The following is a 113,182-nucleotide window of genomic DNA, read 5'->3' as shown; positions in this document are numbered from 1 at the left end:
GTCGGCGAACCGCGCAGTCTGCGTGACACCGTCGATGTCCGTCTCGGAGTCGCCATCCCGGATGGTCAGGGTGCGGCCGCCGGGACGGTGGCGTGCCTCGAGCACGGTCACCTGGTAGCCGGCCTTCTGGAGCTCGTACGCCGAGGCCAGGCCTGCGGGGCCGGCTCCCACGATGACGACCTTCTTGGCGGAACGACCCGTCAGGTTGAAGTCGCTTCCCCGGGGTCCGACCCACGACTCCGCCCTCGGCTGGGCGGCCGCGGTTGGCGCCATCCCTATGGCACCCATCGTCGCGAACATGACGCCGGCACTGGAACCCACGCCGACTGCCTGAAGGAAGCTGCGGCGAGAGACGCCCGAGGTGTCCTCTTGTGTGCGCACGTTGTACTACCTCTCGTGAGGGGACGGCCTGATCGGCGACGGCCCCCGAGAAGCCCCCGTCAGCGCCGTGCGTCACGCTAGGTGCGCTGCGTCTCCTGGATGGTTCGTAGGTGTTTCCTTTCAGTTGCTTGAGGTAACAAGTAGGTTTCGCCGGGTTCCTCACGAGGCTCCGCACTCCTCGGGAGCGCGTGGAAAGTCACCGAGCCCCGAATTCTGTTCGACCTTCGTTATTCACCACCGCGAAACGACCCCTGGGTACGTTCCACGCCGTCCGGTCCCCACCGGATCGACTCCCCGACGCCACCATGCGTCGCCTGTACCGGAGGATTCCCATGAAGAACCGCGCGAAGATCATCGCCGCCGTCGTCGTGACCGCAGCCGTCGCCGTCCCCAGCACCGCCTTCGCCAAGGAGAGGCTCTTCGAACCCGCGCCGCAGGAGTCCGTCTCGTTCGTCACCGGGGACACCCCCTCCATCGCGAACGGCGTGGCCATCGGCAAGGACGTCGCCTGGTACAAGTCCTCGGGTCTCGGTCCGGCTGCATTGAACAAGACCCCCGGCGCATCCGCCGAGGCGCGCTACATCCCGACCGACGTCTTCCCGGACGCCCTGCTGCCAGCGGGTGTGACGATCACCGAGGCGCAGGGCATCAACGCCCTCATGCGCATCGGCGAGAACCTCGAGAAGGCGGGCCTGTCCTTCAACGACGTCATCTCCATGCGGGTCTTCCTGCAGAACCCTGAGGGCCAGGCCAAGATGGACTTCGACGGCTGGAACCGCGCATACCGCCAGTTCTTCGCCAACACCAATCTGGCAACGGGCGAGACGCTCGACGTCCAGCTCGGCTCCACGACCACCAAGCCGATGGTCGTCAACGAGGCACGCCCCTCTCGCTTCGCCCTGGAGATCGAGAACCTGCCGGTCAACGGCTGGCTCGTCGAGGTCGAGGTCGACGCCGTCTACCCCACGGCGGACCACCGGCGATCCAACTGATGCTGGAGCTCCCTGACACGGGCTCCCCACCGGAGGTTCTCTCAAGGTCAACGGCCCTCGACGTCACCAGCGTCCTGTAGGCGAGCACGACGGAACCCCCGCCCAGGGATCGGGCGGGGGTTCCGTCGGGTGCTCAGCTGAAGAGGTACTTCCCGCAGTGCGGCCACTGGCCGGCACCGGAGCGGTTGTAGAGCATCTTGGCGCGCGCCGTCTGCTCCTCGGCCGAGGCGGCCGAGGGGAGCCCGGCGCCACCGACGGCCTGCCAGGTGGCCACCGAGAACTGGTAGAGCCCGTGGTACTTGCCCGTCGAGGAGACGGCCGTCGGGTTGCCACCGGACTCACAACGCGCCAGAGCGGCCCAGTTGAGCGAGTCGGCGCTGCCACCGGCGGTGACCGGGCTGCCGGTCGACGAGCCTGTCGACGAGCCTGCAGCGGGAGCAGGGGCCTTCTTCACGACAGGCGGGCGGGTCTTGGTGCCCACGCTCAGCACCTCGTCGACCGGGGCCTGGGTGACGGTGTCGGAGACGGTGACGCGGGCGGACTCGACGCCGTCGACCGTGGTGACACGCTCGACGAGCGTGCGGACGCCGGGGACCCCGGCGGTCAGCGTGCTCTTCTGGTCCTTGTAGCGGGTCGCGTCCTCCTGCGTGCTGGACGCGAAACCGACTTCGTGCGTGGACGTGACGTCCTGCACGACGACGCGGTTGACGATCACCTGGACGCGACCGGCGTCGTTCTGGACAACGGAGACGCGGTCGAGCGCGTTGAGCGTGACGCCGAGCTCGCCGAGGACCTGCGCGACGCTCGCGTCGGCATCGGTGACGACGAGCGTGGTGCCGTCCACGACGACGTCGGCCGGGCCGCGCAGCGTGAGGTCCAGCGCGAGCTCGGGCCGGCCGCCCGCCGCGGACCGGGAGGCGACGAGCGAGACGGCCTGGCCGCGCGCGGCCAGCGTGTCGAGCGCCTCGTCGGCGGACAGGGCGGTGGTCCAGACGGACGTCTCCTGGCCGTCGACACTGACCGAGACCTGGTGCGCGTGGCGGACGACGATCTCGCTGCCTTCACGCAGCGAGCCGGTCAGGCTCACGACGTCGCGCTCGCCGACGACGACGCCCTGGTCCTCGAGGAAGCCCTCGACCGACCCGGCGAACGTGCTCAGCTCCGCGACCTCGCCGTTGACGTCGAGCGTGACCGTCTTCTGCGCGTGCGCGAACGCCGCCGACCCGCCCACGAGGACGAGCGCCACGGTGGCGGCGGTGATGGGCAGGATGCGCGCCCGACCGGACCGGTGGTCCGTCGCGGGCTCGTCCGGGGCGGACGGGGCGCTGGGTCGGGGGGACCGTCGCGCGGACAGACCAGGGATCAGGGTCGAGAACTGCACGGGGCTCCAGCCGTCGAGGTGCCCGGGCACGGGGTGCGGAGCGCGCCGCTTGCGCGGCACCCGGCGGTGGACCTCTGGTTCGAGGCTCTGCGGACACCCGGAGGGGTGTCTCCCGTCGGTCCCGGATCCCCGATCCGGCCGTCACGGCGGTCCGCGTGGAGCGGGCGCCGAACCCAGCGGAACGTCCGCCGGCACAGGTGGGCCGATGTCCAGATCGCGGGGCGGGCTCGACCGTAACCGAATCGTGATCGTGTTGCCAAGCGCGCCTACCGTCAGATTCGGTACCGATGTGCCCCATTTACGCCGCGGATCACGCGTTCTCCCACGTCAGGCCACGTGAGCGGAGTCACAGGCGAAAAGGGGTGAATCAGTACCAGCCCTTGGCCTGGCTGGACGCGTACGCACCGCACGGGTCGCCGTAGCGACCGCCGATGTAGTTCAGGCCCCACGTGATCTGCGTGGCCGGGTTGGTCCGCCAGTCGGCGGCGACCGTCCCCATCTTGCTGCCCGGGAGAGCCTGCGGGATGCCGTAGGCGCCCGAGGACCTGTTCTCGGCGTTCACCCGCCAGCCGCTCTCCTTGTTCCACAGCGCCAGCAGGCACGCGAACTGGTCGTCACCCCACCCGCGCGCCGCCGCCATCTCCTTGCCGAGCGCCTGGGCGGTGCCCGGCTCGACCGCGACGACGGACGGGTTCGGCAGCTCGGCCGTGCCGACCTTGGTGACCTGCGTGACCGGAGCGACGGTGACGACCGACGCGATCGGGGTGCGGCCGACGACCACGCCGCCCACCACCTGGAGCTCGTACGTGGTGGTGCGGACGCCGGCCTTGCCCTTGGTGGCGACGACGGTGTTGCCCTTGACCATCCCGGGGTCCTCGACCTCGGTGGACTCGAACGGCACCGCCTCGGTCACCGTCTCACCCGCGGTGCCGGCCCGGGTCACCATGACCACGAGCCCGTCGACGGCGGTGGAGTCGAGCGGCACCGAGACCTGGTCGCCCTCCTCGAGGACGAGCCCGACGTCCCGCAGCCCGTCGCGCACCGTCGCGGCGCTGCTCAGCCCGTCGATGACCTGGCCGTCGACCACCAGGTGGATCGTCTTGAGCGTCGAGACGCGGAGCGTGTCCCGGCCGAGGGCGGCGGACCGGGAGGCCGACAGGCGCACCTCGTCGTCGCGCAGCCCGAGACCGTCGACGGCCTCGCCGACCGTCAGAGCCGTCGTCCACACCGAACGCTCGGAGCCGTCCACCTCGACCGACAGCTCACGACCGTGCCGCACGACGATCTGACCGGACCGCGCGATCGGCTGGTCCAGCGCGGGGGCGACCAGGTCGCGCTCCCCGACGGCGATGTCCGCGCTCGCGAGCATGTCCTCGACGGTGCGACCGAACGCCTCGACCTCGACCGACGTCCCGTCGACGTCGACGGTCACCGTCTTGTGCAGGACCGCGAACGCGCTCGTCGCCGCGGCCACGACCGCCAGCACGGCTGCCTGGGCCACCACCCGCACGGCTCGTCGACCACGGAAGGGGCGACTGCGCGTCGCACGATCCTGGTCCGGCCTCACGCGGTGGGTCCTCTCGGAGGGGCTCACAAAGATGCGCCCGTCCTGGACGCAGGTCCGACCGTAACCGATCCGTGACCGACGCGGTAACCCGAGGCCCGCCCCGCGGGACCGACATCACCCGGCCGTCCCCGGCAGAGCGGGGCATATCCGTCACCAGGTCCCGTAGACCGCCTCGGACGTGGCCGCGAGCGCCGCGCAGACGTCCGCCAGCGGGCGGCCCGTGACCTCGGCGACCGTGCGGACCGTCCCGGGCAGCAGGTAAGGGGCGTTGGGACGGCCGCGGAACGGGTGCACGGTGAGGTACGGCGCGTCCGTCTCGACGAGCAGGAGGCTGGGCGGGACCTCACGCAGCGCGTCCCGCAGGGCGTCGTTCGCGCCGAACGAGACCGGGCCCGCGAACGACAGGAACCACCCGTGGGACACCGCGAGCCGTGCCAGGGCGGCGTCGCCGGAGAAGCAGTGGAAGACCGTGCGGTCCGGCGCGCCGTCGGCGAGCAGGACCTCGACCACCTCGTCGTGCGCGTCGCGGTCGTGGATCTGCAGCGCGAGGCCCAGCTCCTTGGCGAGCGCGATGTGCGTGCGGAACGCCTCGCGCTGGACCGAGCGACCGCGTGGTCCGGCACGGAAGTGGTCGAGGCCGGTCTCTCCGATGGCGCGGATGCGGGGGTTGGCGCGGGCGGTCCGGGCGACCAGGTCGATCGCGTCCGCCAGCGACGTCTCGTGCGGCGGCTCGGGGTCGAGGCCGTCCGGGGCGGACTCGACGATCCCCGCGTGGCGGACCGCCTCGTTCGGGTGGATGGCGATCGCGCCGAGCAGCCGGGAGTCGGAGCGGACCACCTCGTCGGTCCAGCCGATCGCCTCGTGGTCGCACCCGACCTGGACCATCCGCGTCACGCCGACGGACGCCGCGCGGTCCAGGTGCGCGGCGAGGTCGGACGCCGCACCGTCGGCGCTCCAGCCGTCGGCCCGCCACGTCACCACCGTGTCCAGGTGCGTGTGGTTGTCGACGACCGCGACGGGCAGAGGGTCCGGCGACGCGGGCCAGCCGGACTCCCTCTTCCGGGCCATCACGCCTGGCGCAGCCGCTCGAGCTCCTCCTCGACGATCGAGTCGTCGAGCTTGGTGAACACCGGCACCGGCTTGGCCACCGGGGTGCCCGGCACGACCGGCTCGGACCGCCACGGCGCGACCGTCCGGCCGAGCTCGTAGTCGCCGGTGATCACCGGGTAGTGGCGCGAGTCGTCGTCGAGGTCCGTGACCTCGTCGATGCGCGGCAGCGGCGAGATCGTGCCCGTGCGGCCGAACGTCTCGTGCACCTGCTGCGCCGAGTGCGGCAGGAAGGGGGCCAGCAGCACGTTGGCGTCGGCGACCGCCTGCGCGGCCGTGTGCAGCACCGTGCCCAGCCGGTCCCGGTCCCCCGTCAGCTTCCACGGCTCGGTCTCCGAGATGTACCGGTTGGCCTCCTGGACCACGCGCATCGCCTCGCTGACCGCGGCCCGGTTGCGGTGCCCCTCGAGCAGCTCGCCGACCTTGCCGAAGCCCGCCGACGTCGTCGCGAGCAGCCCCTGGTCCACCGGCTGGAGCGCGCCCGGCGTCGGGATCTCGCCGAAGTTCTTGTGGATCATGCTCGCTGTCCGGTTGACCAGGTTGCCCCAGCCCGCCACGAGCTCGGAGTTGGTGCGCGTCTTGAAGTCCGCCCACGTGAAGTCGGAGTCCTGGTTCTCCGGCCCGGCGACCGACAGGAAGTAGCGCAGCGCGTCCGGCTGGTAGCGGGACAGCACGTCGCGCACGTAGATGACGACCCCACGCGACGAGCTGAACTGCTTGCCCTCCATCGTGAGGAACTCGCTGGAGACCACCTCGGTGGGCAGGTTCAGCGTGCCGTACTGCCCCGGCGAGCCGCCCTTCGTCCCGCGACCGTCGTAGGCCAGCAGCTCGGCCGGCCAGATCTGCGAGTGGAACGTGATGTTGTCCTTGCCCATGAAGTAGTAGCTCAGGGCCTCAGGGTCGTTCCAGAACGGGCGCCACGCGTCCGGGTCGCCCTTGCGGCGCGCCCACTCGATCGACGCCGACAGGTACCCGATGACCGCGTCGAACCACACGTACAGGCGCTTGTTCGGGTTGTCCTCCCAGCCGGCCAGCGGGACCGGGATGCCCCAGTCGATGTCCCGCGACATGGCGCGCGGGCGCAGGTCGTCGATGAGGTTGAGGGAGAAGTTCAGGACGTTCGGACGCCAGTCGCTCCGGGTCTTCAGCCACGCCTCGAGCGCGCTCGCGAACGCCGGCAGGTCCAGGAAGAAGTGGTTCGACTCGACGAACTTCGGCGTCTCGCCGTTGATCCGGCTGCGCGGGTTGATCAGGTCGATGGCGTCCAGCTGGTTGCCGCAGTTGTCGCACTGGTCGCCGCGCGCGCCGTCGTACCCGCAGATCGGGCAGGTGCCCTCTACGTAGCGGTCCGGCAGGGTGCGGCCCGTGCTCGGCGAGATGGCCCCCATGGTCGACTGCTCGATCATGTAGCCGTTCTTGTGCACCGTGCGGAACATCTCCTGCACCACCGCGTAGTGGTTGCGCGTGGTGGTCCGCGTGAACAGGTCGTAGGACAGACCGAGGTTGGTGAGGTCCTCGACGATCACACGGTTGTACCGGTCCGCCAGCTCCTGCGGACCCACGCCCTCCTGCTCGGCGAGCACGAGGATGGGCGTCCCGTGCTCGTCGGTGCCCGAGACCATGAGCACCTCGTTGCCCGCCATCCGCATGTAGCGGCTGAAGATGTCCGACGGGACACCGAAGCCGGCGACGTGACCGATGTGGCGGGGGCCGTTCGCGTAGGGCCACGCGACGGCCGAGAGGATGCGAGACATGCGCCCGATCCTAGGTGAGCGGTCGCGGCCCCTCAGTCGACGACCACCCGCAGGATGCGGTCGTCGCCGTCGCGCACGTCGCCGCGGCCGTCCGTGTTCCCCGTGACCACCCAGAGCGACCCGTCGGGTGCCGGCTCGACCGCGCGCAGCCGCCCGCGCTCGCCCGCCAGCAGTGCCTGCGGCGTACCGACGCCGTCCTCGGTCAGCGGCACCCGCCAGAGCCGTTCGCCGCGCAGCCCGGCCAGGTAGACCGCCTCGTCGGTGACGGCCAGGCCGCTCGGCGACGCGTCGCTGGTCGCCCAGACGGCCAGCGGCTCGACGAACTCCTCGCCCATGCCTTCGACCTGCGGCCACCCGTAGTTGCCGCCCGGCTCGATCAGGTTGAGCTCGTCCCAGGTGTTCTGCCCGAACTCCGAGGCGAACATGCGGCCGTCCGGCGCCCACCCGAGCCCCTGCACGTTGCGGTGCCCCAGGCTCCATACCGGCGATCCCTCGTCCGGGTTGCCCGGGGCGGGGTCGCCGTCGGCCGTGATACGCAGGATCTTGCCGTTGAGGCTGTCGGGGTCCTGCGCCGACGGGGGGTTGCCCGCGTCGCCGGTGGTGACGTAGAGGAAGTCGTCGGGACCGACGGCGAGCCGGCCGCCGTCGTGGTTCCCGGCCTTCGCGACGCCGGTGAGGATCGGCCGCAGCCCGCCCAGGACCGACCCGTCGAGGGTGCCGCGCAGAACCCGGTTGTCATCAGCCGCCGTCGCGTACAGCGCCAGGTCGACCGCGGTCCCCGTCGATCCGAGCACGGCCACCCCCAGCAGCCCGCCCTCACCGCCGGGCACGACGAGGTCCGCGAGGTCGTCGGCACCCGGACCCGTCACGTCCGTCGCCGCACCGTCGGGTCCGACGAGCACCAGCCCCGCCTCGTCCCGCAGCGTGACGACGGCCTGCCCGTCGGGCAGGAACGCGAGCCCCCACGGGACGTCGAGGTCGCCGAGGACGTCGTCGACCTCGGTCACCTCCACCGTCGCCGGAGCAGGTTCGGGCTCGGGGGTCGGTCCCGGTGTCGTCGAGGTCGCCCGAGCCGTCGGGGCCGCCGTGCTGTCTGCCGGGCTGCAGCCCGCGAGCGCCACGAGTGCGACGACGAGGCCGAACCAGGTCATCGGTCGCGCAGCCATGCTCCAGCCGATCACGAGCCCCCGGGCCCCGCACTCCGGGACCACCCTGACCGGCGCGCCCACGCGCCTCGGGGACCACCCGGAACCGTCCCGGATCTTCCCCTGGGACCCCGGTCGCATGCCTGTGCGCGGGCCTAGCGTCGCCCTCGTGAGCGCCGTCGACGCCGCCCGCACGCAGTTCGCTCTGCTGGCGGGCTTCCACTTCCTGTTCGTCCTCGTGACCCTGGGCCTGGGACCCGTGGTCGCGATCTTCCAGACCCGGTGGGCCCTCACCCGGCGCGAGGTGCACGAGCGTGCGACCCGGTTCTGGGGCCAGCTGTACCTGGTGAACTACGCCCTCGGCATCGTGGCGGGGATCCTGCTGGAGCTCCAGTTCGGTCTGCACTTCCCCGGGCTGCTCGACGTGGCCGGCGAGGTGTTCGGCGCCCCGCTGGCCGTCGAGACGATGGTGGCGTTCTTCCTCGAGTCGACGCTGCTGGGGCTGTGGGTGTTCGGCTGGCACCAGCTGAACCGGTGGGTGCACACGCTGGTGTTCTGGCTCGTCGTGATCACCGGGTACGCCTCGGCGTTCGCGGTGATGGTGGCCAACGGGTTCCTGCGCCACCCGGTCGGCTACGAGATGGTCGACGGCGTCGCGCACATCACCGACGCCGCCACGCTCGTGCTCAACCCCGCGGCCGTCCTGTCGCTCGGGCACGTCGTCGGGGCGTGCCTGCTGGCAGGGGCGTTCGTCGTCGTCGGCGTCAGCGCGTGGCACCTGCGCCGGGAGACGGGGTTCGACGAGCTGTTCCAGCGCTCCCTGCGCACCGGCGTCGCGCTGGGAGCGGTCGGTGCGCTGCTGGCCGTCGGGTTCGGGTTCTCGCAGTTCTCGTACGTCACCCAGGGAGCCGAGTCGGGGCAGTCCCCGGTGGTCGGCGTCGCGCTCGGGTTCATGATCCTGGGTGGCTTCGCGCTGTTCCTCGGGGCGTTCCCGATGCTGGCGCTCACGGTCAGCGGCGCCCTGTTCCGGCTGCCGTTCCGACGCGCTCTCTACGGCTTCCTCACCGCGGTGGTCCCCGTGCCGTTCGTCCTCGCGATCTTCGGCTGGCTGACCCGCGAGATCGGTCGCCAACCGTGGGTCGTCGTCGGCCTGCTGCGGACCTCCGACGCGACCTCCGCGCACAGCGCCACGACGGTGCTGATCTCGCTCGCGGTGCTCGTCGGGCTCATCGCCACCCTGGCCGTCATCGACTGGGTCCTGCTCGCCCGCCTCGCCCGCCTCGGACCGGGGTCGCCGACGCTCGGCGCTCCCCCGTGGCACGCCCGCGAGGCCGACGAGCCCCTGACCTTCGCGGAGGTGTCCCGATGATCTGGACCGTGCTGCTGGTCGGCTCCCTCGCGGGCTGGGCCGTGCTCGACGGGATGAACCAGGGCCTCGGCGCCACGCTCCGCCAGGTCGGTCGGACCCCCGGCGAGCGCCGGACCGTGCTCACCGCCCTCGGCCCGTTCCTGCTGGCCGGCGAGGTCTGGCTCGTCGCCGGGGCCGGTGTCCTGCTCGCCGGCTTCCCCGAGCTGGAGAAGGACCTCTGGTACGTCGCGTATCCGCTGGTCATCACGCTGCTGGTCACGTGGGTGCTCCGCGATGCCGGGGTGTGGCTGCGCAGCCGCCGGCCCGGAGTCGCCTGGCGGAACGGGTGGGAACGCGTGATCGTCGCCGCGTCGGTCGGCCTGCCGTTGTCGGCGGGCGGCCTGCTCGGGGCGGCCCTGGTCTGGCTCCCGCCGCAGCCGTCGCTCACGGCGCGCGTCGTGGTCCCCGTGCTCACCGCCCTGTCGGCCGTCGCTGTCACGCGCGTGCTCGGCACGACCTTCGTCGCCGTCCGGACCTCGGCCGTCCTGCGCGAACGCGCCCTCCGACTGGCCGGGCGCGCGCTGCCCTGGTCCGCGGGCCTGCTCGCGGCGTCCGCGGTCGCATACGTCGTCCTCGTCCCCGCCGACGGGCCGCTGACCGCCGTTCTCCCGCCGCTCGTCGTGCTGGCCGGCTCCGGGTCCGCGCTCGTGGCGCGGCCCGCGCTCGCGGACTGTCGGCTGCACCGGGCGCTCGGCGCGGTGGTCGTCGGCGGCGTGCTGCCGGTCGTCGCCGCCGCCATCGCCCTCGCTCCGGCCGCCTCTCCGGCGCCCACCCTCGAGCTCGTGCTGCTCGCCTGCGTCCCCGTCCTGCTCGCCGCCCAGGCGTGGGTCTGGTGGACGTTCCGGCACCCGGTCAGCTCGCGCGACGCGGTCTTCTACTGACCGTCGGTCCTTCAGGGTGAGCAAGCCATGAGTGAGGCGACCCGTCGTCCGACGCGGCACTCAAGGCTTGGTCAGCGGGGTTTGGCTGCCAGGGCCGCCGCGTACAGGTCGCGCTTCGGGACGCCTGCCGCGGCCGCCACCTCGGCGACCGCGTCCTTCAGGCGGTCGCCGGTGTCCGTGCGGGACAGCACCTCGGCGACCAGCTCCGCGGTCGACAGCTCCACCGCCTTCACCGCCCCGCCGACCACCACGACGATCTCCCCCCGCACCTGGTCGGCGGACGCCCAGGTGACCAGGTCCGCCAGCGGTCCGCGGACGACCTCCTCGTACGTCTTGGTCAGCTCGCGGCAGACGGCGGCGGGCCGGTCCTCGCCGAACGCGACGGCCATCGCCGCCAGAGTGACGTCCAGCCGGTGCGGCGCCTCGAAGAACACCATCGTGCGGCGCTCGTCGGCGAGCAGCTCGAACGCCCGGGCGCGCTCGCCGGGCTTGCGCGGCGGGAAGCCCTCGAAGCAGAACCGGTCGGTGGGCAGGCCGGACAGCGCCAGAGCGGTCAGCACGGCGCTCGGTCCCGGCGCCGCGGTCACCGGCAGCCCGGCGGCGACGGCGGCACCCACGACGCGGAACCCGGGGTCGGACACGGCGGGCATCCCGGCGTCCGTCACGACGACGACCGTGCCCCCACCTGCGACGACGGCGAGCACCTCCGCCGAGCGTTCGACCTCGTTGTGCTCGTGGAAGCTGAGCACCCGACCACCGATCTCGACGCCGAGGCGGCCCGCGAGCGCCCGCAGCCGACGGGTGTCCTCCGCCGCGACGACGTCCGCCTCCGCGAGCAGCCGACGCAGGTGGGCCGAGGCGTCCTCGGTGTTGCCGATCGGTGTGGCGGCCAGCACGAGACGGCCAGGAGTCTGCTCAGCGGGGCTCACAGGGGTCACGCACGTCAGCCTGCCACCTCCCGGACGCCCCTCCCGCAGCACAGGCCTCGCCCCTACGATGACCGCGTGCCGCCCACCGGAGACGACGACGCCTCGATCCTGACCGAACGTCAGGACGGTCCCGCCCGCTCCCCGGAACCCGGCGACGACGCGACCGCGGCGGAGCCGACGACGACCGGCACCCCCGGCACGACGAGCGCGACGAACGCGGTCGACGGGACCGACGCGATCCCCGCCCGCGGCACCGTGCTCGTCCTCGACGACGAGCCGCGCGAGCTCGAAGGCCCCCAGGAGTCCACCCGAGGCAGGCTGCTGCGACGGCTGCTCGGCGACGACACCCTCCGGCTCGACGCCACACCGCGCGACCGGCTCACGGGCTGGCTGTGGCCGCTCGCCGTCACCCTGCTGGCCGCGGTGCTGCGGTTCTGGGAGCTGGGCCGCCCGCACAAGCTGGTGTTCGACGAGACGTACTACGTCAAGGACGCGTACTCGCTGCTGGTCAACGGCTTCGAGGCGACGTGGGGGGACGACCCGAACCCGGCGTTCGAGGCCGGCGACGCCAGTGGGCTGGGCACGACCGGCTCGTACGTGGTGCACCCGCAGGTGGGCAAGTGGCTGATCGCCCTGGGGATCCACTTCGGCGGTGGCGTGGGCAGCTCGGCCGCGTGGCGGGCTGCTGCGGCTGTCTGCGGGGTCCTGGCGGTGCTGATGATCGCCCGCATCGGCCGGCGGCTGTTCGCGTCCACGGCGCTGGGCACCCTGGCGGGCCTGCTGTTCGCGATCGACGGCGAGGCGATCGTCATGTCGCGGATCAGCCTGCTGGACCCGTTCCTCATGTTCTTCGTCCTCGCCGCGTTCGGCGCCCTCCTGCTGGACCGCGACCAGGCCAGACGACGGCTGGCGGAGCGGACCGCGCAACGCCTCGACGCAGGAGAGGACCTTCGCGACGGGCCACGCCTGGGCGTCCGCTGGTGGCGGCTCGCGGCTGCCGTGCTGCTGGGTCTGGCCCTGGGCACCAAGTGGTCCGCCATGTACTTCCTCGCAGTGTTCGGGCTGCTCACCGTGGCGTGGGACCTGACCGCCCGCCGGAGCATCGGGGTGCGGCACTGGTGGCGTGCGGGGATCCTCAAGGACGGGGTCGTCGCGGGGATCTCGATGGTCGGCATCGCGCTGCTCGTCTACGTCGGCTCGTGGTGGTCCTGGTTCACGCACCGGGAGGCCTACGGGCGCCTCTGGGCGGAGCAGAACCCGGACCAGGGTGTCCAGTGGCTGCCCCCGGCGCTGCGCTCGTTCTGGAAGTACCACCAGGACATGTGGGGATTCCACAACGGCCTGGAGACGCCGCACTCGTACTCCGCCCACCCGCTCGGCTGGATCGTGCAGTGGCGGCCGACGTCGTTCTTCTACCCGACCGAGGTGTCCGGCCTGACCGGCCAGGCGGCCCAGGACGCGTGCGGCGCGGGCAGCTGCTCGCAGGCCATCGTGGCGCTCGGCAACCCCGTCCTGTGGTGGTGCGCGGCGGCGGCCATCCTCGTCGCGGTCGTCTGGCTGTTCCGGTACCGGGACTGGCGTGCGGGCGCCGTGCTGGCCGGCATCGTCGCCGGCTGGTTGCCGTGGTTCGCCTACGAGCACCGCACGATCTTCACGTTCTACTCGATCGTGTTCGCCCCCTGGCTGGTGCTCACGCTGGTGTACGTGATCGGCCTGGTGGTCGGACCGAAGGACCTGGACGCGCGCGAGCGACGCTGGGCGATCGTCGGCTGCGGTGTGCTCGTCGCCCTGATCGCGGGCGTGAGTGCGTTCTTCTACCCGCTCTGGTCCGCGTGGATCGTGCCGTACGAATTCTGGCACGCGCACATGTGGCTGCAGACCTGGGTATGACGGGTAGGACGGCTCTGCGGGTTCAGCGCGTCCACTCGACCTGCGGGCTCGCGTACCAGGACAGCCCGAGGCGGTCCCAGAACTGTGCCTGCCGGCCGACCCGGGCGCGGAAGTCGTCCCAGTCGCGCCGCTCGGGCGCGGACCAGGCGACCTCGGCGATGGCGGCCAGCCGCGGCAGCAGCATCTGCGTGAGTGCCGGCAGGTCGCGCAGCGTCTCGGTCCAGACGGCCGCCTCGACGCCGATCACGGACTCCGCCGGGACGCCCTCGACGAGGGTCGACGGCTCCCAGTCGTAGGCGTCGCGCAGCTCGATGTGACCGGCCCACTCGAGGCCGAGCTCCGTCTTGGCGTCGTATTTCATGTCGAGGTACGCCTTCGACCCCGGAGACATGAGCAGCAGCGCACCGGCCTGCGCCGCGGCGACGAACGGCGCGGGGTCCACCCGGGTGTCCCAGTACTGCACCACGGTGCCGGGCTCCAGCGGCGTGTGGGCGATCTCCTGCCAGCCGACCACCTTCTTGCCGGCCGCGCGGACCGCGGCGGACGCGGCGGCGACCAGCGTGGCGTACTCGTCGGCCTCCATCGTCAGCACCTCGTCGCCACCGATGTGCACGTACTCGCCGGGGGTCATCGCGGCGACGTCGGCGAACACGTCCGTGAGGAACGCGCCCGTCGCGGGCAGGTCCGCGTGCAGCCGGCTGAAACCGACCTCGATCCCGGTGTACGCGTCGGTCGGCTCGCCGGTCAGGTTCAGCTCCCCGTACGCGTGCGTCGCGGCGTTGACGTGACCGGGGACGTCGACCTCCGGGACGACGCGCACGCCGCGCACCGCCGCGTACGCGATGAGGTCCGCGTAGTCCTCGGCCGTGTAGAAACCGCCGGGGTCCCCGTCGACGGACGTGCTGCTGGACAGGCGGGTCAGCAGCGGTCGCGACCGCACGTGCAGCCGCCAGCCCTGGTCGTCGGTCAGGTGCAGGTGCAGCACGTTGAGCTTGTAGTGCGCCATGAGGCCGATGACGACCTTGAGGTCGCGCACGGGCACGAAGTGCCGAGCGACGTCGACGGACAGCCCTCGCCATGCGTAGCGAGGCGCGTCCTCGATGCGCACGGCTGGCACCCGCAGGACCCCGCCGGGCGCGGCCACGATCAGCTGGCGCAAGGTCACGATCGCCCGCACGAGCCCGGCAGGCGTGCGCGCCTCGAGGTCGATGCGGCCGTCGCGGGCGGTCAGGCGGTAGGCCTCGTCGCCGAGCGGCAGCGACTCGACGAGCCGGAGCCGCACGATGCCGCTCGCGCTGCTCGGGCTGTTCTCGGCGTAGCGCACCTCGACGGCCCGGCCGCCGACCCGCCCGAGCAGGTCGGCTGCGAGCACCGCGATGCCGATCAGGTCCGGCCTGCTGTCGACCACGACGGTCGTCGCCTCGGTCAGCACGAACGGCGCGTCGACGGTCGGCTCGAGGTGGGCTGGCTGCGGGATGACGGCGATGGCATCGGCCACGGTGGTGTCCTCGGGGGGAGAGGGTCGAATCGTTCCGGGCAGACGCTACTCGACCTGGGCCGCGAGTCGTCTCGCGATGACCGCGCACGTCGCCAGCTGCAGCTGGTGGAAGACGATCACCGGCAGCGCCACGCTCGCGGCGAGCGCCGGCGCGAACAGGACGGCCGCCATCGGCAGGCCCGTCGCCAGGCTCTTCTTCGATCCGCACATCAGGAGCGCGACACGGTCGTCCCGCGCCAGCCCGAGCCGGCGGCCGCCGTTCCAGGTGAGCACGAGCATCGTCGCCAGCATCGCCGCGCACACGACGACGAGGACCACGAGGGCGACCCACGTGACGTGCGACCACGCGCCCGACACCGTCGCCTGGCTCACCGAGGTGTAGGCCACGAGCACGATCGCGCCCCGGTCGGTCACCCGCGTGAGGTGCGGACGGGCCCGCAGCCAGGGGCCCGTCCAGCGCTGCGCCAGCTGCCCCGCAGCGAACGGCAGGAGCAGCTGGAGCACGATCCCCGCCAGGTTCCCGCCGGCCTGCCCCGACGTGCGGACCATCAGCACACCGACGAGCAGCGGCGTCAGCACGATGCCGACGACGTTGGAGATCGTGGCGCCCGTGATCGCTCCGGCGACGTTGCCCCTCGCGATCGAGGTGAACACGACCGACGCCTGCACGGTCGACGGCAGCAGCGACAGGTAGAGCAACCCCGTCTTGAGCTCGGGCGAGACGACGGCGTCGGGCAGCAGCTGGACCAGCAGACCGAGCACCGGGAACGCGACGTAGGTCGCCGCGAGCATCGACCCCTGCAGCCGCCAGCCACGCAGTCCCGCCCACACCTCTCCCGTGGCCATGCGCGCGCCGTACAGGAAGAAGAGGAGCACGATCGCGGCCGTGCGGGCCACGTCGAGGACGTCGGCGACCACCCCGCGCGCCGGCAGCAGGAGCCCCAGCAGGAGCGCCGACAGGATCATCACGACGAGCGGGTCGACCCAGCTCAGGGCCCGCGCCCAGAGGCTCCGCCCGGCATCGTCGGCGGGCACAACTGAGGGCACGGCGACATTCTGTCACCGCGCTCAGCGCGCGCATCCGACGGATCCCCCCTAGATTCACGGGTCGTACTCGATCGAACCCCTCGAAGTCAAGGAGTTCCACACATGACACCCGAAGGCATCATCTCCGCCATCATCATCGGCGCCGTGATCGGCATCCTCGGCCGTCTGCTCGTGCGCGGTCGTCAGCGCATCTCCTTGCTCCTGACCATCGTGATCGGCATCGTCGCGGCCCTCGTCGGCACGTACCTGGCCAGCCTCGTGGGCGTCCAGAACACCGCGGGCGTCGACTGGATCGAGCTCCTGTTCCAGATCGTGCTCGCCGCCGTCGGCGTGGCAGCCGTCTCGGGCAGCCGCGGCCGTCGCCGCAGCATCCTCTGAGCCCCACCCCGCGCAGCACGGCGAAGGCGGCTCCCCGGACAGGGGGCCGCCTTCGACGTGCATGGGTTGACATATAGGTAACCAATCGGTTACCAAAGAGGGGTGGACCCGTTCCCCGCGCTCGCCGATCCGGTGCGACGCGAGCTCCTACGCATGCTCGCGCGACGCGCTGCCCGCGTGGTCGACCTCGCTGCCATGCACCCGATCAGCCGCCCTGCCGTCAGCAAGCACCTGCGCGTGCTCGTCGACGCCGGCCTGGTCAGCGCCGATACGCACGGGCGGGAACGTCACTACGCGCTGGTGCCCGGCGGGCTCGACCCGGTCCGGGATCTGATCGACGAGCTGAGCCTGCGACCCCGGTTCGACGCGTCGGCGCTCGACGGCCTCGACCTCGAGGTCCGCCGTACCGTCCGGGACCACCGAGAAGCCGCGCCGTCCGACCCCGAGGAGGAGACAGCATGACCCCGAACGCCACCGGCCGCCGCGAGACCCGCGACGGCCACGACAGCGTCGTGATCGACCGCACGTTCCGAGCCCCGATCGAGTCCGTGTGGGCGGCTGTCACCGAGTCCGACCGGCTCGGCCGCTGGGTCGGCACCTGGACCGGCAACCCGACGACGGGATCCGTCCTGTTCCGCATGAACGCCGAGGGCGACGACGTCAAGCCCGAGACCGTCACGATCCACGACTGCGACCCGCCCCGCCGTCTCTCGCTCACCTCGCAGGTGGCCGGCGAGCAGAACGTCTTCCACTTCCTCCTCGAGCTGAGCGAGGTCGCCGGCACCACGACGCTCACGTTCAGCCAGTCCGTGCCGGACGCGGACATGGCAACAGGCGTCGGCCCAGGCTGGGAGTACTACCTGGACCGCCTCGTGGCCGCGGAGACCGGCGCCGATGTCGCGGGAGTCGACTTCGACGACTACTACCCGGGGCAGTCGGAGTACTACCGGGCGCTGTTCGCCTGAGCGGTCCGACGGGAGGTCGACCGTCGGGGTCCGTCGTTCTCACCGGGCTGCTCGGCCGAGGGGCGGCGTCGCGGTGATGACGAGGCAGGAGCCGTCCGTCCGCACTCCCCCGACCAGTCCCGCGCTGTCGAGAGACCGCAGGACGCGCTTCGCGACCGCGTCTGTGCGGCGAGCGTCCGGCAGGTCGTAGACCAGGCAGAGTCGTCCGGCCGGCCCGAGCAGATGACGGAGCACCGCTGCCTCGGGAGAGGCGAGGACCGTCCAGAAGACGTTGACGTTGATGGCGAAGACCTTGTCGAAACGCGCGGGACCGGGCAGACGCGCAGCGACGTCGAGCAGTTCGGAGCCGACCACCTCCAGCCGGCCCTCCTCGACGAAGCGGGCATTGCGCCGCAGCGTCTGGCGCACGGCCGTGGCGGAACGGTCGACGGCGACGTAGTGGATCCCCGGGTGCGTGGTCAGCAGGTGCTCCGCAGCCGCGCCTGTTCCGCAGCCGACCTCGATCACCCGGTCGGTGGGGTCGAGGTCGAGGTGCCGCGCCAGGGCGGCCACCCGCTCCGGCACGGCCCCGCTGCGGGTGGGGGCGGTCGCACGCGAGGTCACGGCGTCGCTCCTCACGGCTGGGGCTCGGACAGGGTGGGCGACGAGGTCGTCGACGTGTGGTGGGCCGCGACGACCCACCCTCGGGACGACCGCACGACGACGTCGGTCGCGTACCCGGACAGCTGGAACGGCACCCCTGCATGCATGCCGCGCTCGTCCCACCGGTAGCAGCACAGCGTCACCTGCCCACCGTCCCCGAGGGCGCGTTCCTCCATGTCCCGAAGGTCCCACCGGTCCACCGACCCGTCGAGCAGAAACTCCTGGGCCTGCCTGAGCGCGGCGTGGCGACCGGAGGTCCGCGCCCCCGCCCCGACGGAGAGGTGCTCCTCGTCGAGGACCTCGGACAGGGTGGCCAGGTCCGCGTCGGCGAGAGCCTGCCACCATGCCCGGACGGCGTCCTGCGGTGATCCGGTCAGTCGTCCCACGACGCCGCCTGACGACTGCTCGTGAGCGGTCGGACGCGGTCCACCCACCGTGCCAGCAGGCCACGCAGCGTGGCGCCACGGCGCGGACTGTTGCCGAGCTTCGCTGCTCTGCGAGCAGCCCGTCGTCGGTCCGCGGCGGCGAAGCTGTCCCGGAGGACTTCGAGGCGCACCTCCTGGATGGCTCGCATGAGCTCGGGCGTGATGTGCGACATGGCGATCTCCTGTCGGTCTCGTCTCGGACGGTCCTCCCAGCGTCGGGACGACGGCCTCGCCGTGGACAGGCCGGAAAGGCGGACCCGCCCCGTCCATCGGTCGGTTGACACGACGTCGTCCGCCTGGGTCTGCCGATGCGCGTCGGCCGGCCCGACCGTGGAGTCATGACAGCGATAGAGGTGCACGGGCTGCACAAGAACTACGGGCCACAGCAGGTGGTGGCCGGGATCGACCTGACGGTCGCCGAGGGCGAGGTCTTCGCCCTCCTCGGCCCCAACGGTGCGGGGAAGACCACCACCATCGAGATCCTCGAGGGACACCGCCGACGAGACGGCGGCACGGTGCGGGTGCTGGGCAGCGACCCGGAACGGGCCGACCGGCGGTGGCGCGCGCGGGTGGGGATCGTGCTGCAAGAGGTCGGCGACGCCGGCGACCTGACCGTCCGGGAGGTCGTGCGGCACTTCGCCCGCTTCTACCCCGACCCGGCGGACACCGACGAGCTGATCGAGCTCTGCGGTCTGACCGCGCAGCGGCACGCACGCGTGGCCACGCTGTCCGGGGGGCAGCGGCGGCGGTTGGACGTCGCCCTCGGCCTGGTCGGCAACCCGGAGCTGCTGTTCCTCGACGAGCCGACCACGGGGTTCGACCCCGAGGCGCGACGGCAGTTCTGGGGGGTCGTCCGCAACCTCGCCGCGCGCGGCCTGACTGTCGTCCTGACCACCCACTACCTGCAGGAGGCCGAGGCGCTGGCAGACCGGCTCGCGGTCCTCGTCGCAGGTCGCGTCGTCGCCGAGGGCACTGTCGACACCCTCGGAGGCCGGGACCGCGACCTCGCTGTGCTGACGTGGCGCGACGCCACCGGGGACCACCGTGTGCGCACGCCGGACCCGAGCCGGGAGCTGCGTGCGTTGGCCGGGACCCAGGTCACCGACCTGCGGGTGAGCCGCCCCAGCCTCGAAGACGTCTACCTCGACCTGATCGGAGCCGGATCATGACCACGACGACACAGCTCCCGCAGCGACTCCCCGGACACCTCGCCATGGGCCGCGCCCGCGGGCAGGTGGAGATCCTGCAGTTCTTCCGGCAGCGGGACGCCGTGATCTTCACGTTCGCCTTCCCGGCCTTCCTCCTGGGCATGCTCGGGATGATCTTCACCGAGCCGCACCCGGGCACCCCGGTCAGCCTCCGGGTGGTGCTCGCCGCGAGCATCGTCGCCTACGGCATCGTCTCGACCGCCTTCATGAGCACGGGCATCGGCGTCGCGGTCGACCGGGACAACGGGACGACCAGGCGGCTGCGCGGCACGCCGGCGACGGCCACCTCCTACCTGCTGGGCAAGCTCATCCTCGTGGCGACGATCACCCTGGGCGAGGTGGCCCTGCTCCTGACGGTGGCGGTGGTCGCACTCGACCTCGACCTGCCGACGGACCCCGCCCGCTGGTGGACCTTCGCCTGGCTGCTGGTGCTGTCGATGACCAGCTGCACGCTGCTCGGCATCGGCTTCAGCGCGCTCGCGCGCTCGGCGCGCAGCGCGACCGCGGTGATGAACGTCCCCGCGGTCGCCCTGGGCTTCGTCTCCGGCATCTTCGTGCACATCCTCGCGCTGCCGGACGCGATGGTGACGGCCGCGTCCTTCTTCCCGCTGCGATGGATGGGTCAGGGCTTCCGGGCGGTGTTCCTCCCTGACACGATGGCGGAGTTCGAGACGGCGGGGTCGTGGGAGCTCGGACGCATCGCTCTCATCCTCGGAGCCTGGACCGTGATGGGGCTGGTCCTATGCCTGGCAACCTTCCGTTGGGCCGAGCGCCGCTCGGCCTGAGCGGCGTCGGTCGCCCCGACGTCCTGCGCGACGCCCGGCGGGACTGGTTCTGGCTCTGGGACGTCTACTACGTCGTGGTCTGCGCGGGCGTCGGCGTCATGGTGGTCACCGCAGCGCACGGGCCGGCCGACGCGAGCCTCGCCGCCGGGTGCGCCCTCGCCCTGCTCACCTGGTACGCGCTGGTCGGGCGCCCGGCCGTCCTGGCGGGCGACCAGGGCTCGCGTGGCGTGGTGTTCGTGACCGGCCTGGTCCTGGTCCTGAGCCTGGCCGTCTGGGCGGTGCCGATGAGCGCCTACCTGCTCTTCGCGGCCTGTCCGATGGCGTTCATGGCACTCCCCCTGGGCTGGGCGGTGCTCTCCGCGGTGGTCCTCAACACCGTTCCCCTGGCAGTCATACCGCTGCACCAGGAAGGCGCGCCGCGTGCCTCCTTCTCCACCGCCGCGCTGGCGCTCGCCTTCACGGTGCTCGCGGGCATCTACCTCGACCGGACCATCAGGACCAACCATGAGAGGGCCCGGCTCATCGCGGAGCTGCAGGAACGCCGCCAGGAGGTGGAGCGCCTCTCCCGTGACGCCGGCGCTGCGGCCGAGCGGGCTCGTCTCGCCGGGGAGATCCACGACACGCTGGCCCAGGGCTTCGCCTCCGTGGTCACGCTCACCCAGGCAGCGCTCGGGGCGCTGCACCGGGAGCCTGCGCGAGCGGAGGAGCACCTCGACCTCGTGCTCCGCACCGCGCGCGAGAACCTCACGGAAGCGCGGGCGCTCGTCACGGGGATGTCGCCCGCCGCGCTCGAGGACGGCACGCTCACCGAGGCCATCGCCCGCCTGACCCACACCCTGAGCTCCGCCACCGGCAGCACCGTCGTGTGGGAGACGAGCGGCACCGCGCGCCCTCTCCCGCTGCCGGTCGAGGTCCTGCTGCTGCGCACCGCCCAGGAGGCGCTGACCAACGTCCGTCGTCACGCCGACGCCCACCACGTCCAGGTCCGGCTCCGGTACGACCCGTCCACCGTCACCCTCACGGTGACCGACGACGGCCGCGGCTTCGACGGAGCCGCCGTCGCCGCCGAGGGCTACGGGCTCAACGGCATGACCGTCCGTGCGACGCACCTGGGCGCCGACCTCGCCATCCGCTCGAGGCCGGGGCGTGGCACCACCATCACCCTGGAGGTACCGACGTGATCACCGTCATGCTGGTGGACGACCACCCCGTCGTCCGTGCCGGGCTGCGCGGGATGCTCGAGGTCGAGCCGGACATCGTCGTGGTGGCCGAGGCGGGATCCGGTGCCGAAGCCCTCGCGCTGGCCGCGGTCCACCACCCCGAGCTGGTTCTCATGGACCTGCGCATGCCAGGCGGGGACGGCGTGGAGACCACCCGCGCGCTCCGGGCGGTGCTGCCCGACACCACGGTGGTGATGCTCACGACGTACGACGGCGACGCGGACATCCTGCGGGCGGTCGCCGCGGGCGCAGCGGGCTACCTCCTGAAGGACGCCACCAGCGCCGAGCTCTCCGACGCGGTGCGCGCCGCGAGCCGCGGTGAGACCGTGCTCGCCCGTGCGGTCGCCGGCCGACTCGTCCGACAGGTGCGCGAACCGCACCCCACCACCTCCCTGTCGGCGCGAGAGCTCGAGGTGCTGCAGCACGTCGCGGCCGGTGCCACCAACGCCGAGGTCGGGCGCGCGCTGTTCATCAGCGAGGCCACCGTCAAGACCCATCTCGTCCGCATCTTCACCAAACTGGAGGTCACCGACCGGACCGCCGCCGTGACCACCGCCATGGCTCGAGGCCTGCTCGCACCCACCGCCGGCTGAGAGGGACGGTCCTCACGCCTGCCTCCCCGCAGGAGAGGCGGGGAGGTCCATGGCCGCCAGCCGGTCCGGGTCGGTCGTCGACAGGATCCCGACGATCCGGCCGTCCACCACGGTGCAGCCCATCACGCCCAGCGGCTCGCCGTCGACGCTGTAGGCGACGATGCCCGGGTCCCCGTTGACCAGCACGGGGCGTGCGGTCGCCTTGGCACGTGCCGCGCGCTGCATCCTCGTGGCCACCTCGGTCGGCCCGTGCCTCACGATCACGCCGCGAGCGGTGACGGTGCGCCAGGTCACTGCCGGGTCGAGCAGCTGCACCAACCCCTCGAAGTCACCCAGCCGCGCCGCCGTGAGGAACGCGTCGACCACCGCGCGCTCCCGGCGGCGTTCGTCGGGCGGACGTTGCGTGTCCTGCACCTCGCGTCGGGCCCGGCTCGCCAACATGTTGGTCGCGTCCGGGGACCGGCCGATGATCTCGCCGATGTCGTCGAACGGCACCGCGAACATGTCGTGCAGCACGAACGCCAGCCGCTCGGCCGGACGCAGGCTGTCGAGCACCACCAGCAGCGCAAGCCCGACCGACTCGGCCAGCAGCGCTTCCTCCTCGGGGGAGGCACCGTCGGCCTCGGTCACCACCAGGTGCGGCAGCTGGTCGTCGTACGACGCCTCGGAGCGGGTCGCGCGCGAGCGGAGCACATCGATGCACACCCGGCCCACCACGGTGGTCAGCCACCCGGCGAGGTTGTCGATCGACGTCGCGTCCTGGCGCGCGAGACGCAGCCACGCCTCCTGCACGGCGTCCTCGGCGTCCACCCGCGATCCGAGCATCCGGTAGGCGACGGCGACGAGGCGCGGACGTTGCTCTTCGAAGGCGCCGGCCACCGCGTCCTGCGCAGGGGATCCGCTCATCGTGTGACCTCCCGCCGGCGAGTTCCGTCGTCAGAGATGACGGGCCCGGCAGGGCCGAGGTAACCGAGGAGGAGATCGTCATGAACACCGCCCTGTGGATCGTTGCCGGAGTCATGGCGGCGCTCTTCGCGTTCGCCGGCGCCAACAAGCTGTTCATCCCCTACGACAAGCTGGCCAAGGCTCCGGGCGCGGCCTGGGTCAGCCTGTTCAGCCCCGGCTTCGTGAAGGCCCTCGGCGCCATCGAGATCGTGGGCGCCGTGGGCCTGGTCCTACCCGCAGTTCTCGACATCGCGCCGGTCCTGGTGCCGCTGGCCGCGATCGGCCTGGCGCTGATCTTGGTCGGCGCCGCGACGGTGACCTTCCGTCTCCACGAGTACCTCCACGTGCTGCTGAACCTCGTGTACCTCAGCCTGCTCGTCTTCGTGGCGTGGGGACGCCTCGTCGCCGAGCCCTTCACAGGATCCCGCCGGCCGGTGGTTTCCGGCGCTCCATGTCACAGATGCCCGCCGCGTCTCGTCTCAGGGGTGGAGACCACCTCGGGCCTGAGGAAAGGTGAGGATCATGCGAGTGTTCGTGGCAAGCAGGATGGGGACGGGAGCGATCGACGACCAGGTCGACCTGGTGCGCGAGCGCCAGTCCCCTCTCGTCGGGGACAGCAGTGGGTGCAGCTCCTGGGTGAACCTCGACGGCGCGGCAGAGCTCGCGTGAGCGAGCCGGAGGAGTTCGAGCACCTGCGTCCACTCCTGTTCTCGATCTCCTACCGGATCCTCGGCAGTGTGGCCGAGGCGGAGGACGCGGTGCAGGAGACCTGGCTGCGCTACCAGTCCACGCCGACGCGACCCACCTCCACCAAGGCGTTCCTGTGCGCCGTGGTGACGCGGATCTCGATCGACGTGCTGCGCTCTGCCCGGGTCCGGCGAGAGGAGTACGTCGGCACCTGGCTGCCGGAACCCCTGCTCGAGGATCCGTACGAGGATCCGGCGCGGTCCGCGGAGCTGGCCGACTCGGTGTCGACGGCGGCCCTGCTCCTGCTGGAGAGGCTCACCCCGTTGGAGCGCGCGGTCTTCGTGCTGCGCGAGGTCTTCGGGTTCGGCTTCGCGGACGTCGCGACGGCCGTCGGCCGGTCCGAGGCCGCGTGCCGTCAGCTCGCGGCCCGCGCTCGTCGCCACATGGAAGCCGGCCGGACGCGGTTCATGGCTGACCGGCGCGACGGCGAGCAGCTGGCGGAGCGCTTCCTCGACGCCTTCCGTGACGGAGACGTCGAACAGCTCCAGAGCTACCTGGCGGCGGACGTCCAGATGGTGGGGGACGGTGGCGGAAAGGCTCCGCAGTGGGCCAGGAGCATCTTCGGGGCCGACAACGTGGCGCGCCTGCTCGCCGCGATCGCGCCGCCGTTCATGAGCATCGGCGGCACCGTCGAGCAGCACCAGGTGAACGGCCAGCCGGGTGCGATCTTCCGCGATCGAGACGGCAACGTCATCAACACCTGGACCCTGGACGTTCTCGAGGGCAGGATCCAGGCGATCCGGTCGGTGATCAACCCCGACAAGCTCCGCCACGTGGGTCCGGTCGCGGATGCCTGGGCGGTCGTCCGCGAGGCCAATGCAGCACGGCGATCGCCGGACGGTGCGGCGCCGGCAGCGTCGGCCGAGGCGCAGTAGAACGGCCACTCTCCGGCAGGATGTCGACGAGCCGCTCGCCCACGGAGGACGCGTGCAACCGCAACGCCGCTCGCACATCGTCGTGGCCGGGGTGCTGACCCGCCCCGGCGCGGTACTGATGGTGCACCGCCGACCCGACCGCGAGTGGTACCCCGACGTGTGGGACTTTCCGGGCGGTCACCTGGAGGACGGAGAGACCGCCGACGAGTGCCTGGTCCGGGAGCTCGAGGAAGAGCTCGGCATCCGGGCCCGCCACCCCCTCCCGACGATCGAGCACTGGGTCCTCGACGAGGAGCTGGAGGACATCCGCTTCCTGCACGTCACGAGCTGGACGGGCGAGCCGAGGAATCTCGCCCTCGACGAGCACGACGACCTGCGATGGTTCTCGCTCGAGGAGGCCCTGGCGCTCGATCTCGCCGACGCGGCGTACCCGGACCTCCTGAGGTCACTCGGGCACTGGTCCTGACGGCCTCTCAGCGGAAACGACAGAACCCCGCCCGACTGTCGGCGGTGCCGATGGTCGGACGGGGTTCCCGTCGGGTGGAGCTGAGGGGATTCGAACCCCTGACCTTCTCATTGCGAACGAGACGCGCTACCAACTGCGCCACAGCCCCGCGAGCGGCCTAAAGACTAACACCAGGCCCCGGTGGATCGCGAAATCCGACGGGTCACTCCCCGGCGACGCGACGCTTCGCCAGGACCGCGTTCAGGTCGATGCTGCCGGTGGTCTCCAGCGGCGCCTCGAGCGGTGCGCGCTCGGCGTCGGTGGGAGCGTCGACCGCAGGCGTGCGGGCGGCCGTCGACCCCTCGAGGTTCTCCAGCGGGGCGGGCTCCCGGCGCGGCGCCGGGGCCTTCATCGTGTAGGTCGGACGCGGGACGGGGACGGGCGACCACGCCTCGTCCTCCTCGCTCGCCGCCTCCGTGGTGCGCTCGCTGGCGGGACGACGGACCACCGGCACCTGCCCGGTCGAGGCGTGCCGGGCGGGGCCGTCGGACTCGCCCTTGTCCGCGACGATGCGCTCGAACACCTCGGTGCTGGCGTCGGACGGGTGCACGGCGCGGCCCGTCACGAAGGCCGTCGGCGCCTCGCGGGGAGCCTCGGCGGGAGCGGCTGCCGGGGCGGGCTCGGCGGCTACGGCCGGCTTGGCGGCGGGGGCGGGCTTGGCGGCGGGTGCGTCGGCCTTCGTGGCCGTCGCCACGGCACGCATCGCGCCCGTGCGCGGCCCGGATGCCACGCGGCGCTCGTCGGCGATCTTCTGCTCCCAGGCCTCGTCGGCCTCCCGACCTGCGAGGACGGCGCGCCGGCCGAGCACGAGGACCGAGCCGAGCAGGACGGTCGGGACGACGCCGGCGACCCAGGTGACCAGGGGGCTCAGACCGACGGCGGCCCAGCCGACGACGGTCGCGACGACGAGGAACCCGGCCAGGAGGGCACGGCGGCGCGCGGCAGCACCTCGGCGGGCGACGGAGGCCGCCCGGGCTGCACGCGCCTGCGCGGCGCGGCGGGCCGCGTCGGCGGTGATCCGGTCCTGTGTGCCGTGCGGTCGGTCCACGGTGGTGCCTCCTGTCGCGCTCCCGGTGGCCACCGGGAGCCCCTTGCCCGGGGCCAGCAGCCCCGCGGTACTGCTCGCTGTCGGCCCGCACTCCGCGGAGGCGGCCTCCTGGCGGATGCGCCGGTCGCTCACTGCGACCACACGCAGCGCCTCGGAGAACCTGTCGTCCGCCCGGGACTCCAGCAGCTGCTGCCGGTGTCGCAGCTTGTGCGGCACCAGGTACGCCACCCACAGGCCGACCAGCGCGAGCGCGACCGGTCCTGCGAGATCGTTCACGTCACGACGTTAGGCGCCGAGGCCGCACCGGCCGGGGACCACCGCGGCGTGTCGGCCTGTGCGTCACCCGACAGAGCGCGACCGCCAGCGGGACAGGAGCCCGTCGGGGACGTCCTCGACGGTCAGGGCGAACGTGCGGTGGTCGCACCAGCGGTCCTGGATGTGCAGGTACTTCTCCCGCACCCCCTCGTCGCGGAACCCGAGCTTCTCGACGACGCGCAGCGACGGACCGTTCTCGGGGCGGATGTTGATCTCGACGCGGTGCAGCCCGAGCGCCCCGAAGCAGTGGTCCGTGGCCAGCGCCACGGCGGTCGGGGTGATGCCCAGACCGGCGACGTGCTCGGAGACCCAGTAGCCGATGGCCGCGGACCGCAGGGAGCCGTAGATGATCGAGGAGACGGTCAGCTGCCCCACGAGGCGGTCGGCGTGGTCGATCGCGAACGGCAAAGTGACCCCGGCCCGGGCCTGCGCGGACAGGGTCCGCACGAAGGTGCCGAACGACGGCCGCGGGCCCGAGACCGGGACGGGGCTCGTGGCGTCCCACGGCTCCAGCCAGGCGGCGTTCCGCGCGCGCAGCGCCATCCACGTGTCCTGGTCGCGCCGCCGCAGCGGACGCAGGCGCACGTCGCCCTCGACGAGCACGGCGGGCCATCCGGAAGCCATCAGCCCTCCAGGACCAGGCAGTGGATCACCTGTCCGGGATGCACCGTCAGGTCCTGCTCGCCGACCACGGCGAGCGCGTTGGCGTGCGCGAGCGCGCTGACCGTCGGCGCCGACGGGTCACCGATCGGGGTCACGCGGTACCCCTCGTCGGGGGACCCGAGCACCGTCGCGGGCACGAACTGCCGCAGCCCAGGTGGGGAGACCCAGCCCTCGACGGCCTCCGCCGCGACCGACGGTCGGAACACCTCGGCGTGCCCGGCCATCGCCCGCAGCGCCGGCCGGACGAACACCTCGAACGAGACCTGCGCGGCGACCGGGTGCCCCTGCAGGGCGAAGATCGGGACGGACTTGTCGCTGGCCAGGTCGTCGGCCACGGTGCCGAACCCGTGCCGGTGCCCGGGCGTCATCGCGACCTGGTCCAGCCGCACGCTGCCCATCGTCGCCAGCACGTCCTTGACCGTGTCATGGGTCAGCTCGGACAGCCCGCCGGTGATGACGAGCAGGTCGGCGCGGACCAGCTGGTCCTCGATGGCTTCCCGCAGGATCGCGCGGTCGTCGCCGAGGATGCCGACCCGGACCGACGCGGCGCCGGCGTCCCGGACCGCGGCCTCGAGCGCGTGCCCATCGGTCTCGAACACCCCATGACCGGACCGGTCGGCGTGCGTCCCGGGCTCGACCAGCTCGTCACCGACCGAGATCAGGACCACGCGCGGCGTCGGGTGGACGTGCAGCCGCCCCCGGCCCAGCGCGGCGGCCAGGGCGAGCTGCCGGGCGCCCAGGCGGGTCCCCGCCCCGAGCACCACGTCGCCCGCCCGGACGTCGGACGCCACCGCCCGCACGTGCTGGCCGGGCACCGCAGGGCGCTGCATGGCGACCCGTGCGGTCCCCCGGTCGGTCTCCTCCAGCGGCACGACCGAGTCCGCCCCCAGCGGCAGCGCCGCGCCCGACGCGATCCGCACCGCGGTGCCGGGCACCAGCCGCAGCGGGCCGGCGCCCGGCCGGATGTCGTGCGCCACCGGAAGCGAGTGCGCGCTCGCGTACCCGGCACCTGCGGTCTCGTACGCCGCGACCGCGTACCCGTCGCGCGCGGCGACCGCGAACGCCGGGAGGTCGTGCGTGGCCGTGACGTCGGCGGCGAGGATGCAGCCGACGGCGTCGCGCAGGACGACGTCGAGCGGTGCGACCGGTCCGACGGCGGCCAGCACGGCCGCTAGGTGATCCTGGACCGATCTCATGCGGGCATTCTGCCCCGCCCCAGCAGGTCAGTCGGACAATGGCGTGCTGAGAGTCCCCGCGAACTCGCCCAACCAGGTACGGAACTCGGGTCCCAGGTCAGGCCGGTCGACCGCGATCTGGACGACGGCCTTGAGGTAGTCCAGGCGGTCGCCGGTGTCGTAACGACGTCCGCGGAACACCACCCCGTACACGCCGCCACCCTCGGACGCCGGCAGCCCGGCGAGCGTCGCCAGCGCGTCGGTCAGCTGGATCTCGCCGCCGCGGCCGGGGTCGGTGTTCTCCAGCACCTCGAACACGGCGGGGTGCAGGACGTAGCGCCCGATGATCGCGAGGTTGCTGGGCGCCTCGTCGGCCGGGGGCTTCTCGACGAGCGCGGTGATGCGCACTTGGTCGCCATCCGCAGCGCCCTCGAGCTCCTCGACCGCCGCGCAGCCGTACATGGAGATCTGCGCGGGTGGGACCTCGAGCAGCGCGATGACCGAGCCGCCTGTCCGTTCCTGCAGGGCGAGCATGGTGCTGAGCAGCTCGTCGCGCTCGTCGATCAGGTCGTCGCCGAGCAGGACGGCGAACGGCTCGTGACCGACGTGGTGCTTCGCCTGGAGCACGGCGTGCCCCAGGCCCCTCGGCTGACCCTGGCGGACGAAGTGCACGTGACCGAGGTCGGTGGACTCACGGACCTTGGCGAGCCGCTCCAGGTCGCCCTTCGCCTCGAGCGCTGCCTCGAGCTCCGGCACCGCGTCGAAGTGGTCGGCGAGCGTGCGCTTGGAACGGCCCGTGATGAGCAGGACGTCGTCGAGCCCGGCTCTGACCGCTTCCTCGACGACGTACTGGATGGCCGGCTTGTCGACGACCGGGAGCATCTCCTTGGGCGTCGACTTCGTGGCGGGCAGGAACCTGGTCCCGAGGCCCGCGGCGGGGATGACTGCCTTGTGGATGGTCATGTCGGGACAGTAGCCGCGTGGTCCCGGAACCGCAGTGGTGTGCGTCACGTGGGGCAAAGCGTTCAGACCTCATTCCCAGGACGGTCGTCCGGTGGCCACGAGGTTTGCGACACTGGACCCATGAGCAGCGTCGCCCAGCCGTATCCGCGCGTGTCCGAGGGGGACGAGGTCGAAGACGTCAAGGAGCGGCTGCGGATCGCGATCCGCAACGCCCGCAAGATCCGCTCCGTCCGACAGCGCGAGGCCGCCGCCCACGCCCTGGTGGACGTCGTGCTCACCATCCCCGCGGTCGCCGACGCCACCTGCGCCTCCGTCTACGCATCCCGCGTCACCGAACCAGGAACGGGCCCGCTGCTCGAGGCCCTCGCCGCCCGCGGAGTCCGCCTGCTCCTGCCCGTGCTGGGCAGCGGGCTGCAGCGGGACTGGGCGGAGTACGCCGGACCGGACGACCTGCGCGAGCGCGCTCCCGGCCGCCCGCCGGAGCCCGGCGGTCCCACGCTGGGGGCGGCGACGCTGGCCGACGCCGACGTCGTGATCGCCCCCGCGCTCGCCGTGGACACCACCGGCGCGCGGCTCGGCCAGGGCGGCGGCTGGTACGACCGCGCGCTCGAGCACCTCCGGCCCGGGGTCCCCGTGGTGGCCCTGGTGTTCCCCGAGGAGCTCTACGACGCCGAGAAGCGCCCGCTGCCCCGCGAGCGCCACGACCGTCTGGTCGACGCCGTCGCGACACCGCTGGAGTGGCACCTCATCACGGCGTGAAGGTCAGCCGGTCGCCGGCGTCCGCCTCTGTCGCGGCCTGGGTGAACGGCCACGGGAACGTCTCGCCACGCGACCACGGGACGAGCTGGTCGGCGTAGTGCACGCTCGCCGGGTGGCCGGACGCGCCGGTGAGCGTCACCCACGTCGACGCGTCGAGATCGCCCAGGTCGACGACCATGCGCATCGACGGCGAGGCGGTGACGGCGAAGGACCCGGAGCTGGCGTCCCAGGCGGTGGCGTCCACGATCGAGGACCCGCCGCCGACGGGGACCGGGTCGGGGTTGACCAGGTCCCGGACCAGCCCGGGGAGCGACGACCCGCCGAGCACGGGGTGCTCGGGTGCGGCCGGGTGCAGCTGGCCCCAGCGCCAGTCCGTCGCCTCGCGGCCCAGCGAGGCGGTCAGCTCGCGGCGGGCCAGCACCATCGCGCGGGTCAGCACCTCGTCGCGCCCCTCGACCACGCCGGGAGTCGACTTGTCGTCCCACCAGGGCGAGGCGGGCTCGTCGACCAGCCGGCGGACCACCTCGAGCCAGCGCGAACCCCCTGACGGGCCGTAGTCGTCGGGGAGGTCGTCGGCGAACGCGGAGTCGAGGATGTTCGCCCAGACCGCCGCGAAGTACGCCGCCGCCGCCGAGTCCACCGACTGCACCCGGTCCCAGGTGCGCAGCAGCTCCTGCCCGTCGTCGTAGAACGGGTCCTCGATGTCCAGCGAGAGCAGCACCGGGACCAGGACGTCCGCGTATGGGCTGTGCTTGTCCACCTGGATCCGGCCCATGTCCGCGACGCCGACCTTGCCCTCCGATGTGGCGGACACGAGCAGCTCGCGGATCCGCTGCGCCCGGTAGCCGTAGTCCCAGTCCTCCGTGAGGAACGGGCCGACGCCGGCCGGGGTGACGGCCTGGTTGGCGGTGACGATGATCCCCTCGGCCGGGTCCAGCGCGCGCGGCATGGTGGCCGGGTCGACGAACCCCTGCCACTCGTACCGGCTGTCCCATCCGGGGCGCGGCCAGGTGCCGTCCGACGGGACCGGTCCACCGGCGATGTCGGCGCGGACGGGGATGCGGCCGGGCGCCTGGTAGCCGATGTGGCCGTCCGTCGTCGCGAAGACGATGTTCTGCGACGGCACGTCGAACAGCGCGGCAGCCTCCTGGATGTCCACGGCGTCCTTGGCGACGTTCATCAGCAGCACCGCGTCCATGGTCCGGCCCGGCTGCAGAGCGGTCCAGCCGAGGGCGACCGCGAACCTGCGCGCCGGCGCGTCCTCGGGCACCGGAGCGGAGCCGACGCCGTCGAGGTCCAGCACGTCGGACACGAGCGGACCGTGCACCGACTCGCGCACCGTCAGGCGGATGTCGTCGCCCCCGTTCACGCGGATGACCTCGACGCGCTCGGTGATCGGAGACTCGGCGCCGTCGAGGCGGGTGGTGGTCTCGTCGACGCGCTCGAGGAAGAAGTCGGTCACGTCGGCGCCGAGGTTGGTCAGCCCCCACGCGAGCGTCTCGTTGTGACCGATGACCACGCCCGGCATGCCCGCGAACGCGAAGCCGGTGACGTCGTAAGGGCACTGGGTGGAGACCTCGTCGCACCGCAGCCCGATCTGCTCCCAGATGCCCGGCGCCGAGATGCTGAGGTGCGGGTCGTTGGCCAGCAGGGGCTTGCCCGACTCGGTGAGCTCGCCGGAGACCACCCACGAGTTCGAGCCCACCCCCTCACCGTCGCCCATCAGGTGCGGCACCGCGTCCAGCGCGGCGGCCGCGGCCGCCATCGCCTCCTGCAGGTCGGCGCTGTCCAGGTCGAGCGGCGTGGTCTCGGCGGACGCCTGCTCGACAGTGGGCGCGGGCAGGTTCGCGGCGGTGAGGATGGGCAGGTTGAGGTCCTGCGGGTAGGCCGGGAACAGCTCGTCGACGCGCGCGACGTCTCCGATCGACGTGTACGAGGCGGCGCGCTCCAGCTCCGCGTCGTAGTTGCCGCGCAGGTCCCAGGCCATGGCCTTGAGCCACGCGAGCGAGTCGACGGGGTCCCAGGCCTCCGGCGCGCCCACGTCCAGCCGCACCCCGAGCACCGTGTACTCGACCGCGATCGCGCCGGGGTCCCGGCCGTCGAGGTACGCGTTGACGCCGTCCGCGTAGGCCTGGAGCGCGTCGCGCGTGCTCTGCTCCAGCAGGTCCCACTCCTGCTCGGCCACCTTGCGCCACCCGAAGGTCCGGATCACCTTGTCCGCGGCGAGCGCGTCCTCGTTCTCGCCGACCAGCTCCGACAGCCGTCCCGACGTCACGTGGCGGCGGTAGTCCATCTCGAAGAAGCGGTCCTGCGCGGCCACGTAGCCCTGCGCCCGGAACAGGTCCTGGGACGTCGTCGCGGTGATCGTCGGAACTCCGCGCTCGTCGCGCGTGACCGTCACGTCTGCATCGAGCCCGGGCAGCTCCCGCTCCCCCGCGACCTCCGGCAACGGCCGTCGCACGACGATGACGGCCGTGACCATCACCGCGACGAGCGCGACGACGACCACCGCGGCGACGGTGATCACGGATAGAGCGACGAGGCGACGACGAGACACGCTTCGGAGGGTACTTTGCCGCCCCGCCTCCGGCTGTCGCAGCGCCTCGCACGGACGCACGGAATGTGCCGAGCGAGCGAACCGTTACGATTAGCACTCGGATGACGCGAGTGCCAGACCTTTCCGACAGCTCTCAGGAGACCTTCAGTGCCCACCTACGCCTACGCCTGCACGGCGTGCGGTCACGCCTTCGAGATCGTGCAGTCGTTCAGTGACGACTCCCTGAGCGTCTGCCCCGAGTGCGAGGGACGCCTGCGCAAGGTCTTCTCCTCCGTCGGGGTCGTGTTCAAGGGCTCGGGCTTCTACCGCAACGACGCGCGTGCCGGTGCGAAGTCGACCGCCCTGAGCCCCGCCGCGGCGACCCCTTCGGCGCCTCCGTCGCCGTCGACCTCGTCGTCGTCCACGGGCTCCTCGTCGTCCGGCTCCTCGTCGTCATCCACCTCGTCGTCGTCCGCGGCCGCCTCCGCAGCCAAGCCCGCGGCCTCGTCCTGACACCCCTGGCCTGAGTCTCTCGGCGCCGTCACCTCCGGGTGGCGGCGCCGATCTCGTTCCGGCGGAGCGACGCCCGCTGGTCGCGCCCAGGCAGCGTCTCCGTCCCCGACGCGGGGTCGGTCGCCCAGCGCCCAGACGCCCCCAGCCCACCGATCACGGGACCGGTGCACACCTACCGGGTCGACCGGCGCTCCCGGCTCCTCTCGCGCCTACCGTCGCCTCTCATGCAGCCCCACCTGCTCACCGGCCGGCCCCCGCCGCTCCCCCACCGCCGACTACCGTTCCCCCTCGCCCTGCGCGCCACGCTGTGGCGGACCCGGTTCGCCGTCGGCGCGGTGTTCCTCGGCCTCGCCGCGGCGTGCACGGTCCAGGCCCTGCGCCCAGCCGACCCACCGACCACCCCGGTGGTCGTCGCGGCACACGCGCTCGCGGCGGGGACCGCACTGACCAGCACCGACGTCGAACTCGTCCGGTGGCCCGTCGCCGTCGTCCCTGACGGCGCCGTGACCGACCCGGACGCCGTGATCGACGCCTCGACGGCAGTCCCGCTGGCGGCCGGCACTCCCGTGCTGCCCGGTCTGCTCGCCGACGACGACGTCCGCGGACCTCCCGGCACCGTCGTGGCGACCGTCCGGTTCGCCGACCCTGCCGTCGCCGGTCTGCTCTCGCCCGGGATGCGGGTCGACGTGCTTGCCGCCACCCCGGAAGGCGGACCGGGAGGAATGGTCGCGACGAGGGCGCTCGTGCTGCCGGTAGCCCGACGGACCGCCCCCACCCAGAGCGCGCTGAGCCTCGGCGGCTCCGGTGACGACTCGGTCCCCGTGCTCCTCGCCGTGTCCCCGGACGAGGCTCCCGCACTGGCCGGAGCCGCCGCCTCCGCGCTGCTGTCCGCGGTCGTCGTGCCATGATCGACGGCCGGAGTCGCTCCATCCGGGGCGCCGCTCGGCCACCCGACATCCACCCCGAGGGATCAACGTGACGGATAGGCTCAACGCTGGGATCAACGGCGCACGGCAAGGGCTGAAGGGCACCGCGAAGGTGTTCCAGGGGTTCAAGGACTTCGTCAGCCGAGGCAGTGCGATCGAGCTGGCGGTCGGTGTCGTCATCGGCGCGGCGTTCGGCGCGGTGGTCACGTCGATCGTCAACGGGCTGATCGGACCGCTGATCTCCGCGATCTTCGGGGAGACGGACCTGAGCAAGGTCCTGTCGTTCGAGGTCAACGACGCGGTGTTCTCGTTCGGGCTGATCCTGAACGCGCTGATCCTGTTCCTGTGCACAGCCGCCGCGGTCTACTTCCTCATCGTGCTGCCGCTGAACGCCCTGGCGTCCCGGCGCAAGAGCGGCGAGGAGGAGGAGCCGGCTGCGCCCGCCGAGGACATCCTGCTGCTGCAGGAGATCCGCGACCTGCTGGCCAACCGCCCCACGCCCGCGATCGCGAACGACGCCGGCGCCTCGGCCGGCACGGGTGCGGGAAGGGGTACGGCTGACGCCACCGCCGGTGGACGCGACCTGCCCCCGTCGATCCCCCCGGGCCCGGCCGCACCGCCGACGCGACACTGACAGCCGGTCCCTCCCAGCCAGCCGGAGGTCTCGGCCAGCTGGAGCCAAAGGTGGCGTCAAGGCAGATGTGGCGTGACCCGGCTGGCCCGCGCGGTGCTGGGCTCGCCGTTTCGGCTATCGGATCGAGGAGAGGAACGCGAGTGTGCGCTCCGTGAGGAGCTGCGCAGCAGCGGGGTCGTACGAGGGCAGGCTGTTGTCCGCGAACAGGTGCTCCTCGCCCGGGTAGACGAAGAGCTCGGCGTCCGGGGACTCCTTCACCAGGGCGCGCGCTGCGTCGATGTCACCCTCGCCGGCGAAGAACGGGTCCGCGTCCATGCCGTGGATCTGCACCGGCACCCCCGCCGGCCACGGACTGTCGAACTCCGAGGTCGGGACGCACGAGTGGAAGAACAGGGCGCCCTTCGCCCCGGGGCGCGTCTGCGCGAGCATCTGCGCGGGCAGGACGCCGAGCGAGAAGCCGGCGTACACGAGCCCGTCGGGCAGCGTGTCGACCACGGCCTGCCCACGTCCCAGCACGATCGGGAACCCGACCTCGTCGGCGTAGGCGAGGCCCGACTCGATGTCCTCGAACGTGCGCCCGTCGAACAGGTCCGGGACGTGCACGGTGTGACCGGCGGCCCGGAGGGTGTCCGCGAAGTCGCGGACGCCGGACGTTAGCCCCTGAGCGTGGTGGAACAGCAGGACCTCGGCCATGGAGCGTCTCCTTTGGGTCGTGCGGGTGGTGGGTGGCTGGTGGGTGCCGTGCCGAGCGATCGTCTCGCTTGGGTCTGACCACGGCTACCAGTGCGGCGGCTTGTCCTGGCGCAGTCGGTCGTCATTGGAGCCGGTCTCCTGTTCGCCCCATCCGACGTCGGAGTCGTCGGCGCTCCGCGTCGCGATCACGGGTTCGCCGGCAGCGTCGGGCTGGAGGGTCGCCGACCCGCCCCCGCCCCCGCGGCGGGGCACCACCCTCGGGTCGTGGGCGACGTCGTCGCGGATGGCGTCGCTCCGGATCGCGTCTGTGTCGTCGCTGAGCGGGCCGGCCGGGAACGCCGGGTGGGACGAGACGAGGTTGGCGTCGTCCCCACCGACGGTGCCGGCGTGCCGGACGGCTCGCCGCGACCGGCGCACGGGTGCGCCCTGGGGCGGCTCGGACGACGTCACCGTCCGATGATCCCACCCCGGGGCGGGCGGAGGACGACGGACAGACCTGTCAGCGCATCCCGCGGGTGATCGCACTGCGGACCGCGGTGTCGATCCGGTAGGACCGGCGCGTGATGCCCAGCTCGTCGCGCAGGGCGGCGGCCAGCTGCTCGCGCGTCCGCTCCTGCTCGTCGGACTGGAGCCAGGCGACCAGCTCGTCGAGCTGGTCGTCGCTGTAGGCGCCGATGGGCAGACCACGACGGACGTCGGGGCGCTGTCGGGTGGGCACCGCGAGCGCGAGCTGGAGCGGACGGCTGGGCGGGTGCGGGTCGTCGCCGGCGGACCCGGCGGCGTCGTCACCGGCGGCGGAACCGGCGGCACCGTCGTCGTGCGCGGACGCGGCCGAATCGTCGCGCGCGGAACCGGCGGCATCGTCGTCGCCCGCGGAACCGGCGACATCATCGTCGGCCGCGGCACCGGCTGCGTCAGAGGACCGACCGTCCGGGTCGGCGGTGGCGGGCGTCGCACCCACACCGGCAGGAGCGGGATCGGTACCCGCCTCCAGCGGACGCCTGCCGGAGGGCTCTGCCGCGCGCGCAGCGGCGGCGGCCTCGACGACGTCGATCGTCGACCACACCCCCGTCGCGGGGCGCGGCTCGCCGGTGTGGGCTGCCGCGCGTGCGGCGGCGCGCGCGGCCGACCGGGCGGACGACGCGGGCGTGGGCAGCTCTTCGACCTCGTCCACCTCGTCGATCAGGCCGAGCTGCAGCGGCGCGGTGCGGGGGGCTGCAGGGGCTGGCACCCGGGCGTGCACGGCGCGACGGATGCGGTCCACCTCGGCCTGCGGGTCCATGAACGCGGCGGCGGACCAGACGCGGACGACGCTCCAGCCGACGCGCTCGAGGCGGTCCGCGGTGAGACGGTCACGGACGCGGACGCTGGGCTCGGCCGTGTACTCCTCGTCGTCGGTGAGGACGGCGACGAGCATCTCGCCGGGCAGGTCGGGGTGGCCGACGACCAGCGGGATCCGGTCCCCACCGGGGATGCCGTGGTCAGCCTCGACGAGCAGCCCGTGCTTCCAGAGGCGCTCGGCGAGGTCCAGCAGCAGGCGGTCGGGCTCGGCGGCAGCGGCGAGGGCCTGGTCGGCAGCGGCGGTGGCGGCGGCCAACGAGCGCAGCAGCGGGTCGGTGGGCTCGGGCGGGGTCACGAGGTCGGCGACGTCCTGGCCGGCACCGCGACGCGCCGCGAACGCGAGCAGGTCCGCCAGGAGCCGAGGGCCAGGGCCGCGCAGCCGCTCGGGATCGAGGTCGTCGGACCCGAAGCACGCGACGACGGTGAGCCGGTGCCGGGTGGAGCCGAGAGCGTCGAGGAGCAGCGCGTCGCCCCCGGGTCCGGTGATGGGCCCGAAGGTGTGCAGGACGCGGCGGTGCGGGGTCCGGCCGAGGCCGAGCGACAGGACGATCGCCTCGCGGCGCAGGCCGGCGACGTTGGGCAGGTCGGTGACGACGAACGGGTCGACACGGCCGGAGTCGAAGAAGGCGGCGAGCGCGGGGTTGCCGCGGACCTCGGACAGGACCGCTTCCCGGACGGCCTCCGCGTGGGTCTGGGTCGCGGTGATGACGGCGAGCGACTCGTCGGGCCGCAGCAGCGCGTGGGTCAGCACGAGCTCGACGACGTGCTCGACCTCCTCACGCGTCGACTCGACGGACCCGGTCGCCGGGTCCGGCATGCCCGTGCCGTCGACGACGTCGAGGCTGACCAGCGGCCGGTGCTGGGGCAGAGGCGTCGGGCGGAGCACGCCGGCGTAGCCGTGGGCGGCGAGGAACGCGGTGAGGTACGGGTCGCGACGGGAAGAGTCGGCGCGCAGCGCGACCGAGGGCAGCACGGCCGCGAGCTCCCGGACGGCGCTTCCGGAGGCGCAGCGCGCGTCGCCGACGACGACGACCTGCCGACCGCGGGCGACGGCAGCGAGGGCCACCTCCACGGGCAGGTGCGCCGCGGAGTCGATGACCACCAGGTCGACGGTGCGCGTCGGTGGCAACACCTGTGGGACCAGCATGGGGCTGGCAGCGATCACGGGTCGCAGCCGACGGGCGACCTCAGGGTGTCGCACGACCGTGTCCCGCAGCGACGTGAGCCGCTCCTCGATGAGGTCGGCGAAAAGCGCCTCGGCCTGCTCGCGGTGCTGGCGCAGCGCGTGCGAGACGTGCCCGACGACCGCCCCGAGGACAGGGCCGGACAGGCTCTTCACATGGGCGCGATCGAGCGTCGCGTAGCTCGCGGACAGCGCACCGAGCGCGGCGCCGTCGTACCCGGCGAGCGCCGGGTCCTCGCTGAGGATCTGCTCGATCACCGTGCTCCACCAGGCCAGGTCCAGCTCGGCCGGCGCGAGGGCGGGGTCGATGCGGCGGGTGGCCAGGTCGTCGACGAGCGGGCCCAGCCCTGCGGAGCGGAGGCGGTGGAGGAGCCCCGTGCGCTCGGGGAGGTCCGCGAGGGCGTCGGTGTCGGACCTGAGCCGCGTCAGGCGCTCGGTCAGTGCCTCGAACGGCAGGCTGGACAGGCCGCCTCCGCCCGGCGTCGTGGCGAGGACCTCGTCGAGAGCGTCGAGGTCGGCGCGCACCGCGGCGAACTCCTCCTCGATGTGCTCGAGACCGTCGGGCAGGCGCGGCCACCCGCCGGACGGGCAGTGCGCCTGCCAGATCTCCCGCTGCGCCTGCACCTCGAGCAGCCGTGCGTGCAGGTCCGCGACGGGCCGGCCGGGACGGACCATGTCCTTGGACTGCTTGCGCAGCCGACGGCGCAGCCAGAAGCCCATGTCGACGCCGCGCTCGGCACGCCACTCCTTGGTGGCGGTGGCGGCGACGAGGTCGGCGGCGGTGCGTTCGAAGACGATCGGGGAGAACACGTCGAGCGCCGCCCGGACGCCGTCGAGCATCGTCAGCTGCTCCACCCACGCGATGACGGTGGTCGCCTGCGTCAGCCCGGTCTCTGCGGCCACCTGCGCGGTCCGCGCGACGAGCGCCGGCAGGGTCGAGTCGAGCACTCGCTCGAGCCTGCGCACCGCGTTGTCGGCGTCGGCGCGCGTCCGCAGGTCCGCCCCGTACCAGGCCGTGTCCGTCGGACGGACCCGGAACGCGCCCAGCTCACCGGCCTGCACGAGCGCGGACGTGAGCTCGGCGCGGCGCGGCGCGTCGAGCACGCGCGCGACGTCGGGTGACAGCCGCACGGTCGTCTTCGGCGCCGGTCGGGTCGAGGTGAGACGGGCCAGCTGCTGGAGGGCGTCGTACGCCGAGACACCCCAGGGGTCGCGCTCCGCGTGCAGTGCGTCGACGTACGCCCGCAGGCGCTCGCGCGTGCTGACGAGCTCGCTGCGCAGGGCGGCCACACCGTCCGCGTCGACCGCGGGCGCCTCGAGGGTCATCGCGCCGAGCAGGCGGCGGGAGATCGCCGACCGCCACCCGGCGTCCGGTGCGACGTCCAGCAGCAGGTCACCGAGACCCAGGACGGCGAGCCGGTCCGCGAGCGCCGTGGCCGCACGACGATGTCCCGGCACGTAGAGCACCGTGCGACCCGTGGCGGCCGCGTCGGCGACGAGTGCGGCCAGCGTCCCAGTAGCGTCGGCGCCGGCGGGGGCGTCGACGAACAGGTGCGTGCCCGTCGCCACGACGTCGAGGACGTGCTGCTGCGCGGGGTCGAGGTCGCCGACGCCGCGCTCGTGGCCGGGGTCGCGGTCGCCGTGGACCGGGGCGGGCAGGACCCGCCGCAGGCGGGAACGGGACTCCTCGACCCCCGCGAGCGCGGAGACCACCTCGTGGCGCTCGAGCGTCCCAGACAGGTTGTCCAGGTCGTCGACGAGGATCTGGCCGGGGTGCACGAAGGTGCCGACGACCACGCGCTCGCTCATCGAGAAGTCGTCGAGGACGGCCTCGCCCAAGGAGGCGAGCCGGTGCAGCGCCCCGCGCGGGTCGAACCCGTTGGACGTGAACGTGCCGCGCGCGACCGCGCCGGGGTCGAGGAGCGCGCCGCGTGTCCGCAAGGCCCGTGCGAGCACCGGGTTGACCTCGAGCGACGGCTCGAGGGCGAGCTCGTAGTCGCTCTCGCCGGACCCGCGGGCGTGCAGGGTGACGGGCCGCAGGAGCACGGGCGCCCGCACGATCCGGGGCGCGACGTCCGCCAGCTGCTCGTCGTCCGGCGTCCGCTGCCGGGTCACGGACGCGAGCGCGGCGACGTCGTCGCTGGCGATGTCCGGGGTGGTGCGCTCGGTCCAGGTGGCCACGCCGATGGCCAGCGACGTGGGCGCGATCCCGTAGCGCTGGGCGTACACCGCGGCGCGCGAGCTCACGGCCCGCGCCCGGCGGCGCGCGGTCGACAGCGCCGCACCCTCGCGGACCAGGTTGGACAGCCGGGTCTCGCGGCCGGCGTACAGCTGGGAGATGCCCGACGGGTGGGCGGCCGACAGGTCCAGCGCGGCGTCGCCGAGCAGCTCGACGTCGACGAGCGTCGACCCGCCGGCGGCCTCGACGAGGGCGGCCCGCCAGGTGGCGACGGAACCTTCGAGGAGCTCGGCGGGGCTCGGGGGCTCGACGAGCAACGGGCGGTCGGCTGGGTCTGCGCCGGTCTCAGGAGCCTGGTCGGGTCCCGGGCCGGAGGTGCGCACGGGGACGGTCACCCTGGGAACGCTAACCGCGCCGCCGCGTGATCACGGGCATGGCGCGCCGGTGCAGACGAGGTACACAGCGGGGAGGCAACCCCACAGACGCGGAGAGCGGGACGGGTCAGGGGACCCGTCCCGCTCTCCGGACGTGAAGACGGTGCGCACCGCGCAGGGGGCAGGCGATGCGCACCGTCAGAACGAGTGTGCGGCACGAATGCCGTGCTGGTCAAACGTCCAGGCTGCCCGTCCGGGTGAATCCTCGAACCTGAGAATCACCTGGATCTTGGCTGATCCTGGCCGATCCAACCCGGAGCCGGGCGGTCCACGCGCGCCCGCTTGTGGAGGTGCCGGGACGACCGAAATCACGGGCGCACGGCCGCCCGCTCCGTGCAGACGGACACGCCGGAGTGATCGTCGACCACGTGGACGTCGCCGCACGAGGGTGCGGGACGCCACAGGCTCCGACGTTCGGGTGCCGGAGGTGCAGCGCGGCGCCACGAACGGGCGTCGGCCGCGGGCGCGAGGGCTCCCCCGGCAGCCCAGAGGGCAGCGGGAAGACGAGGCGATGCTCTCCTTCATGCCTTCGCGCGGCGCCGGGCCTCGGGGGCAGGTGCGGCGTCGCGTCCGGCCGGTGTGTCAGATCGCCTGCTTGCAGCACGGTGCGGCGACCTGGGTGGAGCCGGAGGCCGCCGTGGCGCCGGCGACGCCGGCGAACGCGGTGAGGGCGATGACGACGACGATGCTGAGCTTCTTCATGAGGGCACCTTTCCGAGCGTGCACCGGACGTTCCGGTACACCTGGAATGGTCCCCAGCCCATGTCTAGGGCGCAATGACGCAGGACACCAGGGGGGTAGACGGCGTTCAGGCCCTCGCCGGCGGGGGCAGCGCTCCACGGATGCCGGCGGCGGCGAGCGCGCGGCCATAGGCCTCGGCCACCCGGTCGTCCTCGTCGCCGGCCACCCGGAGGCGGTCTCCGATGCGACGCCAGAGCACTGCGGCGGCCCGTCCGGACGAGATCATGTCGAGCAGCTCGGCTGCCGACCGGTACTCCTTGACGGCCTCCGGTCGCGCCCGCTGGGCGAGCATCGCGTCGCCGAGCGCTTCGTGCGCGGACGCGGAGTCGCGACGCACGCCTTCCCGCAGCAGTTCGACAGCCCGGCTGGCGTACCGCGCAGCGGCCGGCGCGTCGTCGAGGAGCAACCAGGCGCGGGACCGGACGGAGTCGGCGCGGGCCAGCTCGATCTGTGACTCGCTGACCTCCAGGGCGGTCTGCGCGGCATCGAGGTCCGCCAGCGCTTCCGCGGCCCGCGGGGGATCGACGGAGAGGAGCAGGAACGCCCGGTCAAGGCGCAGGCGGGGCAGGTCGCGGTCGATCTCGTCGGCGCCCGCCAGCGCGATCGCGGACTCGAGCTGCGCGAGCGCCGCGTCAGGATCCCCCAGCGCGTCGTCGACGAACGCCAGGTTCCAGTGCACGGACGACACCGCCCGGGCCGACCCGTGCTGTCGGGTGTGCGCGAGCAGCTGCCGACCGCGGTACCGCGCGTACGTCGCGTCGCCGCGGGCGACGTACGCCCAGATGATGGTGGACTCGAGCCGGACCACCTCGTCGCTGCCCGCGGCGGAGGCCGGGAGCTGGGCCAGCAGGTGCTCCCCGCGGGTCACGGCGCGGTGCAGGTCGGCGATCTCGGTGAGGGCCATGACGATCCGCATCGCGGCGTACGCGGCCTGCAGGTACCGGCGCGAGTCCATCAGCCGCGCGCAGAGGCGTTCCAGGGCGTCGACCGATCCCTCGAGGTCACCGGCGAGGTCGCGGGCCTCGGCGTGTGCGAGCCCGACCCGCGCCGCGGTGTCGACATCCAGAGCCGACACGTCCACCTGCGCGAGGACGTCCGCGGCGGCTCGCACCTCGCCTGTGCGCGACAGCCGACGAGCCTCGACGAGGGCACCCTCCGCGGACCGGTAGTCGGGAGCCTGCTCGCCGTCGAGGAGGTAGGACACCGAGACACCGAGCGCCTGGGCCACCCTGGCGAGCGCGTCCTCGCCCAAGCCGCGACGGTCGTTCTCCACGTGCGAGATGTACGTCGGGTGCACCTCTGCCTGCCGCGCGAGCTGCCCCTGGCTCAGCCCGGCCTTCTCCCGGGCGTCGCGCACTCGTCGGCTCAGCGGATTCACGTTCTCACGATAGAGAGCGCGGAGGGGCACCGGTAGCGGAGGACGCCGGCGACGCACGGGGCGGTCAGTGGGCGAGCGCCGGAGCCTCGTCGCGCGTCGCCCGCGCTGCGTCGGCCAGCCGGGCGTCGCGATCCCGACGGGTGCGGAACAGCGACGCGGCGACGACGGCACCGAGCAGGAAGATCCCCGCCGACCAGGTGTAGGCGACCGAGAAGCTGTGCACCGCTCCGGCGGCGATCACCTCGGGCGTCGCGGGTGCATGGTCGGCGACGTAGGCGGTGGCCGCCGTCGCCGCGAGGGTGTTCAGGACCGCGGTGCCGATCGCTCCGCCGACCTGCTGGCTGGTGGAGACCATCGCGGACGCGGCGCCGGCCTGGCGGGGTGGGACACCGAGCGTGGCGATCTGGAACGACGCGGGCATGATCGAGCCCATCGCGATCCCCATGCCGACGAGGCCGACGAGCACCAGCCTGTAGCTGCTGTCCACCTCGAGCGTGGTGAACCAGAGCATCGCGAGCGCCCCGACCACCATCCCGGCCGGCACCACGACCTTCGGGCCGAAACGCGGGACCAGGATGTTGGTCTGGACCTGCGCGGTGATGACGATGAAGAGCACCATCGGCAGGAAGGCGGTCCCGGTCTGCATCGGCCCGTACCCGAGCGTCAGCTGCAGGTAGTAGGTGAGGAACAGGAAGACGCCGAACATGCCGGTGCCGGCGACGAGGATCGACAGGAACCCGGCTCCGCGGTCGCGATCACGGACGATCGAGAGGGGCAGCAGCGGGTGCTCCGCGGTCCGCTGCCGCAGGACGAAGCCGACCAGGAGCACGAGGCTCGCGGCCAACGAGCCCCACACGGCCGGGGAGTCCCAGCCCTGGGGCTCGGCCTGGGAGAAGCCGAGCACCAGCGCGAACAGGCCCGTCGAGACGAGCAGGACGCCGGGCACGTCGATCTGGGTGTCGTGCTTGGTGTCCACCCGGGACAGCAGCACCGTGCCGGCGACGAACGCGATCAGGGCGATCACCACGTTGACGTAGAGGTTCCAGCGCCAGTCGAAGTTCTCGGTGAGGTAGCCGCCCAGCAGCAGGCCGATGGCGCCGCCCATGCCGGCGATGGCGCCGAACACGCCGAACGCCCGGGCGCGCTCCTTGGGGTTGGTGAACGTGGTGGTCAGCACGGACAGCGCCGCCGGGGCGAGGACCGCGGCGAACACGCCCTGCAGGGCGCGTGCGCCGACGAGCAGCTCGAACGTCTGCGCGGCGCCGCCCAGCGCCGAGGCGACCGCGAAGCCGACGAGGCCGATGAGGAACATGCGGCGGCGGCCGAACATGTCGGAGAGGCGGCCGCCGAGGAGCAGCAGGCTGCCGAAGGCCAGCGCGTAGGCGGTGACCACCCACTGGCGGTCGTTGTCGCTGAACCCGAGCTCCGCCTGGGCGGAGGGCAGCGCGATGTTCACGATGGTCGCATCGAGGACCACCATCAGCTGGGCGAGGGCGACCGTGGCCAGGACGAGCCAGCGGTGCTGACTCTCCGGCGGGGCCTGCGTGGGGGAGGACATGAAGCTGCTCCTGGGACGTCGTGGTCGGTGGATCGACACTAATACAGAACTGGGCAGTTCCGGAACCCTCGAGTATCGTTAGATCGATTCGAGATACGGTGTGGCTCCGACGAGGGAGCCGGCGAGAGGCAGGCATGAGCAACGTGGAGGCGACGCAGGCCCCGGTCGCGCGTCGACCCGGTCGGCGCCGGGACGACTCCAAGGACGACGCGATCCTCGCCGCGGCGCGCGAGCTGCTGGCGGAGCGCGGCTACGACGGCATGACGATGGACGCCGTCGCGGAGCGCGCCGGGGCCGGCAAGGCCACCGTCTACCGCCGGTGGGCGTCCAAGGTGCAGCTCACGGTCGACGCCGTCGTCTGTGGTCCCGGGAGCCCGATGTCGATCGGCGACGTGCCCGACACCGGAACGCTGCGCGGCGATCTGCTGTCCGTCCGCTTCGGCCGCAAGAGCTCGGACCAGAGCGAGCTCATGGCCGGGCTCATGTCCGCGGTCCGCGAGAACCCCGAGGTCGCCGCCGTCTTCCAGGAGCAGTTCGTGCGCTCACGCGTCGCGCTGATGCGGGAGATCCTCGAACGTGCCCAGGCCCGCGGAGAGCTCCGCGCGGACATCGACCTCGACATGGTGGCGGCCGTGGCGCCCGCGATGATCTCCTACCGCAAGATGGTCGCCGGCCAGCACGTCGACGATGAGTTCGTGGTGCGGATGATCGACACCGTGATCCTGCCGCTGGCCACCGGCGCCTGATCAGGCCGACGGGACGCGCGACCGCCGCACGGGCTTGCGGGCCGACGGTCCGCGGTGCCGCAGCCTCGTGATCCGCCGCCGCGCGATCACCTCCGGGACCACAGGCTCGCTCACCGGCTGCAGCGCGAGCCGCCGCGACGCCACCACATAGGCGGGCACCAGCAGGACGACCGCCCCGATCCACGCGAGCGGGTTGCCCCACACCACGCCGCTGTACCCGTAGGCCGCACCGAGCACGGCTGCTGCGCCGACCCGGCAGATCAGCTCGATCACGCCGGTCAGCGTCGGGACGGCGGTCTGGCCGAGGCCCTGGAGCGAGCCGCGGAGCACGAACAGCACGCCCAGCACGACGTACAGCGCGCCGTTGACCAGCAGGTAGTGCGCGGCCATCTCGACCACGCGCTCCTCGCCGTCGCCGACGAAGAGGCCGACGAGCGTGGACCCGCCGGTGACGAGCACGACACCGAGGACCAGCGAGCCCGCGACCGACAGACCCATGGCCTGCAGGACGCCGCGGCGGATGCGGTCCGGCCGCCCGCCGCCGAGGTTCTGCGCGACGAACATGGACACCGCGAGCCCGAGGGACGCCAGCAGCGCGACGGCCAGACCGTCAACCCGGACCGCGGTGGTGTACGCGGCGACCGCGTCGGACCCGAGCTCGTTCAGCCGGACCTGCACGGCGAGGGTGCCGATCGCGATGATCGCCGCCTGGAACCCCATCGGCAGTCCGAGACGCAGATGGCGACGCAGGTCGACCCCGCTCACGCGCCACTCGTCGCGGTGCACGTGCAGCACCGGGACGCGGCGCCGCACGAACGCCAGGCACAGCGCGACCGACACGCCCTGCGACAGGACCGTCGACACCGCTGCGCCGGCCACGCCCATGCCGAGACCGGCGACGGCGACCACCACCAGGACGACGTTCAGGACGCAGCTGATGGTCAGGAAGACCAGGGGCGTGCGCGAGTCACCGATCGCCCGGATGATCGCCGAGAGGAAGTTGAAGAACATCATCGTGCTGGCGCCCAGGAAGCTGATGACCGCGAAGGTCGTCGCCTCCGGGAGCAGCTCCTCGGGCGTCTTGAGCAGCCGCAGCGCCGGAGCCGCCAGCAGCGGCGCCGCCACGGTCAGGACCGCGCTCGTCGCGCCCGACAGCACCGTCCCGGCCGCGACCGACCGGCGCACGGCCGCGTGGTCGCCGGCGCCGAACGCCTGCGCGGTCGGGATCGCGAAGCCGTTCGTCATTCCCCATGCGAAGCCGAGCAGGAGGAAGAGCAGGGCGCCCGTGGCGCCGACCGCGGCGAGCGAGTCCACGCCGAGCACGCGACCGACGACGACGGCGTCGGCCGCTTGGTAGAGCTGCTGGACGACGTTGCCGACGAGCAGGGGGACGGCGAACAGGAGGATGACACGCCAGGGACGACCGGCGGTGAGGACCTTGGGCACAGCGAGACCTTGGGACTGGAGAGCGGGTGGGACGTCCGCGGTGATCGGTGGTGCCGGGTCGCGTCGTGAATCGATCGTATCGATACGACCCGCCGTCGACGAAGCCCTTTTCGGGCAGTGGGGCGTGACGTTGCCGACGAAGTTGCGGCGAGGATCAGGAGGGGTCGGACATCGCGGACACGATCACGGCGAGGACGAGACGGACAGGGAGTACGTGCCCGCCGCGCACCCGCTGATCTGCCAGCCGCCGGGCACCTCGGTCAACTCCACGTCGTCGATGCCCGTCGAGCTGACGTGCGGCGTCGCGTCGCCCGGGAACCAGACGTCGATCGGGCAGCTGGCGCCGTCCTCGTCGACGGTCGCAGAGAACGTGAGGTCCCGACCGCTCGGCTCGGACGCCAACGAGTCCAGCCGACCGGGGAACGCCCTCGGGTACGCCCGGGACAGGGGCGTCGCGTATCCCTCGGGTACGCCCGGGACAGGGGCGTCGCGTATCCCTCGGGCGGAGGGCTCAGCTCACCGGTCGCGCAGTCGACCGAGACGAGGTTTCCCGACGAGGTCGCGTCCGACCCCGTCTCCGGCGACCCGCAGCCCTGCCGCCACACCCAGAACGCTCCGCCGATGCCGAGCCGGTTCTGCGCGTCCACGAAGCGGTCGACCTTGGCCCCGTCGATGGCCGGGTTCCCGAACCAGCCCCACTCCCCCACCCACAGCGCCGCCCCGTACGACGCGGCCGCACGGGCGGACACGGTGAGGTTCCGCTCGATCGAGGCGATGGTCAGTCCGAAGGCCTGCTCCATCGTGATCGACTCGCTGTACGGGTGCGGCGCGAACACGAGGAGCCGGTCGTCGGTGAACCCCGGTGGCGGCGTCACGTCGAACGCCAGCCCGGACCACAGGACGCTCGGCTCGAAGAATGCCAGGTGGTGGAAGCCGTCGGCTGTCGTCTCGGCCTCACGGATCGCGGTGAGCGCCGCGTCGTAGTAGCGCCCGAGCAGCAGACCGGAGGTGGTCGGCGGGATCGCGCCGATGCCCGGCTCGTTCAGCAGGTCGTACCCGGCCACGGCCGCCTCGTCCGCGAAGGCGCCCGCCACCGTCGCCCACGTCCGCACGAGCGCTGTCTGGATGCCGTCCCGGTCCGTGTAGAAGTTGCCGAACGCCGTCGCCACCGCGGGCGCGAGGTCGCGGGCCAGGAACTGGCAGTGCAGGGTGCCGTCGGTGATCGTCGCCCACGCGGGTGCCCCGTCCCACCCGGTGGTGGCCGACGTGCCGCCGTCGCACTGCTGCTCGGGCCGCGCCAGTGCGTTGCCCCACGCGTCCTGGTGCAGGTCGAGCACCGTGTAGAGGCCGTGCTCCTCGGCGGAGGCCACCGCGGCGCGGACCTGGTCGAGGTAGTCCTCGTCGAGGTCGCCCCGGGTCGGCTCCAGCCGGGACCAGGACATGCCGAGGCGGACGACGTTGAAGCCCATCGCGGCGATGGCGGCGAAGTCGTCGTCGGTGAGCGGCTGCGTCGCCGGGACCTCGGGGTCGCGCAGGTGGTAGTCGATGAGCTGGTTGACGTTGACGCCGCGCAGGACGACCTGCCGGCCGGTCACGTCGCCGATGATCGGCAGTCCGCCGGGTTCCGGAGCGGGCAGGACCGTCAGAGGTTCCATGCCGCCGGTGGGCGCGACCGGTGCGGTCTCCTGCGGTCCGGCCGCGGCCGGAGCCCCGACCAGGACCGGGAGCGCGAGCAGGAGGACCGCCACCGCTGCGCCGACGACGAGCCGGGACCGCGGGTGCGGCGCCTGCGGCAGCCGGGACCGCCAGCGCCACGCGACAGCGGTGACCGTCGTCGCGACCAGACCGACCGCGACGCCGTAGCCGATGCCCGTGGTCAGGCTGATCAGGGTGGTGGCGATCCACCAGCTGTCCGGTCCGGCATCGGGGAGGCGGGACGTCCCCGCCGCGATGACCGCGCCGACGATCCCGAGGGCCAGTCCCGCCACGACGGCCGCGAGCCAGACCGCGGCGACCACCCGCCCGGTCAGCCATCGGACGACCAGCGCGAAGGCGCCGACGAACACGGCGATCCCCGCCAGCGTGCCCAGCACCCCCGTAGCGGCGGTCGGCGCGACCAGCGGCCCGGCGAACGCGTAGCCGACCGGCCCACCGCGCCACGCGGTGGCCGCGAACCCCACCGCGGCGAGCACCGAGACCACGAGCACGACCGCGACCGCGACACCCACGGCGTCCCGGTCCGGTTCCGAGGTGTCGTCCGTCGTGGCCCGTGACCCGAACCTGTGGGCGAGGGCAGCCGCCACCGCGACGAGCGGACCGACGACCAGGCCCTTGGCGCCGGCCCAGCCGCTGGTGGTGACGGCGTGCTGCAGCGCCGACCAGAACGAGAGGTGCGGACCGACCAGCGGCAGCGCGGCGGCGAACCCGGTCGCTGCGGCGGCCACCGCGAAGGCGCCGACGGTCGCGGCCCAGGCGACCACGAAGGTCCGGCCGCGGCGGGAGAGCGCGTAGACCGGCGCGGCCGTCGCGACGAGCAGGACAGGCAGCCCGATCACCAGCGGAGCCCAGCGGTAGACCGCTCCGGTACCGAGGATCGGCAGCCCGTGCCCGCCGACCGGCGCGAGCAGCCCACCGGAGGGGTCGAGCAGCGCGAGCGCCCCGACAATGACGAGGACGACCGCCGCAGCGGACGCGGACGCGCGGACCGCGGGACGATTCAGGAGCGTCGTTGCTGCCATGGTGATCGCGAAGCGTAGCGGCAACGCGGCGGGGCGTCGGACGTGTCCCCCGGATGGCCCAACGCGGACGCGACTGCGGCCCGGCGCACGCAGTGCACCGGGCCGCAGTCGTGTGTCGTCAGGCGCGCATCACGCCAGAGCCTTGGCCTTCAGCGAGGCGAACTCGGCCTCGTCGATGGCACCGGAGTCCAGCAGCGCCTTGGCTGCGGTGATGTCGGACGCTGGCGAACTGCTCGCCGTCGCACGGATGTAGTTGTCCGTCTCGACGCGGGCGTTGTACGCGGCCTTGGTCTGACGGTGAGCCATGCCGTCACCACGCGCGATGATGTAGATCAACGCGATGAGGAACGGGAAGAACACCAGTCCGATGAGCCAGCCGGCCTTGGCCCACCCGCCCACCTCACGGTCGCGGAACAGGTCGCTGACGATCTGGAACAGGATGATCAGGTAGGCGAAGAACAAGAACCACCAGAACATGAGCCAGATCCACTGCCCGAGCGTGTTCATCGAACCTTCTCTCGATTGCGCGCCCTAGTCGGCGCGACGGATTGACGGGCGCTGCTGCACCCCAGAGTCTGGCCGCTCATGCGACGATGTCGCGCCCGTGGGCGGTCAACGCCCAGATTACGAAGACGTCCAGCGCGATGACGACGAGTCCCCACACGGGGTAGTACGGGAGCCAGGCGAAGTTGACGATCGCGCTCAGCACGGCGACCGCGACACCGACGGTGCGTGCCCAGACCGCCCCGCGGAAGATGAAGAATCCTGCGAACGCCACGAGCACGCCGAGCAGCAGGTGGATCCAGCCCCAGGTGGTGACGTCGAAGGAGAAGGTCCATTCCTGGCCGACGACGTAGAACGTGTCGTTGAACAGGGCGACGAGGCCCTGGACGGCGTGCAGGACGCCGACCAGGACCAGGAGGGTCCCGGCGAAGACGCTCAGACCGACTGCCAGACCACTGCGGTTCTCGCTCATGGCGATGTCCTTCCTGTGCTGATGGCGGGACTACTGACCGCTGAGGATCCGGAACTTCTGCAGCTCGAACTCCGCGTCGCTGAGGACGCCCTGGTCCCGCAGCGCCCCGAGCTGCGCGAGCTGGGCGAGCTGTGCGTCCACGTCGGCGGCCGGGGCCGGCGGCGCCGGGGGCGGCGGTGGCGGAGCGGCGTAGACGGGAGCGGGCGGTGCCTGCTGCGCGCTCTCCCCCTGCGCCGCCCACCGACCGGCCTGCCGGCGCGAGACGCGGTTGGAGACGGCGGTGGCGGTTCCCGCCACGACCGCGGTGCGGGCAACTCCTCGGATCAGTCCGGGCATGAGTACATCTCCTCGTCGGCGTCCTTGCGGCTGGGTGGGAAGTGCAGGACCCGGATCGTCTCGTGGTCCTCGGCGTCGACCCGCCGGTCGTCTCGCGTGATCGTGGCATATCAGGAGGTTCACGGGGCGCAACTTGCCGCGCGTCGGACAGTTGCGGCTGCGCCGATGGTCCCCGGACCGGGGGCACCGCTCCCCTAGAGTCGGGGCGTGTCCGACAGCCGAGCAGGTGAGACCGCGCTGAACCGGGCGCTGTGGGCCGTCATGAACGAGCGCTTCACCGACTCCGCGGCCGAGCAGCTGTGGCTCCGGCCAGAGCCGGTGTGGGGGCTGTTCGCGGTCCCGGAGCGTGAGCTCGGCGTCCTCGGGGACGTCCGCGGCCTCGACGTGGTGGAGCTGGCGAGCGGCACGGCGTACTTCTCCGCCTGGCTCACCCACGCCGGTGCCCGCACCGTGGCGGTGGACCTCTCGGGCGAGCAGCTGGCCACCGCCCGGCGGCTCCAGCAGCAGCACGGTCCGGTCTTCCCGCTGGTCCAGGGCGACGCGCAGCGGGTCCCGCTGGCCGACGGGTGCGCCGACCTCGTCGTCAGCGAGCACGGCGCCGCCGCCTGGTGCGACCCCGCGCTCTGGCTCCCCGAGGCTGCGCGCCTCCTGCGGCCCGGCGGACGGCTCGTGTTCCTTACCAACAGCCACCTGTCGGCCCTCTGCGTGCCGGAGGACGAGGGCGTCGCGGAGGAGCAGCTGCTGCGCGGGCAGCGCGAGGCCTACAAGGTGCAGTGGCCGGGCGGCGGGGTGGAGTTCCACCCGTCGCACGGGGACTGGGTCCGGCTGCTGCGCGGGTCCGGGTTCGTCGTCGAGGCCCTGCACGAGCTGTACGCACCGCCCGACGGAGGTGACCACGCCTTCTACGAGATCGTCTCCGCACACTGGGCGCGCCGGTGGCCCGCCGAGGAGCTGTGGGTGGCCACCCGCCCCTGACCGCCCGACAGCCGCTCGCTACGATCGGCCGATGCCCCCGGAGAGCTGGATCGAGCACCGCCGCCCCGGGGACCGCGAGCGCCTCGGATGGATCCGACCGGAAGCCGACGGCTTCGTCGCCCACGACGCCCTGGGGCGCGAGGTGACGGACACCGTCGACTGGCTCGCCGCGGAAGAGGCGCTCGAGGAGCGCGGCCTGCACTGGTTGTCCGATCTGTACCAGCTGGACCTGCCGGACGGCACCCGCGAGCGCGTCCGCATCGTCGAGGTGACGCCCGAGCGCGTCGTGGTCAAGGTCGACGACTTCGGTGCCGTGGACGTGGTGACGGCCAGTTTTGTGCTGCCGTTTCCCGCGCCGGACTCCCTGCGACCGTTCGAGGGCGACGCCCGGACGTTCGACGGCGGGCTGCTCCCGGGCTGACGCTGGTCAGGGGCGGTTGCGCAGGTCGCGAGCGTGGTTGTACGCCGCGACCATCGCGTCGTCCCAGATCCCGTTCGCCGGCCGACCGATCGCCCGCTGGATCGCGGCGGTGACCTGGTCGTGCGCGCGCCGGGACTCCGTTCCCCACACTCCGTCGTCGGGGACGCCGACCACCCGCTGCGTGAACGCGATCCCGTGGGGGAACCCCACACCCATCAGGTTGCTCGCGGCCTTGACGGCCTCGACGCGCTGGTCGGTGTCCGTGCCCCACACCTGGTCCGGACCCGCGTGCACCGCACGTTGCACGGCCTCGGTCAGCACGTCCCCGCCACCCGTCGGCTGGAACGACGCGACACCCAGGTGGCCGAACGGGCCGACGTCCACGTGCAGGTGGTTCTTGTGCGAGCCGCTGACCCCCGCGACGCCGTCCCGCGCGTAGATCACCCCGAGCCCGAGCTCCTGCGCCCGGTTCAGCGCCTCGATGAGCCGGTCGCGCTCGTCGGGACCGTTCTTGTTGATGTCTGCGGCCTTGCCGAACTCGCCATCGGTGTCGAAGTGCCACGAGCCGGCCGCGTGGACCGGGTGGACCGCCGAGAACCCGTGCATCTCACCGACGGAGTAGCCGTGGCGACGTGCCCACAGGCAGAACGTGACGAGCGTCTGCGTGGGCGAGAGCTGCGTTCCGAGTGCCATGAGAGTGCCTTCCCTTCGAGACTCGTGCGCCATGGCGACGCGCGTTTCCTGGAAGGGGACGAGGGCGAGAGCGACAGATACACCGGGGGCGGGTGATCGGCTCACTCGTCGGACGCGACTGCGATCGTGTCGAGGTCGCGGACGGCGAAGCGGTGGTGCTCCCACTCCTCCTCGAGGATCACGTGCAGGCAGGAGCGGACGGTCTCCGGATTCTGCGGGGCGTGCGGGTTCGCGCGGACCGCGTCGAGCTCGTCGGCCGTGACGTCCGCGAGGAGGTCCCGCACCATCGCGACCCGACCGGCCCGCGCCTCCAGGACCTCGCCGTACGTCGGCGTCCCCGTCGTGAAGACCGTCAGGTCCTTGCCGTCGCCGGAGGTCCCGGAGTCCAGCTGACCGAGCGGGTGGAACGGCTGCTCGAGCCGCAGGATCGCCTTCCCCAACCACGTGTCCGTGGCGAGGACCAGGTGCCGCAGCGTCTGCGCGAACGACCACTCCCCGTCCACCGAGACGTCGACGGTGCCGACGGGCATCGCAGAGACCCGTTCGAGCGTCGCCGCCCAGGTCCGCTCCAGCACCGCCCACGCCGCGCGCAGGCCGTCCGGATCGGCCGCGCGCCGCTGCGCCCTGCCGGGGAAGCGTCGGTCCAGCTCGGCCTCGACGAACGGGATGACGTCGACCCCGTTGACACGGAAGAAGTCCGCGTCGGGGAGCCACGGCGCGTCGATGTCCGCGTCTGCCACCTCGACCCCGCGCATCACCACGCCGGACAGGTCGGACTCGACGAATCGCGCACCCCGCAGATTCGCTCCGACGAACGTCGCACCCTGCAGGTCGTCCGACCGGGTGAAGGCTGCCATGGCTCTCCTCATCGAGCGGTCCCGCGCGGCACTGCCTCGATTGTTCTGAAGCCCTCCCGCGTTGTCGACCCGCACAGGCCGCCGGGATGTCGGAGGGCGCTCGTACGGTGACTCGATGACCCTCCGCCCGTTTGCCGTCGACGTCCCGCAGCCGGTCCTCGACGACCTGCGCGACCGACTCGCGCGCACGCGCACCCTCGACGACTCGCCTCGACGGCCGGCGTCGGGCATGACCGCGGCGTACCTGAGGGACCTCGTCGCGTCGTGGCAGACGTTCGACTGGCGCGCTCGTGAGGCCTGGCTCAACGGGCACCCGCAGTTCCTCGCTGACGTCGACGGTGCCACGCTGCACGTCGTCCATCAGCGTTCCGCGACCCCCGGTGCCAGGGCGATCGTCGTGATGCACGGCTGGCCGCACACGTTCGCGCTGCAGCTGGACTTCGCGGACCTGCTGCCAGACTTCGACGTCGTCGTCGTCAGCCTGCCGGGTTTCGCGTTCTCGCCACCGCTCGACGGCCCGCCCACCGAGCAGCGGCTCGCCGGGCTCGTGCACGCGCTCATGACGGACGTGCTCGGCTACTCCAGCTACCTCACCTACGGCGAGGACCTCACCGCGAACGTGAGCGACCTCGTGGCCGCGACGCACCCCGACGCCGTCGCCGGGATCGTCGTCACGCACGCGCACTTCCTGTCGCAGGAGGAACGGGAGTCGACGACCGACCCGACCGAGCGCGCGTTCTACGACCGCATGGCGGCCGGCTGGTACGAGCAGGCCGGCTACGCCCACGTCCAGAGCACCAGGCCCGACACCCTCGCCGCCGCGCTGAACGACTCCCCCGCCGGCCTGCTCGCGTGGATCACCGAGAAGCTCGTCGAGTGGAGTGACACCCCTGCGGGCGACCCGGCGGCCGTAGAGCGCCGCATCTCGCGCGAGCGGATCCTCACCGAGGCCACCCTGTACTGGGCGACGCAGAGCATCGGCAGCTCGTTCCGGACGGCCTACGACGGGGCCGATGCGGTCATCCCGCCGGTCGAGGTGCCGGCCGCCGTCTTCGTCCAGCGGCACGAGCACGACAATCCCGAGTCGGTCGCACGGCGGTTCTACCGGGACCTCCGCGTGTTCGAGCGGTTGCCCGAGGGCGGCCACTTCGCGGTCGCCGAGGTTCCCGCAGCGATGGCAGAGCGCGTGCGGCGGTTCGCCCGCGAGCTGGACTGAGATTCTGGTGATCTGTCGGATCGGGGCAGCGCCGTTCGTCGTACGGGTGAGAGAAGGGCGACGATCATGAAGCTGATCACCAACACCCAGATCACCGTCGACGGGGTGATGCAGGCGAACGGTGGGAACAACTCGACGATCGACCCCGGGTTCGACCGGGGCGGGTGGGCGCTGCCACTGGCCGACGAGGAGTCGACCGACTACATCGGCGACTGCTACCTGCGCGCCGACGCGTTCCTGTTCGGACGGCGGACCTACGAGCTCTTCGCGGGGTACTGGGGGGTGCGGGACGACCTCGACAACCCGTTCGTCCGCGCGCTGAGCTCGCGCCCGAAGTTCGTCGCCTCGACCACGATCACAGACCCGGCGTGGGCGGGCACGACCGTGCTGTCCGGAGATCTCGAGACGGCGATCCGCGAGCTGAAGGCCAGGCCCGGTGGCGAGCTGCAGGTGCACGGGAGCGGGCAGCTGATCCGCTGGCTGCTCGAGCACGAGCTCGTCGACGAGATGACCCTGATCGTCTGCCCCGTGATCGTCGGCGCGGGCACGCGGCTGTTCCCCGCCGAGGGCAAGGACTTCGCGCTCGACCTGCTGGAGTCGCGCAGGTTCCCGACGGGCATCCTGGCCCAGACCTACCGGCCCTCCGGCCGCCCGCAGTACGCGTAGCAACACGACCTTGGAGGTGTGCCATGCAGTACCTGGTTTCCGTGATCGACGACCGGACCAACTCCGGGACGCCCGAGGAGATGGTGGCGATCGATGCTTTCAACGAGCGGCTGCGGACGGGTGGCCACTGGGTGTTCGCCGGCGGCCTCGCCGCGCCCGAGTCGGCGACGGTCATCGACGCCCGAGGCGAGGAGCCGATCTTCACCGACGGGCCCTTCGTCGAGTCGAAGGAGCACGTCGCCGGCTTCTGGATCATCGACGCACCCGACCTCGACGTCGCGCTCGCGCTGATGGCCGACGGGTCGAAAGCGTGCAACCGTCGGGTCGAGGTGCGACCGTTCCTGGTCTGATCGACGCGCGCGCCACCGACCCGACGGGTTCAGCCCAGCGCGAGTGACACGGTCACGTACGAGTGCGGCGGCAGCTCCACCTCCAGGCCCCGCGGGTGAGTGCGGACGCCGTCGAACGTCACCGGCGTGACCGCCTCCGGGCGCTCGGGGGTGTTGTGCGTCTGGAGGGTCGCCGCGGTGAGCAGGCGGGCGGAGCTGCCCATGACCTCGCGGCCGCGCAGGTCCAGGACGAGGGTCAGCGGCTCGTCGGCGTCGAGGTTGGACAACGAGACGAGCGCGGTGTCACCGGTGGTCGACGCGGACGCCGACAACAGCGGGAGGGGAGTCCCCTCGACCTCCCTGGTGGGGACGTCTCCACGCAGGTGCACGGTCAGGACGGACGCGTCGTGGTGCCCCGTGTTCATCTCGAACACGTGATAGCTCGGGGTCAGCACGAGCGCGCCGGACTCGGGGTCGGTGAGGATCATCGCCTGCAGCACGTTGACGGTCTGCGCGATGTTGGCCATGACGACCCGGTCGGCGAACCGGTGGAACGTGTCCAGGTGGACGCTCGCCACCAGCGCGTCCCGCAGGGTGTTCTGCTGGTACAGGAAGCCGGGGTTGGTCCCCTCCTCCACGTTCCACCACGTGCCCCACTCGTCGACGACGAGGCCGATGCGCTTCTCGGCGTCGTAGGCGTCCATGACCGCGGCGTGCCCGCGCAGGATCTCCTCCATCCGCCAGGCCCGGAGCATCGTCACGTACCAGTCGTCGGTGTCGAACCGGGCGGCGTCGCCCTTGTCCTCCCACGAACCGTTGATCGTGTAGTAGTGCAGCGAGATCGCCTGGAAGAAGCCGCGCGGGTCCCGCGCGCAGCCCAGCCAGGAGACGGCCTTCATGAGCGCCTCGGTCCACGCGTAGTCGTCGCTGTTCGCCCCGGCGGCGATGCGCGTCACGTGGTTGCCGCCGTGGTCGCGCACGTAGGTGCCGTACTGGCGGGCCAGGTGCGCGTAGTGCTCGGCGGCCATGTTGCCGCCGCACCCCCACGGCTCGTTGCCGATCCCGAAGAACGGCACCTTCCACGGCTCGTCCCGACCGTTCGCCCGACGCAGCGCGGCCATGGGCGAGTCGTCGCCGCGCGTCAGGTACTCCACCCACTCGCTCATCTCGCGCACGGTCCCTGAGCCCACGTTGCCGTTGACGTACGCCTCGGCCCCCAGCAGCTCGCACAGGTCCATGAACTCGTGGGTGCCGAACGCGTTGTCCTCGACGACGTCGCCCCAGTGGGAGTTGACCATCCGGGGGCGCTCGTCGCGCGGCCCGATGCCGTCCTTCCAGTGGTAGTCGTCGGCGAAGCAGCCGCCCGGCCAGCGCAGGTTCGGGATGCGCAGGGCGCGCAGAGCCTCCACGACGTCGGTGCGGATGCCGCGCACGTTCGGGACGGGCGAGTCCTCGCCCACCCAGAAGCCGCCGTAGATGCAGCGGCCCAGGTGCTCGGCGAAGTGGCCGTAGATGTGCCGGCTGATGGTCGGGCCGGGCAGGTCGAGGTCGATGACGGCGGTCAGGGCGTCGGGCACAGGTATGTCTCCTCGGTGGGTGGGGCGGGCTCAGCCCTTGACGCTGCCGGCGAGCAGCCCGCTGGCGATGTGCCGCTGGGTCGCGACGAAGAAGATGATCATCGGGACCAGCGCGATGACTGAGACGGTCATGAACATGGGCCAGTTCGTCGTGAACTCGGTGACGGCGTTGTACACCTGCAGCACGACGGTCCGCTTGTCGGGGCTGGAGATGAAGACGGTCGGCAGCAGGAAGTCGTTCCAGACCCACATCGACTGGAAGATGCCGACGGTCACCAGGATCGGCTTGATGAGCGGCAGCACGACGTGCCAGAAGATCTGCCAGTCGTGCGCGCCGTCGATGCGCGCCGCCTCGATGACCTCGAACGGCAGCGTGCGCATGTACCCCTGGACCAGGAAGTAGCAGAAGATGGCGCCGCCCAGGTACATGACGACCAGGCCGTTGAGGGTGTCGACCAGCTCGAAGCCGACCAGCGTCCGGTAGAGCGGGATGAGCGTGGACTGGCCCGGGACCACGAAGCCGATGAGCAGCAGGTTGGCCAGGATGCGGTTGAGGCGCGACGTGCGCACCACCATCGCGTACGCCGCGAGCGCCCCGACCAGCAGCTGGAGCACCACGGAGACCACGGTGACGTACAGGGTGTTGGCGAACGACCGGTACATCCGCGGGTCGCTGAGCACCTCGCGGTAGTTGTCGAGCACGGGCGACGTCGGCAGGGACAGCGGCGACGCCACCATCTCGCCCTGCGTCTTGAACGTGTTGACGACGACGTAGTAGAGCGGGACGGCGATCAGGCACGCGAGCAGGATCATCGCGACGCTGAGGGCAGCACGGCGCCAGGCGGGGACGGTCATGCGAACCTCTTCTCCACGAGCCGGGTCAGCCACAGCTGACCGAAGGACAGGGCGGCGACCGCGAGCGTGAACATGACCGCGAGCGCGGAGGCGAGGCCGTAGCGGCCCTGGCCTACGCCGGAGACGACGATCGACTGCGTGATCGTGTACGTCGAGAATCCGGGTCCGCCGGTGGTGAGCGTGTAGGGCAGGTCGAACACCTTCAGGCCGCCCGTCATGAGCAGGAAGGTGCTGATGACGATCGCCGGGGTGAGCAGCGGCAGGGTGATGCCGAAGAACTGCTGCCGCGGCGTCGCGCCGTCGATGCGGGCCACCTCGTAGTACTCCTGCGGGATCGACTGCAGGTACGCCGTGTAGAGGACCGCGTGCCAGCCCGTAGCCGCCCACACGCCGACCAGGATGACGGAGAGGCGCGCGAGCGTGGGGTCGGACAGCCAGCTCACCGGCCCCAGACCGACCTTCCCGAGCACCGTGTTGAGCGCGCCCGACTCCAGCGGCGACAGGATGTACCGCCACACGAGGCCGAGGATCGCCATCGACGGGATCGCCGGGAAGAACCAGATGGAGCGGACCAGGTTGCGTCCGCGGAACGCCTTGTTCAGCTGTACCGCGAGCGGGATGGCCAGCAGCGTGATGAGCAGCGTCGTGCCCACGCCGAACAGCAACGTGAACGCGAGGCCCGCCAGCATCGACGGGTCGGTGACGATCACGCGGTAGTTGGCGAGGCCGACGAAGGCCGCCTCGGGGCTGTACCCGGTGAAGTCGGTGAAGCTCCACCAGAGCGTCTGGCCCAGCGGGATGATGAACAGGAAGACGAACACGGCGATGGCCGGCAGGAGAAAAGCCTTGTTCGCGGCGGACTGACGCCAGCCCCCGGAGGGACGGCTGAGCCAGGCTCGGGTGCCGGACGTGCGCAGGCCTGCTGTGGGACGGGTGCTGAGCGTGGTCACGAGATCTCCTCTCGGCGTGCTCGGCGGTGCGGGCGTGCGCACCGCCGAGCACGCGAGGTCGTCAGGAGGCGGCGAGCTTCGTGTCGAGGGCCTCGGCGACCTGCTCGGGTTCGATCTCGCCGCGGATCATGCGCTGGATCTGCGCGACGGCCTCGACGTTGAGCACGTCCTCGGCCCGCTGCCAGGCGATCATCGGCAGGTACAGCTTGCCTTCGCGGATCGACGGCACCATCGGCTCGAACGCGGGGTCGACGGGCGGCTCGAAGTCGCTGGTCACCGTCACGTCGTTGGTCAGGCTCTGGAACAGCTCGACGGCCTCGGGTGTGGCGAGCCAGCGCAAGAACGTCTTGGCCGCCTCCTGCTTGTCCTCGTCGGCCTTCGAGTTGATGGCGTAGCCCGGCGAGGCGGCGCCGGCCGCGAACGGGGTGCCGCCGTCGACCGCGGGAACTAGCGAGAACTCGAAGTCGAGGTCGGGGTTCGCCTCGCGCAGGGCGCCGATGTACCAGGGCCCACCGTTGATGACCGCGACGCGCTCGTTGGCGAACTCGTCGCGCACCTGGTCGCCGTCGAGCCCGACCACGTCCGGAGACATGAGCCCTTCCTCGAAGACCCGGTTGTACTCCTCGAGCTCGGGCATCCACTGCTCGGCGAACGTCGACTCCCCGGAGAAGATCTGGTCGTCGAGCGACGGGTCCATGCCGTCGTTCTTCGCCCCGATCCACGCCGAGATGGTGGTGGGCATCTGGTCGACGCTCTCGAGGAACGGCGTGATTCCCGCGTCCTGGAGCTTGGCGCACATCTCGAGGAACTCGTCCCAGGTCTCGGGCACCGCGTCGTACCCGACCTCGGCCAGCAGCTCCTTGTTGTAGAGATACCCTGCGGCCCACGACGACAGCGACAGGCCGTAGTAGGCGCCGTCGCGGCCGTACGTCTCGAGGTTGAACGGCGCGACGTTCTCGACGAAGTCCTCGCCCGAGATGTCGACGACGTGCTCACCGTCGATGAGGTTCGTCTTGTTCTCCGCCGCGATGAGGAACACGTCCGGAGCGGTGCCAGACAGGACCCGGGTCTGCAGCGCCTGGATGTACTCGGCGACCGGCGGCGAGTAGGAGGTCTCGACCGCGATCTCCGGGTGGGCCTCCTCGAAGGCGTCGATGACCTGCTCCATCTGCTCCTCGCCCGTCCAGGACAGGAACGTGAGGGTCGTCTTGCCGTCGGCGTCAGCGCCATCCTCGGAGCCGCTGCACGCGGTGAGGGCGAGCAGAGCGGCCGCTGCGAACGCGGCCAGCGCTGTGGGACGTGAGCGTCGCTTCATTGCAGTGCTCCTTCGATACCGAGAAGTGCGCGTGGTCTACGGTGTGTTTATCGATACACCACGCCGTGTGACGACGACTGTGCACGCTGCTCTCCCGTAGCGTCAAGAGTGGGAGCGCGACCAGTTTGTTAACGCTCACATGGTGAGAGGAGAAGCGCGATGACGACGCTCAAGGACGTGGCCCGAGCGTCCGGCGTGTCCGTGATGACCGTGTCCAACGTCATCAACGGTGTCCCCCGGGTCGGCGCCGCCACCCGCGAACGGGTCCTGCGCGCCATCGACGACCTCGGATACGAGGTCAACCTGACCGCCCGCCGCCTGCGCTCCGGCACCAGCGGGACCGTCGCGCTCGTCGTCCCCCGCGCCGACCACCCCTACTTCGGCGAGCTCGCCGCCGCGTTCACCACTGCACTGCGCGCCACCGGCCGCCACCTCGTCATCGAGCAGAGCGGCGCGAGCAAGGAGGGCGAGCTCACCGCGCTGTCCCAGGCACGACTCCAGATGTACGACGGCGTACTGCTCAGCGCCGTCGGGCTCCAGTACGCCGACGTCGACCGCCTGCAACCCGACCTGCCCCTCGTCCTGCTCGGCGAGAAGCCCATGCCACCACAGTTCGACCAGATCCAGCTCGGCAACGTCGAAGGCGCCCGGCTCGCCACCGCGCACCTGCTCGCCCGCGGCGCCCGGTCCGTCGCCCTCTTCGGAGGCACCGCCGCACCGTCCGACGGCGGCATGCAGGACCAGCGCACCCAGGGCTGGCGCGCCGCCCACGAGGCCGTCGGGCGTACGGCCGACGACCGGTTGTTGATCCTCGACCCCGGCGACCTCGAGATGGCCCCGAGCAGGAAGACGATCCGCGATGCCGTCTCCAACGGCCTGGAGCTCGACGCCGTGTTCGCGATCACCGACCAGTCCGCCATCGGCGTGATCGCCGGCCTGCGGGACCTCGGACTCCGGGTTCCGCAGGACGTGCAGGTCATCGGGTTCGACAACCTCGAGATCGGCGAGCACGTGTGGCCGGAGCTGACCACCATCGACCCGAGCAACGACTGGCTCGTCGCACAGGCCGTGCGGCTGCTCGAACGGCGGATGCGCGGCGACCACGGCGAGGCGGAGCACCTGGTGACACCCGTCAGCCTGGTGGAGCGTGGTTCGACGCGGTGATGGTTGTCCGACAACAATTGTTGTCTTGACACGGAGAATTGTCCGTGGGACGGTCGTTCCCATGCACGATGTCGAAGTGATCGAGGAAGCCGCAGCCGCTGAGGTCTCGCTCGACCCGATCCGGGCCCGGATGCTCGCGGAGCTGGCCGAGCCACAGACCGCGACCACCCTCGCGGCACGGCTCGGGCTTGCCCGGCAGAAGGTCAACTACCACGTCAGGCTCCTCGAGCAGCACGGCCTGGTCGAGCTGGTCGAGGAGCGTCGCAGGGGCAACATGACCGAACGGGTCGTGCGGGCCTCCGCAGCGGCGTACGTCATCTCCCCGGCCGCGCTCGCCGCGGTCGCACCCGACCCGGCCCGGTCGCCCGACGGGCTGTCCGCACGCTGGTTGCTCGCGCTCGCCGCGCGGCTCGTCCGGGAGACGGGCGCTCTCATCAACGGCGCAGCGCGGGCCCGCAAGCCGCTCGCCACCTTCGGGCTCGATGCCGAGGTCCAGTTCGCGACGCCGTCCGACCGCGCCGCATTCGTCGGTGAGCTCACCGACGCACTCACAGGCCTGATCAGCAAGTACCACACAGACACCGGTCGGTCCCACCGCGTGATCATCGCGGTGCACCCGAGCATCACCGAGGACGCCGACCCGCCAGCAGAGGAGCAGCAGTCATGACGCATCCCTTCGAGCTTCGCGACGAGTTCACCGTCTCCGCCACACCCGACGAGGTGTGGGAGGCCATCGCGACCGGGCCGGGAGTCGACTCCTGGCTCATGGGGCGCACCGAGATCGACAGCGCCAACAAGACCGTCACGTTCGAGATGTTCGGCCAGGTGTCCACCGGCACCATCTCGGCGTGGGAGCCCGGTCACCGCTACGCATGGCAGTCGGACACCGACCCGGACGGCACCTTCACGGCCTACGAGTGGCTCATCGAGGCGCAGGACGGCGGCGGCGCCGCGGTGCGCGTCGTGCACAGCGGCCTCCTCGGCGACGACTGGGAGGCCGAGTACAACGGACTGACCATCGGCGACCGAGCCCACATGAAGAAGCTCGCCGCCTACCTCGAGCACTTCGCACCGCGCACCACGACGGACTCGGTGTTCCTGTTCGGACCGATCACCACGGACTCCTGGGCAGCCATGACCGCCGCGGTCGGCGCCGGCGCGGACGCGGCGGACGGTCAGGCGGCGCGGCTCAGTGTCCCCGGGATCGAGCCGGTCGACGGCACCGTCGAGTTCGCGTTCTCGCCCAGCACCGTGGGCATGCGTACCGACGACGCGATGTACCTGCTGATCCACGGCTACAACGGCATGGTCGCCGCGGCCGCGCAGTACTTCGACGACCGCGACCGGTCGGCCGAGACCGAGGCGTGGCAGAGCTGGCTCGGCAGCCTCGCGGGCTGACCAACGACCTGGTGGCTCAGCCCACGCCCTCCGCGGTGAGCGCGTCGGTCAGCAGGCCGACCAGGGCGTCGAGCTGCACGTCCGTGGACGAGACGTCTTCGTCCCCCGCCCCGTCGAGTGCCCGGGCGGCCAGCCCCGACTTGCTGTCGATCAGCTCGGCGATCCGGGCGTCGATGGTCTGCGCGGCGATGATCCGCCACGCGGTGACGGGCTCGTCCTGGCCGATCCGGTGGATCCGGTCGATGGCCTGCGTCTGCTCGGCGTGGGTCCAGGACAGCTCCGCCAGCACCAGGTTGGAGGCGACCTGAAGGTTGAGCCCCACCCCGGCGGCGGTGAGCGAGCACACGACGATCGCCACCTCAGGGTCGTCGACGAACGCGGCGATGTTCTTCTGGCGCACCCGGGGCGTCTGGTCGCCGCGGATCGAGGCGTAGCGGATGCCACGGTCGGCGAAGGTCTGCTCGGCCTGGTCCATCACGTCGACGTGCTTCGCGAAGAACACGACCTTGCCGACGTTGCGGGCGAGCTGCGCGGCGTAGTCGGCGGCCAACCCTGCCTTCGCCTGGCCGATCCGACGGACCATCGTGAAGACGTTCTCGCCCCCGGCCTTCGAGCTCGAGTCCTTGAGCTCCGCCGCCGCCACCCGGCGGACGAGGTCGTGATCGATCCCGTCCACCACCTCAGCCCCGTCACCGCGGAACTCGACGGCGGACCGGTAACGCCTGACCAGCTCGCTGGCGAGCGCGGCCTCGGCGGCGCGGATCGAGCGACCGGCAGCGCCGTCGAGCTCGACCGGCAGATCCGCCACCCGGCGGGCGGGGATGTCGGCGACCACGTCGACCTTGCGACGCCGCACGATGCCCATGTCGATCACGCTGGACCGAGCTGCCGCGTAGAACCCCACGTCGGCCGGGGTGAGCCCGGTGTTCTCGAGGGACGTCATCAGCGGTCCGAGCGGCTTCCCGTCGTCGATCCAGCCGAGGAACTGCCAGATCGCGCGGAAGTCCTCGATGTCGTTGATCAGCGGGGTGCCGGTCAGCGCCATCAGCAGTGGCCGGGCAACACGGGCGCGGATCCGCTCGGAGAGCGCGAGGACGTGCTGGGAACGCTGCGAGGTCTTGTTCTTGATGAAGTGCGCCTCGTCGACGACCATGCCGCGGAAGCCGTGGTCGCCGAGCCAGCCGACGTGCCGGTCCAGGAGCTCGTAGTTCACGATCACGACGTCCGCGAACCCGTCCATCCGGTCGCCATCGCCGTGGACCACCGTGGCCCGGCGCGACGGCGTCCACAGCTCCACCTCGTGCGCCCAGTTCGTCTTCACCACGTTGGGCACCACGACCAGCAGCGGGTAGGCGTCGGCCGCCCGGGCGGCGAGCAGGGCCTGGGCGGTCTTCCCCAGACCGGGCTCGTCGGCCAGCAGGAAGGTGCGATGCCCGCGGGCCGTCGCCTCGACGACCCCGGCCTGGTGCGGCATCAGCTCCCGACCAGGGGGAACCGGTACGGGGCGCGCCTCGGGCAGCGGCATGCAGGCGGGCGCGCCGTCGGCGGCCCGCTCGAAGGACCGGAAGAGCGGCTCGAGCAGCTCCCAGCCGGCCAGTCGGCGGGCCTGCGCGGCGGTCCGCTCGGCCGCGGCCGCGAAGTCCGGGGCCAGGAACGGGTTCGCCAGCTGGCGCGAGATCACCGACCGAGGGACCACCTGGCTGCTGGCGCCGGGCGCGGGCACGACCGGTGCTGCGGGGGCTGGCTCCTCGGGCGGCTCCAGCCCACCGGCGCGCATCAGGGTCGCCTTGTAGGAGCGAGCAGCGTCGGAGACGCGGGCATCGTCGGCGAGGAGCTCCAACAGCGTCGTGTCCCGGGCAGCAGTCCTGGCAAGCATCGTCGCCACCCCGTCGAGCCGCTTGAGCTGCTCGCCCCGCCGCGACTCGGTCAGGCCGCTGTCGGCCTTCACCCGCGCCCGCTCCTCGCGCACGAGCAGCGCCACGACCTGGAACTTCGTCCGCACCCCCGGGCGCGTCGGCGGTCGCTGCACGGCCTTGTCGACGTCCCGGGCCACCTCGGCGAGCACCGGGACGATCCCCTGCGCGGTCGGGCGCGGGGCGCGTCGGCTCTGTGCGCCGGGCTCGGTGCGCGCACGACCGGACCCGCGTTGGCCTGCTCGTGCCACATCTCCTCCTTCGCACATCCGCGCCGCGACTGGCGCAGCGCGTGCACCGCGGACCCGTCGAGCGTCGGGCCACCGACCCAGGCCACAGGAAAGCCCGAGCCGGGGCGCTCGGACCGGGTCACCGTGCAGCCTGCGGCGCACGCAGGTCGGCACCGACAGTGACACGCCGCCCGGCTTCCTCGTGGACACCGCGGGGCACGGTCATTCCCAGCGTGATCGCCGGAGCACTCGGAGCCTACCGCCGCTCACCTCGCCCCGGACGGACGGTGGCGGTCTGACTCGCCGCACTAGATGCTGCGGCAGCCGGTCGGTGCGGAGATGCGGTGGTGAGGATGAGAGGCAGCGTTCACCGACGGACCCGCCGGTGCAGTCCTGGTGGTGACGTGGTGCCCCCCGCAGTTGCTGAGCGAGCACGCGCGTGTGGTCCGCCGAGTCGGCGATCACACGCGGGAGGAACCGTGCAGCGCAAGCACCGCAAACTATTGCTAAAACGTTATCGACATCGTTACCGTTCTCGGATCCGGTAGTCGATGGCTGGGCAAAAGCCGTCGGCACCCGTTTCGGAGAGGAACAACGATGTCCCATCCAACAACCATGAGGCGGGTCGCTGCCGTCGCGACCTCGGCACTCGCCGTCCTCGCGCTCTCGGCCCCCCTCGCCCAGGCCGCGCCCCCAGAGGAGACCCTGCGCTCCGAGGCCCCGCGTGATCTCAAGATCGGCAGCGCCGTCTGGGGCCAGAACGAGCTCCTCGACTACGACCGCAAGAACCCCACCGAGTTCCAGCGCATCCTCGCCGCCGAGTTCAACTCGGTGACCCCCGAGAACGACATGAAGTGGGCTGAGATCCACCCGGAGCCCGGCGTGTACGACTTCTCGGGGGCAGACGCCGTCGTCGCGTTCGCGGAGGCCAACAACATGGAGGTCCGCGGGCACACGCTGCTCTGGCACAGCCAGAACCCGCAGTGGGTGGTCGACGCCAGCGCCACCTGGACCTGCGAGGAGGCACGCGCCGTCCTCGAAGAGCACATCACCACCGTCGTCAGCCGCTACGCCGGCCAGATCTACGAGTGGGACGTGGCCAACGAGATCTTCCAGGACGACTGGGACACCGGCGGTGTGCGCCTGCGCACCGAGGCCAACCCCTTCCTCAAGGCGTGCGCCGAGGACCCGGTCGCCCTCATCGGTGACGCCTTCCGGTGGGCGGACGCGGCGGACCCCGAGGCGCTGCTCTTCCTCAACGACTACAACGCCGAAGGCATCAACAACAAGACGGACGCCTACTACGCCCTGGTGCAGGAGCTGCTCGCCGACGGCGTGCCGATCGACGGCTTCGGCGCTCAGGGTCACCTGAGCCTCATGTACGGCTTCGACGAGTCGATCCAGGAGAACTTCGAGCGGTTCGCAGCGCTCGGGCTGAAGGTCGCCATCACCGAGGCCGACGTCCGCATGCCGCTCGGCGAGGACGGGGAGCCGACCGCCGAGCAGATCGCGCTCCAGGCCGAGCGCTACGACGCGATGCTGGTGGCGTGCCTCAACGTGCCCGCGTGCACGAGCTTCACGGTCTGGGGCTTCGACGACGGGCACTCCTGGGTCCCGGGCGTCTTCCCCGAGGGCTACGCGACGATCATGACCGAGGAGTTCGAGAAGAAGCCCGCGTACTACGCACTTCTCGAGAGCCTCACCGACGCCACCCCCGGCAAGTCCCCGCGCACGGCGCCGGGCCTGAACAGGTAAGACGGCTCCGCTGAGTCGCCGATGGCGCGTGGGCCCAGAGGCTCACGCGCCATCGGCGTTCGTGCTGACCACGCCGAGTGAGGGCAACTCCTGGATCCACGCCGCGTTCGCCACCCGGAGACCTCGGTCGATGCGCAGAACGACGGCCACACAACCGTCACCGTCCACGCCGAGCGCCACCGAGCGGACGTGGTGTATCAACTGCCGCTGGACGCGGCATTGCGCTGTCGTGACTTCCGCTTCGTGTTCAGACCAGCGGCGCGAGCCCAGGAGAGACAACTCCGACCAACGCCCCCGGTGCGTGGTGTGCGTACCGAGTTCCGCGTTGCACGCGACTGGTGTCAGTAGAACCCGCCCTCAGGATTCGGTGCCAGGTACACGTCGACGAGCTCATCGTGGAGCACGAACCGGACATGTGAGGTCGGCTCACCGGACGGCGCCGGTGGGAACATGTCGGGCGGGAAGTCAAGATCGGCGACGGGGTCGAGCGACGGTGCTGAGCAGCGGACCATGATGATGCGATTCTCCGCGACTATCGCGAGGCACGGCTTCGCCTCCGGCGTCGTCGTGCTCCAGACTTGCAGCTCGCCGTAGGAGCCGTAGGAGACGAAGTCGGCGTCCGTCACGCCGCCCATGGTCGTGGCGGCCTCGTCGTCGAGAGGAATGGCCCCTTGGTCGGGATCGGCCTGCGGCGTGAGCTGTGCTACCGGTTCGGGCTCGCTCGACTCGTTGACGACGAGGACACCGACGGCGATGGCCGCCACCAGCACCGCAACCGCGGCGATGCCCCATGGCAGGACACGTCGGACACGCCCGTTGTGTGGATCTCGTGGCGTGGTTTCGAGCGCCGCAGCGTGCGACGGATTCGCTGCCCCGCTTGCTGCCGCGGCTCGTCCGCCCTCGGTTGGGGGCAGGCCGCCCATGGCATCGGGCGCTGTCGGATCGTGCTCACGGCCGTTCATCGGGCCTGTCGGCTCGTCCATCTGCGTGTCCTTTCGGTTCGGGTCAGCCGGGCGGACTGCTCTGGCCCTGGACCGGTCAGTGGCGCGGCGCCCTTCTAGCCGCGCGACGCGGCCGGGTCGGAGGCCCTCCCGAACAGAACGATGACGTGGTCGCCCTCACCGACCGACTCCAGTGCGAGCACGTAGTCCTGTGCGAGCACGTAGTCTCCTGCGAGCGTGCTGGGCGGGATTGTCGGAGGGACGTTGGAACTACCTCCCTCCCCTTCGGGGACCGGCAGCATGCTCGCCGTGTCGGTCGCGCCGTCCGGCACGTCGGGCCTAGTGGTGAGGCCCAGCCGGCCCGAGGTGACGATCACGACGGCCGCCGCACCGACGAGTGCTGCCGACCAGAGCCACGCCGTCCCGCGACGCCGACGACGCTGTTCGAGAGGCGCGGCCGACGGGTCGGGGGGTTCGATGAGCCCGACGTCGGCCATCCTCACCGCCCGGTTCCGCTCTGCGGATCGCTTCGCCACCATCGGACTTCCCCCGCGGCCGTACCGCACTCAGCACTCCGTGTGCGTCACGGTCGAGCGGACGGCTCCGTGAGCGCTTGTTCGGGTCGCGTCAGCAAGGTGGTGGCCCCGACTCGGGACGGGTCCTCCGCGCGGCGAGGTGTCTCGGACCACCGTCCACCGAAGCGGGACAACGGTCAAGAAGACGGCCACCGCCTCCCGCGCATCGACCCGGCGGTCCGTCGCCTCGTGACCGGCTATGTGAGGCCCGAGCCAGGGTCAGTGCTCGACATCGATCTTGGTGACGCGGTAGCCGTCCGAGGCATTCCCTGTGACCTGCATGTGAATCGCGACTGGGCCGTCCTGGAAGTCGCCAGACCACGTGCACACGATGGCCTCGTCCGCTCCAGCGGGAGCCGAGCACCCGTCCGACGTCATCTGTGGGTCGGCCATGACGGTCGGGAGTGGATCAAGCACGCCGCGATCACCGTAGGCCAGCACCACGTTGTCGTCGCCGGAGACCCACGCCCGGTAGACACATGACGCTGCCTCGTCAGCGCTGACGGGCCGGTGTGGTTTGTCGGGGCATTCGGATGCCGATGCGGTGGTCGCCGGGGTCGAGTCGCTTGACTCGGCGGTGGCAGCACATCCTCCTGCGAACACGAGCGTGAGTGCGGCGCTGGCCAGCACGGCCACCAGCCGGTTCGTTCCCATGCGCACGGACGATAGAGGTGGGCCGTGCTTCACGCGGTAGGGAACGGCGCGCTCCTCGGGAGAGGTCGATCCTGCTTGCCAGCGGACCAGTGGTCACGACGAAAGCCGTTGACCAGCTGACGGATGCGGACGAGGGTCAAGGTCATGCATTCGGCCCTGGCCTTCTCCGACGACGCGCACGACGTCGCCCAGGCAAGGTTCCGGTCCGGACCGCCGGACAATGGGATCCCCTCCGCTCTGGGCTTGAGCACCCTCATCGGGCGGTCCGCAGATGTGGAGATCCTCCTCGTAGGACTTTCTCGCTACACCACCGGACTCCAGATCGACCTGGCGGTCCGGTGTCGTATCGATCCCGGCCCCGACGATCGCATGCACTCGACAGTCGACGTGGGACCGTTCGCCGGAGCGGGATTCGTCGGTGGACGTGTCGCCGCCGTAGCCGGGCGCTACAGCTGGAACAACAGGCCGGCAGTAGACCAACTGGTGCTCAAGCACTGGGGCGGTGGTGGAGGTCGCGAGTGGTCGAGCACCCTGTGGTTGACCCCAGCGCCGCCGCCCGGAGCCCGGGTGCTCGACTACGCCGACCCAACCTCGGCGTGGACGAGTCGAGTCTCACTGTGGATGCCGAAGCACTTCGAGCTGCGGCCGAGACGGTTGAGGTCTTGTGGCCGAGCGAGCCTGATCAGGCGTACCCGGCCCTTCAGCCGCCGCCGCTCGACGTACCGCCCGGGGGCTGTTTCACACGGGTATTTCCGGCGGTAAAGACCGACGATACTGGCTGACCCTCCGGCCCGACGGGCGCGATCTGGACAACACCAATTTCCGGGTCCGATCCCGCTGGACCGAGACCACGCAGTCAGTCGGCCTGGCCGGCACGACGATTCACGACCTCCGCCACACCGCCGCCTCGCTCCTCATCGCCGCCGGCGCCGATGTGAAGGCGGTCCAGATGATCCTCGGCCACGCCACCGCGACGATGACGATGGACCTGTACGGCCACCTGTTCTCCGAGGCGCCGTGGGTAGCAATGGAGCGGATGCCCATGTTTCCGGATCACGACGCAAGCCCTGACAGACAGCGAGGTTCTGGCTAGGTCACGAGCACTTTCCAGCCATACGACACGGCACAGGTCGGTCCGCCACAACAGTGCTGGGCCACTCGCAGCGCAACGCGCCGGGCATTGACATCGAGGTGCCCCGTGCAAGTAGCGTGGCCCCCACTCACAACGGTAAGCGCTTTCTCCGGGACGATGGCGTCCCATGGTTCATGTCCCCCGACGATGGAGTCACCTCATGCACCGACGACACGCACCCCACCGCGCACGGATCGCCTCTCTGGCACTGGCCGCCACGATTGCCCTTCCGGCGGCCACCGCCGCCCCGGCGGCGGGCATTGGCAACCACACACCGGTCGCCGGCCCCCACGAGGCCGCGAGCGTGGGCTGGGCAACGGCCAACGGGGGGACTGACGGTGGCGCCGGTGCGGCGCCGGAGAGCACCTATGTCGTCTCCAACCGCGCGGAGCTGCTCGCCGCACTCGACAACCGGGGCGCTCCTGACGAGCCGAAGATCGTCTATGTGCAGGGGACGATTCACGGCAATGAGGCGGCCGACGGCCGACTGCTGGGCGAGCAGGACTACGCGCCGGGCTACGACATTGAGCAGTACCTGTCGTGCTTCACGGATCAGGGCTGGAGCGATCAGACGCATGACTACTGCGGCCAGACGCGCCGGCTGCGTACGACCGGCAGCAACAATTTGAAGCGGCAGCAGGAGATCAAGATCCCGAGCAACACCACGGTGCTCGGCCTGGGCACCGACGCCGGCTTGGACGCCACCAATGTGATGCTGCACGTCGACAGCGACATCGTGATCCGCAACCTCACCATCGAGGCGCCCGTCGACTGGTTCTCCTCCTGGGATCCGTGGGACGGCGAGGAGGGCTCGTGGAACGCTCGCTTCGACGCGATGTCGTCGGTCACCGCTCACAACATCTGGGTCGACCACGTCACCTTCACCGACGGCGCCTACCCCGACAGCGCCGCGCCGACGGGCCCCAACGGCAAGCCCGCCAACCGCCACGACGGCCTGTTCGACATGAAGGACGGGACGGACTTCGTCACCATCACTAACAGCCGCTTCCTCGCCCACGACAAGACGATGCTGCTCGGCTCCGGCGACGGCAACGCCGACACCGACGCAGGACGTCTGCGCGTCACGATCGCGGGGAACCTCTTCGAGGGCACCTCGCAGCGGTCGCCTCGCGTGAGGTTCGGCAATGTGCACGTGCTGAACAACCTGTACGTCGCCGACGTCAACGACCCCATCTCGCCGATCAGGTCTACCGCTAACGGCGGGCACGCGTACTTTCTCGGTTTCGGCCACGACTCGAGCGTCATCTCAGAGGGCAACGCCTTCGAGTACACCGGCCCGGGCGCCGACGAGTCGATCATCGTCGCCCACTGGAACGGCACCGAGTTCGCGGACTCCGGCTCCTGGTTCAACGCCCGGCCGGTCGATGTGGAAGCCCTCGCCGCAGCGGCCTACTCGCACAACCAGCAGGCGGCCCTCGCCGAGGCCGAGGCGAACGGGACCACGGCGCCCGTCTGGGCCCTGGCCGGGTTCAGCAACGACGTCCGATGGGACCCGGCAGAGGAGTACCCCTACACACCGCTGACCACGTATGCGGACGTCAAGTGGCACGGCAAGCACGCCACCGGAGCCGGCGAACTGCTCGTCCAGCACCCGTAATCGACTGACGCGGCGCTGCGGGGCGATGCTCGTCGGTCGTCCCGCAGCCCGGCAGTACTGCCCGGTCGCGCGGGCGAACTGCGGCGGGCTTCCGTGTCACCGCGGGCTTCCGTGTCACCGCGGCCTGGGCCTGCAGTCCTCAGCCGTGGCAAGAGCCTCGAGACGCAAGTTGGGGGGCGCGGCCACGCCTCAACAGTTCTGCGTGGCGACCCGAGTTCCGGGGTGTGGGCCGGGAGAACTGCTGACCACATGCTGACCACGAACCGGACATTGCGGTCGCACCGACGGCACCCGTCGTACGCAAGATCGCCCTGACCTGCCACAACACACTGTGCGCCTGGGCAGATTCGAACTGCCGACACCCGCTTTAGGAGAGCGGTGCTCTATCCCCTGAGCTACAGGCGCGCGATCCACGGGGAACGCGCAGATCCTACCCAACGCGGACGCGAACGGGCCGAGGCCGGTCATCGGGCCGACGCACGGCCCCAACCCGGCAGGCACGTGACCGTTCTATTCCCTTGGCAGACCCGCACGGTAGCCGCCAGAGTCGTTGCATGCCCACAGGCGGAGTGCTGCCCGGCAGGTTCGAGGGCGAGGTCCTCGTGCCCGACTCACCCGACTACGACGTCGCGCGTACTGTCTGGAACGGCACCGTCGACCGTCGGCCGGCGTACGTCGTCCGGTGCGCCGGCACCGACGACGTGCGTGCCGCGGTCCGGGTCGCGCGCGAGCTCGGTCTGCCGCTCGGTGTGCGAGGCGGCGGGCACAGCGCCCCGGGATGGGCGGTGCCCGACGGCGGGCTGATGATCGACCTGTCCCGGATGCGGGGCGTCGACGTCGACCCGGGAGCCAGCACGGCGCAGGTGCAGGGCGGGGCCCTGCTGGGGTCGCTCGACGCGGCCTCGCAGCCGTACGGGTTGGCGACGACGGCGGGGATCGTGTCGCACACGGGCATCGGCGGGCTGGCCCTCGGTGGCGGCGTCGGCTGGCTCGGCCGGGAGCTCGGCCTCACCTGCGACAACGCGCTGGGGTACGAGGTGGTGACCGCCGACGGCGAGCTCGTCCGTGCGACGGCCGACGAGCACCCCGACCTGTTCTGGGGGCTGCGCGGCGGCGGCGGCAACTTCGGCGTCGTCACGCGTTTCGACCTCACGCTGCACGACGTCGGCACGAAGGCCCTGGTCGCCGAGGTGGACCTCGACCCCGCGCGCGGCCTCGATGCGCTCCGGACGTGGCTGGCGTGGGCCGACGACGCACCGAGGCGCGCGACCCTCATCGCCGAGGTGCGCGCCGGGGGTCCGCTCACGCTGGGGTTCGTCTGGGTCGGCCCGCCCGACGACGCCGCACCGGTGGTCGCGCGGCTCGACGGCCTCGGCGCCGCCCTGGCCCGACGGGTCGCGCCGATCAGCTATGTCGACCTGCAGCGGCAGTCGGACGTCGGCGCGGGGCACGGCTTCCGCCGCTACGCCAAGAGCCACTACGTCCGGGAGCTGCCCGACGCGGCGCTCGAGGCGTTCCTCGCCCACGCGGAGGCGGACGTGGGGGCGGCGAGCCTCGTCGCGTACGGCGGCGCCATCGCGGACGTCGACCCGGGGGCGACGGCATTCGCGCACCGCGACACGCGGTTCGAGTACGACGTGGGCGCCAAGTGGGAGGACCCGGCGGACGACGAGCGCCACGCTGCGACGTGCCGACGACTCGCCGCGACGATCGAGCCCTGGAGCGTCGGGGTGTACGTCAACGCGCTCGGGGCGGAGGGGGCTGCGGGTGTGCACCGGGCCTACGGAGCCGCCACGTACGCGCGCCTCCAGGCGCTGAAGTCGGCCTGGGACCCCGACAACGCCTTCCGGCTCAACCAGAACATCCCTCCGGCGTGAGCGACGAGGTCACCCGTAGAAGCTCTTGAGCGCCTCGAACACGAGGATCGCGGGCCAGACGAGCGCCTTCGGGATCGCGAGGGCGAAGTCCCAGAAGGTGTCCCCCGCGGAGAAGTAGTAGATCGCGGCGCCGAAGAAGCCGATGCCGTAGACCGCGCCACCCCCGGCCGCACCGCCGGCTGAGCTTTTCGACGTCATGCCAACCCCCTCAGCGAAGACCCGCCGACAGCCCCACGCGCGAGTGGACCCCGGCCTTGGCGAACACGCTAGCGACGGTGCGGATGGACCGGGGTGAGGCGCGACCCGACGAGAGACCTGCCGCGCCCCGTGGCAGGATCGCGGGATGACGACGGAGCAGACGACAGTGCCCGACATCACCAAGAACGCGGGCGGCACCGAGCTGTGGGTGGAGCGCACAGGCAAGCGCCTCTATACCGGCCGCAACTCGCGGGGCGCCGAGGTGAGCATCGGCGGCGCCGAGGTCGACGGCGTGTTCAGCCCGGGTGAGCTCCTGAAGATCGCGCTGGCCGGCTGCAGCGGTCTGTCCGCCGACTCCAAGCTGGCGCACCGCCTGGGCGACGACGTCGACGTGGTCATCAAGGTGTCGGGCATGGCCCACCCGGACGAGGACCGCTACCCCGCGATCGCCGAGGAGCTGGTGGTGGACCTGAGCTCGCTGGACGCCGAGGCCCGCGAGCGCCTGATCACTGTCGTGCACCGAGCCATCGACTCGCACTGCACGGTCGGCCGCACCCTCGACGCGGGCGCGCAGGTGCAGCTGACGGTCACCGGGGAGCGCTGATGGCCGGCGTCGTCGAAGCGGCCCTCGCGAGGGCCGTCACCATCCCGTCCACCACCATCCACGCCCACGTCAGCTCGTTGCGGCGCCGGCACCCGGACGCGAGCCCCGAGCAGCTGGTGCGCCTCCTGGAGAAGGAGTACCTGCTGGTGGTGCAGAGCACCGGCGGTGCGGTGGGTGCGACGGCGGCGGCTCCGGCGGTCGGGACGGGGGTCGCACTGGCACTCACGGCCAGCGACATCGCCACGTTCTTCGGGGCGTCGGCCGCGTTCGCGCTGGCGGTGGCGAGCGTGCACGGCATCGAGGTCGAGGACACGGACCGCCGTCGCGCGCTCCTGCTGACCACGATCCTGGGTGACACCGGCGCCAAGATCGTCACGGACAGTGCGGAGCTGACCAGCGTCAGTGTCGCCCGGGCACTGCTCACGCGGATGCCGATGGCGACGGTCCGCAAGGTGAACACGACGATGACCCGGCGCTTCGTGCGCACGCAGGTCACCAAGCAGACCGGCCTGGCAGTCGGGCGCATCATCCCGTTCGGGATCGGCCTGGTCATCGGTGTCGCGGGGGCGCGCGCCCTGGGCAAGAACGTGATCGACGGCGCGCGCCGGGCGTTCGGACCGCCGCCGCTGACGTTCCCGCGGGTCATCGAGATCGGCGGCTCGGACGATGGACCCGTGGTCCCGCCGGCCACGGAGCAGAAGCGCCTCGCGGGCCGGTTCAAGGGGATCGGGTCCCGGAAGAGCGCCTCCTAGCGGCTACCAGCGGGCGTGCACGTGCTGGCGGATCCGCCCGTCGTACACGCCGCGCAGCCCGTCGAGCGTCTCCTCGTCGACCGATGGCAGCGACGCCGCCTGCGCGTTGGCGACGGCCTGGACCGCGGAGCGTGCGCCGGGGATGACGACGGACACCCCGGGCTGGTCGATGATCCACCGCAGTGCGAGCTGGGCCGTCGTGGCGCCAGCCGGGGTGAGGTCGGCGACCTCGCGGGCGGCGGCGACGCCGACCTCGAACGGCACGCCGGCGAACGTCTCGCCCACGTCGAAGGACTGCCCGGAGCGGTTGTAGGACCGGTGGTCGTCGGCTGCGAACTGCGTGTGCTCGTCGTACTTCCCGGACAGCAGGCCCGACGCCAGCGGCACGCGCGCGATGATCCCGACGCCCTCGGCCGCCGCCAGGGGCAGCACCTGCTCGAGCGGCTTGCGCCGGAACACGTTGAGGATGATCTGCACGGTGGCGACGTGCGGCCGGATGATCGCCTCGAGAGCCTCGTCGACGGTCTCCACGGACACCCCGTAGGCGGCGATGCGGCCCTCGTCGACGAGCACGTCGAGCGCGTCGTACGTGGACTCCCGGCGGTACACCTCCGACGGCGGGCAGTGCAGCTGCACCAGGTCGAGGGTCTCGACGTCGAGGTTCTCGCGCGAGCGGTCGGTCCAGGCGCGGAACCAGGACAACGTGTACGCGTCGGCGACGTGCGGGTCCGCGCGGCGACCCATCTTCGTGGCGACCGTGATGCCGTGGTTCGGGCCGCGGGCGGCCAGGAACGAGCCGATGAGCTTCTCGGAGCGGCCGTCGCCGTACACGTCAGCGGTGTCCAGGAACGTCACGCCGGAGTCGACCGCGGCGCCCAGGACCTCCAGCGCCGCCTCGTCGGACACCGACCCCCAGTCCGCACCGAGCTGCCAGCACCCCAGCCCCACGACCCCGACCGACCGACCTGTCCTGCCCAGCAGCCTGCTATCCATGGACAGGGACGCTACCCGCGCGGACGATGGGCCGCGTGACGAGCATCCCGATCGACGCCGTGGTCCGGTCCTTCCCGGTCGATGCCGCGACGGCGTGGGAGCTGGTGGCCGACCTGCGCAACCACGAGCGCTGGATCCCGCTCACCCGGGTGTCGCTCGACGGACCAGCGCGCGTGGGCGCCAGGGTGACGGCGGTGTCGGGGCCGTTCGCGCGGCGCGGGTTCCCCGGTCTCGCCGACGTGATGACCATCGACCGCTACGACCCGCCCGCCGGCGCGGAGCCGGGCGTCGCCACGTTCACCAAGACCGGGCACGTGCTCAAGGGGCACGCGAGCATCGTCGTCGTCGCCGCCGGGCCGTCGTCGAGCCGGGTGTTCTGGAGCGAGGACGTCTACCTGGCGGGCCCCCTCCCCCGGCGACTCACCGGCGCACTGGTCTCACCGTTCCTCGGCGCGATGGTGCGATACGCACTGATGCGCGCTCGCCAGGATGCTCGCGCAACAGATCGCCTCCGAAACCGCTGACTGCGCAACAGATTGCGGCCCAGCACGCAATCCGAGATGAACGGCCCGGGCCGTACCGACTCGTAGCCTTGTGGCAACGACACGCCACGAGGAGCCTTCATGACCCCGACCGCCCCCGGACGTACCGATCGCCGTTACCTGATGTGCGAGCCCGTCCACTACACGGTGTCCTACGAGATCAACCCGTGGATGGACAAGACCAAGCACACCGACGCCGACCTGGCGGTCCGCCAGTGGCGCACGCTGCGCGACGTGTACCTGGACCTCGGCCACACCGTCGAGACGATCGAGCCGATCCCCGGCCTGCCGGACATGGTCTACGCCGCGAACGGCGCGACCGTCCTGGACGGGGTCGTCTACTCCGCGAAGTTCCGCTACGCCGAGCGCCAGCCCGAGGGGCCCGCCTACCAGAAGTGGTTCGCCGACCGCGGCTACGTCACGCACACCGCCGGCGAGACCAACGAGGGCGAGGGCGACCTGCTCGTCGTCGGCGACCTGGTCCTGGCCGGCACCGGCTTCCGCACCGACCGCGCCGCGCACGCCGAGCTCCAGGAGCTGTTCGGCCGCCCGGTCATCTCGCTCGACCTGGTCAGCCCGCACTACTACCACCTGGACACCGCGCTGGCCGTGCTGTCGAGCGACCCGGCCGACCCGCAGATCGCGTACTTCCCCCCGGCGTTCTCGGCCGGCTCGCGCGCCGTGCTGCGCCAGCTCTTCCCGGACGCGGTCGAGGCCACGGAGCGCGACGCGGTCGCCCTCGGCCTCAACGCGGTCTCCGACGGCCTGAACGTCGTCGTCGCCCCGGGGGCTGTCGACCTGGCCGCAGCGATCGGCGAGCGCGGCTACAACCCCATCCCGGTGGACACCAGCGAGCTGCTCAAGGGCGGCGGCGGCGCCAAGTGCTGCACGCTGGAGATCCGCCCCGCATCCGGCTCCGGACGATGACTCTCGCCCCCGTGGGCACCGCATCGGTGCTCGCGCCCAACTACCACCCGCTCCCGGTCACCCTGGTCGACGGGCTCGGCTCGTGGGTGACCGACGACGAGGGCCGACGCTATCTGGACCTGCTCTCCGGGTACTCGGCGCTGAACTTCGGCCACCGGCACCCGGTGCTGACCGCGGCGGCGCACGCGCAGATCGACAAGCTGACGCTCACGTCCCGCGCGTTCGACCACGAGCTGCTCGAGCCGTTCGCGGCCCGCCTCGCAGCCCTCGTCGGCCCCCTCGTCGCGGGCCCGCCCATGGTGCTGCCGATGAACACGGGGGCCGAGGCCGTCGAGACCGCGATCAAGGCCGCCCGCAAGTGGGGGTACGACGTCAAGGGCGTCCCCGCGGACCGCGCGACGATCGTCGTGGCCGACGGCAACTTCCACGGCCGCACGACGACCATCGTGTCGTTCTCCACCGACCCCGACGCGCGTCGCGGCTTCGGCCCGTACACGCCCGGCTTCCGCGTGGTCCCGTACGGCGACGCCCAGGCCCTTGCCGACGCCGTCGACGAGACCACCGTCGCCGTCCTCCTGGAGCCCATCCAGGGCGAGCAGGGCGTCGTCATCCCGCCCGAGTCCTACCTACCGGCCGTGCGAGCCCTCTGCACCGAGCGTGACGTGCTGCTCATCGCCGACGAGATCCAGTCCGGCCTCGGCCGCACCGGCACCACACTCGCGTCGGAGCTCTGGGGGGTGCGGCCCGACCTGGTCACCCTGGGCAAGGCCCTGGGCGGCGGGGTCCTGCCCGTGTCCGCCGTCGTCGGTCGCGCCGACGTCCTCGGCGTCCTCACCCCCGGCACACACGGCTCCACGTTCGGCGGCAACCCGCTCGCGTGCGCGGTGGGCCTCGCGGTCATCGGCCTCCTGGAGACCGGCGAGCTGCAGGCGCGCGCCACCACACTCGGCCTGCACTGGGGCGCCCGTCTCGACGCGCTCGTCGACAAGGGTCTGCTCACCTCGTCGCGCCGCGTGGGCCTGTGGGCCGGCCTCGACGTCAGACCGCCGGTGACCGGCCGTCAGCTCTGCGAGCGCCTGCTGGCCCGCGGCGTGCTGGCCAAGGACACCCACGGCAGCACCATCCGCCTCGCTCCCCCGCTGACCATCACGGTGGAGGACCTCGACCTGGCCACGGACCGCCTCACCGACGCCCTCCGCTGACCCGCCCCGCCGGAACGTCGGCACTCCGAGCGCCCGGACGACCGAATCGGCGGACGTCGCGCAGTGCAGCCGGGTTGCGTCCGCACAATCGCGCGCCTCGGCGACCGAATCTGCGGACGGTAGGGGCTAGCTGAACTTCACTGCGCCGAAGAGCCAGCCGTTCAGGCTTGCACCGCCGACCCCCATGCTGGACACGTCGGTGCGGCGCATCTGCGCGTCGTGGCCGGGGGAGTTCGACCACGCGGAGACCATCGCGGACGCCGAGCCGCTGCTCACGCAGGCCACGATGTTGTCGCCGCCGGAGTGCCAGATGCCCCCGGAGTTGGCCATGTTGATCGCGTGCGACACGAGGCTGCCGCTGCGGGAGATCGACAGCTGCGGGAGGCCGAGCGACGAGCGGTAGGCGTTGATCGCGGAACCGATCGCGGAGACGCTCGACTCGCCCGCACCGGAACCGCCCGAGCCGCTGCACACCTTTCCGCCGGACGGGACGCCGCTGCCGCTCGACGGGACGGGCGCGGTGGTGGTGCCCGACGAGGTGGTGCCCGACGACGCCCTGGGGACGGTCGAGCGGGCCGTGGACCGGGCCGGGGTCCTGGTGGCGGTGGAGCGCGCAGCACGGGCGGCCTCCGCGGCGGCTGCCGCAGCGCCCTGCTCGGCGGCGATGCGGGCGTTCTCGGCGACCTGCCACGCGCCCTGCGCGTCGACGGCGGCCTTCTCGGGTGCGGCGACGCCGGCGACGAGCGATCGCAACGACCGCAGGCTGACGTCGGGAGCGGCCAGCGCGGCACCGACGGCACCGGACGCACCTGCGAGGGCTGCTCGGGGTGCGTCGCCCGCGTTCGGGACGGCAGCGAGGGTGGAGGTCGCGTGGTCGACGGCGGCCTGCGCCGTGGTCGTCGCGTCGGCGCGGCTGTCCAGGTACGCCGCCTGGGCGACGACGGCGTCCGTGCTGCGCTCCGCGACCGCGTCGCGGGACACAGCGAGCACGTGCTCGTCCACGCGTGACCCCGCCGCGAGCGCGTCGGCCTCGGCCTCCTGTGCCCGCTCCTCGGTGGCGTAGACGGCACCGCCCGCCGCGACCGCGATCACGACGCCTGCGGCGAGCCCGACCCAGACCGTCCGCCGGACCCCCATCGTTCGCGGGACGGCGGGAACGGGCTGGGGCTCGACCAGGGGGGAGGGTGCGGCACGAGGCTGGGGGACGTCGACAACGGCGGGAGCGTCCGCGATCACCGGGGCCGGTTCAATGACCGGCGGCCGCTGGTTCGGGACCAGATCGAGCCGCTTCTTCGTCTCCTTGACCACGCAACCTCCCTCGTCAGACCCCGGTGCTTGGGGCCTCCTTCGTTATCGGGTCGCGCGGCGTCCACCTTGAGGCAAGATGCCGCATTTGTTTATTCACCCGTTCGGCCTATTGCGTGCACACAGTGCCATCTACCCCGGAACCACTCCAAATCCGCGCGAGTCGCCCGGGCGGGCGCGACGGGGTCCGCGATGATGAGGGACGTGACCGACGACTCCGGGCTCGACGCCCTCGACACCGCGATCCTTCGCGTCCTCGCGCTCGATGCCCGGGCGACGTTCGCGCAGGTGGGAGAACACGTGTCGCTCTCGGCGCCGGCCGTGAAACGGCGCGTCGACCGGCTGCGCGAGCGGGGGGTCATCCGCGGCTTCACGGTCCGGCTGGATCCGGCCGCGATGGGGTGGCAGACCGAGGCGTTCGTCGAGCTGTTCTGCCAGGGTTCCACCAGCCCGGCGACCATGCGCGCGGCGGTGGAGCACTACCCCGAGGTCGTGGCCGCGAGCACCGTGACCGGGGACGTCGACCTCATGGTGCAGGTGCGCGCTCGCGACATGCGGCACCTGGAGCGGGTGGTCGAGAGACTCGCCGCGGAACCGTTCGTCGCCCGGACGCGCTCGACCGTCGTGCTCTCGGCCCTCGTCCGCCGCCCGGACGTCCCCCCGGCGCCCGAGGGCTGAGTGCGGACAGCACGGGCTCCGGGGCCGCGTCAGGTCAGCTCGCGGCGCTGGTCACTCGTGTCACCCAGCTCCAGGTCACCGGATGATTCCGCCGCGACGTCGTCGATGAGCGACGTGAACACCTCGGCCAGGAGCGAGTCGGACATCGCGGCGATCCGGTCGAGCTGAGTCTTCCGGGCCTTGCGCGGCTGGTGCTGAAGGATCTGGAGAGCGCGCTCGACCTGGTCGGCGCGCTGCTTCCAGCTGGCCGCCTGGACCGAGACGACGGACTCCGAGCCCTCGGCGTCCAGCACCGCCCGCGCCTGCTCCCGCACGGCGTCCATCGCCTTGGCGATCTTGGCCTCAGGAGTCCTGGCCTTCTGCACCTCGACGATCTTCTTGCCGGCGTCGGTCAGGCGCCTCTGGACGTCCGGGTTGGTCGCGACGAGCACCGAGATCTGCCCCGCCAGCTTCTTGGCCACGGGCCACAGGACCCGCATCGGGAGAGCCATGTGCCACTCCTTCGTCGTGCCGGTCGACGCCTCGACCAACGGGTTGCGTCATGCTCCTGACCTGTCCTGCGGCTCGCTGACGAGTGCCTGACGGCGCGCTCCGTCAGCGGTCGACCGCGGCGGAGGCCCGCCTGCCGAGCCATGCCCCCGTGCACGCTCTACCCGGCGACGGCCTCCGTGGTGGCGCACCGGTTGGTGACCACCATGACAGGGCAGTCGGAGTGGTGCAGGACGGCCTGGCTGGTGGAGCCCAGCAGCAGGCCGGCGAAGCCGCCGCGGCCGCGGGAGCCGACGACGATCAGGTCGGTGGCGACCGAGAACTCCGTGAGCAGCTCCGCGCCCGTGCCGTCGAGCGCGATCCGCCGCACGACCAGGTCCGGGACGTCGGCGAGGGCACGGTCGACGACGACGTTCAGCCCCTCGGTGACGTCCCGCAGCACCTGTTCGTGGTCAACCGCGGCCGGGAGCCACGCGAGGACGCCCGACATCGACCCGACGGGCACCCCAGCCACCGCGGTCAGCGACGCACCCCACGCCCGGGCCTCCCCGATGGCGTACCGCAGCGCGCGCTCCGCCTGGGGGGAGCCGTCGACGCCCACGACGATGCGCTGCACGGGACGGGGAGGGGGGATCGGCGTGTCGTCGGGTAGCGCCCTGCCGGCCTCCCGCAGGGGGACGACGACGGTCGGGCAGTACGCGTGCGCGGGCAGGGCCGACGACACGGTGCCCAGCAGCCGGTCGGCGAACCCGCCGCGACCCCGCGTCCCGACGACCGCGAGCCGGACGGAGTGCGACATATCGACGAGGACCCCCGCGGCGTCGCCCGTGAGCACCTTGGCGCTGACGGGGACCCCCATCGAGGACACCCGCTGCGTCGCCTCGGCGAGCACCGCCTTGGCGCCCTCCTGGATCGCGGTGTCGTCCAGGGCGGCGTACCCGCCGTCGAGCGAGGCTGCCGTGAACGACGGGAGCGAGTAGCTGCAGACCAGCCGGACCGCCCACCCGTGGGTGCGGGCCTGCGCCGCCGCCCAGTCGAGGGCGTGCAGGCTCGCCGCCGAGCCGTCCACCCCGACGAGGACCACATCGTCACGCGTCATCCGAGCCTCCGTGCTCAACCGAGCCCGCCGTGCGCTCGTTCCAGTGTCCCCCTTCGACGGCCGCTTGCGACGTCGGGCTACCGGAATGTTGCCATATGTTGGCGGGTCGTTGACGTAGACCAGAGGATGAAGCGGCTCAGACCGCCACGTACGGGGACCACAGCGGCTCGGAGCGGACGGACGTGGTCCCGAACGCCACCGACCACCGGGGCGGTCGCGGGACGAACGGCAGCTCCCAGCCGATCTCGTGCAGGAGCCGGTCGGCCTTGCGGTGGTTGCACCGGACGCAGGCGGCGACGACGTTGGTCCACTCGTGCCGACCCCCGCGCGAGCGCGGGTTCACGTGGTCCACGGTGTCCGCCCCGCCGCCGCAGTACGCGCACCGGTGGTCGTCCCGCTGCAGCACCGTGCGGCGCGTGGGCGGCACGGGGCGACGCACGGGGACGTGGACGTAGCGCGTCAGGCACAGGACGGCGGGCAGGGGCACGGACACGTGCTCGGAGTGCAGCACGCGGCCGTCGGTCTCCAGCACGGTGGCCTTGCCGGTCATCACGAGCACCACGGCACGCCGCAGGCTCACGATGCACAGCGGCTCCATGCTGGCGTTGAGCAGCAGGGTGCGTGCTCCGGACGCGATCAGCCCTGGTGAGCCGACCTCGGACACTGCCCCACCGACGGCCTCGGTGGACAGCTTCGACGCATTCATGAGCACGGCGTTCTCCCGACCTCGGGGGTCGGACCGGCTGGCTGCCGGCCCGGCGAAGCGAAGCAACAGCGTGGTGCACGGCCAGAGTACGCGCCGCCCCCGCCGGAGGGCCGCACCAGGTGCCGGAACGCGACGAGGCCCCGGCGACAGGTGTCGTCGGGGCCTCGTCGGCGGAGGGCTGGGGTCAGCCGATCCGGATGAAGACAGGAGAGCTCTGCCAGATCTCGCGGAACTGGACCGTCTTGCCCGGGCGGGGCGAGTCGATCTGCTGGTTGCCACCGGCGTAGATCGAGATGTGACCGGGGCTCCAGATCAGGTCACCGGGCTGCGCGTCCGCCCGCGAGACGATGGTGCCGGCAGCCTTCTGACCGCTCGAGGTGCGCGGCAGCGTGATCCCGAGCTGGGCGTAGACGTAGCTCGTGAAGCCGGAGCAGTCGAAGCCGGCCGGAGTGGTTCCGCCGGAGACGTACGGGGTGCCGACGTAGCGGGCCGCGATCTCGAGGACGGCGTTGCCGTTGACCGACGACGGGACGGCGGCCCGGGGGGCCTCTGCCGCGGCGGCTGTGGTGGTGGTGGTGGTCGCTGCGCGGGCAGCGGTGCGCGAGGCGGCAGGCTTGGGCTTGACCACCGGCGGCGGCGGGGGCGGGGGCGGCGTCACGGCCGTCACGACCGGGGCGTCGAACGTCCAGGCGGCGTCGACCGGGGCGGTCACCACCGGCGACGTGTTCAGGACGGCGCGCGCCGAGGCGGTCAGCGCAGCGGTGTCGACGGCAGGCAGGGCTCCGGCGTCACCACCGGTGGCGGCGCTCGCGGTCGAGCCGAGCATCGAGACGACGAGTCCCGAGGTTCCGACGACGACAGCAGTACGGCGTCCGACGGTTCCCATCTGGTCCGAGGCAGCCGAAGCGAGCTCGGTCAGTGGCGTCGAAGGACGGCGCGCCGCACGGTGGCGGGCGCGAGTGGTGCTCACGGTCACGCGATGCCTCTCCTGATGCCTACGAGGTCAGCTGTCGGGTTCGGGTGGGAGAACACCCGGCCGTGTCCCCGATCGAGATCGGTTCTCCGGCTTCACCCCAAGGACACCGAACTTCCGGTGCCCGCAATTGGGTCCCCCGCCCCTGCCGGCGGTCAGTGCGGACCTCGTGGCGGCGGCAGGGTTAGGCGTTCCGCTCGAGGGCTTTCCTGGAGGAGGGTTCCGGGGAAGCAGGTCGAACGTACAGGACGGTCGCCGCGATTGTCACGTTCTGGTCACGAGGAGTTCGCCTCTTGTTGGACGCTCGTCCTGCCCCGACGCCGGCATCGCTGGGATGACCTGCAAAGACGCTGGCCACAGGCGTGGGAGCGCGCGCACCAAGCACCCCTGAGGAATGCGACGAAGATCACGGTCGATCACTCTTGACGCCTCCCATCGAGCATGCGGGGCGTCCCGGAGGATCCGAACAGGGCTCAGCGGGTCCCGACGAAGATGTGCCGAGCGACGTCCTCGGGCAGGTCCAGGAGCGTCTCCGAGCCCGGCCGCGACACCGTCACCGTGCCGTCGCTGCGCTCGATCGCGATCTCCTGGTGGGGCAGCACGCCCGCCTCGGCCAGCCGCGTCAACAGCTCGACGTCCACCTGCAGGGGCTCGGCGATACGGGCGACGACGGCACGCTCGGACCCGTCGGCACCGACCTCACCGCGGTAGATGACCAAAGACGTGACGCCGTCGAGGAACGTCTCCCGCGTGGTCTCCTCGCCGATCTCCCCCAGCCCCGGGATCGGGTTGCCGTACGGGTCGAAGTGGGGGTGGTCGAGCAGCGACGCGAGCCGCTTCTCCACCCGCTCGCTCATGACGTGCTCCCAGCGGCAGGCCTCCTCGTGCACGTACGGCCACTCCAGGCCGATGACGTCCGTGAGCAGGCGCTCGGCCAGCCGGTGCTTGCGCATGACGCGCACGGCCTTGCCCTCGCCCACCGCGGTCAGCTCGAGGTGGCGGTCACCGGTGACGACGACGAGCCCGTCGCGTTCCATGCGGGCGACCGTCTGCGACACCGTGGGGCCGGAGTGCCCGAGCCGCTCCGCGATCCGCGCGCGCAGGGGGGTGATGCCTTCCTCGGTGAGCTCGTAGATCGTCTTGAGGTACATCTCCGTCGTGTCGATCAGGTCGCTCACTGCCCAGGCCTCCCGCGTCGCGTCATCGTCGCGCGGCGCCGCTCGAGAAGCGGGCGGCCGCGCTGTGCACAGGTTAGTTGGTCGCGCCGACGGCGAGGGCCCGGCACCGCCTATCCTCGGCCTCGTGCCCGCTGCTCACGAGATCACGATCCCTGCGCACCTGCTGCCCGCGGACGGCCGCTTCGGTTCCGGCCCATCCAAGATCCGGCGGGCCCAGGTCGACGCGCTCGCCGGCCCGGCCGCCGCTCTTCTGGGGACGTCCCACCGCCAGGCGCCGGTACGCGCCCTGGTCGGTCGCGTGCGAGCGGGCCTGGCCACGCTGCTCGACCTGCCCGACGGGTACGAGGTCGTGCTGGGCAACGGCGGCTCGACGCTCTTCTGGGACGTCGCCACGCTCTGCCTGATCGAGGACCGGGCGGCCTTCGGCACCTTCGGTGAGTTCGGTGCCAAGTTCGCCGCCGCCGCCGCCCGCGCCCCGTTCGTCGGCGAGCCCGTGGTCACCTCCGCGGCACCTGGCGGTGTCGCGGTGCCGACCGTGGCGGACAACGTCGACGCGTACGCCTGGCCCCACAACGAGACGTCGACCGGCGTCGTCGCGCCCGTGCGCCGGGTTGCCGGGTCACGCGAGCAGGGCGCGCTGGTGCTCGTCGACGGCACGTCGGGCGCGGGCGGTCTCGCTGTCGACGTCGCGCAGACCGACGTCTACTACTTCGCGCCGCAGAAGTCGTTCGCGTCCGACGGTGGCCTCTGGCTCGCGGCCGCCTCCCCCGCCGCGATCGAGCGGGCGGCACGCGTCGAGTCGAGCGGTCGCTGGGTCCCGGAGTCGCTGTCGTTCACCACCGCCGTGACCAACTCACGCCTCGACCAGACGCTGAACACGCCGGCCATCGCGACCCTCGTCCTGCTCGCGGAGCAGCTCGACTGGATCCTCGGCAACGGCGGGCTGGCGTGGGCGGCGCAGCGCACGGCGACGTCGGCGGGACACCTGTACGGCTGGGCAGAGTCACGGGACTGGGCGACGCCGTTCGTCGCGGACCCTGCGTTGCGCTCGGACGTCGTCGGCACCATCGACCTCGACCCGGAGATCGAGGCCGCCACGGTCGCGCGGGTGCTGCGCGCCCACGGGGTCGTCGACGTGGAGCCGTACCGCAAGCTGGGCCGCAACCAGCTGCGGGTCGCGATGTACCCCGCGGTCGAGCCGGACGACGTGCTCGCGCTCACGGCGTGCGTCGACCACGTGGTGGACCAGCTGTCCTGACAGCCAGCGCCCGCCCCCGCGGTCAGCGCAGGGGCGGGCGTTATTGGGTGACCTGGTCAGGCCGTCGTGCGGCGGCGGCGAGCGATTGAGACGAGCGCGACGGTCACTCCACCGATCAGGACCAGTGCTGCACCGGCCATCAGCAAAGGCTGGACCTCGGAACCGGTGGCCGAGAGCACGGCCGTCGAGGTGGAACCCGGGTCCGCGAGCACCACGGTGGTCGTCGTCGGGGTCACGGGGTTGTTAACCAGCACCTCGGTGTCGGGCGGGCTCGTGAGGCAGGTGGGGGTCGACGGCGGGTAGCCCACCGTGACGGTCGCCTCGGCGTCGCCTGACTGGAACTGCACCTGCACGCTGGGGCGGACCCAGTCGAACTCGTCGCCCTCGACCCAGGTGCCGTCGGGCAGCTGCTGCCAGCCGGGCCAGTCGACGCCCTTGCCGCCAGGGCCGGGCACCGCACCAGGCCAGAGCACCTCACCGCTGAGCCCCTGGTCGGCGTAGACGACGTCGTCGCCACCGGGGTTGATCCAGGTGATGTTCACCGTCGCAGCGGGGGCGGCGGACGCGACGTTGTACGTGAGGTACGGGACGTCGTTGTCGCACACCGGTGCCACGGTGCTGACAGAGAACTGGCATATCTGCGGCGCACCGTACGTGTCGGTGGGGTTCTGGCACCCGACGGGAGCGACGGTCGGGCCCGGGCTCGGGGTCAACGCCGCCGACGCCGGGCCGGCGCCGAGGATCGCGACAAGGACAGCGACGAACGCGACGACCGCGCCCCGTACCAGCCTGACCATGGTGACGCCCCTATCGATAATCGGACATATCGGTCCTTATTGTGGACCCCACACGGTCGCATCGGACGTCGCATTACGGGTGATTTCGTCCGGTTTCGGACAATTCGTCGGTGGCAGCGCTACGGGCAGGTCGCGGTGATCAGTCCGGGGCTCGTAAGCGTGGGCGTGGTCCACACCGAGACCGTCCCGTCGCGGACGGGAACCTCGACGCGGTACGTCTCCGCCGCGCCAGGCGCCATGTTCGACGTCACGATCTGGACGTCGCGCCCCGCCATGGTGGCCGTGATCCCGGAGACGTAGCTCTCGCCCAGGCGGAGGTTCTCCAGCACGGCACCGATCGGTGCGTACACGCTGACGTTCGTCGACAGGACGCCGACGGGCAGACCGGTGTCCGCCGTGCCGGTCACGTACTCCGGCAGGGAGGACAGGTCAGCGGGCGGGTCATAGGCGAGGTCGAGGCGGACGGTCGCGGTCGGGTCACTGCCCGTGCACCTCAGGTCCTCAACGGTCACCGTCGTCGTGAGGTAGTAGCCGAGCTTGCCGGCGGATCCGTCGTTGAGGAACACGCCCGTCGCGTCGGGGAACGGTCCCGTCAGGAACGCCGCGCCCACGCTCGTGCCCTCGAGCCGCTCCTGCTCCTGCGGGTGCGCCGACCACATCCGCACGCGACCCTCGGCCCCCGCACGCGCCAGCGCGTCGACGATGCCGCGCGAGTCGCCCTGACCCGAGCTGACCGCCCGGAAGACGGTCGCCGCCACAGCGGTGTAGAACGCATCTCCCGACGCGGAATCGTCACCGTAGGTGGTGTACGCGTCCCTGAGCAGCACCTGCACGACGTTCGCCGCGGTGATCTGTGCACCTCCCGGCTCGACGACGGGGCCGGTCGCACCCAGGAGGTAGGACGCGGCGACGGGGTCGGTGGCGATCACCCCGTCCACACGCGTACCGATGTCCCGCTCCCACCGCGCGGACAACAGCTCGGCGCTGCGCGGGAAGTCCGGGGTCATCACGGCGTTCTGCACCCACCGCCCGAGGCGGTCGGTGTCGACCCGCAGCTCTTCGTCGGTGAGCGGGAGGATCGAGGCGTCGGTGCCGACCAGGTCGAGGGTGGTGCGCTGCTCGGTCAGCTCCAGGGCACCGTCGTCGGCGCGCAGGATCGCGAAGGCGCCCGCGATCCCTCCCGCGCTGCGCAGTTCCGCCGAGTTGAGCGAGACCAGCAGGTACGTCCGCGGACCGTCTGCGCCCAGCATCGGCGGCAGGAGTGACGCCACTTGGGCGCCGGCGTCCAGCGCACCTGTGACGTGGGCCAGCTCGTCCTGCACCTGGCCGACCGGTCCCGCGAGCGGAGTCACCAAGGCGTTCGTGTCGATCGCGGCCACCGCCGCTTGCGCGCTGTGGGCGCTCGCTGCGGCCGCGACGATGTCCGGTGCTGCGTCCACGAGGGGTGCCAGGTCGATCCGGCCGTCGGTGCCAGGTGTCTCCTGGGCGCGCAGGACGGCGTCGATCCGACCGATCGCCGGCAGCGCGTCGCGCACCACGTCGTCCAGCGACCAGGACACGACGCGGACGGCTTCGAGGTTCGCCCCCAGCCACGGCAGGTGCTCCGCCGCGCGCCACACGGGGTCACCGGTCGCCGCACGGGCTGCGGCGAGATCGGCCTGGACCTGTGGCAGCCGTGCCTCGATCTGCTGCACGTCTGCGCCGTCGACGTCACCGCGCAGGTCCAGCACGACGTCCTTCGCCGACAGCAGCGCAGTCCCGGCCTGGTACCCGCGGTACGCCAGCCAGCCGGTCGCGACGACCAGCAGGACGAAGAAGGCCAGGACACCGAACGCGATACGGCGCGCGATCCGGCGCGGCGGGCGGGGGATGCCGGACGGCTCGTCGAGGGGCTCGTGCGCCTCAGGGGCGCGCGGCTCGTCGACGGTGGCACTCATCGGATGATGGTGACATCCCGGACATCCGGGGCGACATGGTCCGCGGCGGTCTTCACCCGGGCATCCACCCGGTCGGCCGCGTCAGGCCGCCGTCTGGCGGTCCGCGGCCTCCTGTGCACCGAGCCGGGACGCGATGTCTGCACGGTCCGGGAGCGCCGGGTGGAGCACCTCGAGGTGGGGTCGCGTGCGCACGTGGTAGCGCACGGTGACGTCCCACTTCCTCCACGCCCACAGTGCCGCTCCGGTGGCGACGAGCAGGGCGGAGATCGACCCGATGCCGATGGCCCAGCGCGGGCCGTACGCCTGCCCGATCCAGCCGACGATGGGCGATCCGACGGGGTTCGCGCCCAGGAACACCATCATGTACAGCGCCATCACCCGGCCTCGTACCACGGGGTCGGTGCTCATCTGGATGGTCGCGTTGGCAGCAGTCATCATGGTCAGCGACGCGAACCCGACGGGGATGCAGGCGATCGCGAACGCAAGGTACGTCGGCATGAGCGCCATGACGCCGGTCGCGATGCCGAACCCGAACGCGGCGCCGATGACCAGGCGGACACGGGGTCGTTCCCGTCGCGCGGCGAGCAGCGCCCCGGTCAGCGACCCGATGGCCAGCACCGAGCCGAGGATCCCGTACTCCCCCGCCCCCATGCCGAACTCGCTGCGCGCCATCATGGCGCTGGTCAGCTGGAAGTTGAGGCCGAACGTGGACACGACACCGACGACGACCATGATCACGAGGATGTCGCTGCGACCCCGGACGTAAGCGATGCCCTCGCGCAGCTGACCCTTGGCGCGAGGGGTGCTCGGCATCGGGTTCAGCTCGGACTGCCTCATCCGGGTCAGCGAGAAGATCGTCGCGAAGAACGTCACCGCGTTGATGAGGAACACCCAGCCGGTGCCGACGGCGGCGATGAGCAGTCCGGCCACAGCCGGCCCGACCAGACGGGCGGCGTTGAACGACGCGCTGTTCAGGCCGACCGCGTTCGACAGCTTGCTCTGGGGGACCAGCTCCGCCACGAAGGTCTGCCGGACCGGTCCGTCGATGGCCGTGACGCACCCAAGAGCGAGCGCGAACACGTAGACCTGCCACAGCTGCGCGTGCCCGCTCAGGACCAGGATGCCGAGCAGGGCGGCGAGCACCCCCTGGCCCACCTGCGTGGCGATCAAGAGCTTGCGCCGGTCGACCCGGTCCGCCAGCAGGCCCGCGTACGGGGACAGCAGGAGCACCGGCGCGAACTGCAGGGCCGTCGTGATGCCGACCGCCACACCGGACTCGTCGGTCAGCTCGGTCAGGACCAGCCAGTCCTGCGCGACGCGCTGCATCCAGGTGCCCACGTTCGCCACCAGCGCCCCGGCGAACCACAGCCGGTAGTTCCGGAACTTCAGCGAGGAGAACGTGGGACTCATGAAGCGGCGATCCTCCGCAGCAGCTCGGCGGCGTCGGCGAGCAGCGTGCGCTCGTCCTGGGTCATCTCCCGGAGCCGTTCCGCCAGCCACGCGTCCCGACGGCGGCGGGTCTCGTCGACCTCCGCGACACCGGCGTCCGTCAGGCTGACGACGACCTGCCGGCCGTCCGTCGGGTGCTCCGCCTTCGCGACGAGGCCCAGCTCCACCAGGCTGTTGACCGTCCGGGTCATGCTCGGCGGCTGGATGCGCTCGAGCTCGGCCAGCTGGCCCGGCGTCAGCGGGCCGTCCTTGGTGAGCCAGGCGAGGACCGTGAACTGCGGGTCTGTCAGCCCGGCCTTGCCCCGCTCCGCCCGGATCCTTCTCGAGGCGCGGCCGATGGCGATGCGGAGCTCGCCGGCGAGGTCACGGGAGGACGGCATGGTTCTTACTCTAGATCATTACCTTGCGTAATGACACTTCGCCCCGTCCGCCGTCGCCTACCCTGGCGCGCATGGCGGTGAGCGGGCGGGCACGGACGGTGACTCGCGTGCTTCTCGGCGTCTACCTCGTCGGCCTGGCCCGCGTGACCCTCTGGCCCGAGCTCTCTGACAACGACGGGTTCGACCTGGTCCGCACCATCCTGGGCTGGCTCGACGACCACGGGATCGCCCTGACCTACAGCGTCACCGAGTTCGTCGCCAACATCGCGCTGTTCGTGCCGTTCGGGGTTCTCGTCAGCCTGCTCCAGCCCCGCCGGCCGCCGTGGGCGGTCGTCGCGCTGGGCCTGGCCACCTCGCTGGCCATCGAGGTCGCGCAGCTGCTGTTCCTCCCCCTCCGGGTGGCCGACGTGCGCGATCTCGTCGCCAACACGCTGGGGACGGCCGTCGGGGTCGCGGTGGTTCTCGCCTCGTCGCGCACGCGCGAGCCCACCTCAGCTGCCGGCAGGCAGGAAGACCCTGTCGCGACGCCGTCAGAGCGCGGAGACAAGTCGCCCCGTCAGGGCCGACCGAGCGCCCGATAGGTCCAGCCCGCGGCGCGCCAGCGGGCAGGCTGCAGCACGTTGCGGCCATCGAGGATCCGGCGGTGCGCCACGACCGACGCGAGGTCGTCCGGATCGATCTCGCGGTACTCGGCCCACTCGGTAGCCAGAAGGACGACGTCGGCATCCCTGGCGGCCTCGAGCGCGGTCTCGGCGAAGTGTAGGTCCGGCCACTTCGCCCGTGCGTTGGCGATGGCCTGGGGGTCTGTGACGGTGACGTGGGCGCCCTGCAGCTGCAGCTGCGCCGCCACGGAGAGCGCCGGGGAGTCACGGACGTCGTCGGAGTCGGGCTTGAACGACGCACCGAGGACAGCGACGCGACGCCCGACGATCGAGCCGTGGCACACCTCGCGGGCCAGGTCGACCATCCGCACCCGGCGGCGCATGTTGATGGAGTCGACCTCGCGCAGGAAGGACAGCGCGTCGCTGACGCCGAGCTCCCCCGCTCGAGCCATGAAGGCTCGGATGTCCTTGGGCAGGCACCCGCCGCCGAACCCGAGCCCTGCGTTCAGGAACCTGCGACCGATTCTCGCGTCATAGCCGATCGCGTCCGCCAGCCGGGTGACATCTGCCCCGGTCGACTCACACAGCTCCGCCATCGCGTTGATGAACGAGATCTTCGTGGCGAGGAACGAGTTCGCTGCCACCTTGACCAGCTGGGCCGTCGCATAGTCGGTGACGACGAGCGGGATGTCCTCGGAGAGCGGCGTGGCGTAGACCTCGTCGAGCACCGAGCGAGCCTTGCTGCCGTCGGCTGTCGGCTCGCCGTCGTCGTCCGTCGGCAAGCCGTAGACGAGTCGGTCAGGGTGCAGGGTGTCCTCGACGGCGAAGCCCTCACGGAGGAACTCCGGGTTCCACACAAGGACCGCGCCCGTCGCCTCGATCGCCTCGGCGATCGCCTCAGCGGTACCCACCGGCACGGTGGACTTTCCTGCGACGACGTCGCCGGAACGCAGATGAGGCAGCAGCGCCTCGACCGCCGAGTTCACGTAGCGCAGGTCCGCCCGGAACTCGCCGTGCACCTGCGGCGTACCCACGCAGATGAAGTGGACGTCCGCCCCGGCGGCATCCGCGATGTCCGTGCTGAACGTCAGCCGACCCGTCGCACCGACCTCGGTCAGCAGCTCCGGGAGCCCCGGCTCGTAGAACGGAGCCCGGCCCGCGCGCAGGGACTCCACCTTGTACTCGTCGACGTCGATGCCGATCACGTCGTGCCCGAGCTGCGCCATGCTGGCGGCGTGGACGGCGCCGAGGTATCCGCAACCGATGACTGAGAGGCGCACGAGACATCACTCCAAGTGGGGTCAGAAGGCGCCGACTCTATCGTCGGGAACGCGACATTTCCGGCCTTGTGCGGGTGATACCTGGTCACCCTGCCCCGCGGTTCCGGACCGCCGAGCGGAAGCACCCCCGGGTGGAAACGATGCGCCGATCGGGTCAACCGACGCATGGTTCGCGCCCGCCGACCCCAAGATGGACCCCGTGAGCCCCACAGACCCCCCCGAGCCGTTCCGCGTGCTCGTCGTCTGCACCGGCAACATCTGCCGGTCGCCGGCGGCGGAGCGGCTGCTGGCTGCCGGTCTGGGCGCGGCGTACCGCGGGCGCGAGTCCGTCGGCGGGCTGACGCCGGCGATCGAAGTCGGGTCGGCCGGGACCGGGGCCGTGGCGGGCTGCCCGATGACCGACGAGATGGCCGCGCTGGTGGCCGGGCTGGGTGTCGACCCGCAGGGCTTCGAGGCACGGCAGCTGGTCCCCGAGCTGGTCGCGGAGGCGGACCTCGTCCTCGCGCTGACCCGCCGCCACCGCTCCGCGATCGTGGAGATGGTCCCGGCGGCCGTGCGGCGCACGTTCACGCTGCGGGAGCTGGCGCGGCTCGTCGCCAGCATCGACCCGGCAACGCTGCCCGGCGCCAACGCGACCACGGCGGACCGGCTGCGGGCGCTCGTCCCCCTGGCTGCGAGCAGGCGCGGGCTCATGGCGCACCGGCCGGTCGACGACGACGTCGTCGACCCGTACGGCGGCGGTGCCGCGCTGTACCAGACGTCGTTCGGGCAGCTCCTGCCGGCCGTCGAGACGATCATCGCCGCCGCCCGCCGCTGACCGGGCGCACGAGAGGCCGGGCCTCCTCGGGACCCGGCCTCCGTCGTGTGCGGGACTAGATGCCGAGCGCGCTCTTGATCGGGCCGATGAGGAAGTAGACGAGGAACATCGCCGACGCGATCCACATGAACGCGTGGATGTCGCGGACCTTGCCGAGGGCCAGCTTGATGACGACGAAGGTGATGATGCCTGCGCCGATGCCGGCGGTGATCGAGTACGTGAACGGCATGAGGATGATGGTGAGGAACGCCGGGATGGCGAGCTCCCAGTTCCGCCAGTCGATGCCCGCGATCTGCGTGACCATGAGGAAGCCGACCACGATGAGCGCCGGGGTGGCCGCCTCGAACGGGACCATGGAGACGAGCGGGGCCAGGAACGTGGCCAGGAGGAACGCGATGCCGGTCACGACCGAGGCGAGACCGGTGCGAGCACCGTCACCGACGCCCGACGCGGACTCGATGTAGCTGGTGTTCGACGAGACGCTGCCCGCACCACCGGCGGCCGCCGCGATCGAGTCGACGACGAGGATCTTCTGCGTGCCGATCGGGTTGCCGTCCTTGTCCAGCAGCTTCGCCTCGCTGCCGACGGCGACCATCGTGCCCATCGTGTCGAAGAAGTCGGCGAGCAGGAGCGAGAACACGAGCAGCAGGACGGCGACGACCCCGATGGACTCGATGGAGCCGAACAGCGAGAACTGGCCGACGAGCGAGAAGTCGGGCGTCGCGAAGATCCCGCCGTCCGGCCAGTGCGGGTTGCCCAGCGCCCAGCCGCCCGGGTTGACCACGGCACCTGTCTCGTCCTTCTGCGAGCCGATGTTGCCGACGAGCTCGATGACGAACGCCAGCACGGTGGCCGAGACGATCGCGATCAGGATGGCGCCCTTGACCTTGCGGACCATCAGGACGATCGCGAGCATGAGCCCGAACACGAACACCAGGAGCGGCCAGCTGCCCAGCGAGCCGCCGATGCCCAGCTCCACTGGTGTGGCCATGCTGGCGGGGATCCGCACGAAGCCGGCGTCGACCAGGCCGATGAACGCGATGAACAGGCCGATGCCTACGCTGATCGCCGTCTTCAGCTCCCCGGGGACCGCGCGGAACACCGCGGCCCGGAACCCGGTGAGCACCAGGAGCAGGATGATCAGGCCCTCGAGCACGACGATGCCCATGGCGTCCTGCCACGACATGTCGGGCAGCGCAGCGACCGAGTAGGCGACGACGGCGTTCAGGCCGAGCCCCGCGGCGAGCGCCAGCGGGAAGTTGGCGACGACGCCCATGAGGATGGTGAGCACGCCGGCGACGAGCGCGGTGGTCGCCGCGACGGCCGTCAGGTTCGGGACGTCGCCCCCGCCGAGGAACAGACCGTCACCGGAGCGGACGGTGCCGATGATCAACGGGTTGAGCACGATGATGTAGCTCATCGTGAAGAAGGTGACGAGACCACCACGGATCTCGGTACCGATGGTCGAGCCGCGCTCGGTGATCTTGAAGTAGCGGTCGACAGCGTTCGTCGGGGGCGCAGGACGTTCCGTCTGCGTGGTGGGGGTCGAAGACATGCGCGCAGTGTTGCAGACCGATGTTTCATCCGTCTGACGGCACGATCACGGGTGTCGAACGCCACTCCGGGTGAGGACAACTAGGCTCTTCCGGTGCCCTCGTTGATCGCCAGGCTGCTGCACCCGACCAGGACCCCACCGCCCCCGGTGGACGTCGACCTGGGACGGGTGATGCTTGTCGGCACGGGCGTCTGGGCGGTCGCGTTCGTGGTCGCCGTGGTGCTGGCGTGGGCCGGCGACGACGCGTCGTGGACGCCCGCGTGGGTCTGCGCGACCGGGGTGGTGCTCGGGCTGCTCGGCATGGGCTGGGCACGACGCCACAGCGTCCGCCGGCACTGACGCCGCGGCACCGCGCTCAGGCCACGAACACCTGAGCGCACAGGATGCCGCGAGGTCCCTCGGTGCAGCCGACGCCGATCTGCGTGTACTTCGCGCTGAGGATGTTGTTGCGGTGGCCCTCGGACCCCATCCAGCCGGCGACCACAGCCAGGGCGGTCGGGTAGCCGAGGGCCAGGTTCTCGCCCACGGCACGGACCGCGCAGGCCTCGAGCACCGGTTCGAGGGGGTCGTGCTCGAACCGGTCCTCGGCGGCCAGGAGCGCCGTGCGGGCGACCGCCTGCTGCGCGGCGCACTCGGAGACGGCCAGCGCCGGCAGGCCGGCCGCGGCTCGCTCCTCGTTGGTGCGGGTGACGATCTCCTCGACCATCGTCGGCCCGGCGTCCACCGGGTCGGAGGCGGGTTCCGACGCGACCGGCGCTGCGGCCGTCGGGGAGCCCGACGTCCGGCCACCCGACCGAGAAGAGACGTCGCCGTCGCGCGAGGCGGCCAGCTCGAAGGCGTCGGGGATGTGGGGCTGGTCGGTGGTCGGACTCAGTGCCAACGGGACCGCGACCAGGACGAACGTGCAGACCAGCGCAAGGGAAGCCCTGCGGGGCCAGTGCCGCCGAGGCTTCGACGCCCGCACCGTGCGCCGACTTGGGCGGCTGTCCGGGACGGCGGGGAACGGGTGCACGTCCGGACGCTATCTGGTTCCGGACGGATCGGACAGTCTCCCGTCGGGGCGGCTCCCCTCGACCACGTCCAGCGCGATCTCCGCAGCCCGGTCCGGAGCCGTGAGCAGGACCTCCACCGCGTAGCGCAGGTCCCACCGGCCGGCCGCCTGCGCGAGCCCCGCCGCGAGGCCGGCGAGGTGCACGGCGTGCACGACGGAGTCCTCGACCCACCAGTCGACGGGTGCGCCGTCGACCAGCAGGTCGTCGTGCTGCACCCACGTCGTCGGAGCGTCCGGGAGCAGGGTGCGCACGCCGGCGGGGACGTCGTCGACCTCGCCACCCGGCGTCACCGCACCGTCGGCCAGGTCGCCGGCGATCGGGAGGTCGAGGAGTGCGGCGGTGGCCTCCGTGCCGGGCACGAGCGCGGCGACGTCGGTGCGCTGGTACCACATCGGGTGGTCCGCGACGGCGGCGTCCTCGGCGTGCACGACGGCCACGCGACCGGGTCCCACGATCGCGGGCAGCCGCTCCGGCGGCTCGTCGGGAGCCATCGACCGCCACACGGCGACGGCGAGCTCCGGGTCGACCGACACCCCGATCGGGCCCCACCCGTCGAGCAGCTGCGTCCACCCGGTGCCGTCCAGCTCCTCCAGCGAGGCCACCCCGCCGAGCGCGCGCTGCACCGAGGCGTCCAGGGGGGCGACGGCGTCCGGCGCGGCGGGAAGGAGCGCGCCCAGCCGGTCCCCGACGGCGAACGGCCGGCCGAGGCCCAGCTCCGACCGCTCGCGCAGCCACCACGACGTGTACGAGGGCGCGACGGCCGACGACTCGCCGCGCACCGGGTCGACGAGCGCGCGACGCAGATCCGGGTCCCCCGCGATGCGACCGAGCACCCTCGGCCACGCCTCCGGGTCGACCGCGTCCAGGTCCGCGACGGCCACGACCTCCCCCACGTACGTCCCGCCGCCGAGCCGCTCTCCCAGGTGCGTGAGGTACTCGTCCCAGCCGTCCAGCGACTGTGCGGCCAGCGTCGCCGAGTCCGTCGCGCCGTCCCGCAGCGAGGCTGGGTCCGCGAGGACGTCCGGGACTCGGACCAGGACCAGGTCAGCACGCACCCCGACCGCGGTGAGGGTCTGCGCACCCCACCGGTCCACCGCGTCGGCGGACACGGTGCCCAGCACCCGGTCGTCGAGCAGCTGCGCCGCGGGCGAGCCGGGCAGGACCAGGCTGTCCGCGGGGGTGCGGTCCCCGTCGGCGGCCGGGAGCGGGAGGAGGCCGAGCCAGGGCAGCGCGTCGCTCGGCAGCGGGCTGCCGTCCGCGGCGCCGACGAGGGCGAGGAGCGTGTCGACGACGTCGTCGGTCTCACTGTCGTCGTCGGCGAGGTCGAGGACGGCACGTCGGACGGTGTCCTGGGCGAGCACTCCCACGGCGTCGAGGGACTGCGCACCCAGCCGCTCCAGCACGGGGTGCGCCGCTGCGGGGTCGACCACGCGGACGCCCCAGCGGCCCAGCGTCTCCAACGTCCGCTCGCCCACGCGCGCCACGAGGTCGGGGTCCAGCACGACGGTGCCGCGCGCACCCCGCACCACACGACCGTCGGCCAGCGGGACCGGGACGGCCCCGAGTGCCTCGCGCGACTGCGGGTCGGCGGCCAGGAGCGCGAGGGCGTCGTAGAGCTCGAACCAGCCGCCGTCGCCGACCGTCGGGAGATCCTCGACCACGTCGGCCAGCGAGCGGATCTCGACGCCGACCGCCCGCGCCTGCGACTCGCGCCCGGCCGGCAGGACCACCAGGGCCGCGACGCGCCTGCCCAGGGCGACCAGCGCACCGGCGTCGTGCACCGAGGAGCCGGCCAGAGCCACGGCCCGCTCGGGGACGACGAGAACGCTGTCGTCGTCGGGCGCGGCGGGGACGAGCAACGGCGTGCGGGTCAGGCGGTCGACGATGCGGTCCCGCAACGTCGCGTCGAGCGCGCCCGCGGCGAGCCCCATCGGGACGAGCGCGAGCGCGTCCTGACCTGCGGCCGCGCGGTCGTGTGCCAGGCGCGAGTAGACGTCGGCCGCATGGTCCAGCACCGCCTCGGTGAGCGGGCCCTGCGCGACGTGCCGGCGGGAGGGGTCCAGCGGAAAGGTCGCGACGAGCAGGGCGGGCACCGTGCACGGTTCGTCGGTCGGCGTCGGCGCGTGCACCACATGCTCCGCGCGAGCCAGCTCCGCACCGTCGCGCGGGAGCGCCCACGTGACCCGCCACGCCCGGGCGGAACGCTCCTCCACCGGGCGGTCCGCCATGAGCGCCAGGGGCAGCTCGCCCTCCCCCGTCGCGACCGTCCAGCGCTCCGCGACGTCCGCCAGGCGCCGGACCGGGCCGGTGTCGTCGTCGAGCACGATCTCGACCAGGCCCGGCAGGGCGAGCAGCAGCGGGTCGCCCACGTCGTGCAGGAGCGAGCGGACCTCGTCGGCCGCGACCTCGTCCCGCAGCTCCAGCACCACGGCAGTGTCGTACCCGCTCGGCGGGGTGCCCTCCGCGGGGAACGGGAGCCGGAGCGCCGGCAGGGACCGGTCGCGGCGGCGCACCTCGTCGGCCAGCGCAGGGTTGGTCTCCGCAGCCTCCGCGAGCAGCTCCGCCGTATCGGCCACGCTGAACCGCAGACCGCCCGAGGTGGACAGCACGGAGATCTCGTCGGACACCGACCGCACCGCGGCGAACCCCACCCCGAACCGGCCGACCGCGCGGCGGTCGTCCCGTTTGGCCGACGCGCGCATCGACACCAGCGACGCGACGCCGTCCGTGTCCAGGGGTGCACCCGTGTTCGCGGCGACCAGAACCAGCCGGTCGCCCTCCGTGCGCGCCAGCCGCAGGAGCAGGCGACCCGGCACCCCCGCGCGGGTGGCCGCGTCCGCGGCGTTCTGCGCGAGCTCGACAATCACACGGTCGCGGTAGTAGCCGCGGGCGTGGTCCTCCTCCGTGTTGGCGTCCTCCCGCAACCGAGCCGGGGAGACCCGCCACGCCCCCAGGACGGCCGCGCGCAGGGCAGCCGTCCCGAAGGCGTCGACGGTCACGGCTCCGGGTGGGGGCGCGCCGGCGACTCGTCGGCGGTGTCGGAGGGGGTGCCGTCCGATGTGTCTGTGGTGGCCTCGGCGTCGGACGCGCCGGGGTCCTCGTCGGTGACGGTGACCTCTGCCGGCACCTCGACCGTCGCGACCTCGTCCGTCGGAGCCTGAGCCTCGTCGGTCGCGATCTCGTCCGCCGCGACCTCGTCCGCCGGAGCCTCGTCGGCCAGGCCCGACTCCGGCTGGACGTCCGCGGCAGGCTGTGCCAGCTGGACCAGCTCGAGGCTGAGCTCGTCGATCAGCGGGTCGGCGGCCGGCCAGTCGGTCGGCGGGGCCTCCGCGGCGGTCTCGGAGTGGGCGCCGCAGCCGTGGTCGACGCTGACGACGACGCCGTCGTCGGGCGACCACTGGTTGGCGCAGACACCGAAGACGGTGCCGAGCGACCCCTGCAGCGGCACCAGGAACCCGCAGCTCCCGCACGCGGCGGCCGAGGCGAGCGACCCCGCGCTCGTCGGACCGTGCGGACCGCGGTACCAGCGCTCGGCGGCCTCGTCGCGACCCTCCGGCGACAGCACCCGCACGCGGGCCAGCGCGAGCTCGTCGATCGCGACGTCGTCGAGCTCGGGGTCCCCCGTCGGGGTCCAGCCGGGCTCGAGACGCGGGTCGTCGGCCTTGAAGGGCAGCACGTCGCCGGGACCGATGTCGCCCGGTCGGATGCGCTCCGACCACGGCAGCCACGCCCGACCGAGCACCGCGTCGGGACCGGGCAGCAGCTCAGCCTCGCAGACGGTGGCGGTGCGGCCGCGCGGCACGCGGGCGACCGTGACGGTCCACTCCCAGCCGCGGTAGCCGCGGGCGGTCGACGCGAACCGGTGGGACACCAGCCGCTCACCCTCGACGACCAGACCGAGGTACTCGCCGACGTCGGAGGGGTCCTCGGCAAGGCCGACGGCGACCTCGCGGGCCAGGTCGACGGCCGATCCGAGGACCGCATCCTTCGTTGCTGCAGGCATGCTCAGGCCTCGATGTCGTCCGCGACGGCTCGCAGCAGGGCGGCGTACTGAACCCCACGTGCCTTCTCGGGGTAGCGGCCACGACGCAGGTCGTTGCCGACGCGGTCGAGGACCTTGATGAGGTCCTCGATGATGACGGCCATGTCGTCGGCGGGCTTGCGCGCGGCCTTCGCGACAGAGGGCACGGGGTCCAGCAGCTTGACCGACAGGGCCTGCGGACCGCGGCGGCCGTCGGCGACGCCGTAGTCGACCTTGGCGCCGGGCTTCGGCGCGTTGACGCCCTCCGGCAGAGCCGACGCGTGCAGGAAGACCTCGCCGCCGTCGTCGCCGGCGATGAACCCGAAGCCGCGCTCGGTGTCGAACCACTTGACCTTGCCGGTAGGCACGGTGAACCCCGTTCATGAGAAGAAGGACGTACTGACCACCAGGTTACCGGGCACTGCCCGTGAATATCCCCGCCAGCTCGTACCTGGACGGGAAGGCTGTGGGCAGCCCGGGCGTTCTCCCGGTGATGACCGCCGACGCCACCTCCCGCGCGAGGCTCGAGGAGCTCCGTGCCGTGACCCTCCAGCGCCTGTCCGCCCTGCAGGGCGAGCACCGCGCGGTCGTCGACGCGTCCCGCGACAGCAACGCCGACGACGAGCACGACCCCGAGGGCGCCACGATCGCGTTCGAGCGCGCTCAGGTCGACGCGCTGGTCCGCGACGCGCTCGCACGCCTCGAGTCCGTCGACGACGCCGTCGCGCGGCTCGACGACGGCACGTACGGGACCTGCGCCCGGTGCGGTGAGCCGATCGCGGCGGGACGGCTGGAGGCGCGGCCCACGGCGACGACCTGCGTGGGCTGCGCGGGACGCTGACCCGGGGCTACGCGCCCTGCGCCAGCCGGTCGAGCGCCAGCGCCGCGAGCACCGCCGGTCCCACCGCGAGCGACTCCTCCGCGAACCGGGCCCGCGCGGAGTGGTTGTAGGCCGCGGTCGCGGGGTCCTCGCCGGGCGGGGTCGCGCCGAGCCCGAGGTATGCGCCAGGCACCTCCTGGAGCACGTAGGAGAAGTCCTCGGCGCCTGACAGGGGCTGCGCGGCAGCCAGGTACGCCTGCTCACCGAACATGCCGCGGACCAGGCCGGCGGCGCGGTCCACCTCGGCGGCAGTGTTCGACGTGACCGGGTACCCGCGCCGGTAGTCGACGGTGGCGGTCAGCCCGTGGGCCGCGGCGATGCCGTCGACGACCCGGGTCAGCCGCTCCGGGACGACCCTGTGCGTGGCCTCGGAGAACGACCGCACCGTCGCCTCCAGCACGGCGGTCGTGGGGATGACGTTGTCCGTCGTGCCGGCCTCGATCCTGCCGACGGTGACGACGACGGGGTCGAACACGTCGAACTGCCGCGTGACCATGGCCTGCAGCGCCAGGACGATCTCGGCGGCGACGGGCACCGGGTCGGCCGCGAGGTGCGGCATCGATCCGTGCCCGCCACGCCCGTGCACGGTGACGACGACCGAGTCGGCCGCCGCCAGTGCGGTGCCAGGCCTCGACGCGACGAGGCCCGCGGGCAGCGTGGACGACAGCACGTGCAGGGCGAACGCGGCGACGACCCGGGAGCCGGCCGCGTCGAGGACGCCCTCCTCGATCATCAGTCGTGCACCGTGGTCGCCTTCCTCGCCGGGCTGGAACATGAGGACGACGTCGCCGGCGAGCTGGTCACGACGGTCGGCCAGGAGCCGCGCGGCGCCGACGAGACCGGCGACGTGCAGGTCGTGGCCGCACGCGTGCATGACCCCGGCGCGCTCGGAGGTGAACGGTTCGCCGGAGTCCTCGGCGACGGGAAGGGCGTCCATGTCCCCCCGCAGCAGGACGGCGGGTCCGGGCCGCCCGCCGCGCAGCACGGCAACCACCGAGTTGAGCGCGGTGCCGGTGCGGACCTCCAGGTCGAGGGGGGCGATCGCGTCGAGCACGAGCTGCTGGCTGGCGGGCAGGTGCAGGCCGATCTCCGGGGTGCGGTGGAGGGCACGACGCAGCTCGACGAGGGACGGGAGCTGCGCGGCCGCGTCGGAACGCAGTGCGGCGAGCGTCTCGGCGGAGAGGGTCACGCGGCTGGCCTCCGGGGCGATGGGGACAGGGAGGCCCGAGCACGGAGCCGGGGACCTGGGTCGAGCGTGCCAGACGCCGCTACTGGGCAGTAGCCGACCCCCCGCCTACCTCCCGCTCCGCGTAAGGTTGTGCGGATGCCCACGTTCACCGGTTACCTGCGCGAGCGGAACGACGACGAGCTCGTCGCGCTGCTGCGCAGCCGACCGGACCTGGCGTCGCCGTCACCCGCCACCCTGTCCTCCCTCGCGGTCCGCGCGACCAGCCGGTCGAGCCTCGAACGCGCTCTCGCCGGCGTCGACGCGAGCGTGCTGCAGGTGCTCGAGGCGGTCGTGGCGCTCTCCGATCCCGGCCCCCTCACCGCGGCGGACCTTCCTGCTGCGGTCGGCGCGACCGACGAGGCCGGTGTCGCGCTGGTCCAGCGGGCGCTGCGGCTCGCGGTCGTCGGCACCCTCGTGTACCCGGACTCCGACGACGCCCCGCTGCAGCCGTCGCCGGGCCTCGCCGAGGTCCTCGGCCCGTACCCGGCGGGCCTGGCGCCGGCCGACGCGGGCATCCGCCGCGGCACGCCGCCGGAGCCGGTCGACCTCGACGACCTGCCGACGCTCCTCGAGACCGCACCCGCCGGTGCACGCCCGGTGCTGGACGCCCTGCTGTGGGGTCCGCCGGTCGGCCTGGCACCGTCCAACAGCACCGCGGCCGCCGCGGCCGTCGACTGGCTGCTCCGGCGCCACCTGCTCCTGCCCGGAGACTCGCGGCACGTCGTCCTGCCGCGGGCCGTCGCCCTGGCGCTGCGCGGTGGACGCACCCACGCGGCCCCCGCGTTCCCGCCGCCGGTCCCCGACGACGTCCCGCACAGGAGCCACGCCCTCGTCGCCGCCGAGTCGGCCGCCGCGGGCGAGCGGATCGTGCTCATGGTCGCCCGGCTGGTCCGCCTCTGGGAGCAGGCGCCGCCCGGCGTCCTGCGCGGTGGCGGCCTGGGCGTGCGCGAGCTGCGGCGTGTCGCCTCCGCCCTCGAGACGGACGAGGCGGAGGCCGCCTTCGTGATCGAGCTCGCGGGCGCCGCGGCGTTCGTCGCCGACGACGGCGAGGACAACCCGTCGTTCGCCCCCACGGTCGCGGTCGACGAGTGGGCCGTGCGCGACGTGCCCGACCGGTGGGCCGCGCTGGCTCGCACGTGGCGTTCGACCCTGCGCACGCCGTGGCTCGTCGGCAGTCGCGACGAGCGGGGCGGGGTGCGGGCCGCCCTGGACCCCGAGCTGCAGCGGACCTGGGCGCCGCGACTGCGGCGGGCCGTGCTCGACGTGCTCGCGGACACCCCGCCGGGAACGGCCCTGGATGCCGCGCACGTCCTCGCCGTGCTGCGCTGGCGCGGCCCCCGGTCCGTTCCGCCGACCGCCGCGGTCCAGGCGATGCTCATCGAGGCCGGCAGGCTGGGGATCCTCGGCGCCGGCGCGCTGTCCGACGCCGGCCGCGCCCTGCTCCTGGAGACCGCACCCCTGGTCGGTGCCGTGGCCGCCGCGGACCCGGCCGACGCCCTCGCCGCCGCGCTGCCGCCTGCGGTGGACGAGATCCTGCTGCAGGGCGACCTCACGGGAGTCGTGCCGGGACGGCCCGGTCCCGAGCTCGACGACCTCCTGGACCGGACGGCCCACGTCGAGTCCCGCGGCGGCGCGCTTACCGTCCGGTTCACGCCCGAGTCCGTCCGCCGTGCGCTGGACGCCGGGGCGACCGCCGACGGGCTGCTCGCCGAGCTGGCCTCCCACTCGCGGTCGGGCGTGCCGCAGCCTCTCGAGTACCTCGTCCGCGACGCCGCACGGCGCCACGGTCGGTTGCGCGTCGGGTCGGCCTCGGGCTACGTCCGTGCCGACGACCCCTCGCTGCTGGCGGGGCTGGTCGAGGACCCGCGGCTGGCGTCGCTGGGCCTCGTCCGGCTCGCGCCGACCGTCCTGGCGGCGCAGGCGCCGGCGCGCGAGCTGGTCGAGGCCCTGCGCGCCCACGGGCTGGCGCCCGTCGCGGAGGGACCGGACGGGCAGGTGGTGCACGTGGTGTCGTCGATCCGTCGCGTGGGACGTCGCGCCACCGCGGGTGCACGCCGCCGGGCGTCGGACGCGAGCCCCACCGGCGCGCGGGAGGCCCTCACCGACGACCGCCTGCTCGCGCTGGTGCCGCAGCTGCGGCGGGCAGAGGCGGAACGCAGGGCCGACGAGGCCGTGCGGGTTCCGGGCACGATCCTGCCTTCACCCGCCCGTCGTGCGCCGGTGCCGCCGAGCGCGCCCGTGCCCAGCGCGGGAACAGCCGACCCCGTCGATGCGTTGGTGCTCCTGCGTGAGGCGGCGGCCGAGAAGGCCGAGGTGTGGGTCGAGCTGGTCGGCTCGCACGGCGTCCCGCAGCGGCGGCTGCTGCGACCCCTGCGGGTCGAGGGTGGCCGGCTGCGAGCCATCGACACCGCTCGCGAGTCCGAGCTGACCGTCGCGGTGCACCGCATCGCGACGGTCACCCGCACCGTGCCGAGCGCCCCACAGGCAGACGATCCCCAGGAGACTTCGTGACCAACGGCCCCCTCATCGTGCAGAGCGACAAGACGCTCCTGCTCGAGGTCGACCACGACCAGGCGGAGGCCTGCCGTCGCGCGATCGCCCCGTTCGCGGAGCTGGAGCGGGCCCCCGAGCACGTGCACACCTACCGTCTGACGCCGCTGGGCCTCTGGAACGCGCGCGCCGCGGGCCACGACGCCGAGCAGGTCGTCGACGTCCTCCTCGAGTACTCGCGCTACCCGGTGCCGCACGCCCTTTTGGTCGACGTCGCCGACACGATGTCCCGCTACGGCCGTCTGCAGCTGGTCCAGGACCCGGTGCACGGACTGATCCTGCACGCCCTCGACCCGGCGGTCCTGATGGAGGTGGTCCGCTCCAAGCGCACCGCCGGCCTGCTCGGCGCCCGCATCGACGCGACCGACGTCATCGTCCACCCCTCCGAGCGCGGCCACCTCAAGCAGGTGCTGCTCAAGCTCGGCTGGCCCGCCGAGGACCTCGCGGGATACGTCGACGGGGAGGCGCACCAGATCGACCTGCTCGAGGACGGCTGGGCGCTGCGCCCGTACCAGAAGCAGGCGGTCGACGGCTTCTTCCACGGCGGCTCCGGCGTCGTCGTCCTGCCCTGCGGCGCCGGCAAGACGCTGGTCGGTGCCGGGGCGATGGCCCGCTCCTCGACGACGACCCTGATCCTGGTGACCAACACCGTCAGCGCCCGGCAGTGGCGCGACGAGCTGGTCAAGCGGACGTCGCTGACCGAGGACGAGATCGGCGAGTACTCCGGTGCGCGCAAGGAGGTCCGCCCGGTCACCATCGCGACGTACCAGGTGCTGACCACCAAGCGGAAGGGCGTGTACACGCACCTCGAGCTGCTCGACGCCCGCGACTGGGGCCTCGTGGTCTACGACGAGGTCCACCTGCTCCCGGCGCCGATCTTCCGGATGACCGCCGACCTGCAGGCCCGCCGGAGGCTCGGCCTGACCGCCACCCTCGTGCGCGAGGACGGCCGGGAGGACGAGGTGTTCAGCCTCATCGGGCCCAAGCGGTTCGACGCGCCCTGGAAGGACATCGAGGCCCAGGGCTACATCGCGCCCGCCGACTGCGTCGAGGTCCGCCTCACGCTGCCCGACGCCGACCGGATGGCCTACGCGACCGCCGAGCCGGAGGAGAAGTACCGGCTCGCCGCGACCGCCCGCGGCAAGAACCGGGTCGTGGAGCAGCTCGTCGCCAAGCACGAGGGCGACCCGACCCTGGTGATCGGTCAGTACCTGGACCAGCTCCACACGCTCGCGGAGCACCTGGACGCGGACCTCATCACCGGCGAGACCACGGTGCACGAGCGCCAGCGGCTGTTCGACGCCTTCCGGTCCGGCGAGATCACCAAGCTCGTCGTGAGCAAGGTCGCCAACTTCTCCATCGACCTGCCCGAGGCGTCCGTCGCCATCCAGGTGTCCGGCTCGTTCGGCTCCCGCCAGGAGGAGGCGCAGCGGCTCGGCCGGATCATGCGCCCCAAGGGCGACGGGCGGACCGCGCACTTCTACACGGTCGTCGCCCGGGACACCGTGGACCAGGACTTCGCCGCTCACCGGCAGCGGTTCCTGGCCGAGCAGGGGTACGCGTACTCGATCGTCGACGCGGAGGACCTGGGCCTGGACACCGCCACGGAGGCAGGGCGCGACTGACGCGGGAGGCCGACGGGTGACGTGAGCCGTTGCGGCACCGCAGACCCCCGGGGAGGATCAGCGGGTGCCTGTCCTGCGACGTCGCCTGTCCCTCCTCGTCCCGCTGCTGCTCGCCACCCCGTTGGTGGTCGGCGCGGGGCTCCTGCCGGCGGTGGAGCCGCAGACGCTCACGCGTGAGATCACCGACCAGGTGGGCGCGCTGGAGGGGAGCGAGGCCGAGGTCCAGGCGGCTCTCGACCAGCTCGCGGAGGAGACCCCGTACCAGCTCTACGTCGTGTACGTCTCCGACTTCGGTGGCGCGGATCCCGTGGCGTGGGCCCAGGAGACCGCCGCCGCGTCCGGGCTGGGCTCACAGGACCTCGTGCTGGCCGTCGCCGTCGACGCCCGCCGGTATGCGCTCGCGCCGCAGACCGTCGAGGGGCTGTCCAGCTCCCAGGTCGAGGCCGCCAGCACCGCCGCGGAGGACCGGCTGCGCGAGGACGACTGGGCCGGCGCCGCCGTCGCGACCGCGGACACGCTGCGCGCGGAGGCCACCGGCTCGGGCTCGTCCGGGGGCGGCGGCTTCGGCACCTTCCTGCTCCTCGGGCTGCTGGTCATCGGCGCGCTGTTCGCGATCCCGTGGTTCCTGTCGCGACGACGGCGGGCCGCCGCGGTCGGCGCGCCCGGCGGCGCCCCGGGACCGGCCGACGAGCTGGCGTCGGTGCCCACGCCCGAGCTGGACCGGCGCTCGGCGTCCGCCCTCGTCGCGATCGACGACGCGGTCAAGGCCTCGGAGGAGGAGCTCGGGTTCGCGCAGGCGCAGTTTGGCGCCGACGCGACCGGCGAGTTCGAGACCGTTCTCACCGAGGCCAAGGCGAGGGTCACCGAGGCGTTCCGGCTGCGCCAGACGCTCGACGACGAGATCCCGGACACCGAGGCCCAGGTGCGCCAGACGGCGACCGAGATCCTGCGGACGTGCGCGTCGGTCGCGGGGATGCTCGACGCCCAGAAGTCCGGCTTCGACCGCCTGCGGGACCTCGAGGCGCGCGTCGGGGAGGCGCTGGACAGCCACGCGCAGACAGCCGCGACCCTGCGCGGCAAGGTGGACCCGGCACGGGTCACCCTGTCCACCCTGGCGGCCACCTACCCGCCCGCGACGCTCGCGTCGGTCGCCCGCAACCCCGACCAGGCCCAGCAGCTCCTCGACGAGGTGGACTCCACGGTCGCGCGCGGCCAGGACGCCGTGACCCGGGGCGACCGCAGCACGGCCGTCGGGTACGCCCGTGCGGCCGAGGAAGCACTCAGCCAGGTGGCAACCCTGCTGGAGGCGGTGGACCGGGCAGGACCGGAGCTTGCGGCGGTCGGCGGCCGGATCGACGCCGCCATCGCCTCCATCTCCGCCGACCTCGCGGACGTCGACCGGCTGGCACGCGGCAGCGCCGAGCTCACGAGTCCTGCCCAGACCGCGCGCGCCGCCGTCGAGGACGCCCGGGCCGCCCGCGCCGGCACCGGCGACCCGCTCGCCGCGCTCCGCGCGATCACCGACGCGGAGGCCGCCCTCGACGCCGCCCTGGCGCCGACCCGCGACGCCCTGGAGCGCGACCGCCGGGCGCAGCAGCAGCTCGACGACCTCCTCGGCAGGCTCGAGTCGACGCTGCGCGCGACGAGTGACTTCCTGAGCACCCGACGGGGAGCCGTGGGTCCCGAGGCCCGGACGCGGCTCGCCGAAGCACTGCGACTGCGCGGCGTGGCCCTCGATCAGCGTCCCGCGGACGCCGCGGCGGCGCTCGCCACCGCCCAGCGGGCAGAGCAGCTCGCCCGCGAGGCCGCGCAGCTGGCGCAGCAGGACGTCGAGCACGCGCAGGAGCTCCAGTACGGCGGCGGTCGCGGCGCCGGCGGTGGCGTCGGTGGCCTCAACGGCGTCGGCGGCATGGTGCTCGGGGGAATCCTCCTCGACAGCGTTCTGCGCGGCGGCGGGGGCTTCGGCGGCGGTGGCGGCTGGGGCGGCGGAGGCGGCGGTGGCGGTGGGGGGTTCGGCGACGGCGGCTTCGGCGGCGGTTTCTGATCTGACGGATGTCATGCGAGCACGGCGGCCGGGACGATCTGGCCGACAGGGACGAGGAGAGGCACGAGCGATGACCGAGAAGCAGAGCGTGTTCGGACGGATCACCCAGCTGGCCCGCGCGAACATCAACGCGCTCATCGACCAGGCCGAGGACCCGCAGAAGATGCTGGACCAGCTGGTGCGCGACTACACGGCCTCCATCGGGGACGCCGAGCGCGCGATCGCGCAGACCATCGGCAACCTGCGCCTGGCCGAGCAGGACTACAACGAGGACGTGTCCGCCGCGCGCGAGTGGGGCAGCAAGGCCCTCGCCGCGTCCAGCCGCGCCGACCAGTACCGCGCGGGCGGGGACACCGCGAGCGCCGACAAGTTCGACAACCTGGCCAAGATCGCGCTCGGCAAGCAGCTCACGGCCGAGAGTGAGGTGCGCGAGGCGGAGCCGATCATCGCGTCGCAGCGCGAGACGGTGGAGAAGCTGAAGTCGGGCCTGGCGATCATGAAGGACAAGCTCGGCCAGCTGAAGTCCCGGCGGGACACCCTCGTCGCACGGCAGAAGTCGGCGCAGGCCCAGCAGACGGTGCAGACGGCGATCAGCTCGATCAACGTCCTCGACCCGACCAGCGAGATCGCGCGGTTCGAGGACAAGGTGCGGCGCGAGGAGGCGATGGCCCTCGGTCAGGCCGAGATCGCCGCGTCGTCCCTCGACTCCCAGTTCGCGGAGCTCGAGTCGTCGTCGGCGCAGAGCGAGGTCGAGGCGCGACTCGCGGCCCTCAAGGCCGGCAGCGCGCCGGCGCAGCTGGGCACCACGCCGGTCACGCCGCAGGACGCGGTCTGAGACGACGAGAGCGCCCGACCCCGCCGGGGGGCCGGGCGCTCTCGTGAGTGGTCAGACGGCGAGGGCCGCCTGGGCCTTCGCGCGGACGTGGGCGGCGAACGACTCGGCGAGCGTCCGACCGACCGCGACGACCTCGTCCTCGCGCGCGGCGTACGCGCTCAGCACGGCGTCGGTGTCGACGTCGTCGTGGCTGTCCGCCCAGCCGCGCAGCGTGTCTGCGCCGGCCTCGGGGTGGAACTGCACGCCCCACGCCGAGCCGATGCGGAACGCCTGGTACGGGTACATGGCCGACGACGCCAGCCAGACCGCACCGCGGGGCAGGTCGACGACCGCGTCCGCGTGCATGCTCGGCTGCGGGGTGTGGTGCCGGGCGTCCGCGAGCGCGGCGACGGCGCCGACGACCGGGTCGCCGCTGGCCTCGGGCCGCCAGCGCACGTCGACGACCCCGGCCTCGCGCCCGGGAGGGGCCGAGACCTGCACGCGACCGCCGCGAGCGGCGGCGAGCAGCTGGGCGCCGAGGCAGATGCCGAGCGTGGGGACGTCCTGCAGGCTGGCGTGCGCCAGCAGGGCGCGCAGCTCGGGCAGCCACGGAGCGGTGGCGTCGTCGTGCGCCGACATGTGGCCGCCGAGGACGACGAGGCCGTCCCCGATCTCGTCGACGACGGGAACGCTCTCACCGGCGAACGCCGCGACGATGTGCAGCTCGACGCCGCCGAGCCACGCGCCGAAGCGGTCGAGGGAGACGTCGGGAGAGCTCTGGATGACGGTGACGACCGGGCGACGGTCGCCGTGCAGGGGGGTGGTCACGCGGAGACGGTACCCCCGTCGGGGCGTCTGTCGACAGGGAACGGCTGACCCACCTGTCCGGTTGCAGGTCAGTCGTCCAGGTTTGGACGGCGGATGAATCTGTCACGCGTGCGCGTCATCACACCCGGCCCGGCATGGCGCGTTCGGCGTTCACCCAGCGAACTCCCAGCCTCCAGGTCCACACTCGTCCTATGTCGACATCCCACCCGTCGGGCACGCCGGAGGCACGCCTGCTCGTCGTCGACGACGAGCCCAACATCCGCGAGCTCCTGGCGACCTCCTTGCGGTTCGCCGGCTTCGAGGTCTACGCCGCCGCCGACGGGGCCTCCGCGCTGCGCCTCGCCCGCGAGGTCGAGCCCGACCTGGTCGTGCTCGACGTGATGCTCCCCGACATGGACGGGTTCACGGTCACCCGGCGGCTGCGGGAGAAGGGGCAGCACGTGCCCGTGCTCTTCCTCACCGCGCGCGACGACACGGCCGACAAGGTTCAGGGCCTGACCGTCGGCGGCGACGACTACGTCACCAAGCCGTTCAGCCTCGAGGAGGTCGTCGCCCGGATCCGCGCGGTCCTGCGGCGCACCCGGCCGGGTCTCGACGACAGCACCAGCGTCCTGCGGTACGCCGATCTCGAGCTCGACGAGGACTCCCACGAGGTGGTCCGCGCCGGCCACCCCGTCGACCTGTCCCCCACCGAGTTCAAGCTCCTGCGCTACCTCATGCTCAACCCCGGCCGCGTGCTGTCGAAGTCGCAGATCCTCGACCACGTCTGGCAGTACGACTGGGGCGGCGACGCGAACATCGTCGAGTCGTACATCTCCTACCTGCGGCGCAAGATCGACCAGCTCGACGACGCCCACGGCCGACGACTGCCCGCGCTCATCCACACGAAGCGTGGGGTGGGCTACCTGCTGCGCGAGTCGTCGTGACGACTGCCCCGACGGTCGAGGACTCCGTCGAGGTGACGCCCCCACCGTCGGGTCGCCGCCGGTTCGCGCGGCTGCGCGACTGGTGGGCGGGCACGACGCTCGTCTCCCGGCTCGTCGGCATCGTCACCGTGCTGCTGGCCGTCGGCCTGGTGCTCGCGGGTGCCATCAGCGCCGCGCTGCTCGAGGGCACGCTCGTCGGGCAGGTCGACACCAAGCTGCAGACCGAGGGCGAGGACCTGGCGACGAGCACGGTGAACTCCCTCAGCCGTGGCTTCGGCAGCAGCATGACGCCCAGCGACTACTACGTCCGCCTCGAGGTCGGCGCGGTCGACGAGGAGACCATCTCGCCGTCCACGGCCGACCGGTACGGCACCCCGACCGTCCCCGAGCTGACCACCGCGCAGCTCGAGGCCCGCGAGGGCGAGCCGTTCACGGTCGACTCCACGCGGCCCGGCTCCACCTGGCGAGCCGTCGCATACCCGATCTACCGAGGGGACGGCACGCCGGCAGGCTCGATCGTCGTGGCCCTCCCGCTGGGCGACATCGAGCGCACGGTCCGGCACATGAGCCTCGTCCTGCTCCTGAGCGGGCTCGGCATCGTGCTGTTCGGCGCGGCGGCCGGCACGTGGGCAGTCCGACGGTCGCTCAAGCCGCTGCGCGAGATCGAGGTCACCGCGGCCGCCATCGCCGACGGCGACCTGTCCCAGCGCGTGCCTGCCGCTGCCGAGCACACGGAGGTCGGCAGGCTCGGTGCCGCGCTGAACGGGATGCTCGCGCAGATCGAGAAGGCGTTCGGCGCGCAGAGCGCGTCCGAGGCCCGCATGCGCCGGTTCGTGGCCGACGCCTCGCACGAGCTCCGCACCCCGCTGGCCACCATCCGCGGCTACGGCGAGCTGTACCGGATGGGGGCGCTGACCACGACCGACCAGGTCGACGACACCCTGCGCCGCATCGAGCAGTCCGCCACCCGCATGGGCGCGCTCGTCGAGGACCTGCTCGCGCTCGCCCGCCTCGACGAGGGCCGGCCGATGCGCACGGGTCCGGTCGACCTCACCGTGCTCGCCGCCGACGCGGTCAGCGACCTGCACGCGCTCGACCCCGCCCGCGCCACCCGGCTGGTCCCGCTCGAGGAGGGCGCACGGGGCGGTCCGTGCGTCGTCGTCGGCGAGGAATCACGGCTGCGCCAGGTGCTGGCCAACCTCGTCGGGAACGCCGTCCAGCACACTCCACCGGGCACCCCGGTCGAGATCGCCGTGGGCCTCCTGCCCTCCGGCGAGGGCGCGATCGAGGTGCGCGACCACGGCCCGGGCATCGACCCGGAGCACGCCGCGCGTGTCTTCGAGCGGTTCTACCGGGTGGACGCCAGCCGTGGTCGCGACTCGGGCGGTGCCGGCCTGGGCATGGCGATCGTCGCCGCGATCGTCGCCGCGCACGACGGATCGGTGCGCCTCTCGCAGACACCGGGGGGCGGAACGACGGTCCGCGTGACGCTCCCCGTACCCGTCACGAGCCTCAGGTCTGAGGACTACCATGGCGGGTTCCTACCGTCGGATGAAGGCTGATCCATGGGCGTCCATGACGCACCGCAGTGGTTGTTGTCCGCATACGTGCGCAGTGCCGTCGGGGCCGGTGCCACCGCCCCGACCGAGCAGATCCGCGACGCCGGTCAGGCGCTCGTGGACCGTTGGGGCTCGCCGGGGCGCTCCTTCCACAACCTGAAGCACCTGGTCGACGTGCTCATCCGCGTCGACGAGCTGGTGGAGGAGACCCACCAGCCCGACATCGTGCGGCTCGCCGCCTGGTACCACGGCGCGATCTTCGACGCCGCGGACC

At 72.2% G+C, this 113,182-nt stretch carries 106 protein-coding genes, 2 tRNA genes and 1 riboswitch (2 of these 109 running past the window's edge); of the genes, 48 read left to right on the top strand and 60 right to left on the bottom strand.

What is annotated here, in order from left to right; all coding sequences use genetic code 11:
* Window positions 1–321 carry the start of a flavin monoamine oxidase family protein gene (locus ASG23_RS02965; protein ID WP_327019456.1) on the bottom strand. Its footprint begins 1,233 nt before the window's first position, so only the first 321 of its 1,554 coding nucleotides appear in the window; its start codon is at window positions 319–321; the stop codon falls past the left edge of the window.
* 392 nt (window positions 322–713) lie between these two features.
* Here ASG23_RS02965 and ASG23_RS02960 point away from each other — a divergent pair, with 392 nt between their 5' ends.
* Window positions 714–1,373 carry a Rid family hydrolase gene (locus ASG23_RS02960; RefSeq protein WP_056019772.1) on the top strand — a complete coding sequence of 220 codons (660 nt, stop codon included), beginning with the start codon at window positions 714–716 and terminating at the stop codon, window positions 1,371–1,373.
* Window positions 1,374–1,506: 133 nt separating this feature from the next.
* On the opposite strand, the gene ASG23_RS20775 is transcribed toward ASG23_RS02960, so the two are convergent.
* From ASG23_RS20775 to ASG23_RS02935, 5 genes are all read right to left on the bottom strand, one after another.
* Window positions 1,507–2,814: a transglycosylase family protein gene (locus ASG23_RS20775; RefSeq protein ID WP_327019455.1), complete on the bottom strand. Its 1,308-nt coding sequence runs from the start codon at window positions 2,812–2,814 to the stop codon at window positions 1,507–1,509.
* Window positions 2,815–3,121: 307 nt separating this feature from the next.
* Window positions 3,122–4,255, bottom strand: a complete 1,134-nt coding sequence (locus ASG23_RS02950) for a ubiquitin-like domain-containing protein (protein ID WP_235520821.1) — start codon at window positions 4,253–4,255, stop codon at window positions 3,122–3,124.
* A gap of 216 nt (window positions 4,256–4,471) precedes the next feature.
* Window positions 4,472–5,389, bottom strand: a complete 918-nt coding sequence (locus ASG23_RS02945) for a TatD family hydrolase (protein WP_056019766.1) — start codon at window positions 5,387–5,389, stop codon at window positions 4,472–4,474.
* Complete coding sequence (metG, locus tag ASG23_RS02940; RefSeq protein ID WP_056019763.1) at window positions 5,389–7,182, bottom strand: methionine--tRNA ligase; 1,794 nt, start codon at window positions 7,180–7,182, stop codon at window positions 5,389–5,391. Before metG ends, ASG23_RS02945 begins: the two co-directional genes overlap by 1 nt.
* A gap of 32 nt (window positions 7,183–7,214) precedes the next feature.
* On the bottom strand, window positions 7,215–8,333 hold the full coding sequence (locus ASG23_RS02935) for a PQQ-dependent sugar dehydrogenase (protein WP_200941491.1): 1,119 nt from the start codon (window positions 8,331–8,333) through the stop codon (window positions 7,215–7,217).
* Window positions 8,334–8,496: 163 nt separating this feature from the next.
* On the opposite strand from ASG23_RS02935, the gene ASG23_RS02930 reads away from it, so the two are divergent.
* Window positions 8,497–9,696, top strand: a complete 1,200-nt coding sequence (locus ASG23_RS02930; RefSeq protein WP_056020736.1) for a cytochrome ubiquinol oxidase subunit I — start codon at window positions 8,497–8,499, stop codon at window positions 9,694–9,696.
* Window positions 9,693–10,616, top strand: coding sequence for a cytochrome d ubiquinol oxidase subunit II (locus ASG23_RS02925; RefSeq protein WP_056019760.1), 924 nt, complete (start codon window positions 9,693–9,695; stop codon window positions 10,614–10,616). Before ASG23_RS02930 ends, ASG23_RS02925 begins: the two co-directional genes overlap by 4 nt.
* Window positions 10,617–10,687: 71 nt before the next feature.
* Here the strand turns inward: ASG23_RS02925 and rsmI are convergent, their stop codons facing one another.
* Entirely contained in the window at window positions 10,688–11,563 is an 876-nt protein-coding gene (gene rsmI, locus ASG23_RS02920; RefSeq protein ID WP_056020732.1) for a 16S rRNA (cytidine(1402)-2'-O)-methyltransferase, read from the bottom strand.
* Between the two features lie 57 nt (window positions 11,564–11,620).
* Between rsmI and ASG23_RS02915 the strand changes: the two genes are divergently transcribed.
* The gene (locus ASG23_RS02915) at window positions 11,621–13,435 is read left to right on the top strand and encodes a dolichyl-phosphate-mannose--protein mannosyltransferase (protein WP_082515705.1); all 1,815 of its coding nucleotides are present in this window, start codon (window positions 11,621–11,623) and stop codon (window positions 13,433–13,435) included.
* 22 nt (window positions 13,436–13,457) lie between these two features.
* Here the strand turns inward: ASG23_RS02915 and ASG23_RS02910 are convergent, their stop codons facing one another.
* Both ASG23_RS02910 and ASG23_RS02905 read right to left on the bottom strand, forming a co-directional pair.
* Window positions 13,458–14,933 carry a beta-N-acetylhexosaminidase gene (locus tag ASG23_RS02910; protein ID WP_056019757.1) on the bottom strand — a complete coding sequence of 492 codons (1,476 nt, stop codon included), beginning with the start codon at window positions 14,931–14,933 and terminating at the stop codon, window positions 13,458–13,460.
* Between the two features lie 45 nt (window positions 14,934–14,978).
* Window positions 14,979–15,980, bottom strand: coding sequence for a bile acid:sodium symporter family protein (locus tag ASG23_RS02905; protein WP_327019454.1), 1,002 nt, complete (start codon window positions 15,978–15,980; stop codon window positions 14,979–14,981).
* Between the two features lie 102 nt (window positions 15,981–16,082).
* On the opposite strand from ASG23_RS02905, the gene ASG23_RS02900 reads away from it, so the two are divergent.
* From ASG23_RS02900 to ASG23_RS02890, 3 genes are all read left to right on the top strand, one after another.
* On the top strand, window positions 16,083–16,358 hold the full coding sequence (locus tag ASG23_RS02900) for a GlsB/YeaQ/YmgE family stress response membrane protein (protein ID WP_056019754.1): 276 nt from the start codon (window positions 16,083–16,085) through the stop codon (window positions 16,356–16,358).
* A 102-nt stretch (window positions 16,359–16,460) separates the two neighbouring features.
* Entirely contained in the window at window positions 16,461–16,820 is a 360-nt protein-coding gene (locus ASG23_RS02895; protein ID WP_056019751.1) for an ArsR/SmtB family transcription factor, read from the top strand.
* Window positions 16,817–17,323, top strand: a complete 507-nt coding sequence (locus ASG23_RS02890) for an SRPBCC family protein (RefSeq protein WP_056019748.1) — start codon at window positions 16,817–16,819, stop codon at window positions 17,321–17,323. Before ASG23_RS02895 ends, ASG23_RS02890 begins: the two co-directional genes overlap by 4 nt.
* A gap of 39 nt (window positions 17,324–17,362) precedes the next feature.
* Here ASG23_RS02890 and ASG23_RS02885 read toward each other — a convergent pair whose 3' ends face one another.
* The 3 genes from ASG23_RS02885 to ASG23_RS20105 are packed head-to-tail and all read right to left on the bottom strand — an operon-like array spanning window position 17,363 to window position 18,563.
* Complete coding sequence (locus ASG23_RS02885; protein WP_162242651.1) at window positions 17,363–17,926, bottom strand: SAM-dependent methyltransferase; 564 nt, start codon at window positions 17,924–17,926, stop codon at window positions 17,363–17,365.
* 11 nt (window positions 17,927–17,937) lie between these two features.
* Window positions 17,938–18,351 carry a nuclear transport factor 2 family protein gene (locus ASG23_RS20110; protein WP_056019742.1) on the bottom strand — a complete coding sequence of 138 codons (414 nt, stop codon included), beginning with the start codon at window positions 18,349–18,351 and terminating at the stop codon, window positions 17,938–17,940.
* On the bottom strand, window positions 18,339–18,563 hold the full coding sequence (locus tag ASG23_RS20105; protein WP_056019740.1) for a hypothetical protein: 225 nt from the start codon (window positions 18,561–18,563) through the stop codon (window positions 18,339–18,341). Before ASG23_RS20105 ends, ASG23_RS20110 begins: the two co-directional genes overlap by 13 nt.
* Window positions 18,564–18,728: 165 nt before the next feature.
* Here ASG23_RS20105 and ASG23_RS02870 point away from each other — a divergent pair, with 165 nt between their 5' ends.
* From ASG23_RS02870 to ASG23_RS02855, 4 genes are read left to right on the top strand one after another with little or no spacing between them, the layout of a single operon-like run.
* Window positions 18,729–19,559 carry an ABC transporter ATP-binding protein gene (locus ASG23_RS02870; protein WP_157465492.1) on the top strand — a complete coding sequence of 277 codons (831 nt, stop codon included), beginning with the start codon at window positions 18,729–18,731 and terminating at the stop codon, window positions 19,557–19,559.
* Window positions 19,556–20,383, top strand: a complete 828-nt coding sequence (locus tag ASG23_RS02865; RefSeq protein ID WP_056019737.1) for an ABC transporter permease — start codon at window positions 19,556–19,558, stop codon at window positions 20,381–20,383. The genes ASG23_RS02870 and ASG23_RS02865 overlap by 4 nt, the downstream gene beginning before the upstream one ends.
* Window positions 20,341–21,564: a sensor histidine kinase gene (locus ASG23_RS02860; RefSeq protein ID WP_082515700.1), complete on the top strand. Its 1,224-nt coding sequence runs from the start codon at window positions 20,341–20,343 to the stop codon at window positions 21,562–21,564. The genes ASG23_RS02865 and ASG23_RS02860 overlap by 43 nt, the downstream gene beginning before the upstream one ends.
* Window positions 21,561–22,196 carry a response regulator gene (locus tag ASG23_RS02855; RefSeq protein WP_056019732.1) on the top strand — a complete coding sequence of 212 codons (636 nt, stop codon included), beginning with the start codon at window positions 21,561–21,563 and terminating at the stop codon, window positions 22,194–22,196. The genes ASG23_RS02860 and ASG23_RS02855 overlap by 4 nt, the downstream gene beginning before the upstream one ends.
* Before the next feature lie 12 nt (window positions 22,197–22,208).
* On the opposite strand, the gene ASG23_RS02850 is transcribed toward ASG23_RS02855, so the two are convergent.
* Window positions 22,209–23,102, bottom strand: coding sequence for a sigma-70 family RNA polymerase sigma factor (locus ASG23_RS02850; protein ID WP_056019729.1), 894 nt, complete (start codon window positions 23,100–23,102; stop codon window positions 22,209–22,211).
* 80 nt (window positions 23,103–23,182) lie between these two features.
* On the opposite strand from ASG23_RS02850, the gene ASG23_RS20425 reads away from it, so the two are divergent.
* Both ASG23_RS20425 and ASG23_RS02840 read left to right on the top strand, forming a co-directional pair.
* A complete protein-coding gene (locus ASG23_RS20425) occupies window positions 23,183–24,763 on the top strand; it encodes an RNA polymerase sigma-70 factor (protein ID WP_082515698.1) in 1,581 nt (526 codons plus the stop codon).
* A gap of 52 nt (window positions 24,764–24,815) precedes the next feature.
* On the top strand, window positions 24,816–25,229 hold the full coding sequence (locus ASG23_RS02840) for an NUDIX domain-containing protein (protein ID WP_235520818.1): 414 nt from the start codon (window positions 24,816–24,818) through the stop codon (window positions 25,227–25,229).
* A gap of 75 nt (window positions 25,230–25,304) precedes the next feature.
* On the opposite strand, the gene ASG23_RS02835 is transcribed toward ASG23_RS02840, so the two are convergent.
* The 5 genes from ASG23_RS02835 to galU all read right to left on the bottom strand — a co-directional run bounded on the left by ASG23_RS02835 (window position 25,305) and on the right by galU (window position 29,432).
* A tRNA-Ala gene (locus ASG23_RS02835) sits at window positions 25,305–25,377 on the bottom strand.
* Window positions 25,378–25,431: 54 nt separating this feature from the next.
* A complete protein-coding gene (locus ASG23_RS02830; protein WP_056019726.1) occupies window positions 25,432–26,592 on the bottom strand; it encodes a hypothetical protein in 1,161 nt (386 codons plus the stop codon).
* A 63-nt stretch (window positions 26,593–26,655) separates the two neighbouring features.
* On the bottom strand, window positions 26,656–27,255 hold the full coding sequence (locus tag ASG23_RS02825; RefSeq protein WP_056019724.1) for a GNAT family N-acetyltransferase: 600 nt from the start codon (window positions 27,253–27,255) through the stop codon (window positions 26,656–26,658).
* Window positions 27,255–28,490 carry a molybdopterin molybdotransferase MoeA gene (locus ASG23_RS02820; RefSeq protein ID WP_056019722.1) on the bottom strand — a complete coding sequence of 412 codons (1,236 nt, stop codon included), beginning with the start codon at window positions 28,488–28,490 and terminating at the stop codon, window positions 27,255–27,257. The genes ASG23_RS02825 and ASG23_RS02820 overlap by 1 nt, the downstream gene beginning before the upstream one ends.
* 27 nt (window positions 28,491–28,517) lie before the next feature.
* Entirely contained in the window at window positions 28,518–29,432 is a 915-nt protein-coding gene (gene galU, locus ASG23_RS02815) for a UTP--glucose-1-phosphate uridylyltransferase GalU (protein WP_056019719.1), read from the bottom strand.
* Window positions 29,433–29,552: 120 nt separating this feature from the next.
* Here galU and ASG23_RS02810 point away from each other — a divergent pair, with 120 nt between their 5' ends.
* On the top strand, window positions 29,553–30,191 hold the full coding sequence (locus tag ASG23_RS02810; RefSeq protein WP_056019716.1) for a 5-formyltetrahydrofolate cyclo-ligase: 639 nt from the start codon (window positions 29,553–29,555) through the stop codon (window positions 30,189–30,191).
* Here ASG23_RS02810 and ASG23_RS02805 read toward each other — a convergent pair.
* Window positions 30,181–32,748, bottom strand: a complete 2,568-nt coding sequence (locus ASG23_RS02805; RefSeq protein ID WP_056019713.1) for a penicillin acylase family protein — start codon at window positions 32,746–32,748, stop codon at window positions 30,181–30,183. The two genes, ASG23_RS02810 and ASG23_RS02805, sit on opposite strands and share 11 nt — an antisense overlap.
* Window positions 32,749–32,895: 147 nt before the next feature.
* On the opposite strand from ASG23_RS02805, the gene ASG23_RS02800 reads away from it, so the two are divergent.
* The 3 genes from ASG23_RS02800 to mscL all read left to right on the top strand — a co-directional run bounded on the left by ASG23_RS02800 (window position 32,896) and on the right by mscL (window position 34,800).
* The gene (locus ASG23_RS02800) at window positions 32,896–33,240 is read left to right on the top strand and encodes an FmdB family zinc ribbon protein (protein WP_056019710.1); all 345 of its coding nucleotides are present in this window, start codon (window positions 32,896–32,898) and stop codon (window positions 33,238–33,240) included.
* Between the two features lie 224 nt (window positions 33,241–33,464).
* Window positions 33,465–34,148: a Flp pilus assembly protein CpaB gene (gene cpaB / locus ASG23_RS02795; protein ID WP_082515804.1), complete on the top strand. Its 684-nt coding sequence runs from the start codon at window positions 33,465–33,467 to the stop codon at window positions 34,146–34,148.
* Between the two features lie 67 nt (window positions 34,149–34,215).
* Window positions 34,216–34,800: a large conductance mechanosensitive channel protein MscL gene (gene mscL / locus ASG23_RS02790; RefSeq protein ID WP_235520816.1), complete on the top strand. Its 585-nt coding sequence runs from the start codon at window positions 34,216–34,218 to the stop codon at window positions 34,798–34,800.
* Window positions 34,801–34,914: 114 nt separating this feature from the next.
* Here mscL and ASG23_RS02785 read toward each other — a convergent pair whose 3' ends face one another.
* The 5 genes from ASG23_RS02785 to ASG23_RS02765 all read right to left on the bottom strand — a co-directional run bounded on the left by ASG23_RS02785 (window position 34,915) and on the right by ASG23_RS02765 (window position 44,307).
* Complete coding sequence (locus tag ASG23_RS02785) at window positions 34,915–35,493, bottom strand: dienelactone hydrolase family protein (RefSeq protein WP_056019707.1); 579 nt, start codon at window positions 35,491–35,493, stop codon at window positions 34,915–34,917.
* 84 nt (window positions 35,494–35,577) lie between these two features.
* Entirely contained in the window at window positions 35,578–35,943 is a 366-nt protein-coding gene (locus ASG23_RS02780) for a hypothetical protein (RefSeq protein WP_056019704.1), read from the bottom strand.
* Window positions 35,944–35,992: 49 nt separating this feature from the next.
* On the bottom strand, window positions 35,993–40,591 hold the full coding sequence (locus tag ASG23_RS20660; protein ID WP_056019701.1) for a hypothetical protein: 4,599 nt from the start codon (window positions 40,589–40,591) through the stop codon (window positions 35,993–35,995).
* An 847-nt stretch (window positions 40,592–41,438) separates the two neighbouring features.
* Window positions 41,439–42,749: a helix-turn-helix domain-containing protein gene (locus tag ASG23_RS02770; protein ID WP_056019698.1), complete on the bottom strand. Its 1,311-nt coding sequence runs from the start codon at window positions 42,747–42,749 to the stop codon at window positions 41,439–41,441.
* A gap of 64 nt (window positions 42,750–42,813) precedes the next feature.
* Window positions 42,814–44,307, bottom strand: coding sequence for an MFS transporter (locus ASG23_RS02765; protein WP_056019696.1), 1,494 nt, complete (start codon window positions 44,305–44,307; stop codon window positions 42,814–42,816).
* Window positions 44,308–44,441: 134 nt separating this feature from the next.
* Here ASG23_RS02765 and ASG23_RS02760 point away from each other — a divergent pair, with 134 nt between their 5' ends.
* Window positions 44,442–45,053 carry a TetR/AcrR family transcriptional regulator gene (locus tag ASG23_RS02760; protein ID WP_056019692.1) on the top strand — a complete coding sequence of 204 codons (612 nt, stop codon included), beginning with the start codon at window positions 44,442–44,444 and terminating at the stop codon, window positions 45,051–45,053.
* Here ASG23_RS02760 and ASG23_RS02755 read toward each other — a convergent pair whose 3' ends face one another.
* The 5 genes from ASG23_RS02755 to ASG23_RS02735 all read right to left on the bottom strand — a co-directional run bounded on the left by ASG23_RS02755 (window position 45,054) and on the right by ASG23_RS02735 (window position 50,549).
* Window positions 45,054–46,499, bottom strand: coding sequence for an MATE family efflux transporter (locus tag ASG23_RS02755; protein WP_082515695.1), 1,446 nt, complete (start codon window positions 46,497–46,499; stop codon window positions 45,054–45,056).
* A 260-nt stretch (window positions 46,500–46,759) separates the two neighbouring features.
* Window positions 46,760–49,237 carry a glycoside hydrolase family 5 protein gene (locus ASG23_RS02750; RefSeq protein ID WP_157465491.1) on the bottom strand — a complete coding sequence of 826 codons (2,478 nt, stop codon included), beginning with the start codon at window positions 49,235–49,237 and terminating at the stop codon, window positions 46,760–46,762.
* A 129-nt stretch (window positions 49,238–49,366) separates the two neighbouring features.
* Entirely contained in the window at window positions 49,367–49,744 is a 378-nt protein-coding gene (locus tag ASG23_RS02745; RefSeq protein WP_056019687.1) for an SHOCT domain-containing protein, read from the bottom strand.
* A 76-nt stretch (window positions 49,745–49,820) separates the two neighbouring features.
* Window positions 49,821–50,213 (bottom strand): DUF7144 family membrane protein, encoded by a 393-nt coding sequence (locus ASG23_RS02740; RefSeq protein WP_056019684.1) that lies wholly within the window; start codon window positions 50,211–50,213, stop codon window positions 49,821–49,823.
* Between the two features lie 30 nt (window positions 50,214–50,243).
* Window positions 50,244–50,549, bottom strand: a complete 306-nt coding sequence (locus ASG23_RS02735) for an SHOCT domain-containing protein (protein WP_056019680.1) — start codon at window positions 50,547–50,549, stop codon at window positions 50,244–50,246.
* 207 nt (window positions 50,550–50,756) lie between these two features.
* Here ASG23_RS02735 and ASG23_RS02730 point away from each other — a divergent pair, with 207 nt between their 5' ends.
* Together ASG23_RS02730 and ASG23_RS02725 are read left to right on the top strand one after the other, a co-directional pair.
* Window positions 50,757–51,524: a class I SAM-dependent methyltransferase gene (locus tag ASG23_RS02730; protein ID WP_056019677.1), complete on the top strand. Its 768-nt coding sequence runs from the start codon at window positions 50,757–50,759 to the stop codon at window positions 51,522–51,524.
* A gap of 31 nt (window positions 51,525–51,555) precedes the next feature.
* Window positions 51,556–51,945 (top strand): hypothetical protein, encoded by a 390-nt coding sequence (locus tag ASG23_RS02725; protein WP_056019674.1) that lies wholly within the window; start codon window positions 51,556–51,558, stop codon window positions 51,943–51,945.
* Between the two features lie 6 nt (window positions 51,946–51,951).
* On the opposite strand, the gene ASG23_RS02720 is transcribed toward ASG23_RS02725, so the two are convergent.
* Both ASG23_RS02720 and ASG23_RS02715 read right to left on the bottom strand, forming a co-directional pair.
* A complete protein-coding gene (locus ASG23_RS02720; RefSeq protein ID WP_056019671.1) occupies window positions 51,952–52,638 on the bottom strand; it encodes a hypothetical protein in 687 nt (228 codons plus the stop codon).
* 101 nt (window positions 52,639–52,739) lie between these two features.
* Window positions 52,740–53,495: a DinB family protein gene (locus ASG23_RS02715; RefSeq protein WP_056019668.1), complete on the bottom strand. Its 756-nt coding sequence runs from the start codon at window positions 53,493–53,495 to the stop codon at window positions 52,740–52,742.
* 115 nt (window positions 53,496–53,610) lie between these two features.
* On the opposite strand from ASG23_RS02715, the gene ASG23_RS02710 reads away from it, so the two are divergent.
* The 3 genes from ASG23_RS02710 to ASG23_RS02700 all read left to right on the top strand — a co-directional run bounded on the left by ASG23_RS02710 (window position 53,611) and on the right by ASG23_RS02700 (window position 55,727).
* Entirely contained in the window at window positions 53,611–54,711 is a 1,101-nt protein-coding gene (locus tag ASG23_RS02710) for an epoxide hydrolase family protein (RefSeq protein WP_056019665.1), read from the top strand.
* A gap of 66 nt (window positions 54,712–54,777) precedes the next feature.
* A complete protein-coding gene (locus ASG23_RS02705) occupies window positions 54,778–55,377 on the top strand; it encodes a dihydrofolate reductase family protein (RefSeq protein ID WP_056019663.1) in 600 nt (199 codons plus the stop codon).
* 23 nt (window positions 55,378–55,400) lie between these two features.
* The gene (locus tag ASG23_RS02700; RefSeq protein ID WP_056019660.1) at window positions 55,401–55,727 is read left to right on the top strand and encodes a YciI family protein; all 327 of its coding nucleotides are present in this window, start codon (window positions 55,401–55,403) and stop codon (window positions 55,725–55,727) included.
* A 29-nt stretch (window positions 55,728–55,756) separates the two neighbouring features.
* On the opposite strand, the gene ASG23_RS02695 is transcribed toward ASG23_RS02700, so the two are convergent.
* The 4 genes from ASG23_RS02695 to ASG23_RS02680 all read right to left on the bottom strand — a co-directional run bounded on the left by ASG23_RS02695 (window position 55,757) and on the right by ASG23_RS02680 (window position 60,403).
* Entirely contained in the window at window positions 55,757–57,283 is a 1,527-nt protein-coding gene (locus ASG23_RS02695) for an alpha-N-arabinofuranosidase (RefSeq protein WP_056019657.1), read from the bottom strand.
* A gap of 30 nt (window positions 57,284–57,313) precedes the next feature.
* Window positions 57,314–58,138 (bottom strand): carbohydrate ABC transporter permease, encoded by an 825-nt coding sequence (locus ASG23_RS02690; protein ID WP_056019654.1) that lies wholly within the window; start codon window positions 58,136–58,138, stop codon window positions 57,314–57,316.
* A complete protein-coding gene (locus ASG23_RS02685) occupies window positions 58,135–59,088 on the bottom strand; it encodes a carbohydrate ABC transporter permease (protein WP_235520814.1) in 954 nt (317 codons plus the stop codon). The genes ASG23_RS02690 and ASG23_RS02685 overlap by 4 nt, the downstream gene beginning before the upstream one ends.
* Window positions 59,089–59,149: 61 nt before the next feature.
* A complete protein-coding gene (locus ASG23_RS02680; protein WP_056019649.1) occupies window positions 59,150–60,403 on the bottom strand; it encodes an ABC transporter substrate-binding protein in 1,254 nt (417 codons plus the stop codon).
* Between the two features lie 159 nt (window positions 60,404–60,562).
* Here ASG23_RS02680 and ASG23_RS02675 point away from each other — a divergent pair, with 159 nt between their 5' ends.
* From ASG23_RS02675 to ASG23_RS02665, 3 genes are all read left to right on the top strand, one after another.
* Window positions 60,563–61,567: a LacI family DNA-binding transcriptional regulator gene (locus tag ASG23_RS02675; protein WP_056019646.1), complete on the top strand. Its 1,005-nt coding sequence runs from the start codon at window positions 60,563–60,565 to the stop codon at window positions 61,565–61,567.
* A gap of 61 nt (window positions 61,568–61,628) precedes the next feature.
* Window positions 61,629–62,234, top strand: a complete 606-nt coding sequence (locus tag ASG23_RS02670; RefSeq protein ID WP_056019643.1) for an ArsR/SmtB family transcription factor — start codon at window positions 61,629–61,631, stop codon at window positions 62,232–62,234.
* Window positions 62,231–62,965 carry an SRPBCC family protein gene (locus ASG23_RS02665; protein WP_056019640.1) on the top strand — a complete coding sequence of 245 codons (735 nt, stop codon included), beginning with the start codon at window positions 62,231–62,233 and terminating at the stop codon, window positions 62,963–62,965. Before ASG23_RS02670 ends, ASG23_RS02665 begins: the two co-directional genes overlap by 4 nt.
* Before the next feature lie 16 nt (window positions 62,966–62,981).
* Here ASG23_RS02665 and ASG23_RS02660 read toward each other — a convergent pair whose 3' ends face one another.
* Window positions 62,982–65,129, bottom strand: a complete 2,148-nt coding sequence (locus ASG23_RS02660) for a DEAD/DEAH box helicase (RefSeq protein ID WP_056019637.1) — start codon at window positions 65,127–65,129, stop codon at window positions 62,982–62,984.
* Between the two features lie 594 nt (window positions 65,130–65,723).
* On the opposite strand from ASG23_RS02660, the gene ASG23_RS02655 reads away from it, so the two are divergent.
* Complete coding sequence (locus ASG23_RS02655; protein WP_056019634.1) at window positions 65,724–66,863, top strand: endo-1,4-beta-xylanase; 1,140 nt, start codon at window positions 65,724–65,726, stop codon at window positions 66,861–66,863.
* A 341-nt stretch (window positions 66,864–67,204) separates the two neighbouring features.
* Here ASG23_RS02655 and ASG23_RS02650 read toward each other — a convergent pair whose 3' ends face one another.
* The 3 genes from ASG23_RS02650 to ASG23_RS19765 form a co-directional block, all read right to left on the bottom strand.
* Window positions 67,205–67,846, bottom strand: coding sequence for a hypothetical protein (locus ASG23_RS02650; RefSeq protein WP_157465489.1), 642 nt, complete (start codon window positions 67,844–67,846; stop codon window positions 67,205–67,207).
* A 74-nt stretch (window positions 67,847–67,920) separates the two neighbouring features.
* Window positions 67,921–68,301, bottom strand: a complete 381-nt coding sequence (locus tag ASG23_RS02645) for a hypothetical protein (protein WP_157465488.1) — start codon at window positions 68,299–68,301, stop codon at window positions 67,921–67,923.
* A gap of 297 nt (window positions 68,302–68,598) precedes the next feature.
* Window positions 68,599–69,033 (bottom strand): hypothetical protein, encoded by a 435-nt coding sequence (locus tag ASG23_RS19765; RefSeq protein WP_157465487.1) that lies wholly within the window; start codon window positions 69,031–69,033, stop codon window positions 68,599–68,601.
* 733 nt (window positions 69,034–69,766) lie between these two features.
* Here ASG23_RS19765 and ASG23_RS20770 point away from each other — a divergent pair.
* Window positions 69,767–70,126 carry a tyrosine-type recombinase/integrase gene (locus ASG23_RS20770; protein ID WP_327019459.1) on the top strand — a complete coding sequence of 120 codons (360 nt, stop codon included), beginning with the start codon at window positions 69,767–69,769 and terminating at the stop codon, window positions 70,124–70,126.
* A gap of 199 nt (window positions 70,127–70,325) precedes the next feature.
* Window positions 70,326–71,783 (top strand): pectate lyase family protein, encoded by a 1,458-nt coding sequence (locus ASG23_RS02635; protein ID WP_082515693.1) that lies wholly within the window; start codon window positions 70,326–70,328, stop codon window positions 71,781–71,783.
* A gap of 332 nt (window positions 71,784–72,115) precedes the next feature.
* Here ASG23_RS02635 and ASG23_RS02630 read toward each other — a convergent pair.
* A tRNA-Arg gene (locus ASG23_RS02630) sits at window positions 72,116–72,188 on the bottom strand.
* A 149-nt stretch (window positions 72,189–72,337) separates the two neighbouring features.
* Between ASG23_RS02630 and ASG23_RS02625 the strand changes: the two genes are divergently transcribed.
* Window positions 72,338–73,660 carry an FAD-binding oxidoreductase gene (locus tag ASG23_RS02625; protein WP_056019622.1) on the top strand — a complete coding sequence of 441 codons (1,323 nt, stop codon included), beginning with the start codon at window positions 72,338–72,340 and terminating at the stop codon, window positions 73,658–73,660.
* A 9-nt stretch (window positions 73,661–73,669) separates the two neighbouring features.
* Here the strand turns inward: ASG23_RS02625 and ASG23_RS02620 are convergent, their stop codons facing one another.
* Window positions 73,670–73,858, bottom strand: coding sequence for a hypothetical protein (locus tag ASG23_RS02620; RefSeq protein ID WP_056019620.1), 189 nt, complete (start codon window positions 73,856–73,858; stop codon window positions 73,670–73,672).
* Window positions 73,859–74,003: 145 nt separating this feature from the next.
* On the opposite strand from ASG23_RS02620, the gene ASG23_RS02615 reads away from it, so the two are divergent.
* The gene (locus tag ASG23_RS02615) at window positions 74,004–74,462 is read left to right on the top strand and encodes an OsmC family protein (protein WP_157465486.1); all 459 of its coding nucleotides are present in this window, start codon (window positions 74,004–74,006) and stop codon (window positions 74,460–74,462) included.
* Window positions 74,462–75,214 (top strand): hypothetical protein, encoded by a 753-nt coding sequence (locus ASG23_RS02610; RefSeq protein ID WP_056019617.1) that lies wholly within the window; start codon window positions 74,462–74,464, stop codon window positions 75,212–75,214. The genes ASG23_RS02615 and ASG23_RS02610 overlap by 1 nt, the downstream gene beginning before the upstream one ends.
* 3 nt (window positions 75,215–75,217) lie before the next feature.
* Here ASG23_RS02610 and ASG23_RS02605 read toward each other — a convergent pair whose 3' ends face one another.
* Complete coding sequence (locus ASG23_RS02605; protein ID WP_056019614.1) at window positions 75,218–76,207, bottom strand: aldo/keto reductase; 990 nt, start codon at window positions 76,205–76,207, stop codon at window positions 75,218–75,220.
* A gap of 35 nt (window positions 76,208–76,242) precedes the next feature.
* Between ASG23_RS02605 and ASG23_RS02600 the strand changes: the two genes are divergently transcribed.
* The 3 genes from ASG23_RS02600 to rocD all read left to right on the top strand — a co-directional run bounded on the left by ASG23_RS02600 (window position 76,243) and on the right by rocD (window position 78,878).
* Entirely contained in the window at window positions 76,243–76,731 is a 489-nt protein-coding gene (locus ASG23_RS02600; protein ID WP_162242650.1) for an SRPBCC family protein, read from the top strand.
* 99 nt (window positions 76,732–76,830) lie between these two features.
* Window positions 76,831–77,676 carry a dimethylargininase gene (gene ddaH, locus ASG23_RS02595; protein WP_056019608.1) on the top strand — a complete coding sequence of 282 codons (846 nt, stop codon included), beginning with the start codon at window positions 76,831–76,833 and terminating at the stop codon, window positions 77,674–77,676.
* Window positions 77,673–78,878 (top strand): ornithine--oxo-acid transaminase, encoded by a 1,206-nt coding sequence (gene rocD / locus ASG23_RS02590; RefSeq protein WP_056019605.1) that lies wholly within the window; start codon window positions 77,673–77,675, stop codon window positions 78,876–78,878. The genes ddaH and rocD overlap by 4 nt, the downstream gene beginning before the upstream one ends.
* Window positions 78,879–79,004: 126 nt before the next feature.
* On the opposite strand, the gene ASG23_RS02585 is transcribed toward rocD, so the two are convergent.
* Window positions 79,005–80,186, bottom strand: coding sequence for a CAP domain-containing protein (locus ASG23_RS02585; RefSeq protein WP_056019602.1), 1,182 nt, complete (start codon window positions 80,184–80,186; stop codon window positions 79,005–79,007).
* Between the two features lie 192 nt (window positions 80,187–80,378).
* Between ASG23_RS02585 and ASG23_RS02580 the strand changes: the two genes are divergently transcribed.
* The gene (locus tag ASG23_RS02580) at window positions 80,379–80,861 is read left to right on the top strand and encodes an Lrp/AsnC family transcriptional regulator (RefSeq protein WP_056020703.1); all 483 of its coding nucleotides are present in this window, start codon (window positions 80,379–80,381) and stop codon (window positions 80,859–80,861) included.
* Between the two features lie 29 nt (window positions 80,862–80,890).
* Here the strand turns inward: ASG23_RS02580 and ASG23_RS02575 are convergent, their stop codons facing one another.
* From ASG23_RS02575 to ASG23_RS02555, 5 genes are all read right to left on the bottom strand, one after another.
* Window positions 80,891–81,352, bottom strand: a complete 462-nt coding sequence (locus tag ASG23_RS02575; RefSeq protein ID WP_157465485.1) for a hypothetical protein — start codon at window positions 81,350–81,352, stop codon at window positions 80,891–80,893.
* A 158-nt stretch (window positions 81,353–81,510) separates the two neighbouring features.
* Window positions 81,511–82,449: a universal stress protein gene (locus ASG23_RS02570; protein ID WP_056019595.1), complete on the bottom strand. Its 939-nt coding sequence runs from the start codon at window positions 82,447–82,449 to the stop codon at window positions 81,511–81,513.
* Window positions 82,450–82,585: 136 nt separating this feature from the next.
* Complete coding sequence (locus ASG23_RS02565; protein WP_056020702.1) at window positions 82,586–83,047, bottom strand: HNH endonuclease; 462 nt, start codon at window positions 83,045–83,047, stop codon at window positions 82,586–82,588.
* 292 nt (window positions 83,048–83,339) lie between these two features.
* Window positions 83,340–84,131 carry a C40 family peptidase gene (locus ASG23_RS02560; RefSeq protein ID WP_056019593.1) on the bottom strand — a complete coding sequence of 264 codons (792 nt, stop codon included), beginning with the start codon at window positions 84,129–84,131 and terminating at the stop codon, window positions 83,340–83,342.
* 2 nt (window positions 84,132–84,133) lie between these two features.
* A riboswitch (cyclic di-AMP (ydaO/yuaA leader) is annotated at window positions 84,134–84,299 on the bottom strand.
* A 302-nt stretch (window positions 84,300–84,601) separates the two neighbouring features.
* Entirely contained in the window at window positions 84,602–85,306 is a 705-nt protein-coding gene (locus ASG23_RS02555; protein WP_056019590.1) for a metal-dependent transcriptional regulator, read from the bottom strand.
* 124 nt (window positions 85,307–85,430) lie between these two features.
* Between ASG23_RS02555 and serC the strand changes: the two genes are divergently transcribed.
* The gene (gene serC / locus ASG23_RS02550; RefSeq protein ID WP_056019587.1) at window positions 85,431–86,564 is read left to right on the top strand and encodes a phosphoserine transaminase; all 1,134 of its coding nucleotides are present in this window, start codon (window positions 85,431–85,433) and stop codon (window positions 86,562–86,564) included.
* A gap of 56 nt (window positions 86,565–86,620) precedes the next feature.
* Here the strand turns inward: serC and ASG23_RS02545 are convergent, their stop codons facing one another.
* The 4 genes from ASG23_RS02545 to ASG23_RS02530 all read right to left on the bottom strand — a co-directional run bounded on the left by ASG23_RS02545 (window position 86,621) and on the right by ASG23_RS02530 (window position 91,127).
* On the bottom strand, window positions 86,621–87,361 hold the full coding sequence (locus ASG23_RS02545) for a hypothetical protein (protein WP_056019584.1): 741 nt from the start codon (window positions 87,359–87,361) through the stop codon (window positions 86,621–86,623).
* A 119-nt stretch (window positions 87,362–87,480) separates the two neighbouring features.
* Window positions 87,481–89,298 (bottom strand): DUF4012 domain-containing protein, encoded by a 1,818-nt coding sequence (locus ASG23_RS02540; RefSeq protein ID WP_056019581.1) that lies wholly within the window; start codon window positions 89,296–89,298, stop codon window positions 87,481–87,483.
* Between the two features lie 81 nt (window positions 89,299–89,379).
* The gene (locus ASG23_RS02535) at window positions 89,380–90,708 is read right to left on the bottom strand and encodes an MFS transporter (RefSeq protein WP_056019578.1); all 1,329 of its coding nucleotides are present in this window, start codon (window positions 90,706–90,708) and stop codon (window positions 89,380–89,382) included.
* Window positions 90,705–91,127 (bottom strand): MarR family winged helix-turn-helix transcriptional regulator, encoded by a 423-nt coding sequence (locus ASG23_RS02530; RefSeq protein ID WP_056019575.1) that lies wholly within the window; start codon window positions 91,125–91,127, stop codon window positions 90,705–90,707. Before ASG23_RS02530 ends, ASG23_RS02535 begins: the two co-directional genes overlap by 4 nt.
* A 71-nt stretch (window positions 91,128–91,198) precedes the next feature.
* Here ASG23_RS02530 and ASG23_RS02525 point away from each other — a divergent pair, with 71 nt between their 5' ends.
* Window positions 91,199–91,708, top strand: coding sequence for a VanZ family protein (locus ASG23_RS02525; protein ID WP_157465484.1), 510 nt, complete (start codon window positions 91,199–91,201; stop codon window positions 91,706–91,708).
* Here the strand turns inward: ASG23_RS02525 and ASG23_RS02520 are convergent.
* Window positions 91,684–93,009: a UDP-glucose dehydrogenase family protein gene (locus ASG23_RS02520; protein ID WP_056019562.1), complete on the bottom strand. Its 1,326-nt coding sequence runs from the start codon at window positions 93,007–93,009 to the stop codon at window positions 91,684–91,686. The genes ASG23_RS02525 and ASG23_RS02520 overlap by 25 nt on opposite strands.
* A 190-nt stretch (window positions 93,010–93,199) precedes the next feature.
* Between ASG23_RS02520 and ASG23_RS02515 the strand changes: the two genes are divergently transcribed.
* The gene (locus ASG23_RS02515; protein ID WP_056019560.1) at window positions 93,200–93,826 is read left to right on the top strand and encodes an arsenate reductase/protein-tyrosine-phosphatase family protein; all 627 of its coding nucleotides are present in this window, start codon (window positions 93,200–93,202) and stop codon (window positions 93,824–93,826) included.
* A gap of 55 nt (window positions 93,827–93,881) precedes the next feature.
* Here ASG23_RS02515 and ASG23_RS02510 read toward each other — a convergent pair whose 3' ends face one another.
* Window positions 93,882–95,381 (bottom strand): NCS2 family permease, encoded by a 1,500-nt coding sequence (locus ASG23_RS02510; RefSeq protein ID WP_056019557.1) that lies wholly within the window; start codon window positions 95,379–95,381, stop codon window positions 93,882–93,884.
* Window positions 95,382–95,474: 93 nt separating this feature from the next.
* On the opposite strand from ASG23_RS02510, the gene ASG23_RS02505 reads away from it, so the two are divergent.
* Window positions 95,475–95,720, top strand: coding sequence for a DUF2530 domain-containing protein (locus ASG23_RS02505; RefSeq protein WP_056019553.1), 246 nt, complete (start codon window positions 95,475–95,477; stop codon window positions 95,718–95,720).
* Window positions 95,721–95,736: 16 nt separating this feature from the next.
* On the opposite strand, the gene ASG23_RS19760 is transcribed toward ASG23_RS02505, so the two are convergent.
* From ASG23_RS19760 to ASG23_RS02485, 4 genes are read right to left on the bottom strand one after another with little or no spacing between them, the layout of a single operon-like run.
* Window positions 95,737–96,393 carry a CAP domain-containing protein gene (locus ASG23_RS19760; RefSeq protein WP_157465483.1) on the bottom strand — a complete coding sequence of 219 codons (657 nt, stop codon included), beginning with the start codon at window positions 96,391–96,393 and terminating at the stop codon, window positions 95,737–95,739.
* Between the two features lie 9 nt (window positions 96,394–96,402).
* Window positions 96,403–99,432 (bottom strand): ATP-binding protein, encoded by a 3,030-nt coding sequence (locus ASG23_RS02495; protein ID WP_056019549.1) that lies wholly within the window; start codon window positions 99,430–99,432, stop codon window positions 96,403–96,405.
* Entirely contained in the window at window positions 99,429–100,436 is a 1,008-nt protein-coding gene (locus ASG23_RS02490) for a DUF3027 domain-containing protein (RefSeq protein ID WP_056019545.1), read from the bottom strand. The genes ASG23_RS02495 and ASG23_RS02490 overlap by 4 nt, the downstream gene beginning before the upstream one ends.
* 2 nt (window positions 100,437–100,438) lie before the next feature.
* On the bottom strand, window positions 100,439–100,822 hold the full coding sequence (locus ASG23_RS02485; protein ID WP_056019542.1) for a cold-shock protein: 384 nt from the start codon (window positions 100,820–100,822) through the stop codon (window positions 100,439–100,441).
* Between the two features lie 125 nt (window positions 100,823–100,947).
* Between ASG23_RS02485 and ASG23_RS02480 the strand changes: the two genes are divergently transcribed.
* Window positions 100,948–101,295, top strand: coding sequence for a TraR/DksA family transcriptional regulator (locus tag ASG23_RS02480; protein WP_056020699.1), 348 nt, complete (start codon window positions 100,948–100,950; stop codon window positions 101,293–101,295).
* Window positions 101,296–101,302: 7 nt separating this feature from the next.
* Here the strand turns inward: ASG23_RS02480 and ASG23_RS02475 are convergent, their stop codons facing one another.
* Window positions 101,303–102,523 (bottom strand): M20 metallopeptidase family protein, encoded by a 1,221-nt coding sequence (locus ASG23_RS02475; protein WP_082515691.1) that lies wholly within the window; start codon window positions 102,521–102,523, stop codon window positions 101,303–101,305.
* Window positions 102,524–102,658: 135 nt separating this feature from the next.
* On the opposite strand from ASG23_RS02475, the gene ASG23_RS02470 reads away from it, so the two are divergent.
* From ASG23_RS02470 to ASG23_RS02455, 4 genes are all read left to right on the top strand, one after another.
* Complete coding sequence (locus ASG23_RS02470; RefSeq protein ID WP_056019539.1) at window positions 102,659–105,073, top strand: helicase-associated domain-containing protein; 2,415 nt, start codon at window positions 102,659–102,661, stop codon at window positions 105,071–105,073.
* Window positions 105,070–106,737, top strand: coding sequence for a DNA repair helicase XPB (locus tag ASG23_RS02465; protein ID WP_056019536.1), 1,668 nt, complete (start codon window positions 105,070–105,072; stop codon window positions 106,735–106,737). The genes ASG23_RS02470 and ASG23_RS02465 overlap by 4 nt, the downstream gene beginning before the upstream one ends.
* Window positions 106,738–106,801: 64 nt before the next feature.
* Window positions 106,802–108,781 (top strand): TPM domain-containing protein, encoded by a 1,980-nt coding sequence (locus tag ASG23_RS02460; RefSeq protein ID WP_056019533.1) that lies wholly within the window; start codon window positions 106,802–106,804, stop codon window positions 108,779–108,781.
* 70 nt (window positions 108,782–108,851) lie between these two features.
* Window positions 108,852–109,616 carry a PspA/IM30 family protein gene (locus tag ASG23_RS02455; RefSeq protein WP_056019531.1) on the top strand — a complete coding sequence of 255 codons (765 nt, stop codon included), beginning with the start codon at window positions 108,852–108,854 and terminating at the stop codon, window positions 109,614–109,616.
* Window positions 109,617–109,667: 51 nt separating this feature from the next.
* Here the strand turns inward: ASG23_RS02455 and ASG23_RS02450 are convergent, their stop codons facing one another.
* On the bottom strand, window positions 109,668–110,423 hold the full coding sequence (locus ASG23_RS02450; RefSeq protein WP_082515689.1) for a type 1 glutamine amidotransferase: 756 nt from the start codon (window positions 110,421–110,423) through the stop codon (window positions 109,668–109,670).
* Window positions 110,424–110,614: 191 nt separating this feature from the next.
* On the opposite strand from ASG23_RS02450, the gene ASG23_RS02445 reads away from it, so the two are divergent.
* The 3 genes in view from ASG23_RS02445 to ASG23_RS02435 are tightly spaced (at most 3 nt apart) and all read left to right on the top strand, a layout consistent with a single transcriptional unit that may run on beyond the window.
* Window positions 110,615–111,349, top strand: coding sequence for a response regulator transcription factor (locus ASG23_RS02445; RefSeq protein ID WP_056019528.1), 735 nt, complete (start codon window positions 110,615–110,617; stop codon window positions 111,347–111,349).
* The gene (locus ASG23_RS02440; RefSeq protein ID WP_082515688.1) at window positions 111,346–112,911 is read left to right on the top strand and encodes a sensor histidine kinase; all 1,566 of its coding nucleotides are present in this window, start codon (window positions 111,346–111,348) and stop codon (window positions 112,909–112,911) included. The genes ASG23_RS02445 and ASG23_RS02440 overlap by 4 nt, the downstream gene beginning before the upstream one ends.
* A gap of 3 nt (window positions 112,912–112,914) precedes the next feature.
* Window positions 112,915–113,182 carry the beginning of an HD domain-containing protein gene (locus tag ASG23_RS02435; RefSeq protein WP_056019525.1) on the top strand. It continues 500 nt past the right edge of the window, so 268 of the gene's 768 nt are visible here — the first part of the coding sequence; the start codon lies at window positions 112,915–112,917; its stop codon lies off the right edge, out of view.

Source organism: Cellulomonas sp. Leaf395 (assembly GCF_001424125.1).
Classification (GTDB): Bacteria; Actinomycetota; Actinomycetes; order Actinomycetales; family Cellulomonadaceae; genus Cellulomonas.
The sequence above is the reverse complement of the archived record's forward strand: the minus strand, read 5'-3'. Positions and strand labels throughout refer to the sequence as shown.

Coding starts and splice junctions, on each gene's coding strand:
- ASG23_RS02960 (WP_056019772.1), top strand. CDS start 714: ATGAAGAACCGCGCGAAGATCATCGCCGCCGTCGTCGTGACCGCAGCC.
- ASG23_RS02945 (WP_056019766.1), bottom strand. CDS start 5,389: ATGGCCCGGAAGAGGGAGTCCGGCTGGCCCGCGTCGCCGGACCCTCTG.
- metG (WP_056019763.1), bottom strand. CDS start 7,182: ATGTCTCGCATCCTCTCGGCCGTCGCGTGGCCCTACGCGAACGGCCCC.
- ASG23_RS02935 (WP_200941491.1), bottom strand. CDS start 8,333: ATGACCTGGTTCGGCCTCGTCGTCGCACTCGTGGCGCTCGCGGGCTGC.
- ASG23_RS02925 (WP_056019760.1), top strand. CDS start 9,693: ATGATCTGGACCGTGCTGCTGGTCGGCTCCCTCGCGGGCTGGGCCGTG.
- ASG23_RS02900 (WP_056019754.1), top strand. CDS start 16,083: ATGACACCCGAAGGCATCATCTCCGCCATCATCATCGGCGCCGTGATC.
- ASG23_RS02890 (WP_056019748.1), top strand. CDS start 16,817: ATGACCCCGAACGCCACCGGCCGCCGCGAGACCCGCGACGGCCACGAC.
- ASG23_RS20105 (WP_056019740.1), bottom strand. CDS start 18,563: ATGTCGCACATCACGCCCGAGCTCATGCGAGCCATCCAGGAGGTGCGC.
- ASG23_RS02870 (WP_157465492.1), top strand. CDS start 18,729: ATGACAGCGATAGAGGTGCACGGGCTGCACAAGAACTACGGGCCACAG.
- ASG23_RS02865 (WP_056019737.1), top strand. CDS start 19,556: ATGACCACGACGACACAGCTCCCGCAGCGACTCCCCGGACACCTCGCC.
- ASG23_RS02860 (WP_082515700.1), top strand. CDS start 20,341: ATGCCTGGCAACCTTCCGTTGGGCCGAGCGCCGCTCGGCCTGAGCGGC.
- ASG23_RS02850 (WP_056019729.1), bottom strand. CDS start 23,102: ATGAGCGGATCCCCTGCGCAGGACGCGGTGGCCGGCGCCTTCGAAGAG.
- ASG23_RS20425 (WP_082515698.1), top strand. CDS start 23,183: ATGAACACCGCCCTGTGGATCGTTGCCGGAGTCATGGCGGCGCTCTTC.
- ASG23_RS02825 (WP_056019724.1), bottom strand. CDS start 27,255: ATGGCTTCCGGATGGCCCGCCGTGCTCGTCGAGGGCGACGTGCGCCTG.
- ASG23_RS02820 (WP_056019722.1), bottom strand. CDS start 28,490: ATGAGATCGGTCCAGGATCACCTAGCGGCCGTGCTGGCCGCCGTCGGA.
- galU (WP_056019719.1), bottom strand. CDS start 29,432: ATGACCATCCACAAGGCAGTCATCCCCGCCGCGGGCCTCGGGACCAGG.
- ASG23_RS02810 (WP_056019716.1), top strand. CDS start 29,553: ATGAGCAGCGTCGCCCAGCCGTATCCGCGCGTGTCCGAGGGGGACGAG.
- cpaB (WP_082515804.1), top strand. CDS start 33,465: ATGCAGCCCCACCTGCTCACCGGCCGGCCCCCGCCGCTCCCCCACCGC.
- ASG23_RS02785 (WP_056019707.1), bottom strand. CDS start 35,493: ATGGCCGAGGTCCTGCTGTTCCACCACGCTCAGGGGCTAACGTCCGGC.
- ASG23_RS02765 (WP_056019696.1), bottom strand. CDS start 44,307: ATGTCCTCCCCCACGCAGGCCCCGCCGGAGAGTCAGCACCGCTGGCTC.
- ASG23_RS02760 (WP_056019692.1), top strand. CDS start 44,442: ATGAGCAACGTGGAGGCGACGCAGGCCCCGGTCGCGCGTCGACCCGGT.
- ASG23_RS02750 (WP_157465491.1), bottom strand. CDS start 49,237: ATGGCAGCAACGACGCTCCTGAATCGTCCCGCGGTCCGCGCGTCCGCG.
- ASG23_RS02745 (WP_056019687.1), bottom strand. CDS start 49,744: ATGAACACGCTCGGGCAGTGGATCTGGCTCATGTTCTGGTGGTTCTTG.
- ASG23_RS02740 (WP_056019684.1), bottom strand. CDS start 50,213: ATGAGCGAGAACCGCAGTGGTCTGGCAGTCGGTCTGAGCGTCTTCGCC.
- ASG23_RS02735 (WP_056019680.1), bottom strand. CDS start 50,549: ATGCCCGGACTGATCCGAGGAGTTGCCCGCACCGCGGTCGTGGCGGGA.
- ASG23_RS02725 (WP_056019674.1), top strand. CDS start 51,556: ATGCCCCCGGAGAGCTGGATCGAGCACCGCCGCCCCGGGGACCGCGAG.
- ASG23_RS02720 (WP_056019671.1), bottom strand. CDS start 52,638: ATGGCACTCGGAACGCAGCTCTCGCCCACGCAGACGCTCGTCACGTTC.
- ASG23_RS02715 (WP_056019668.1), bottom strand. CDS start 53,495: ATGGCAGCCTTCACCCGGTCGGACGACCTGCAGGGTGCGACGTTCGTC.
- ASG23_RS02710 (WP_056019665.1), top strand. CDS start 53,611: ATGACCCTCCGCCCGTTTGCCGTCGACGTCCCGCAGCCGGTCCTCGAC.
- ASG23_RS02705 (WP_056019663.1), top strand. CDS start 54,778: ATGAAGCTGATCACCAACACCCAGATCACCGTCGACGGGGTGATGCAG.
- ASG23_RS02700 (WP_056019660.1), top strand. CDS start 55,401: ATGCAGTACCTGGTTTCCGTGATCGACGACCGGACCAACTCCGGGACG.
- ASG23_RS02690 (WP_056019654.1), bottom strand. CDS start 58,138: ATGACCGTCCCCGCCTGGCGCCGTGCTGCCCTCAGCGTCGCGATGATC.
- ASG23_RS02680 (WP_056019649.1), bottom strand. CDS start 60,403: ATGAAGCGACGCTCACGTCCCACAGCGCTGGCCGCGTTCGCAGCGGCC.
- ASG23_RS02675 (WP_056019646.1), top strand. CDS start 60,563: ATGACGACGCTCAAGGACGTGGCCCGAGCGTCCGGCGTGTCCGTGATG.
- ASG23_RS02670 (WP_056019643.1), top strand. CDS start 61,629: ATGCACGATGTCGAAGTGATCGAGGAAGCCGCAGCCGCTGAGGTCTCG.
- ASG23_RS02665 (WP_056019640.1), top strand. CDS start 62,231: ATGACGCATCCCTTCGAGCTTCGCGACGAGTTCACCGTCTCCGCCACA.
- ASG23_RS02655 (WP_056019634.1), top strand. CDS start 65,724: ATGAGGCGGGTCGCTGCCGTCGCGACCTCGGCACTCGCCGTCCTCGCG.
- ASG23_RS02650 (WP_157465489.1), bottom strand. CDS start 67,846: ATGGACGAGCCGACAGGCCCGATGAACGGCCGTGAGCACGATCCGACA.
- ASG23_RS02645 (WP_157465488.1), bottom strand. CDS start 68,301: ATGGCCGACGTCGGGCTCATCGAACCCCCCGACCCGTCGGCCGCGCCT.
- ASG23_RS19765 (WP_157465487.1), bottom strand. CDS start 69,033: ATGGGAACGAACCGGCTGGTGGCCGTGCTGGCCAGCGCCGCACTCACG.
- ASG23_RS02635 (WP_082515693.1), top strand. CDS start 70,326: ATGCACCGACGACACGCACCCCACCGCGCACGGATCGCCTCTCTGGCA.
- ASG23_RS02625 (WP_056019622.1), top strand. CDS start 72,338: ATGCCCACAGGCGGAGTGCTGCCCGGCAGGTTCGAGGGCGAGGTCCTC.
- ASG23_RS02620 (WP_056019620.1), bottom strand. CDS start 73,858: ATGACGTCGAAAAGCTCAGCCGGCGGTGCGGCCGGGGGTGGCGCGGTC.
- ASG23_RS02615 (WP_157465486.1), top strand. CDS start 74,004: ATGACGACGGAGCAGACGACAGTGCCCGACATCACCAAGAACGCGGGC.
- ASG23_RS02610 (WP_056019617.1), top strand. CDS start 74,462: ATGGCCGGCGTCGTCGAAGCGGCCCTCGCGAGGGCCGTCACCATCCCG.
- ASG23_RS02605 (WP_056019614.1), bottom strand. CDS start 76,207: ATGGATAGCAGGCTGCTGGGCAGGACAGGTCGGTCGGTCGGGGTCGTG.
- ddaH (WP_056019608.1), top strand. CDS start 76,831: ATGACCCCGACCGCCCCCGGACGTACCGATCGCCGTTACCTGATGTGC.
- rocD (WP_056019605.1), top strand. CDS start 77,673: ATGACTCTCGCCCCCGTGGGCACCGCATCGGTGCTCGCGCCCAACTAC.
- ASG23_RS02580 (WP_056020703.1), top strand. CDS start 80,379: ATGAGGGACGTGACCGACGACTCCGGGCTCGACGCCCTCGACACCGCG.
- ASG23_RS02575 (WP_157465485.1), bottom strand. CDS start 81,352: ATGGCTCTCCCGATGCGGGTCCTGTGGCCCGTGGCCAAGAAGCTGGCG.
- ASG23_RS02570 (WP_056019595.1), bottom strand. CDS start 82,449: ATGACGCGTGACGATGTGGTCCTCGTCGGGGTGGACGGCTCGGCGGCG.
- ASG23_RS02565 (WP_056020702.1), bottom strand. CDS start 83,047: ATGGAGCCGCTGTGCATCGTGAGCCTGCGGCGTGCCGTGGTGCTCGTG.
- ASG23_RS02545 (WP_056019584.1), bottom strand. CDS start 87,361: ATGGTCAGGCTGGTACGGGGCGCGGTCGTCGCGTTCGTCGCTGTCCTT.
- ASG23_RS02540 (WP_056019581.1), bottom strand. CDS start 89,298: ATGAGTGCCACCGTCGACGAGCCGCGCGCCCCTGAGGCGCACGAGCCC.
- ASG23_RS02535 (WP_056019578.1), bottom strand. CDS start 90,708: ATGAGTCCCACGTTCTCCTCGCTGAAGTTCCGGAACTACCGGCTGTGG.
- ASG23_RS02530 (WP_056019575.1), bottom strand. CDS start 91,127: ATGCCGTCCTCCCGTGACCTCGCCGGCGAGCTCCGCATCGCCATCGGC.
- ASG23_RS02525 (WP_157465484.1), top strand. CDS start 91,199: ATGGCGGTGAGCGGGCGGGCACGGACGGTGACTCGCGTGCTTCTCGGC.
- ASG23_RS02515 (WP_056019560.1), top strand. CDS start 93,200: ATGGACCCCGTGAGCCCCACAGACCCCCCCGAGCCGTTCCGCGTGCTC.
- ASG23_RS02510 (WP_056019557.1), bottom strand. CDS start 95,381: ATGTCTTCGACCCCCACCACGCAGACGGAACGTCCTGCGCCCCCGACG.
- ASG23_RS02490 (WP_056019545.1), bottom strand. CDS start 100,436: ATGCCTGCAGCAACGAAGGATGCGGTCCTCGGATCGGCCGTCGACCTG.
- ASG23_RS02480 (WP_056020699.1), top strand. CDS start 100,948: ATGACCGCCGACGCCACCTCCCGCGCGAGGCTCGAGGAGCTCCGTGCC.
- ASG23_RS02470 (WP_056019539.1), top strand. CDS start 102,659: ATGCCCACGTTCACCGGTTACCTGCGCGAGCGGAACGACGACGAGCTC.
- ASG23_RS02455 (WP_056019531.1), top strand. CDS start 108,852: ATGACCGAGAAGCAGAGCGTGTTCGGACGGATCACCCAGCTGGCCCGC.
- ASG23_RS02445 (WP_056019528.1), top strand. CDS start 110,615: ATGTCGACATCCCACCCGTCGGGCACGCCGGAGGCACGCCTGCTCGTC.